Origin of the sequence: Glutamicibacter sp. TV12E (assembly GCF_052441935.1) — a bacterium.
Lineage (GTDB): Bacteria > Actinomycetota > Actinomycetes > Actinomycetales > Micrococcaceae > Glutamicibacter.
The window spans coordinates 1-115343 of sequence record NZ_JBQVVF010000001.1; the positions used below are offsets into that span (position 1 = coordinate 1).

The following is a 115343-nucleotide window of genomic DNA, read 5'->3' on the forward strand; positions in this document are numbered from 1 at the left end:
GGTTCCCGGTCAGCGCCCAAAGGCTCGTTAAACAGGAAAAAAAAGGGGGGCCAGGCACCCACCCGAACCCCCACCAACCAACAACACCAACCAGCCATCCCGCCAACCAACCTGCAATGCTGGTTAAACAAGTTTGGGCCCCGACACACGATCGTGTCAGGGCCCAAACCATATTCAAGTTAAGTCCGGCGGTGACCTACTCTCCCACACCCTCACGAGTGCAGTACCATCGGCGCAATGGGCCTTAGCTTCCGGGTTCGGTATGGGACCGGGCGTTTCCCCCACGCTATGACCGCCGTAACAATCACGAAGCACACAAACCAATCCCTGGTCGTGTTTCCAGTGCCAGGGCCAAAGCCCTGCACCTGCAAAAAGTTTCATGGTTTCAGAGGTTGTTGTCTCGTAACCGCATAGTGAACGCGAGCAGCATTGAAAACTTCATTAGTTCAATATTGCATTATTGTGTGTTGAAAGTCATCGGCCTATTAGTACAGGTCAGCTACACAAGTCTTCAGTCCTTGCTTCCACATCCTGCCTATCAACCCAGTGGTCTAGCTGGGGGCCTCACACACTCAAGGTGCATGGAAATCTCATCTCGAAGCAGGCTTCCCGCTTAGATGCTTTCAGCGGTTATCCCTTCCCAACGTAGCTAATCAGCGATGCACTTGGCAGTACAACTGACACACCAGAGGTTAGTCCGTCCCGGTCCTCTCGTACTAAGGACAGCCCTTCTCAAATTTCCAACGCGCGCAGCGGATAGGGACCGAACTGTCTCACGACGTTCTAAACCCAGCTCGCGTACCGCTTTAATGGGCGAACAGCCCAACCCTTGGGACCTACTCCAGCCCCAGGATGCGACGAGCCGACATCGAGGTGCCAAACCATGCCGTCGATATGGACTCTTGGGCAAGATCAGCCTGTTATCCCCGAGGTACCTTTTATCCGTTGAGCGACGGCCCTTCCACGAGGTGCCGCCGGATCACTAGTCCCGACTTTCGTCCCTGCTCGAGCTGTCACTCTCACAGTCAAGCTCCCTTGTGCACTTACACTCGACACCTGATTGCCAACCAGGCTGAGGGAACCTTTGGGCGCCTCCGTTACATTTTAGGAGGCAACCGCCCCAGTTAAACTACCCATCAGGCACTGTCCCTGAACCAGATCATGGTCCGAAGTTAGGTGACCGATACAGCCAGAGTGGTATTTCAACGATGACTCCACCTGAACTAGCGTCCAAGCTTCACAGTCTCCCACCTATCCTACACAAGCTGCACCGAACACCAATACCAAACTATAGTAAAGGTCTCGGGGTCTTTCCGTCCTGCTGCGCGTAACGAGCATCTTTACTCGTACTGCAATTTCGCCGAGTTCATGGTTGAGACAGCGGGGAAGTCGTTACTCCATTCGTGCAGGTCGGAACTTACCCGACAAGGAATTTCGCTACCTTAGGATGGTTATAGTTACCACCGCCGTTTACTGGGGCTTAAATTCTCAGCTTCGCCTCACGGCTAACCAGTCCTCTTAACCTTCCAGCACCGGGCAGGAGTCAGTCCGTATACATCGTCTTGCGACTTCGCACGGACCTGTGTTTTTAGTAAACAGTCGCTTCCCCCTGGTCTCTGCGGCCCACACCCGCATCAGAGGAGCAAGTCCTCATCACGGGGCAGGCCCCCCTTCTTCCGAAGTTACGGGGGCATTTTGCCGAGTTCCTTAACCATGATTCTCTCGATCGCCTTAGTATTCTCTACCTGATCACCTGTGTCGGTTTGGGGTACGGGCGGACTGGGACCTCGCGCCGATGCTTTTCTAGGCAGCATAGGATCACCGAATCACCCGCCAAAGCGGGCGCCTATCAGGTCTCAGAATCAATGAGCGGCGGATTTGCCAACCACTCTTCCTACACCCTTGGACCAGGTCAATTCCATTGCCTGGCTCGGCTACCTTCCTGCGTCACACCTGTTAATACGCTGACCTCACTGCATCGGTTCCCACCACATCACACAACCAGCAACCCGAAGGCCGCAACAGCCATGATCCATCATGGTTAGCATCCACAGCTCAGTATGGGCGGTCCTTCGCCGGTACGGGAATATCAACCCGTTATCCATCGACTACGCCTGTCGGCCTCGCCTTAGGCCCCGACTAACCCAGGGCAGATTAGCTTAACCCTGGAACCCTTGATCATTCGGCGGACGGGTTTCTCACCCGTCATTCGCTACTCATGCCTGCATTCTCACTCGTATAGCGTCCACCGCTGGTTTCCACCGCGACTTCACCCGCTATACGACGCTCCCCTACCCATCCAAACACCCAATCGAAACCAGGTTAATATTTGAATGACGCAACTTCGGCGGTGTGCTTGAGCCCCGCTACATTATCGGCGCGGAATCACTTGACCAGTGAGCTATTACGCACTCTTTCAAGGGTGGCTGCTTCTAAGCCAACCTCCTGGTTGTCACAGCAACTCCACATCCTTTCCCACTTAGCACACGCTTAGGGGCCTTAGTTGGCGTTCTGGGCTGTTTCCCTCTCGACTATGAAGCTTATCCCCCACAGTCTCACTGCTGCGCTCTCACTTACCGGCATTCGGAGTTTGGCTAAGGTCAGTAACCTTGTAGGGCCCATCGCCTATCCAGTAGCTCTACCTCCAGCAAGAAACACGCAACGCTGCACCTAAATGCATTTCGGGGAGAACCAGCTATCACGAAGTTTGATTGGCCTTTCACCCCTACCCACAGCTCATCCCCTCCATTTTCAACTGAAGTGGGTTCGGTCCTCCACACGCTCTTACACGCGCTTCAACCTGGCCATGGGTAGATCACTTCGCTTCGGGTCTAGACCGTGCCACTCAAACGCCCTATTCAGACTCGCTTTCGCTACGGCTACCCCACACGGGTTAACCTCGCGACACAGCACTAACTCGCAGGCTCATTCTTCAAAAGGCACGCCATCACCCAGGAACAAGTCCCAGGCTCTAACGGATTGTAAGCGCACGGTTTCAGGTACTATTTCACTCCCCTCCCGGGGTACTTTTCACCATTCCCTCACGGTACTGATTCACTATCGGTCATCAAGTAGTATTCAGGCTTACCAGGTGGTCCTGGCAGATTCACACAAGGTTTCACGGGCCCCGTGCTACTCGGGTATCAACACTAGAACGGCAGACACGCATTACACCTACGGGACTATCACCCTCTATGGTCCGGCATTCCAACCGATTCACCTATACGCCTGCACCTCATCCCACCAGCAAGATAGCACTGGTACATGTTGACCCCACAACCCCGACGATGCAACGCCTATCCGCTATCACACACCAACCGGTTTAGCCCCATCCGCGTTCGCTCGCCACTACTAACGGAATCACTATTGTTTTCTCTTCCTGCGGGTACTGAGATGTTTCACTTCCCCGCGTTCCCTCCACACAGCCTATACATTCAGCTGCAGGTCACACCACATAACATGGTGCGGGGTTCCCCCATTCGGAAATCCTGGTATCAACGTCCGGTTATCGACTCCACCAGGCTTATCGCAGATTCCCACGTCCTTCATCGGCTCTTGATGCCAAGGCATCCACCGTGCGCCCTTAAAAACTTCAACACAAAACAAAGTTCTCAGAATTGAGCAATAAAACAATCTAACAAAATCACGCAGACAAGACTCAAACACCCAAGAATCCAAGGAAAAGGACCCCAGAGCTCATCTCATCTGCAAGATGCTCGCGTTCACTATACAGTTCCCAAACAACAACCCCGCACCCCCGCAAACACACCCGCAGCAACAACCCGCAACCCCCACCCCAAAGGATGAAAACCACAAACCATCACCGCCCAGGCACGCCCACGGCAAACACAGGACAAACACCGAAACACCAAGAACCCCTCAAAACCCCAGCCAACAACCACCACCAACCCCCAACACGCACCAAAGCGCATCAAAAGCCAGCAGCCAATCATCAACCAGGCAAGGAGGCTTGTTGCCTCAAAACCCAACAGCATGCCAAACCATACAAGCCGCACAACACCACCACCATCTTTCCAGCACCCCAAAGGATGCGTACTCGACAACGGCAACGCCGCACAGCCACAGCCAGTACCCCGCCCGCACCACACAACCCCACAAAGGGCCGATCAGGCACACGCGCTTTCCAGTACTGAGTTCATTGATATTCCACCCATGAGCAACCCACCCGGACAACACTCGTGTCCAGCATGGGCAACCAAAAAATGGTTAGCTCCTTAGAAAGGAGGTGATCCAGCCGCACCTTCCGGTACGGCTACCTTGTTACGACTTAGTCCCAATCGCCAGTCCCACCTTCGACGACTCCCCCCACACAAGGTGGTTAGGCCATCGGCTTCGGGTGTTACCAACTTTCGTGACTTGACGGGCGGTGTGTACAAGGCCCGGGAACGTATTCACCGCAGCGTTGCTGATCTGCGATTACTAGCGACTCCGACTTCATGGGGTCGAGTTGCAGACCCCAATCCGAACTGAGACCGGCTTTTAGGGATTAGCTCCACCTCACAGTATCGCAACCCATTGTACCGGCCATTGTAGCATGCGTGAAGCCCAAGACATAAGGGGCATGATGATTTGACGTCATCCCCACCTTCCTCCGAGTTGACCCCGGCAGTCTCCCATGAGTCCCCACCACTACGTGCTGGCAACATGGAACGAGGGTTGCGCTCGTTGCGGGACTTAACCCAACATCTCACGACACGAGCTGACGACAACCATGCACCACCTGTGAACCAGCCCCGAAGGGAAACCCCATCTCTGGAGCGGTCTGGCACATGTCAAGCCTTGGTAAGGTTCTTCGCGTTGCATCGAATTAATCCGCATGCTCCGCCGCTTGTGCGGGCCCCCGTCAATTCCTTTGAGTTTTAGCCTTGCGGCCGTACTCCCCAGGCGGGGCACTTAATGCGTTAGCTACGGCGCGGAAAACGTGGAATGTCCCCCACACCTAGTGCCCAACGTTTACGGCATGGACTACCAGGGTATCTAATCCTGTTCGCTCCCCATGCTTTCGCTCCTCAGCGTCAGTAAATGCCCAGAGACCTGCCTTCGCCATCGGTGTTCCTCCTGATATCTGCGCATTTCACCGCTACACCAGGAATTCCAGTCTCCCCTACATCACTCTAGTCTGCCCGTACCCACCGCAGATCCGAGGTTGAGCCTCGGACTTTCACGGCAGACGCGACAAACCGCCTACGAGCTCTTTACGCCCAATAAATCCGGATAACGCTTGCGCCCTACGTATTACCGCGGCTGCTGGCACGTAGTTAGCCGGCGCTTCTTCTGCAGGTACCGTCACTTTCGCTTCTTCCCTACTGAAAGAGGTTTACAACCCGAAGGCCGTCATCCCTCACGCGGCGTCGCTGCATCAGGCTTCCGCCCATTGTGCAATATTCCCCACTGCTGCCTCCCGTAGGAGTCTGGGCCGTGTCTCAGTCCCAGTGTGGCCGGTCACCCTCTCAGGCCGGCTACCCGTCGTCGCCTTGGTGAGCCATTACCTCACCAACAAGCTGATAGGCCGCGAGTCCATCCCCCACCGATAAATCTTTCAACAAACCACCATGCGGTGAAAAGTCATATCCGGTATTAGACCCAGTTTCCCGGGCTTATCCCAAAGTCGGGGGCAGGTTACTCACGTGTTACTCACCCGTTCGCCACTAATCCACCCAGCAAGCTGGGCTTCATCGTTCGACTTGCATGTGTTAAGCACGCCGCCAGCGTTCATCCTGAGCCAGGATCAAACTCTCCATAAAAAACAAAAAGCCACCGAAACCCCTCGGAAAATAAGGGAGAATCAATGAAAAAATCCTGGCGAATAAAAAACACTCAAGAACACTGCACGGGGGTGCAATGCCTCAAGCAAATGTTATGTATTCACCAAATAAAAATATTCGGTATCAACAAACTTGGCACACTATTGAGTTCTCAAACAACAAACACTCTCGACACCACAACCACCACAAACTCGGCGGCTGCTTCGCTCCGGAGCAACTTTTCAAGCTTACCACCACGTTGACCAAAGTCAACTCGATGTTTCCAGCTCGTTCACCCCGCTGTTTCCTGCAGGCCTTTTCGGCCCGTCCGGATCAGCGGCGCGAGATAAGACTCTACACGGATTCCCAGCAGACGCAAAATCGGAAAGCGTGTCGGATTTTGGCCTCAAATCATGCACTGACTAGGGAATATCAGTTCCGGGTACAACAAAACCACCAAAAAAGTGTGCTGCTTCACAACATTTTTGGTGGTTTCGTGTAGTTCGCCGGTATTGCAGTCCTACTGCGCCAGCTCGATCACGGCCATGTTCTTCTTGCCGCGTCGAACGATGGCATAGCGTCCGTGCAGGAAGTCGGCCACGCTGAGCACGGTGTCGATGCCTTCAACCTTTTCGTTGTTCACATACGCTCCGCCCTCGCTCACTGTGCGTCGGGCCTCCGACTGCGACTTGCTCAAGCCCGATGCATGCAGCACATTCAGGATGCCCAGATCGCCGGCCTCAACCTTGGCGGTTGGAAGCTCGGCGATGACCGATTCCAAGGTAGGCAAGTCGATCGCGCCCAGATCGCCATTGCCGAATACTGCGGCCGAAGCAGCGATCACCTGCTCGGCGGCCTGCTCCCCATGGACCAGGGACGTCACTTCCCAGGCCAAGGTGCGCTGGGCAACGCGCTTGAATGGGCGCTCGGCAACTTCGGCCTCAAGCTCGGCGATCTGCTCGCGGGTCAAGAAGGTGAAGACCTTCAAGCGGTCGATCACATCGGCATCAGCCGTGTTCAACCAGAACTGGTAGAAGGTGTACGGGCTGCACATTTCTGCATCCAGCCAGATGGCATTGCCTTCGGACTTGCCGAATTTGGTGCCGTCCGAGTTGGTGATCAGCGGGGTGCCGTAGGCGTGCACCGAATTGCCCTGAACCTTGCGGATCAGATCGGTGCCGCTGGTCAGGTTGCCCCACTGGTCCGAGCCGCCGGTCTGCAGGGTGCAGCCGTACTGGCGGTTCAGCTCCAGGAAGTCGTAGCCCTGCAGCACCTGGTAGGAGAATTCGGTGTAGCTGATTCCCTCGTCGGAGTTCAGGCGCGCGGCAACGATCTCCTTCTTGACCATGGTGCCCACACGGAAGTACTTGCCCACGTCGCGCAGGAAGTCCAGCGCGGAAAGCTGCTGGGTCCAGTCCAGATTGTTCACCAGCTGTACCGCGTTCTCCCCCTCGGCAGAGAGGAAGCGCGAAACCTGGGCCTGGAGCTTGGCGACCCATTCGGTCACGGTCTCCTTGGTGTTCAAGGTGCGCTCCGCGGTTTGGCGCGGATCGCCGATCAAGCCGGTGGAACCGCCGACCAAGGCCAGCGGCTTGTGGCCGGCCAGCTGCAGGCGGCGCATGTTCAGCAGCTGCACCAGGTTGCCCAGGTGCAGGGAAGGCGCAGTGGGGTCGAACCCGCAATAGTAGGTCACAGTCTCTTCGGACAGGGCGCGTTCCAGCTCGGTCTCATCGGTGGATACGTGCACCAGGCCGCGCCACTTCAGTTCCTGCCAGACGTTCTGAAAAGATGCGTCGTTGTTCTGACCCGCAATCACGGGATTCTGCTTGGTATCAGACATGCTCACTGTGACCATTTTCTGTCTTCGTTCTGCCCCTGTTACGCGTGAAGATCTCACGCGGTTCTGCTTTTGCACCGCGAGTTGGGGTTGCCGTCTCGGCGCGCAGTTCCCAGATTATCGCTTGGCCATGGACAAGTGCCAGTTGCCGGTCCCCGCCCTTGGTCACATCTGCTCGCGCCTAGTCCAATCCCTCGGGAAGCGGCTGGCTATGCACCAGATGCAGGCGCTGGGTGGTGCGGGTCATCGCCACATACAAATCCCCCACGCCGCCGTCGACTTCCGCAACCAGCTGTGCGGGTTCCAGGATCAGCACACCGTCGAATTCCAGGCCCTTGGACTCGCGGGCGGTGATCACCACGATGTCCTGGCTCAATCCGCCCGATCCGGTGCCCACCCGATCGCCATGGACTTCCCTCACCGCAGAACGGATCCGGCCAAGGTCCTGCTGCGGAACGATAACCGCCTGCAGGCCGCCAGCGGAATAGGCCAATTCCTGGGCGAGCGCATCAAGAACCGCTGCGTCCAGATGCTCCTGCGTGGTTTTGGTGATCACCGGTGGCCAGTCGCCCTCGCGCACAGCCTGCGGTGTGGTGATGCGCAAGCCCGCGGCCTGGGCCACGCGCACAGCGGCATCGGCAATCTGTGCCGGGGTGCGGTAGTTGACCGTCAGCTCCTCAAGGTCGAACCGCTCCCCGAAGAATGGCTTGAGCGCCTGGGACCAGCTGTTGGCGCCCGAAGCCGCCGAGGTCTGCGCGATATCGCCCACGATGGTGAAGGACTTCATCGGGCAGCGGCGCACCAGCAGGCGCCACTGCATGGGCGAAAGCTCCTGTGCCTCGTCAACGACGATGTGCCCGTAGGCCCAGGTGCGATCGGCCACCGCGCGTTCGGCTGCGGAGAGCTTCGCTGCGGTTTCCTGGTTCACCCCGGCTACCTGTTCGGCGGTGATCACGCCATCGATGCCGGCGTTTTCCAGCATGGTGTGCATATTGGTCAACGCGGCCTTGGCGTTTTCGACATCCGCCTCATACTGCGCGGAGTGGGCGGCCGCATTGGGGTCCGCAAAGTCGCCGAGCAGCTGCGCGGCCTCATCCAGCAGCGGCACATCGGCCTCGGTGAACGGGGAGTTGGCGCGGCGGTACAGGGCGTCGCGCTCGGACTCCTTCAGGTGAGGCGCGGCGGCGGCGAGCAGGTGCGGGGTGGCAAAAAGCTCGGCCACCAGCTGCTGCGGGGTCATCGGCATCCAGCACAGGTTCAGCGCCACGCGCACATCGTGCGATTCGCGCACTTCCTGGGGAAGGTAGGAGCGGTCGGTGGTCGAGGACTGCCCGGCCGATTCCTCCAGCTTGCGGCGCAGCTGCTCGGCCAGGTCGCCCACCAGCACCTTTACGAATGTTTCGCGGGCCTCGTTATAGGGCTTGTGGGTGTGGCGGGCGCGTTCGCGCGCGTTGCGGACCATCTTCGGGGTCAGCGTCAGGCGGGTGCCCTCCACTACCACGGTGCGGTCAGCGGGAATCAGGCGCTGGCGGTTGCGCACGGCGTTGGCGACGACCTTGGCCATCGAAATATGGCCCTTGAGCCGGGCGACGGTGCGGTTGGTTTCGGGCACCGCATGCAGCCCGTGGTACAGATCGCCCACCGAGGACATCACCACGCCGGTCTCGCCCAGAGAGGGCAGCACGCGCTCGATGTAGCGCATGAAGGAATTCGACGGGCCGACGATCAGCACGCCGGCGTTCTTGAGCCGTTCGCGGTATTCGTAGAGCAGGAAGGCGGCACGGTGCAGAGCCACCGCGGTCTTGCCGGTGCCCGGACCGCCCTGGACCACCACCGCGCCGGGCAGCTGCGCGCGGATGATCGCGTCCTGCTCGGCCTGGATGGTGCCGACAATATCGCCCATGCGGCCGGTGCGCTTTTCGCGCAGGGCAGCCATCAGCGCGCCCTCGCCGTGATGGGTATGCCCCTCATCCAACCAGGTCTCGTCGAGCACGTCGTCTTCGATCCCGGCCACGCTCCGGCCCTTGAGCATCAGGTGGCGGCGGCGGCGCACCCCGCGCGGGTTCAGCGCGGTGGCCTGGTAGAAGGGGGCGGCCTCGGAAGCGCGCCAGTCGATCATCAGCCGGTTCAGCTCTTCATCGGACAGGCCGATGCGCCCGATGTAGCGCGGGCCCTGTTCCTGCTCCTGGTCTTTCATGTCCAGCCGCCCGAAAACCAGCCGGTCCTGGACCGCGTCCAGCTGGGCGATCCGGTCCTCGTACAAGGTAGCGAAGGAGTCGCGCTCGGACATGTTCTGGAAGGTTCCAACGGCTCCCTGGGCCCGGGTGCGCTCAAGCTGCTCGACCTTTTCGGCGCGCAGTTCGTCGAGCCGCTCATACAAGCGGCCCACATACTCGGATTCAGCCAACAAGTCGCGTTCGATCGTCTCGGTCAACCTGGTTCCCTTCGCGCTCACAATCTGCATCCTGCGCAAAATCACAGGACAGATAATAATACGCGCCTTTAATCGCTGGCCGGTAATCCTCCGGGCGGGCTGGTGCGGCCCCTGGGCCATGTGGCGCCAGCTGTCCGCCTGCTGCTCGCTGTCATGGTCCGCCGGCTGTTCGCCAGCGGCGTGAAACACTGCGCAGTATTACTGCGATCGGCCGTGAAATCAGGAGTGGACGACCTGCAGGGAATGCACTGTGTGCCCTTCCAGCTTTCCGCGTCCGTTCAAGCCATTCAGTTCCAGCACCACGCCGACTCCGGCGACCACGGCACCGGTTTTTTCAATCAAGCGCACCGAGGATCCGACCGTGCCGCCGGTGGCGAGCACATCGTCGAGGATCAGCACGCGGGTGCCCGGCGCGATCTCGTCCTTGTGCACTTCCAGGCAGCTGGTGCCGTATTCCAGGGTGTACTCGTCGCGGTAGACCTCGCGTGGCAGCTTGCCTGCCTTGCGGATCGTGAGCATGCCCTTGCCCGAGGCATAGGCGGCGGCCGCGGCCAGCACAAAACCGCGTGCCTCAAGGCCAGCGACAATGTCGAATTGCCCTTCAAAGGGGGCGATCAGCTCGTCAACCATGCGGCGCAAGCCCACCGGATCGGCGAAAACCGGAGTCAGGTCCTTGAAGGAGATCCCGGGCTGCGGATAGTCGGGGACGATCTTGCTCAGTCGGTCCAGCAGGTCGCTAATGCTCTCAGAAGTAGTCACGCCTAGCAATTTTAGTCCTTCTGCCCGCCCGATGATGCGTCAGGATGCATAATCATGAGCACATTTTGGGCGCTGCCCATGCAATGGCGTGCTTAACGTTCCATCAATCGGTCGCTGGGCCACGGCAGCAATTGCGGATCGGCAGCCCCGTCGGCGGCGGCCGTGACACGGATGGAACCAGGAATTTCGCGGCCGGCAAGCCACGCCGCCAGGTCGAAATCGGTGCCGGACAGCACCCAGGACTTCTCGCCTTGCCCCAAGACCATGCGGGCCTTGCCATGCGGCTGGAGGACCAGGCGCGTTCCTTGCGGCACGCGGGCCACCAGCGCCCTGAATAAATGGGCGCAGAATTCTGCCGGCCAGGTGGCCGGGGGCCGGATTGCCCGATCAAGGTCCGTAGCGTGGATCAGCATTTCCCGCCACGTTGCGTACATCATGTCCGCGACCTGCGCCCCGGGACGATATCCGACGCCCGCCTCCCACTTCTGCTCGGCCTGCGGCAAGGACGCACGCAGTTGGGCTAGCGCTTCAAGGGCCAAAGCCTGCAAGGATTCGGGGCGCATCAGCGCGGTCATGTTGATGGCCTCGATCCGCCCTTCGGCTCCCCCGTCGTACATTGGCGGCAAATCCTCGGTGCCGGCACGCTCAAACTGGCGCACCGCCGCTTTGGCCAGGGAAGCCAAATGGGCGATCAGCTGCGCGGTGCTCCAGCCCGGCAGCGAACTGGGTTTGGCGTAATCGGCGGCCGGGACCCCGCGCAATTGATCGGCCAGTTCGTCCAATGCGGAGGTGACTTGTGCGATAAGGTCGGCGGGAGCCAAAAGTTGTGCCATAGCACACACTTTAGCGCGGGTTGCGGGTTAACGCGCAAGCGGCCACCACGCGGAGCATTCCGCATGGTGGCCGCCGCAAGCGGGCAGGCCGCGTGGCTGGACGCTAGCTGGCCCACGCCTTGATTTCCGCCAGCTGGCGTTCGAATTCCACCAGCTGGGCCGCAACGGCGCTCGGCGCGGTGCCGCCCTGGCCGTTGCGCGCGTTCAGCGAGCCTTCGGTGGAGAGGACCTCGCGGACCTGCGGGGTCAGGTGCTCGGAAATGCCGGCGTACTCCGCGTCGGTCAGATCCCACAATTCCACGCCCCGAGATTCGGCCAGCTGCACCGCGGCGCCGGAGAGCTCGTGCGCATCGCGGAATGGCACGCCCTGGCGGACCAGCCATTCGGCAATATCGGTGGCCAGCGCGAAGCCCTGCGGCGCCAATTCGGCCATGCGCTCGGTGTTGAAGGTCAACGTGCCCATCATGCCGGCGACGGCCGGGAGCAGGATTTCCAAGGTGTCCGCGGCGTCGAAGACCGGTTCCTTGTCCTCCTGCAGGTCGCGGTTGTAGGCCAGCGGCAGCGCCTTGAGGGTGGCCAGCAGGCCGGTGAGATCGCCGATCAGGCGCCCGGCCTTGCCGCGGGCCAGCTCGGCGATATCCGGGTTCTTCTTCTGCGGCATGATCGAGGAGCCGGTGGAGAAGGAATCGTGCAGCTTCACGAAGCTGAATTCCTTGGTGGCCCAGAGGATCACTTCCTCCGAAACGCGGGAGAGATCGACTCCGATCATCGCGGCGATCCAAGAGAATTCGGCAAAAACGTCACGGGCGGCGGTGCCATCAATCGAGTTGTGCACCGCAGAGTCGAAGCCGAGCTCGGCCGCGACGAAGTTCGGATCCAGGCCGAGGGTCTGGCCGGCCAGCGCACCAGAGCCATAGGGGGAAACCGCAGCGCGCTTATCCCAATCGGCCAGGCGCTGCACGTCGCGCAGCAGCGGCCAGGAGTATGCCAGCAGCAGGTGCGAAAGCAGGATCGGCTGCGCGTGCTGCAGGTGGGTGCGCCCCGGCATCGGCGCATACGGGTGGGCCTTGGCCTGTTCGACCATGGCATCGAGGGTGTCGATCACGCCGCGGGCAATGATGCGTGCATGGTCCCGCAGGAACATCCGGCCCAGGGTCGCGATCTGGTCATTGCGCGAGCGTCCGGCGCGCAGCTTGCCGCCGAGCTGGGTGCCCGCGCGCTCGAGCAATCCGCGCTCGAGGGACCCGTGCACGTCTTCGTCGGATTCCGCGGCGACGTAGGCCTCGGATTTAACATCTGCTTCCAGCTGGTCCAGGGCGGCGATCATGTCGATCAGCTCGGCATCGGTGAGCAGGCCGGCGCGGTTGAGCACCTTGGCGTGGGCACGCGAACCGGCAATGTCATAGCTGGCCAAGCGCCAGTCGAAATGGGTTGACTTGCTCAGCGCGGCCATTGCGTCCGCAGGGCCGCCGGAGAAGCGGCCGCCCCAGAGCGATCCTTCATTTGTTGACGAGGCCATGGCCCGTTCCTTTCTGCCGGTGAAAATTGCACTGCACCCCACTCTAGCAAAGTTTTATGCAATGTTGCTCATAAATATTCATTACGTCTAGGATTCATGCATTTTCCGCCATCGCCCGACACGCAGAAAACTCGATGTTTAACCTCTTCCAGTCCACAGCGCCCGGGCGTAAGGTGTTGCCATAACCGAATCGGAACTATCTTCGGAGGTACGAAATGGAAATCCAGTTGTACCGTGGTGACATCACCACCCTGCACGTTGATGCCATTGTGAACGCAGCCAACCCTTCACTTCTAGGTGGTGGCGGAGTTGATGGAGCAATTCATGAAGCTGCCGGCCCCAGCCTGCTGGCTGCCTGCCGAGAAGTCCGCGCACAGCGCTACCCCGACGGAATCCCTTCAGGAATCGCCGTGGCCACGAAGGCCGGAGATCTTGATGCGAAGTGGGTCATCCACACGGCCGCGCCGAATTTGGCGCTGATCAAGCCCAACCCAAAAATTTTGAACGATTGCTTCGTGAACTCGCTCTATGTGGCAGCACGCCACGATGCCCACTCGATCGCCTTCCCAGCCATCGGCGCCGGGGCCTTCGGCTGGGAGCCACGGCAGGTGGCAGACATCGCCCATGAAGCTATCGATCGCTGGATCGATACCAACAAGCACATCTCGCCGATCCACAAGATTGTGCTGGTAGCGCATACCGATGAGGTCCAGGCCGCTTTCGAGCGGGCCTTCGACCTCGACGCCGTCCAGGAATTGGCAGCCTGATCCCCGCAACGATCCCGGCAGAGCACTGCCGCGTCCTTCCTTAGCGAAGGGCGCGGCAGTGCTCATGTCCGGGGTGGTGGAAGCGCGCCTGGTCAGGTGCGGGCAAAATAGCTATTGCGCCGCGGCTGCTGTTCGCGATCCAGATGCCTGGGCAGAATGACGTAGGGCAAGCCCTTGATCTTCACCAGCCGCAAATACCCGCCGTGGACCATGACGTGATGGGTTGAGCACAGTGGACAGCAATCTTGCAGCCGGGTATGCCCGCCTTTGGACCACGGCTTGAAATGGTGGAATTCCAGCAATGCCGGTTCTGCGGTGCAGCCAGGCACCAGGCATCCGCCGTCGCGGTCACGGGCGGCAAGCTTCATCCACCGCGGGAAGAGCCGGGCATCGCGGCCGATGTCCATGATCACCCCGTCGGCGTTGTAGATCGGGCTCAGCACCTTCGCTTCGCACAGCATGGTGCGCAATTCGGGCGCGGAAAGCTTCACGCCGTGGGCGGTGATTCCGTGCAGCGAGGCCAGATCGTTGAGGTCCTCATAGCTGGCGTGCACGACGATTTCCGGGGTGATGCGCTTGGTGCTGTTTTCCGGGTCGGTATTGCGAAGCACCGCGTTCAGGGCGTTGAGCCTTCGCTCCGGGATGGTGCAGGAGCCGGGCATTGTCGGCGCGGCGGCACCGGGTGCTGTGCGATCGGGCGGATCTGCGTCGCTGGGCGGGGAATCTTCGCCGCCGGCCCATTCAGGCAGCGGATCATCGCTGTGCCAGAGCTCATCGGGCGCTTCACTGGGCGGTTCGCCGGGTAGTTCGCCGGCGGTCTGTTCATCGACCGGGGTTCCTTGATCCGGGGAATCTTCGTGCGAGGTTGCTTCTTCCAACGGTCCAGGATTCCCGGAGGGCTCGGACTGCTCTGGCTGATCGGGCTGAGGATTTTCGGACGCCTGGCGGGCGGCGGCTCCAGCCTGGGTGCGTTTGTTGTCGGCCTGCGCGATCAGCGAGATCCATAGCTCGGCATCCAATGCGCACACGCGGACAATGAATTCATGCACGCCATTGACGACCCTGCCACGGAAAAGGCCCAGCGGCGGAGTGCGGGTCTGCGCATGGGCGTCCTTGTACTCCTTGATGAGCGTCGCCAGGTGCTTTTGACGGGTGCGCACCGGGATTTCGGCCAGCAGCGCGCTGGCATGCTCCTCTAAGAGCGCTCCGTCGGGCGCGGTGGCGGTGGCCGAGGTGAGGATGCCGTCGAAGGTGGTGTCCTCGGGTTCGAACTTATCCAGCGCCCGGGCGATTTTGAGTACTTCGCGCGGATCGCGCAAGTGATGCAGATCAGGCGGCGACCAGGGCGAAGACGCGTTGGAGGAAGCGGCAAGCGGATTCGAAGCGGTGGCGAAATGCTCGGCCAGCATGGTGAAGCGCGGTGCGCAGGCGGCTCCGCTCACCTCGCGCCGGGCATGCACCCGATGCGCGTCGTCCACCCGGCGGGAAGCCTCGAAGTAGTTCAGGTCGAGCAGGTTGGCCAGCAGGTTTGCGGCGTCCTGGTAGACGGTGCGACCTGCGGCAAAGCGCGGTTCGGCGCTGAAGTCGGTGCGGCCGGCGCACAGATCGTCGAATTCCTGAAGATGCAGGGCATGGGCGGCGGTGGTCTCCACGAGGCTGGCGGCGACGATATTCGAGCGGGTGGCCTGGCGGCTGAAGGATTCTGCGAACTGGGCATAGGCCACGGCCGCGCGCGGGTCCGCCAGATGCTCGGCTTGGCGGGAAAGGCGGGCCATCAGCTTCAGGCACAGGGATTGGGCCTGCAACAATTGCGGTGCGCTCAGCAGTTGCTCATCATCCCCCTGATCGGCCATCTGGTCGGCCAGCGCGGCGATGGTGCGCGAGAGTTGCAGCAATTCCATGCACCGATGCTCCGGCGGCGGGCACCGATTAAGCAGCACGCCGCCGCGCACTGTGGATAAGTGCGCGGCGGCGTGGCTTGCTCAAGGGGCGCGGCTAGCGCGGTTCGGCCAGCTGCAGGAAGCGGGCGGCCACCTCGGCTCCCCCGTCGATATCCCGGGTGGTGACCATGATGGTGTCATCCCCGGCGATGCAGCCCAGGATCGAGGGCATCTGCGAGTGGTCGATGGCCAGGGCCAGCAGGTTCGCAGCCCCCGGCGGGGTGCGCAGCACCACGATGTTCCCGGAGGCTTCGGCGGTGACCAGCTGCTCGGCGCAGATCTTGGCCAGGCGCGCGTCGAGCACTTCCTGGGTGATGACGGTCTGCGGGGAGCGGTCCCCGCCTTCCTGGCGCACCGCGTAGATCAGCTGTCCGGAGTGGTCGCGGATGCGCACCGCGCCGATCTCCACCAGGTCGCGCGAGAGCGTGGCCTGGGTGACCTCCAGCCCGTCGTCCTTGAGCAGACCGAGCAGCTCGGCCTGGGACTTGACCGAGTTGTTGCCCAGAAAGGCGCGGATGCGGGCCTGCCGGGCGGTTTTGGTGCTTGGCTGGGCGGACATCCTAGAGCTCCACTCGCGAATCTTCGGCCAGGCCCGAGGCAACCATCAGCCAGGCCATCACGGCCTTCTGGGCGTGCACGCGGTTTTCCGCCTCGTCGAAGACCACCGATTGCGGGCCGTCGATCACCTCGGCGTCGATTTCGTAGCCGCGGTAGGCCGGCAGGCAGTGCAGCACGATGGCGTCGTCCTTGGCCAGCTTCATCGCCGCGGTGCTCACCGAGTAGTCGGTGAACAGCTTCAGCCGGGCTTCCTTCTCATCCTCCTGGCCCATGGATACCCAGGTGTCGGTGACCACCACGTCGGCGTCCTCCAGCGCGGCGGCGGCATCGGTGGTGATCGTGACCGATCCCCCGGTCAGCGCGGCGCGCTCCTGTGCGGCGGCGACGATCGAGGCGGCCGGCAGGTAGCCCTCGGGGCCGGCGATGCGCACGTGCATGCCGGCGGTGACCCCGGCCAGAAGGTAGGAGTTGGCCATGTTGTTCGCCGCATCGCCCAGGTAGCTCATTATCAGGCCCGCGGTTTTGCCCTTGTGCTCGCGCACGGTGAGCAGGTCGGCGATCAGCTGGCAGGGGTGGTAGTCATCGGACAGCGCATTGATCACCGGCACCGAGGAATTCGCGGCCATTTCCTCCAGCCCTGACTGGGCATAGGTGCGCCAGACGATGGTGGAGACCATGCGCTCGAGCACCTTGGCGGAGTCGGCGATGGATTCCTTGTGGCCCAGCTGGGATTCGCCGGAGTTGATGATCAGCGGTGATCCGCCCAGCTCGGCGATGCCGGCGTGGAAGGAGACCCGGGTGCGCGTGGAGGTCTTGTCGAAGAACACCGCAACGGTCTGCGGGCCGGCGTAGGGCTGGTAGCCGTACTTGTCAGCCTTCATTGCCGCGGCCAGATCGAGCACCTTGGACTGCTCGTCGGGGGTGAAATCCAGGTCGGTCAGGAAGTGGCGGGTGGCGCTCATGGGTGGTGCTCCTTTAAAGCTGGGGGCCGCAATGGGCGGGGGCGAAGTTCTAGGCGGAGGCGATCAGCTTCGGCAGGGCGGCCAGGAAGCTGCCCAATTGCTCTTGGGTGATCACCAATGGCGGGGCCAGGCGGATGGTGGAATCATCGGTGGCATTGATGATGAATCCGGCATCCAGCGCCGCGGCAACCAGCTTCGGGGCCTTGGCCTGGGCCAGCTCGAAGGCGGTGAGCATGCCTGCCCCGCGCACCGCGCTGATCCCGGGCACCGCAGCGAGCTGTTCGCGCAGCCAGTGGCCGTTGGACCGGACCTGGTCCAGCAGGTTCTGGGATTCGATGGTGTGGATGACCGCCAGGCCGGCGGCGCAGGCCACCGGGTTCCCGCCGAAGGTGGTCCCGTGGTCCCCCGGGGTCAGCCAGGCGGTGTTCTCCTGGCCGAAGACGATCATCGCGCCGATCGGGAAGCCGCCGCCCAGCCCCTTGGCCAGGGTCATGACATCCGGGATCACCGGTGCCGAGGCGAAGAAGGATCCGGTGCGGCCCATGCCGGTCTGCACCTCGTCGAAGACCAGCAGGGCGCCGGCTTCGCGGGTGATGTCGCGAGCCGCCTGGAGGTACTGCGCGGAGAGCATCTTCACGCCGGCTTCGCCCTGGATCGGCTCGATGAACACCGCGGATACGGTCTCGTCCACCGCGGCGCGCAGCGCATCGATGTCCCCGGAGGGGATCCAGCTGACATTCTCGGGCAGCGGGGCGAAGGGTGCGCGGTACTTTTCCTTGTGGGTCAGCGACAGCGCGCCCAGGGTGCGGCCGTGGAAGGCCTGTTCCAGGGCGACCACGCGGGTGCGCGGGGCATCTTCGGTGCCGGCGTTGCGCCGGGTGAGCTTCAGCGCGGCCTCGTTGGCTTCGGTGCCGGAGTTGGCGAAGAAGACCTTGGAGCCGGCCGGGGCGGCAGAAATTTCCAGCAGCTTTTCGGCCAGGGCGATCTGGCTCGGGGAGGTGAAGAAGTTCGACACGTGCCCCAAGGTGGCCAGCTGGCTGGCGATCACGCTGGTCAGCAGCGGATTGGCGTGGCCCAGGGTGTTGACCGCGATGCCGCCGAGCAAATCCAGGTACTGGTTGCCGTCGGCGTCCCAGACATGGCAGCCGGCCCCGCGCACGAGCACGCGCTGTGGGGCGCCGAAGACGCCCAGCAGGGACTGCTGGTAGCGCTCGGCGAGCACCGAAGAGGAGAGCTGGGCCAGCTCCTGCACTTGGTCGGTGGCCAGTTCAATGGTCTTGGGAGTGTGCGCGGTCTGCTCGTTCACTTGCCCTCCTTCAAGTTGGTGTGGGAGGCCGGGAGCACCTGGGTGCCCACGCCGGCGGTGGTGAAGATTTCCAGCAGCATCGAGTGCGGGGCCCGGCCATCGACGATGTGGGCCTGGCCCACGCCTTCGTCGACGGCTTTGAGGCAGGCGCCCATCTTGGGGATCATGCCCGATTCGAGGCTGGGCAGCATGCCGCGCAGCTCGTCGTTGGTGATCGAGCTGATCAGCGAGGACTTGTCCGGCCACGCCGCGTACAGGCCCTCCACGTCGGTGAGGATCACCAGCTTGGTGGCGCCCAGCGCGCTGGCCAGGGCGGCCGCGGCGGTATCCGCGTTGACGTTGAGCACCGCACCGGTCGGATCGCCCTGCGCGTCGAATTCCGGGGCGACGGTGGAAATGACCGGGATCATCCCGGCATCCACCAGCGAGTCCACCTGGTCGGTGCGCACCCGGGTGACCTCGCCGACCAGTCCCAGGTCCACCGGCAGCCCGTCGACCACGGTGCCGGTGCGGATCGCCTGCAAGGTGGCGCCGTCCTCCCCGGACATGCCCACCGAGTAGGGGCCGTGCGAGTTGATCAGGCCGACCAGGTCGCGCTGCACCTGCCCGGTGAGCACCATTCGCACCACGTCCATGGCTTCGGGGGTGGTCACGCGCAGCCCGCCGCGGAACTCGGACTTGATGCCCAAGGTGTCGAGCATCTTGTTGATCTGCGGGCCGCCGCCGTGCACCACCACCGGGTTGATTCCGGCATGGCGCAGGAACACGATGTCCTCGGCGAAGGCGCGGCGCAGCTGATCGTTGACCATGGCATTGCCGCCGTATTTGATGACCATGGTGGTTCCGGCAAAGCGCTGGATCCAGGGCAGCGCCTCGATCAGTGCTTCGGCTTTGGACTGGGCGATATCCAGGTTGGTGCGGGCGGTGTGGGCCATGGGTGATTCCTCGGGTGCAGCCTAGCTGGAGTAGGCGGAATTTTCGTGGACGTAGTCGTGGGTCAGGTCGTTGGTCAGCACGGTGGCTTCCTCGGTGCCCGCGTTCAGGTCGATCTCGATCGAGACATTGCGCTCCTCGAGCGAGACCAGGTTGCGGTCTTCGCCGACCCCTCCGTTCTTGCAGACCATGACGCCGTTGATCGACACGTTGAGCTGGTCGGGCTCGAAGGCGGCCTTGGTGGTGCCGACCTCGGAGAGCACCCGGCCCCAGTTCGGGTCCTTGCCGAAGACCGCGGTCTTGACCAGGTTGGAGCGCGAGACGGCCTTGGACACTTCCAGGGCGTCGGCCTCGGTAGCGGCGTTGAAGGTGCGGATCGCGATGGTGTGGTCCGCTCCCTCGGCATCCTCGATCAGCTTCGCGGCCAGCTCGCAGCAGGCGTCGGTGAGCGCGTCGGTGAACTCGGCGATGTCCGGGGTGGTGCCCGAGGCACCAGAGGCCAGCAGGAGCACGGTGTCATTGGTGGACATGCAGCCATCGGAGTCCGCGCGGTCGAAGCTCATCGCGGTGGCGGCGCGCAGCGCGGTGTCGGCCTGGGCGCTGCTGAGCACCGCGTCGGTGGTGAGCACCACGAGCATCGTGGCCAGCGCCGGGGCGAGCATGCCCGCGCCCTTGGCCATGCCGCCGATGGTGATCTGGGCCGAACCGGCCGGGCCCACCACGCGGGAGACCAGCTTGGGCACGGTATCGGTGGTCATGATGCCGGCGGCGGCCTCATCGGCGGCGGCCTGGCCGCTGGCCAGCGCCGTCGCGGCGGCTTCGATGCCGGGCAGCAGCTTGTCCATGGGCAGCTGCACGCCGATCAGCCCGGTGGAGGCCACGGCCACGTCCCCGGCGGAGACATCCAGCAGCCCGGCCGCGTATTCGGCGCTCTGGTGGGTGTTGCCGAAGCCTTCGGCACCGGTGCAGGCGTTGGCTCCGCCGGAGTTCAGCAGGACCGCGTCGATGCGGCCATCGGCCAGCACCTGCTTGGACCAGTGCACCGGGGCGGCGGCCACGCGGTTGGAGGTGAAGACCCCGGCCGCGGTGAACTGAGGCCCGAGGTTCTTGACCAGAACCACATCGTTCATGCCGGTGGACTTCAGCCCGGCTGGCACGCCGGCGGCGGTAAAACCGGCCGGGGCGGTGACACCCGTGGTGGCTGCCGATGGGTGGGTGCTGGTATAGGCGAGACTCACGGTGCGACTCCTTGCATGAGCAATCCGGTATTTTCTTCCAGGCCGAGCGCGATGTTCATCGACTGGACCGCGGCACCTGCGGTGCCCTTGGTGAGGTTATCCAGGGCGGCGGTGACGATGACCCGGTTGGCGTGCTCGTCGAAGGCCAGCTGCAGCTGGACGTGGTTGGAGCCCTGGACCGCACCGGTGGTCGGCCACTGGCCCTCGGGCAGCAGGTGCACGAACTGCTCGTTCGCGTAGGCCTGCTCCCAGGCGGCGCGCAGCGCCCCGGCGCTCGCCCCGGGCTTAACCTTGGCGGTGGCGGTGGTCAGGATGCCGCGCGGCATCGGGGCCAGGGTGGGGGTGAAGGACACGGTGACCGGCTGGCCGGTGAGCTTGGAGAAGCCCTGCTCCATTTCCGGGATGTGCCGGTGGATGCCGCCCACGCCGTAGGTGCTCATCGAGCCCATGACTTCGCTGCCCAGCAGGTTCGGCTTCAGCGACTTGCCGGCCCCCGAAGTGCCCGAGGCGGAAACGATGACCACGTCGTCGGCTTCCAGCAGCCCTGCGGCAAAGCCCGGAGCCAGGGCCAGCTGCCCGCCAGTGGGATAGCAGCCGGGCACGGCTACGCGGCGGGTGCCCACGAGCTTTTCGCGCTGGCCCGGGAGCTCAGGCAGGCCGTAGGGCCAGAAGCCGGCATGTTGTGAACCGTAGAATTTTTCCCAGGCGGCTGCGGATTCAAGCCGGTGGTCCGCACCGGCGTCGATGACCAGGGTGTTTTCCGGCAAGGCCGCGGCGACGGCGGCCGAGGCACCGTGCGGCAGGGCCAGGAATACGACGTCGTGCCCGGCGAGATTCTCTACCGTGGTGTCCACCAGGACGCGGTCGGCGAGCGCATGCAGGTGCGGTGCGATGGAACCGAGTCGCTGCCCGGCTTGGGAGTGCGCGGTGATCGCGCCAATCTCTACTTCTGGATGGGCTGCAAGGATGCGAAGGACCTCACCGCCGGCGTATCCGCTGGCGCCGGAGACAGCTACTGAAATCGTCATGATCAGATTCTATCGCGAAATATTCATGTGCGCTAATAAATATTCATAAAATACTTCGTCACGTAACCCGACATCCACCAAGTCCTGCCCCCACCATGGCGGGCAAAGTCCTAAACTGGCCGTAGAGGCCCGCCGGAACACCCCGCAGACACCGCGTATTTCAGGAGCACCGCATAATGCAGCAACAAGCCATCGTGGTCAACGAACCCACCGACTCCACCGGATTGCAGCTAACCCGAATCCCCGTCCCCGCCCCAGGCCCCGGACAGCTGCTGATCAAGGTCGCAGCCACGGGCGTCAACTTCATCGAAACCTACCAGCGCAGCGGCGTCTACAGCGTCGACTACCCGTTTGTGCCGGGTTCCGAGTTCTCCGGCGTGGTGGAGCAGATCGGCCAGGGCGTCCAGAACTTCAAGCCGGGCGATCGCGTAGCCACCGCCTCAGGCGTGGCCGGATACTCGAACTATGCCGTAGTCGACGCCGTGCTGACCGCCAAGGTCCCGGACTCGGTGGACCTGCATATCGCTGCCGCCCTGCCCCTGCAGGGCATGACCGCCCACTACCTGGTCCACTCCAGCTACATGGTGCACAACGGCGATGTCATCCTCACCTATGCTGGCGCGGGTGGCGTGGGGCTGATCCTCACCCAGTTGCTCAAGCTCAAGGGCGCCACCGTGATCACCACCGCCTCCAGCCAGGAGAAGAAGGACCTGGCCAAGGCCGCCGGAGCCGACTACGTGGTCGACTACAACCAGGTCGCCGAAACGGTCGAGAAGGTCACCGGGGGCCAAGGCGTGAACGCGGTCTATGACGGCATCGGCAAGGACACCTTCGATACCTCCTTGGCAGCACTGCGCCGGCGCGGCACCTTGGTGCTCTTTGGCGGCGCCAGCGGGCAGGTCCCGGATTTCAACCTGCAGCGCCTGAACGCTGGAGGATCGCTGACCGTGACCCGCCCCAAGCTCGCCGATTTCCTTACCTCGGAGCAGGAAATGCACTGGCGCTTCGGCGATATGGTCGGCTGGGTGGCCACCGGCAAGATCGATGTGCGCATCGGAGCCCAGTACCCGCTGGCCGAGGCGGGCGCAGCACATGCGGCGCTGGAATCGCGGGCCACCACCGGCAAGGTCATCTTGCTGCCGTAGCTACCAGCTTTGGGTCCGGGGAACAACATTCTAGCCAGCACTCCGGGCCCACGGCGTAGCAGTTGCGAAATCAGTGAGACTTAGCCGACAGTTCAGCCGAACCAGCCGGACCCGTTCGTCCACTGCCCATTAAGATAGGCACTGGATCCTCCGATCCACCCCTCCAGCATCCATATCCTTTGTGGGACGCTCTCCCCCAGCGCCCCGATTCCATTTACGCAGTTAAATGAGAAGGGATGGATCCGTTCATCATGGACAACGATCAAGCTACGGCGCCGGATCAAGAAATCTATGCTCCGCAGTTTCCTTCCGGTGCCCTGGCCCCGGCTCCTCGAACCCTTTTGGACATCCTGCAAGCGACCGCCCGGGCATGCCCCGACGCCCCCGCCATTGATGACGGGGAGCGCACCGAGAGCTACGCCGAGCTCATCGAGGAGGTCAAGGCCAAGGCCCGCCGCTTGCATGAGCAGGGCCTGGGCGCCGGCGACCGCATTGGCGTGCGCGTCGAATCCGGCACCCGCCACCTCTACGAATGGATCCTGGCGATCCTCTGGGTGGGCGCCGCCTACGTTCCGGTGGATGCCGATGACCCCGATGAGAGGGCCAAAACCGTCTTCACCGAAGCCCAGGTGGCCGGAATCATCAAGGGCACCGGCACCATCGTGGCCGAATCCGGGCGGCCCAAGCCATTCGCCGCGCCACGGATGCCGGGACTGGAGGATGACGCCTGGATCATTTTCACCTCGGGTTCCACCGGAAAGCCCAAGGGTGTCGCGGTATCACACCGTTCGGCCGCGGCCTTTGCCGATGCCGAAGCGCAGATGTTCCTGCCTGCCGACCCGCTAAACACCACGGACCGCGTGCTCGCCGGGCTGTCGGTGGCCTTCGACGCCTCCTGCGAGGAAATGTGGATCGCCTGGCGCAACGGCGCCTGCCTAGTGCCCGCCCCGCGCGCCCTGGTGCGCAGCGGCATGGACCTGGGCCCCTGGCTGATTTCGCGATCCATCACCGCCGTCTCCACCGTCCCCACCTTGGCGGCGCTGTGGCCCGCCCAGGCCCTGGATTCGGTGCGGCTGCTGATTTTTGGCGGCGAAGCCTGCCCGCCCGAGCTCGCCGGCCGGCTGGCGACCGAGGGCCGCGAGGTCTGGAATACCTATGGCCCCACCGAAGCCACGGTGGTGGCCTGTGGTGCCACCATGGACGGCAGCCTGCCTGTGCGCATCGGCCTGCCTCTGGCCGGATGGGACCTGGCAGTGGTCGACCCCCAGGGCATTCCGGTGGCCGAGGGCGAATCGGGCGAGCTGATCATTGGCGGCGTGGGCCTGGCCCGCTACCTGGATCCCGAAAAGGACGCGGAAAAGTACGCCCCCATGCCCACCCTGGGCTGGGAGCGCGCCTACCGTTCCGGCGATATGGTCGTCAACGACCCGTTGGGGCTGATTTTCATCGGGCGCGTTGACGACCAGGTGAAAATCGGGGGCCGGCGCATCGAGCTGGGCGAAATCGATGCGGCACTGAACTCCTTGGCAGGAGTATCCTCGGCGGCGGTGGCGGTGCGCGAAACCGCCACCGGCAACAAGATCCTTGTCGGATACCTGCAAGCTCCCGAAGGCTATGACCTGCCGGCGGCCCGCAGCGCGCTCCTGGAAGACCTGCCCGCACCCATGGTGCCGATCCTGGCCGTCTTGGACAGCCTGCCGATGAAAACCAGCGGCAAGGTCGACCGCAACGCCCTGCCGTGGCCATTGCCCGGAGAGGAAAACACCGGGGCCGCCGGCGAAGCTCCTCAGCTGGATGAAGCCGGCAGCTTCATCGCCGAGGCCTGGCAGGGCGCCTTGGGCACCCCGGTTTCCGGCCTTGACTCTGACTTCTTTGCCGCCGGCGGCGGATCGCTTTCGGCGGCCCAATTGGTCTCCGCCCTGCGCGTGCGCTACCCCGATCTGACGGTCGCCGAGCTCTACGACTACCCGCGGTTCGGCGCCCTGGCGGAGTATCTCGGCGGGCAGCAGGCCGCCAGCGAGCCGGTGGAGCCTCGCACCGTGGCCCGCACCAGGCGCGGCACCCAGCTGGCGCAAACCCTCGTGGCCTTCCCGCTGTTCATCCTCTCCGGCCTGCGCTGGTTCACCTATGTGGCGATCGGGCACCTGGCGCTAGCGGCCCTGGGCGTATTCGACGCCCCGCTGCCCGTGCCCTGGTACGCGGTCGCTGCGCTCTGGCTGGTCTTCGCCACCCCGGCCGGGCGGATGTCGCTGTCCATCCTGGCCAATAAGCTGCTGCTGCGCGGGCTGGAACCCGGCATCTACCCGCGTTCGGGATCCGTGCACCTGCGGCTGTGGCTGGCCCAGCACGTGGCCGATGTGGTCGATCCGATCTCGCTGTCCAGCGCCCCGCTGCTGCCGTGGTACGCCCGGATGCTCGGAGCAAAAATCGACCGCACCGCAACCTTGCACACCCTGCCCCCGGTGACCGGAATGCTCGCCGTGGGCCCCGGTGCCACCATCGAACCCGAAGTGGATGTCAGCGGCTACTGGATCGATGGCGACAAGCTGCATGTCGGGGCCATCGACATCGGCGCCCATGCCTCCATCGGCGCGCGCAGCACCCTGATGCCCGGTGCCGTCATCGGCGATCATTGCATCGTCGACGCCGGTTCGGCCGTCTACGGGCATACCCGCGCGAACTCGCGCTACGCCGGATCCCCGGCCGCCCGCCAGTCCAAGGCCAAGCCCAAATGGCCCGAGGCCCAGCCGGTGTACCGCGCAGCGCCGCGCCTGCTCGCCGGCATCGCATCCCTGCTGCTCAACCTGTGGCAGTGGATCCCGGTGGCCATTGCCCTGCTGGCCATCACCCCGATCCTGCGGCCGGCCGATTCGCTGGCCGGAATCGGGTGGAGCTTCATCCCGGCCGTCCTTGTGGCGGCGCTGGCCTGGTTCCTGTCGAGCATGGCCTTGACCGTCGCCGTGGTTCGCTTGCTGTCCATCGGCCTGGTTGAAGGCTGGCATCCGGTCACCTCCCGCGTGGGCTGGCAGGCCTGGGCTACCGAACGCGTGCTTGATACCGCCCGCGACCAGCTCTTCCCGCTGTACGCTTCGCTGTTCACTCCGATCTGGCTGCGCCTGCTGGGTGCCAAGGTCGGACGGGATGTGGAAATTTCCACAGTGCTGCTGATCCCCAAGATGACCACAATCTCCTCCGGCGCCTTCCTGGCCGATGACACCATGGTGGCCTCCTACGAACTCGGTGGCGGATGGATGCATATCGCCCCGGTCCGCGTGGGCAAAAAGGCCTTCCTCGGCAACTCCGGCATCCTGCACGCCGGGCGCCGGGTGCCCAAGCGCTCGCTGATCGCGGTGCTCTCTGCCACCCCGAAGAAGATGAAACCCGGCACCTCGTGGATCGGTTCTCCGCCGAACAAGTTGCGCCGCACCACGGTGGAAGCCGAAACGGAGCGGACCTACCGTCCGGGCATGAAGCTGAAAATCATGCGCTCCTTCTGGGAGCTGGCCCGCAGCCTGGCAGTATTCACAACCGTTGGCATCGCCGGCGGGGTGCTGTGGGCGCTGGCGGCTTTGGCCACCCATGCCGGTGTCTGGGCGGGCATTTTGCTCTCCGGCGCGGTGCTGGTGATCGCCGGCGCAGTGGCCGCGGCGATCGCGGTGGCAGCCAAGTGGCTGGTGGTCGGCCCGATCCGTCCCGGCGAGCACACCCTGTGGAGCTCATTTATCTGGCGTACCGAAATGGTCGATTCCTTCACCGAGCTGGTGTGCGCCCAATGGTTCGCCCGCCTCGCTTCGGGAACCCCGGCCCTGGTGTGGTTCCTGCGTGCCCAGGGCGCGAAGATCGGCCACGGCGTGTGGTGCGAAAGCTACTGGCTGCCCGAAGCAGATCTGGTGACCCTTCAGGACCATTCCACGGTCAACCGCGGCTCGGTGCTGCAGACCCACCTCTTCCACGACCGCATCATGTCCATTGACGCGGTCACCCTGGGTGCCGGAGCAACCCTCGGCCCGCACAGCGTGATCCTGCCGGCCGCGCAGATCTCCGAGGGCACCACCACCGGTCCGGCCAGCCTGATCCTGCGCGGCGAGGTTCTGCCCGCCAATACCTACTGGCGGGGCAATCCGGCAGTACGCTGGAACATCAACCCGGATACGCACCTTCCACAGCCCGCCACACAGGAAGCCTGAGGCAACACACCGATGCACCATCGCATAATGGATGAGTACACCAAGCACTACGGCTCCCCGGACTACACCGTGGAGCACTACGACGTGAACCTCGTAGTGAAGCTGGCCAGCAACCACCTCGATGGCCGGGCGATGCTGCGCATCCGCGCCCTTGTGGACCTCAACGAGATCGCGCTGAACCTCACTGGGCTCAAGATCATCAAGGCCACCTGCCAGGGGCGCAAAGTCTCCGTGGCCAAGAAGCACCACCGCGTTGTGGTCTCGACCCCGAATCGGGTCAAGGCCGGCGAGCATATCGAGCTGAACCTGCGCTATGGCGGCAACCCCGCGGTGGATAACGGGCCTTGGGGCGAAGTCGGCTGGGAAGAGCTGACCGACGGCATTCTCGTTTCCGGCCAGCCGGTCGGGGCTTCCACCTGGTTCCCCTGCAATGACCACCCCAGCCACAAATCCTCGTACCGCTTCGAGGTGTCCACCGACGCCGGATACCGGGTCGTTGCCAATGGCGATTTGCTCTCCCAGCGCCGTTCGGCCAGCCGCTCCACCTGGATCTACGAACAGCGGGAACCGATGGCAACCTATCTGGCCACCTTGCAAATCGGGCGCTATGCCGAAATCGCTTTTGACCGCGGGCACCATCTGCTGGCCTACTCGGTACCGGGCAACGACTTGGCGGTGCGTGGCGCCTTTGCCAAGCAGGGGCAGATGGCCGAGATCTTTGAACGCAAATTCGGCCCGTACCCCTTTGAGAATTACAAGATCGTGGTGGTCGACGACGACCTGGAAATTCCGCTGGAAGCCCAGGGCATGAGCATCTTCGGGCGCAACCACCTGTCCCTGGACTGGGAGGCACAGCGGCTGATCGCCCACGAGTTCGCGCACCAATGGTTCGGCAACTCGCTGACACCTGCTGGGTGGAAGGACATCTGGCTGAATGAAGGGTTCGCGTGTTTCAGCGAGTGGGTCTACTCGGAACACTGTGGTGCCATGCCGATGGAACAGCGTGCTCGCACCGCCTGGGAGAAGCTCAATGCCCTCCCCCAGGATCTCATGATCGGGGATCCCGGCCCGGAGGACATGTTTGATGATCGCGTCTACAAGCGCGGTGCGCTGGCTCTCTACGCGCTGCTCAAAGAGCTGGGCGATGAAGCGTTCTACGAGATGCTTCGCGATTGGACGGGCACCTATCAGCATGGAAGTGTCGATGCGAAAAAGTTCGGCAAGCACCTGAAAAAGCATGCGCCCGGCTTTGAAACTGATCAAATTTTGCACAATTGGCTTTCGGACCTCCAGCTGCCGCCCTTCCCAGGCTGAGCGCTGGGCCAGCCGGCGGCCTCGTTCAATTCCGGTTCATTGGCTGTTCATCCACTGAATCTAGGCTTGCCACCATGAGCGTAGAAATCCCCCTGCTTGATGATGCTTTCCGCGGCTACTCGGTGCTCGACGATGATGATGACGATCCATTGTTGTTGCGCGCCGATGGCAGCGTGGTCGATACCTGGCGCGAGGACTACCCTTACGAAGAGAAACTCGACCGCGAAACCTACGAGCTCGAAAAGCGTGCCCTGCAGATTGAGCTGCTCAAACTTCAAAAGTGGGCCAAGGCCCATAGCCGCCGGATCATGATTGTTTTTGAAGGCCGCGATGCCGCCGGCAAGGGCGGAACGATCAAGAGATTCACCGAGCACCTGAATCCCCGTGGCGCCCGCGTCGTGGCCCTGGAAAAACCCAGCGATCGGGAATCCACCCAGTGGTACTACCAGCGTTATGTCCAGCATTTCCCGTCAGCCGGGGAAATCGTGCTGTTTGACCGTTCCTGGTACAACCGTGCCGGTGTGGAACGAGTCATGGGATTTTGCACGCCCGCACAAGTAGGCCATTTCCTCGATCAGACTCCCCTGTTTGAACAACTGGTGGTGGACGAAGGCATTGATCTGGTGAAGTTCTGGTTCTCCGTCTCCGCCAGCGAGCAGCTCACCCGCTTCACCATTCGCCGTCTTGATCCTGTGCGCCAGTGGAAGCTCTCCCCCATGGATCTTGAATCCTTGGACAAATGGGAGAAGTACACGGAAGCAAAAAAGGAAATGTTCCTCAAGACGGACACCGATCACGCGCCGTGGACGGTAGTGAAGTCCAATGACAAGAAGCGCGCACGGCTTGCGGCCATGCGCCATGTGCTGAACCTCTTTGATTACGCGGGCAAGGACCATGAGCTGGTCGGATCACCGGACCCTCAGATCGTGGGTCGTGCAGCAAACGTGATCACCCACGGCGAAGAGTTCTAAGTCCTTCCAGGCATCTGCCGAACGGCAATCGCGGTAGCCAGCAAGCCGTGCCCGATAGCACCGTCGGCCTTCCAGTTTCCGGAAATCGCTGACAGGTCTGCGCCGAAGTGCAAGGTCCCGTCCTGCAGGATTCGAGCGGTGAAGGCTCCGGGCCGCTGTCCCACAGTGATCTCGCATTCAAGGAAATCCAGCCATCTCCTTGCCATCGGAAACCAGGTTTTGAAGACGCTTTCCTTGGCGCTGAAAATCAGCCTGTCCCAGGCGATGCCCGGTTCCCGGGTGGAGAGCCGATCTACAGCCTCTTGTTCAGCTGGAAGCAGGAGAAGATCCACGGTGCCTGGCGGCAGGGCCGAATGAGGCTCGGCGTCAATGCCGATCCCGCTCCACTGATCCGAACATGCCACGGCAGCGGCCCGCAGCCCTTCGCAGTGCGTCATGCTTCCCACGACACCCCGGGGCCAGACCGGTGCCCGGTGCTCATCAGGCACCAGAACATGTCCGCCGTGGCCCAGTTCTGCGAGCGCTTGCCGGGCACAAATGCGTACCGTGCGAAATTCTTGCTGGCGGGATTCGACCGCGTTGGCCACGTAGAGGTCTTCGGGCCGGTATCGAGGCCCGTCGTCCAGCTCCGAACGCGTTTCTGCCACGTGTACTGACGCGGGCAGCAGCTCGTTGAAAATGCGCATCAATACTCGCTAGAAGCGTGAAGATCCGCCGGAGCCAGAGAAGCTGCCGCCTCCGGAATAGCCGGTAGATACCGACCCGGATGAGCTGGCGGATTCCCTCGACTGGTCTACCGAGTTCGCGCCAGAGGTGTAGCCGGCGTGGTAGCTGCTGACGCTCCAGTACATCGCGCCGGGGTTCAATACGTCCAGGATGGTCCCGCCACGCGGGCTATGGCTTCCGGTGGAGTTGCGCGAGCGTTCCATCGCCTCGCGCATCTGTTCCTTCTCCTCGTCATTTTCTGCATAGGCGTCGATTTGGGCCTTGGCAAACTCGTCCAGTCGCTCGGTCAGTCCTTGGCGAAGATCGGAGAGCTGGTCCAATGCCTGATCTACATCGATTTCCTCGGTCTTCAATTGGGTGCCCAGTGCTTCCAGTGATTCTGCGGCTGTCACCCGGTAGGAAGCCAGCGCCGCGGCACTGCCTGCCAATTCGGGTTCGGCATCATCAATGAGCGTGGAAATCTGCGATAGGTCATCGGCGAGCGGCTTGGTTTGCGCACGCCATGCGTCCTCCCATGAAGCCGAGCGAGTGTAGAGAGCCGCGGCGGCAATGATGGCGTCGTCGGTGCGGTCGAGGTTTTGCGCGTCGTCCTTGAACTTCTTGGCGGCTTCCACGCCATCGGTTGATGACCGGTACTTCTTCTCAGCTATGTCCAGCTTGGCTTGCGCATCGAAGGTTTCGCGATAGTTGGCCATGAAGTCAGCAAAGCGGCGTTCCAGCTCCGCGGCGTGCGCCGATCCTGTGGGCATCGTTTTTGCGGCGAGCTCGGTTTCTTCCAGGTCCATCGTGACATTGGTCAGATGCTCTCGTCCTGCGTGAAAATCCTGCGCAAAGTTCTTGCGTCGCGAAGAACGCACTGCGGCAGTGGCTGCCAGGACAATTCCGGTGCCGCCGCCTCCGGCCGCTACGGTCCACCAGAGCGCGGGGCTCTTGTACCAGGGCCGATTCATTATGCCCGAGGCCTTGGCGGCTACGGCTATCACGCCATCGGTCCACCGTGACAGGTTGAAATCGTCGTAGCCTTGTTCATGGATGCTTTCCATCTGGCCGGTGCTGACCTTGCGGTCTTCGCCGAAGTACGTGCCGATTTGCCCGTCTCCGGGTCCTTCGACGGACAAAGTGACGATCAGCAGCCCATCGGCCCAGTAGTCGCCGTAGTCCTCAGGCTTATCCGAAATCCATTCCGGATGGGATTCACGGGCGAATTCGAGGGTTTTTGCATTTATGTCATCCGAGTATGCGCCGTTGCGCGTATAGACCGCGACGTTGGTCGGTTCGTTGAAATCCAGATCATCGAGGGCATCTGAAAGCCGTTCACGATTGATCACGCCAGCGGTATCGTCGATGGTCACTGTCCCCAGGTTTTCACCGGCGTGGATTTGCACGGCGGTCACGGCATGCGCCGGTGCCGCCGCGGTGAAGAATCCGCATGCCAGGATTGCTATGGCACTGGCAGCGCGCCCCTTTCGAATGCTACGTGTCATGCTCGCTTCTCCTTAGACCGATGCCAGATGGTGAGTCGACGACTGCTTGCACCAGTTTATCGATCAAAAGGGATTTTTGCCGCGGGACCAGCCGAGGCATGGATCGGCTCGTCACGATCCGATGCTCCGCCGCTCCCTGGGGTACGCAGCGGCTTCTCCCCTGACGCCATTCGCCACGACGTGATGTATTGCTCAGCGATGGGACTCCCTTTCGGATTATTGCCTAATCAATAAGCAAAAAACGCTCCGGACTAGTGCTGAAAAGCGGATCGGGCCCGTGGTTCCAGCACCATGGCATGGAAAACGGCGGTAAAATTGCAGAATGACTAGCATTGACGATTCAGGGGCATCCGTCCTTTCAGAACCAGAGCGCGAAATCCTCACCTGGGACACCTTCGGTGAAGCATCCCGCGAACTGGCACAGACCATCGTAGATAGCGGCTTCGAGCCGGAAATCGTCCTGGCTGTGGCACGCGGCGGCCTGCTGCTGGCAGGCTCGATTTCCTACGCCCTGGGCGTCAAGGCCTGCGGAGCCCTGAACGTGGAGTTCTATACGGGCATCGGCACCGTGCTTCCTGAGCCAGTGGTGCTTCCGCCAATGCTGGATGATGGCCACCTGCGCGACAAGAAGATCCTGATAGTGGACGATGTCTCCGACTCCGGCCGCACCTTGGAGAAGGTCGTCGATCTGGTCTCCGCTTGGGGCGCAGATGTCAAGACCGTCTGTCTCTACACCAAGCCGCGCACCATCATGGTCCCGGACTACGAATGGCGCCGCACCGACAAGTGGATCACCTTCCCATGGTCGGACCTGCCACCGGTTACCGCTAGCGCAGCAAAGTAATTTTTTGATCTTCAGCAGGGAACGATGCCCATCGTTCCCTGCTTTTGCTTAAGCATGCAGCTCCGCGTTCGCCATCTCGCATACGAAACTAGAACGGCACAAAGCCTTGCAATAGGCTGAAGACATGACTTCCCCACTGCTGCTGACGGCAATCTCCGAAGCCGACACGGATTTCGTTGCGGACCTGGCCGCAGATGAGCGGGTCACCGCGTACATCGGTGATGGCCAGCCATGGAGCCGGGCATACTGCGAACAGCGTGTAGCCCACGTCCTGGAAAGCCCTGGAATTTCGTGGTTCATCGTCTGGCACGACAAGGTTCGCATCGGCCTATTCACCGCAACACAGCGCGCCGGGGCCATCGAGATCGGATATTGGCTGGCGCCAGAGTACTGGGGCCAGGGTCTGGCCAAGGATCTGGTCGCCCTGGGCATAAGGCAGCTTGAAAAAGCTGGAATCACCGAACTAATTGCCAGGGTGGCACCCGATAACGCGGCGTCGCTTAAAGTCCTTGAACGGCAAGGATTTCTCGTTCAAAGCCAGGACGCGTCGCTTCTCACCCTCACCAAAGCCGTGAGGCCGCTCTAACTAGGTGCTCGCCTGATGCGGCAGCCCGAAGCTGGTAGGGCGCAAGGGATCCGGGGCTTCCTCTTCTGGCTGGTAGGTCGGAGTCGGCTCATCTTGCAGGTGTGCTCCCGCACCGCGCTCGATGAACACCACGGCTGCCCAACCCGCTGCGATGAGCGCTGCGATTGCCAGCAGGCCGAGGAACAATACCAGCAGCACGGCGCCGCATGAACGCAGTCCCTTCACGAGCCGTCACTTCCTTAGCATCAACTAATTATCAGCGGTTTCCCAGAATCAAGTGTAGACGCCTTCGGTGCAAAACCCGGACACGGAAAATCACAAATGCCCCGACCATCGCCTTGGAATAAATCAAGGCAACCGGCGGGGCATCTGCAGTTTCAGCTAGCGCTGGGTGGCACCAAACTTCTCGGCAGCCACAGCCACAGCAGCTGCGCGCGCCTCGGATGCCTCATCGGCGGTCAGAGTGCGATCGGTAGCGCGGAAGCGCAGGCCGAAGGCCAGCGATTTCTTGCCATCCTCGATTCCCTTGCCCTGGTACACGTCGAACAAGGCGATATCTTCGAGCAGCTCGCCTGCGCCTTCGCGCAAAGCGGCCAGCACCTGGCCAGCGACAACGTCCTGGTCCACGACCAGTGCCACGTCCTGGGTAGCCAGTGGCTGGCTGGACAGGTGCTGGGCAACAACTACGGCAGGAGCCGCATCCATAAGTGCAGCAGCATTCAGTTCCATGGCCACGGTGCGCGCTGGCAGGTCCCAATCCTTGAGCAGCTGCGGGTGCAGTTCGCCGGCGTAGCCGACAACTTCACCTGCGACCTCCAGCTGCGCTGCACGGCCCGGGTGGAAGCCCTGGTGGCTGCCCTGGACAACCTCGAGCTGCACACCGAGGATCCCGGCAACACCTTGGGCCGTGTCCAAGGCGTCGGCCCAGTCCCAGGCGCGTGGCTCGAAGCCAGCAGCGGCCGAGGCTTCATGCCCGGTAAGGACAGCAGCCAGATGCCATGGCTGGCGGGGCACGCCGTTGAACAGCTCGGCCAGCACTTCATCACTCGGCTTGGCGCCCAGTGGCGGAAGCACGCTGGATCCCAGTTGCTCGCCTGGCAGGAACACCAAGCCGCCCTCGTAGAGGGCCAGATCGCGGAAGCCGCGGCCGATATTGCGGCGCGCGGTGTCCAGCAGCCCTGGCAGCAGGCTGGTGCGCAGGAAGCGGAATTCCTTGGAGATCGGGTTGGCCAGCGAAATGGCCTTCACCGCGGTGCCGGCCTGGGCCGCGCCGAAGGTGTTGTTCTGCAGCTCGGAGACGAACGGGTAGGACAGGATCTCGGTCAGTCCTGCATCCGCCAAGCCCTGGAGCAAGCGGCGACGCTGGGACTGCGCGCGGGTCAAGCCACGGCCCGGAGGGGCCACTGGCAAGGTTGCCGGGATCTTGTCGTAGCCCACAACGCGGGCCACTTCCTCGACCAGGTCTTCCTTGATGGCCAGGTCCGGACGCCAGCTCGGGGCGGTGACCAGGAAGCCGTCGGCGTTCTGCGCCACGGTGGCGCCGATGCCTTCGAGCGAGTCCACGGTCTGCTCGTCGGTGTAGTCCACGCCGATCAGTGCGCTGGCGAAACCTGCTGGCAGCTGGATCTGCGTGTCGGCTGGCTGCGCGCCGGCGTCGGTGATCCTGGTGGTTTCGGTGCCACCGGCCAGCTGCACGAGCAGATTCACGGCGCGCTGGGCCGCGATCTGCATGATGCTCGGGTCCACACCGCGTTCAAAGCGCTTGGACGCTTCGGAAGGCAGCTTGTGGCGGCGGCGCGATCGGCCGATGGACACGGCGTCGAAGTGCGCGGCTTCGATCAGCACCCGGGTGGTCGAATCCGAGACCTCGGTGGCAGCCCCGCCCATGACCCCGGCGATGCCCAGGGCACCGGACTCGTCGGTGATCAACAGGTCCTCGGCCGAGAGCTCGCGCTCCTTGTCGTCCAAGGTGGTCAGCTTCTCCCCGGCATTGGCGCGGCGCACGGTGATCGCACCGGTGAGCTTGTCGGCATCGTAGAAATGCAGCGGCGCGCCGAGCTCCAGCATCACGTAGTTCGAGATATCCACCGGCAGCGAGATCGAGCGCATGCCCGCCAGCTGCAGGCGCGAAGCCATCCAGCGCGGGGTGGGCAGGGCCGGGTTGATGCCGGTGACCTCGCGGGTCACGAAGCGGGTGCAACCAGGGACATCGTAAATTGGCGCCTGGTCGGCAAGCACGACCTCGTGGCCGGCCTCGGTGGCTTCAGCGACCGCAACGGTGATTGCCGGGTCGGTGAAGGAGGTGCCGGTAGCCAGCGCGTACTCGCGGGCCACGCCGCGGATCGAGAAGCAGTAGCCGCGGTCCGGGGTCACGTTGATCTCAGCGGCCTGGTCATCGAGCCCGAAGAGCTCGAAGACGTCGGTGCCCAGTTCCGGATCCAGCCCGTAGTTGGAGAGCACGATGATGCCATCATGGTCATCGCCGATGCCCAGCTCGCGGGAGGAGGCGATCATGCCGGCCGAGGTGTGGCCGTAAGTCTTGCGCGGGGAGATCTTGAAGTCTCCTGGCAGCACCGCTCCGGGCAGGGTGACAACTACCTTGTCGCCTTCCACGAAGTTGTGCGCGCCGCAGACAATCCCCTGCACGCCCGAGGGGTCGATGCCCTTGCCGGTCAGGGTCTGCTCGGTGCCTTCCGGGACCACGCGGACTTGGCACCAGTTGATGGTCTTGCCGTTGGACGCGACCTCCTTCTCCAAGGAGAGCACCTGGCCGACCACGATCGGGCCGGAGAGCTCGTCGGAGGGGCGGTGCACGTCTTCTTCTTCGAGGCCGACCTTGACCAGGTCCGCCATGACGTCTTCAGCCGAGGCGTCGGCCGGTACCTGCGCATACTCGCGCAGCCATGAAAGTGGAATACGCATTGCTTAGATCTCCATCCCGAAGTGCTGGCTGAAACGGATGTCGCCCTCGATCATGTCGTGCATGTCGGGGACATCGTTGCGGAACATGAGCGTGCGCTCAATGCCCATGCCGAAGGCAAAGCCGGAGTACTCTTCCGGGTCGATGCCGGCAGCGCGCAGCACGTTCGGGTTGATCATGCCGCAGCCGCCCCACTCGATCCAGCGCGGGCCGCCCTTGGCACCAGGGTGCCAGATGTCCAGCTCGGCCGATGGCTCGGTGAAGGGGAAGTAGGCTGGGCGCAGGCGGATCTGGGCTTCATCGCCGAACATCTGGCGCGCGAAGTGCTCCAGGGTGCCGCGCAGGTCGGCCATGGTCAGGCCCTTGTCCACGGCCAGGCCTTCGAACTGGTGGAAGACCGGGGTGTGGGTGGCATCGAGCTCATCGGTGCGGAAGGTGCGTCCTGGGCACAGCACATAGACCGGCAGATCGCGCTCGAGCATGGAGCGGACCTGCACCGGGGAGGTGTGGGTGCGCAATACCAGGTGCGCGTCGGCAGGCTCGATGAAGAAGGTATCCTGCATTTCGCGGGCCGGGTGGTCCGGCTTGAAGTTCAGCGCATCGAAGTTGAACCATTCGGATTCAACTTCTGGGCCCTCGGCGATTTCCCAGCCCATGCCGACGAAGATGTCGGACACCCGGTCCTGCAGGACCGAGAGCGGGTGGCGGGCGCCAATGGGTCGGCGGCGCGCGGCGGCGGTGACGTCAACGGTCTCTTCGATGAGGACGCGGGCGGCTTCTGCTTCTTCCAGCACCGTGGTGCGGGCAGCCAGCGCCTTGTTGACCCGTCCGCGGGCCGAGCCAACCAGCTTGCCAGCGACGGCCTTCTCGGACTTGTCGAGCTGGCCGATCTGTCGGTTGGCCAGGGACAGCGCCGACTTCTCACCGGTATGAGCCAGGCGGGCTTCCTTCAGCTCGTTCAGGTCACCGGCAGCCTCGATGGCGGCCAGGGCAGCTTCAACGGCTGCCTGGATTCCTGCTTCATCGGTCGGGTGCGGAACGTTGGGCTCCCCGTCGGGAGCTGGTCCAGTTGTCTGATCAGACATGGGATCGATCGATCCTTACTCTTATCTTGTACTTACGCGTAGAACACTTTGGTTCCATTCTATTGCCAAGGGCCCGTGATCGTTTCACCGATGACGGGCCCTTGACGTGAAGCTTCTTACCAAGAAGCAGCAATCCAGATGCTTAGTGCGCTTCCTTGGCGCCCTTTGGCGCGAAAGCCAATACGAAGACCAGAGTCAGGACGAGTATTGCTCCCCCGAAGATCGCCGAGTAGAACAGCGAGTGGTCGAATTTGCCGGTGGCCTGGTACACCGGAGCGCCCTCGATCATGTCAAAGGTCACAGTGTGGTGCTCGACTTCGCCCGGGGCGTGGGAGGTGACTTCACCGGGGAAGTTCACGTGCAGGTTGGCCTCGGTGAAGGAGGAGTCAACGGCAGCCTTGTCGCCTGGCATGGAGAAGGTCACTTCCTTGCCGTCGTCAGCCAGGTTGATCTCAAATCCGAAGACCTTGAACGCGTCCTTGAGCTGGGTATAGGTTTTCACGCCATCGGTTTCGAAGCGCAGGCCAACGTTCTCGCCCTCCTCGATTTTCGAGTAGGTCCACTTGCCGCCAATCTGCTTTTCCATGGCAGCAGTGTCAACCTGGGAAGCCAGAAGTTCATCGAGGCTCATGCCCTGAAGGTTTTCCTTGTTCATGGTGACTTCAACGGCACCGGTCGTCTTGTCTTGACCCTGAACGTTGACTTCTGCATTCATGTTGACGCAGCCGGACAAAGCTAGGACGGCGGTAAAGACCAGCGCGATCACGCTCAAAAGTCTCTTCACGGAAAAGGGCTCCTCAAAAATGTGGGGTTCAGAAAACGTGCATTGCCTCAACGGGCGCTAGTTCAAGCTTACGCGTCTTTATTTGGTCGCACTTGCACGTGCTTGCTCCAGGCACGCCGCGACAATCGGTGCATCCGCTGGGATCCATTCAACGGCCTTGGGCAATGAGCCATCGAGCGCGAGCCAGGCCAGCTGATCATGTCCATCCAAGGTGTCGGGCACCCCAGCGGTGATCTGTGCAAACCACATCCGCATGGCTGCCTTCTCGTTCAGCGGCCACCCTTGGCGGTGGGGACCTGGGATGGGCGCGCCTAGCTGGATGGTGACTCCGAGCTCTTCGCGCAGTTCCCGGTGCACCGCGTCGATTTCGCTCTCCCCCGGCTCAACTTTCCCTCCGGGGAACTCCCACAATCCGGCCAGGGATTCGGGCCGGTTGCGGCGGGCCGCTAGCAGTTTGCCCGGAGCTTCCAGATCATCAACGATGGCTACCGCGACAATTTGTTTCAGCATTCTTGTTTCCGGCATGGGTTAGCTCGACTTGGAGGCGTGCTGGGCCCGCGCTGATGCGTACAGGCATACGGTCGCTGCGGTGCCCACATTCAGCGATTCGGCCACGCCGTAGAGCGGAACGGCCACGGCATGGTCTGCGGCCTGCTTTTCATGCTCGTCAAGGCCCTGCCCCTCGTTGCCGAAAAGCCATAGCGTTGGCGCTTCCAGGACTGGCTGGCCCTCAAGCCCCTGATCTTCTTCCGCACCGCTGTGGTGCGCTCGGAGGACTGCGGCATCCTGGAGCGAATCAAGGTTGAGCGCACCATATCCATCGGCGGCCAGCACTTGGCTTCCGGTGGTTTTAGCGGCTTCGATGAGATGGTCGAATTCGATGTTGTTCAGCACCGGCAGGTGGAACAGCGAGCCGACGGTGGAACGCACGGCCTTCGGGTTGTAAATATCAACGCTGCCCTTGGTCAGGATTACTGCGTCGGCCCCGGCGGCGTCGGCAGCACGCAGCACGGTGCCTGCGTTGCCCGGATCCTGGACTCGGCAGAGGACCGCAATGAGCTGCGGCTTGGAGGAGAGCACTTCGCTCAATGGCGGCTGGGCGATCGCAGCGACGGCAAGAATTCCCTGCGGGGTCTGGGTATCGGCCATGGCATGCAGTACTTCGCCGGTGACGATGCGCGTTGGAACCTGCGTTTGCTCGAGCAGTTCTGCGAACTCGTCATGGCTTTCGCGGAAACCACCCACCACGTAGACGGCCTGGAGAAGGTTGTCATCCAGCAGGTGGGCTTTGAGTGCTTCCCGCACGGCCTGTGGTCCTTCGACCAGGAATTCCCCTGTGGCTTCACGCCCCTTGCGGTTGGCAAGCCGGGCAACGGCTTTGACTCGTTCGGCGCGTGGATTGGACATCACTTCAGGGGGAAAACTGCTCATACTTCGAGAATACCGGTAGAAACACTAATGGGCGGGTTCCGCGTCATGCGCGGAACCCACCCATCGGTGTGATCTGTCCTACCTGAGCACTAGCTCAAAGGGAGAAAAGATTTACTTCATCTGCTGGCGGGATTCTCCACCAGCTGGTTCGAAGCCTGCAGCCTTGGCAGCTTCAACCGAGTTGAACCAGAATTCAGCTTCGGTCTGCTCGTACCAGGTCGAGCCTGGAACGTGGTACTTGTTCGAGCCGGCGTTGCCCTTGATAACGAAGCCCTCAGGAGCGTCTTCGCCTTCAACAGCCTTGATTACGCCTTCGCCCTCGACGGACTTGGCAGCGGCAGCCTTTGGAGCCTTGGCAGCCTTTGGAGCAGCAACCTCTGCGGCAGCGCGTGGAGCGTTGACGTCAGCTGGAAGAGCTTCCTTTGCAACCTTAACCAGGGTTGCGAATGCGTTGGAGTCCGATACGGCCAGTTCGGCCAGCATGCGGCGGTCAACCTCGATCTCAGCAGCCTTCAGGCCCTGGATCAAGCGGTTGTAGGTCATGCCGTTGGCGCGGGATGCAGCGTTGATGCGCTGGATCCAAAGGCGGCGGAAGTCACCCTTGCGCTTACGGCGGTCGTTGAAGCTGTAAACGAACGAGTGGAGCAGCTGCTCCTTGGCCTTACGGTACAGGCGCGAACGCTGACCGCGGTAACCCTTTGCGCGTTCCAGAACGACGCGACGCTTCTTGTGGGCGTTTACAGCCCGCTTCACACGTGCCACGTGTGTACTCCTTCAAGTCAGTTCCCCAGTGCCCGCGATTTTGCGGGGTGGGAGAAATCTATGGGTGGTGGGGTATTGCTTCCCCGAATTGCGAAAGGGAGAGCTTAGAGGCCCAGCATCCGCTTGATGGTCTTTACATCGGCCTTAGCGACGATCTGGTCAGAAGCCAGGCGACGGGTAATGCGCGAGGACTTGTGCTCCAGGTAGTGGCGACGGTTGGCCTGCTGACGAACGAGCTTACCGCTACCGGTCAGCTTGAAGCGCTTCTTGGCGCCACTGTGAGTCTTGAACTTCGGCATAGCTGCCGTTCTCCTAACGTGCTCCACACGGCAAAATTACCGCATGGGGATCATCCGAAGCGGGCCCCGTATAAGGTGACCGCTGTTGTTCTCTTGTAGTTGGACCTTCCCGGGGGAAGATCCTTCACCGTAAACGGTGACGGGCTCGAAAGCCCAACAGGCTTGGCTAGGCGTCGCCTTCAGCTGCTTGGCGGGCCTGCTCCAACTTGGCGCGGGCTTCGTCATCCATAGCTGCTGCAACGTTCTGGCCCTCGGTTTCAGCTGGAGCGTCGGTGCGGATCTTGCGCTTGGCCGCATTACGGCCACCGGACTTCTGCTGTTGCTGTTCGCGGCGAGCCTCTGCCTTGTTCTTCAGCGGACCAACAACCATGACCATGTTTCGGCCATCGATGCGCGGGCTGGACTCAATGATTCCAACCTCGGCGACGTCTGCTGCAAACTTTTCCAGCAAGCGGATACCCATCTCTGGACGCTGCTGTTCACGACCGCGGAACTGGATCATGGCTTTCACCTTGTCGCCAGCGCCCAGGAAGCGCAACGCGTGCCCAACCTTGGTCTCGTAGTCGTGAGTGTCAATCTTCAGGCGGAAGCGAACTTCCTTCAAGACCGTGTTGGTCTGGTTCTTACGAGCTTCACGAGCCTTCACAGCGGCTTCGTACTTGTACTTGCCGAAGTCCATCAGTTTGCACACTGGAGGCTTGGCGTTGGGTGCCACCTCGACCAAGTCCAGATCGGACTCATGAGCCAAACGAAGCGCGTCCTCGATGCGGACGATGCCTACCTGCTCACCATTGGGGCCGACGAGACGTACCTCTGGCACGCGAATGCGCTCATTAATGCGTGGATCGCTGATGTGTCACTCCTGAAATTCGTAATCCATAACCGCAAACGAAGAAGGCCCCCGTCTGCGATTGCAGGCGAAGGCCAAAAGAGAACGACATGATGAATGGCGCACATCATTGCGCCTGCATCTGGGGATTGCACGAATGCGATCCTGCCGAAATACCCGGAAGCCTGGAAACGGCGACAGCGGGTGGGAGATGGCCTCCACTTGCATGGCTCAATACTAGTACGAATCGGGCATCCAGGGCTAACTGGAGAACATGAGAAGTACCGGCATCGAGTCGGTCTGTGACAAGCTTAGCAGTATGAGTACCGAAGACACCAACTCGCATCAGCACCTCGTCGATCAGCAGGTGCGCGATATCGCCGAAGTACCGGCTGTAGAAATCATCACCACCGCGGCGGTTCACCTCATGAGCGCGGCCGCCGTTAAATGCGGCCTGGCCGAGGGCGAAGACGCCGTTGAGCTGAAGGATCTGGATGAAGCTCGAAAGCTGATCACCGCTCTTGCAGGCCTAGTCACCGCGGGCGCACCTGAGATCGGTTCGCAGCACGCAGCTCCGTTGCGCGATGGCCTGCGCAGCTTGCAGCTGGCGTTCCGCGAGGCTTCGCTGATCCCGGATGCTCCAGGCAAGGGCCCCGGCGAAAAGTTCACCGGCGCTGTCAACTAAGCAATCATCCTAGTTTTTTAAGAGATTAACATCATGGGCTCGGCTTCTTCGGAAGCCGAGCCCATCGTTGTCTGCATCACAAGATCCCTTTTGCGCAGCGAACCGGCCGCTTCGAGCTAGTGTTGTTCCAATGGAACTGATCGAACAGCCCGTCTTGGACGCAACGCCCTATTATCTGCGCCCGTTTTCGCTTCAGGACATCCCGCTCATCAAGCAGGCTTCGACGGACCCCTACATCACAAAGATCACCACCGTGCCGCTACAGGGCGATCATCAACAATGCCTGGAATTCATCTATCGCCAATGGAGCAGAACCACGGATGGAACCGGATACTCATTCGCCATCGCGGATTCGACAACCCACCGGGCTGTCGGGCAGATTGGCCTGTGGTTCCGCGACGCCCGCCACGGACGGGCAAGCATCGGCTACTGGGTGGGCCCCGAACATCGCCGTCAAGGCATTGCCGCCTGCGCGTTGAACACCCTCGCTGATTGGGCCCTGGACTATCCGGGCATCCATCGTGTTCGAGCTCTACGTCGAGCCGTGGAACGAAGGCTCCTGGCGTGCGGCCAAGCGCAGCGGGTTCCAGCGCGAAGGGTTGTTGCGCGGCTGGGAGCTGATCGGCAATGAGCCCAAGGACCTGTATATGTACTCGCGCATCGCCGAGAGGGCGCAGGGCTAGGCCGTAGTTTCCCAGCGCTGCCGGCGAGCCCGGCGCACCCGACGGCGAATCTGCTGGGCAATCAGGGCGGCCAAGACCACGATGGTGGCCATGATGCCAATGCCGACAAAGGCGTAAGCCGGGCCAATGCTGTCCACGAAGAGCCCGGTGACCGGTGAACCCAATGCGGTGCCAGCGGTCATCGCGGAACCGTACCAGCCCATGGCTTCGCCACGGCGCTTTTCGGCCACCAAATCGGTGAGCCATTCCGAGGCGGCCGAGAGGGTCGGCGCACAGAGGAAACCGGGCAAGGCGGAGAAGAAGGCCAAGGACCAGGTGTCCCACGCGAAGTACATCGGGATCGTCAAAATCGCCATGAACAACAGCAGCAGCAGGGGCGAAACCACTCGCTTCATGGAGCCGTAGACCAGGCCGCCAATCAGCGAAGCACCGCACCAGAAGAAGAACACCAATCCGAGGCGGTGGCTTTGCATGGCGGCATCGAGCTCGGCCACGATGGCCACTTCGGTGCCGGTGAGCAGCATCCCCGCTCCGGCGGAGGCGATGAAAACCGCCAGCACCGAAGCACTGATCCAGCTGAAGCGGCTCTTGAAGGCCCGTCCGCGCTTCTTGATCCTCGCCCGCGCCGACTTCCAGCCAGCAACGATCAGTTCGCCTTCAACCTCCTGCACGCCCATTGGGGCTGCGGCAATGAAGCTGGCCTCGGCACCCAGCCGCTCTTCATGGGCATTGGGCTGCATGGCGATGGCCTTGGGGTCATCGCTGCGAGTTGGCGGGTTGAGGATCATCAGCGCCAGTCCGGCCAGGGAGGCGGTCAGTCCAATGACGCTTAGCCCGATCACGCTGCTGATCTGGGTGGCAACGATGCCGGCAGTTGCCGGCCCGACGATGAACACCAATTCGGTGGCTGTCGCGTCCAAGGCAAATGCGGTTCGCCGCTGCTCGCCGGTGGTCATGATGCCCAAGGCCGTACGCACCACGGAGAATACTGGCAGGGCGAATAAACCGCCGACGAAGGCCAAGGGGTAAACCCAGACCAGCGGCACGTGCGGGACGGTGCACCAAACCAGGGTTTCGACGATGATCGAGGGCAGCATGGCCCGGCGCAATCCCCACGAGTCGACGCGTGATCCGCGCCAGGGCGCGCCGATGGCGATACCCAGGGTCATCAAAGCAGTGACCAAGCCGGCCGAGACCCAGCTCTGTTCAAGGTTGTTGACCAGATGCAGGAGCAAGAGCATGCTCAGTGCAGAGTGAGGAAGTCGGGCAATCATGCCAATCAGCAGGAGCATCGAGATCTGCGGCTGGCGCAGAATCTGCCAATAGCTTTTCATGCCCGAGGTGTTCCTTACTTCTAGGAGCCCGCCGAGTCTAGCTTGGCGCGCTATGCAAACTGAGTTCTAGGGAATCCACCGCTTCAGTGAATTCAGTGTTCTGGGCCAAGCGCCCCTGGATGGCGCCGGTGATTTCCTGCGCCTTCTCCCGGCTTGTTCCCGGTGCGAAAACGAACTGCAAATTGAGTTCTGGTCCGGATCCGCCGCCAGGAACCATCTGGCCGTCCCTGGTTCTTGAGCCTACTCCCCTGCCTGGAGCCAGCTTCACGGCCTGCAATTGGCTGAAGCCTTCGGTGGCGTCCTGCACGAGGTTGGCGATCTGTTGATTCTGATAGCTCGGAGTCCAGTCGATCTGCTTGGCGAGGTTCCAGACCCCCGGTCGGCGCAGGACGAAAGTGAAGTCGCTGCCCGGATCAAGGACCAGCAGCTGGCATTCCTCGCTGACCGCCGAGAGTGCCGCGCGCGGGGCAAACACTGCCACCGGCCGGGCCTCCTTGTGCCAGGCTTGCAATCGTTCGACGGTGCTGAAGACAGGCAGGGCCATTCGACCGTCCGGAGCATTGATCTTCACCAGCGCCATGTCGGCTTCCTTGTCCGAAGCGAAACCGTGCTCGGTCATGGCTTCTTCGCCAAGCTGGGCGACGACCGCCACGAACACCCGTGCGGTGGCCAAGGCCTTGTGGACTTCGGCCTCGGAGCCTTTGCCGTTGCGCAGCTGCGCCAGCGCCTCCATGGTTTGGGAGTCGGCGCTGCCGTCGTCCTTGTCGAAATTATGCAGGGGGTTGCCCTCGCCGCTGAGGTCGCGCCCTTCCCAATCCTGCCCCGCAGAGTCGGCGGGTGAACCAGCCTGGGCCAAGGCCGCGACGATATGTCCAGGCAGGTGGCGTTGAGGCGCTGATTCAGAATGCTCCGTGCTCATAGCTCCATGCTATCGGTGGATTTGCTTCAGTTGAAAGGACGGACGGAATCTTCTCCCATGAGCTTGAACACCACGGATGGGTAATTCAAGATTTTTTGCGGAAATCAGCAGCCGGCGAATGCCCTCTGGTTTCATCGTGCGCTGTCCGCACCAGAAAACAAAAGACGGCTTGAATGCCCAGTGGCATTCAAACCGTCATTGTGGTGGAGCGAGCGGACTTAGCGGCGTCCTGCTACGTCCAGGGCCTCCTGCAAGGTGAACTGTCCTGAGTACAGGGCCTTGCCCATGATGGCGCCCTCGATGCCTTCTGGAACTAGCTCGCGAAGCACACGCAGGTCTTCGAGCGACGAGATGCCGCCCGACGCTACGACAGGCTTGTTGGTTTTTGCGGCAATTTCACGCAACAGCTCGACGTTCGGTCCGCGAAGGGTGCCGTCCTTGGTCACGTCGGTGACGACGTAACGGGCGCATCCGGCATCTTCCAGGCGCGCCAGGACCTCCCACAAGTCGCCTCCATCTTTGGTCCAGCCGTGGCCCGACAAGGTGGTGCCTCGAACGTCCATGCCCACTGCGATCTTGTCGCCATGACGGGCGATGGCCTGCTTGGTCCATTCAGGATTTTCTAGCGCAGCGGTTCCCAAGTTGACGCGGGTCGCGCCAAATTCCAAGGCGCGGTCCAGGGACGCATCGTCACGAATGCCTCCAGAGAGCTCAACTTTGATGTTCAGTTCCTTGGCGATGCGCTGGACGATCTCCACGTTGCTGCCGCGGTCAAAAGCAGCATCCAAATCAACCAGGTGCAGCCATTCAGCGCCTGCGTTCTGCCAGGAAAGGGCCGCTTCCAGTGGATCGCCGTAGCCGGTCTCGGAACCGGCTTCGCCCTGGACCAGACGCACAGCCTGGCCTCCGGCGATGTCTACGGCGGGCAAGAGTTCGAGAATTGGTTGCTCGCTCATAATGTCCTTTGTAAAGAAATGAATTTTTTAGAGGGCCAGTACCCACGCGGCAATGATGCTCATTGCTGCGAGAGCCCATAGCGCGATGACCCAAGAGATATGGGCCTTCTGGCTTTTGAGGGAGATAGCTCCGCCAGCCAGGAATGCGCCAACGAACCCAAGCACGATGGTCCACATGCCTACAGGGTGCCCAACCAGTTGCGCAACAGCTGTGCGCCGGCTTCGCCTGACTTTTCGGGGTGGAATTGCACTGCCGACAGTGGACCGTTCTCCACTGCGGCCACAAATGGGGTTCCGTGCGTGCTCCAGGTAACTTGAGGCGGAGTCATTGCAGGTTGCGTAACGTCGAATTCCCACTTCTGTACTGCGTATGAGTGCACGAAGTAAAAACGCTCGTTCTCGACGCCGGCAAAGAGCTTGGTGCTAGCTGGTGGCTGCACGGTATTCCAGCCCATGTGCGGAATGACATCGGATTTGAGCCGTTCGACGGTGCCGGGCCATTCCCCGATACCGGCAGTTTGGACTCCGTGCTCAACGCCTTCCTCGAAGAAGACCTGGTGGCCGACGCAAATCCCCAATACGGGTTGTCCTCCGGCGATGCGGCGGCCGATCCAGCGCAGGGCTCCAATATTCGTCAGCTGTTCCATCACGGACGCGTAGGCGCCAACGCCAGGAACAACCAGCCCGTCAGCGCTCATGACCTTTTCGGGATCTGCAGTCAGCTCCACGTGAGCACCCGCGGCTTCCAGCGCCCGGACAGCCGAACGGACGTTGCCCGAACCGTAGTCGAGAACAACTACATTCTTCTTTTCCACTTACAGTGCACCCTTCGTGGATGGAATCTTGTCACCCATGCGTTCGTCGAATTCAACGGCTTCGCGCAGGGCTCGTGCAAAGGACTTGAACTGGGCTTCAACAATATGGTGTGGATCGCGGCCCGAGAGCACCTCGATATGTGCACAAATCTGGGCATGGAAGGTGATGGCTTCAAAGACGTGGCGGGTCATGGAACCGGTGAAGTGCCCACCGATGAGGTGGTATTCCTGCCCCGCCGGCTCGCCGGAGTGGACGAGGTAGGGGCGTCCGGATACATCCACCACTGAACGCGAAAGTGCTTCATCCAATGGAGCATATGCGGTGCCGAAGCGCCGGATGCCGGCCTTGTTGCCCAGGGCAACGCGCAGCACTTCGCCGATGGTGATGGCGGTGTCCTCCACGGTATGGTGCACGTCGATGTGGGTATCGCCCGTTGCCCGAACGGTCAAGTCAATGAGCGAGTGCTTGGACAGCGCGGTGAGCATGTGGTCGTAGAACGGCACGGACGTGCTGATATCCGACACACCAGTTCCATCGAGATCTAGTTCTACGAATACGGACGATTCGCTGGTGACGCGTTCCATGCGGGCGCGACGTGCGCCAATCAATTCGGCAGCCATGTCTTCCTTCGCTTGTTCTTGATTACTTTTCCGCGCCGAGCAGCTCGGATAGACGGTCCAAGAACGCAGTAGTTTCTGATTCGGTTCCGGCGGTTACTCGCAGAGTGCCCGGGATCCCATTGTCGCGGACGATAATGCCTGCTTCCAACAATCCTTCCCACACCGCGTGGGGGTTCTCCAGCCCGCCGAAAAAGACGAAGTTGGAGTCGGAGACGGAAGGCTTAAGCCCAAGCTCTTTCAAGCGCGCAACAATTCGATCTCGTTGCGTTTTGATGTCTTCCACCTGGGCCAACAACAAATCGATATTCTTCAGCGCCGCTACGGCAGTTGCTTGCGTGACGGCCGAGAGGTGGTACGGCAGCCGCACCAAGCGAATGGCATCGGTGACTTCAGGCGCCGCTGCGAGGTACCCGACGCGGGCGCCGGCAAGGCCAAAGGCCTTTGACATGGTGCGCGTGACGATGAGCCGCTGGCGGCCTTCAAGCAAGGTGAGCGCCGATTTGGTGCTGGACAAGGAAAACTCGGCGTAGGCTTCGTCAACAATGACCATGCCATTGTGCTCGCTCATTGCGTCATATACGGCTGTGATCACGTCCAGGCCAAGCGCCGTGCCCGTGGGGTTGTTGGGAGAGCACAGGAAGACAATGTTCGGTTGGTGCCTGAGAACTTGTTCTGCCGCGGATTCTGCGGAGAGAGTGAAATCCTCGGCGCGCGTACCGGCGATATATGTTGTATCGGTCCCGCTAGCGAGGAGGGGGTACATCGAGTATGTTGGCCCGAAACTCATGACGCTTCGTCCTGGCCCGCCGAATGCTTGCAGGATTTGCTGGAGGATTTCGTTCGAGCCGTTTGCCGCCCAGATGTTCCCTGCGGTCAGGGAATGGCCGAGATAGTTAGCCAGCAGTTCACGGAGTTCGGTGAATTCACGATCCGGGTATCTGTTGAGGCTGGTTGCTGCTTTTGCGACCTCTTGCGCAATGGCATCCACGACGGTTGGCGGAAGCGGATGAGTGTTCTCGTTGACATTCAGCTGAATGGGCACGTCGATTTGTGGTGCGCCATATGGGGATAGCCCGCGGAGATTCTCACGCAAGGGCAGCTGACTCAAAAGTTCACTGCGGTCATTCACGCAATAAGTCTACGTGTGTACCGGCTTGGCGGGTGAATCCGCTACGAGCCAAGGTAACAATCCCCTGCCTCGATCGATGCTCTAACCAGCGAGCACCGGGATCGACAGCGAGTCGCCAACGTGGATCTCGCTTCCCTGGAGGGAGTTGAGTTCCGAAATGTGGCTGACAGCAGAAGTGACGTCGTAGCCCTGGGCGTATTCCTTGGCCAAGCTCCACACGGTATCGCCCGGGATAACGGTGACGTCCACAGTTTCGACGCCCATTGGGAGTTCAGATGATGCCTTTGCATCAGAAGCGAACATCGAGAAGAAGAACACTGCAGCTACGGTTAGCGCAAAAACTGGAATGCCCACCAAAACAGCCCAGCCGCGGCGGTTGATCCGGATCTTCAATGGACTCTGGGTTTGATTTGAGTCAAGTGCGAGGGTTGCCATGACCTTATCTCCTCAAGATTGTGTAGCGATGCGAAGTTATATTCGATACGTAGATTTCGAAGACTTGTTCGAAACTAGTACATCTGTTCTAACAGAGCTTCGTCCGACTTGTCCAGAAGTTTTCGAACAAATCTTTGAAAGAAGCTCGCTTATCCACTAAGATTTCGAAGTAGACGAGCAATGAAAACATCACACCATCTGGCTCCGACAGTTTGGACTGCTGAACTTTCGACAGATAGCTAGGGAAGGCAAAATCTCATGTCAGCTTCACAACGCACTCCCCGATCGAATGCACGCTCGTTGACGATTCGCCAAAAGAAGATCCTGGAAACGATCCAGCGTGCCATCGGCAAGAACGGCTATCCACCATCCATGCGTGAGATTGGCGACTCGGTAGGACTCAAGAGCCTTTCGAGCGTCACCCACCAATTGAGCCAGCTAGAAAAGCTCGGGTACATTCGTCGAGATCCACGCCGTCCACGCGCCATGGAGATTTTGTTGCCACTGCAGTTGGCGGACGATGCTGAGAACTCAACGGCGTCGGAGGCTGCAGAGAGCAAGGCTGCCGAAGACGCGATGGTCATCGAGCTCAGCACGTCAGCCGATACCACCATGGTTCCATTGGTCGGCCGGATCGCTGCTGGTGGGCCGATCCTTGCTGATCAGTCTGTCGAAGATGTTTTCTCGTTGCCTCGCCAGCTGGTCGGACACGGCGAATTGTTCATGCTCAAAGTCTCTGGCGATTCCATGGTTGATGCCGCTATCTGCGATGGTGACTGGGTAGTCGTCCGCCGTCAGCAGAATGCTGAAAACGGCGATATCGTCGCTGCATTGCTGGACGAAGAAGCCACTGTCAAAACCTTCCGGCAGCGCGATGGGCATACATGGCTGCTGCCCCAGAACTCACGCTACGAACCGATCTTGGGCGACGCGGCCAAGATCATGGGCCGTGTTGTTTCTGTGATGCGTTCGCTCTAATCGCATCAGGCATGAGGGGTGTTGGTGCGCAAGCATCAACACCCCTCAGTCCATTACTCCCTGCGATTTCGGTTTCGATTCGCAGCGTTGTGCTGCGCTGAAGATCATCCAACGCTGAACTGCCGCTGAGAGCCGTCGTGGTTCTTCGTTGACCAATCGGCTAGCTGTCGACGTCACCAAATCGCGTGCGATGCCCCGAACGTCCAGATCCATGCGATCATCGTTTGCGCAGAGGGCCAGGTATCGGCAGAGAATCCCGGCAAATAGGTTGCCATCGCCTCCTCCATCAAGCACCAGGGATCCAGCCTCATCGGCCAGATGCCGGCGTGTGGCATGAACAAGTGCAGCAGCATGCTCCAAATCAGCCGCGGTACCTAATTCCAGCAGCGCGCCGAGCACCGGACCCTGGTTATAGGTATAGAGATGATCTTCCAGTTTTTGGCCTGATGAAGTGAGTCTGAGCCCATCAAAATATAAACCGTGCTGGTCGCTGAAGATGTTGGAATGCATCCAGTTAAGCAGCTCCCTGGCTTGTTCGCGATCACCGATGCGTGCGAAAAAGAGTGCGGCAGGAGCGTTGGCAGGGGCATTCTTGAAATCGCGTTTCCTCGACCAGTACAAGCCGCCATCGAGGACTTCGTCGATGCCGCTTTCCAATTGCTTGCGCAAAGTCGTTATTGCTCGTTTTGCACCGCGGTGGCTGTGCCCTTCCAGCTTCCGGGAAAAGGCCAGCAACCTCTGGCTTGCCAGCGCCAGCCATGCCATATCGTCAAAGAAGTAGTTCGGGAAGACTCCGAAATTGCGTATGCGGATTCCTGCCAGCAGGTCTTTGGAACGGTGAAGTTCGCGCCGGGCTGCATCACGATCGCCAGCTTCCCAATAGCCCAGCCCGTCGTCAAGGATCGCATCCAGATAGTGGGCCTGCCACCAATAGTTCCACTCAGCAAACGGATGAGAAAATCCATTCATATTGCTGAGCATGCTTCCGTCATGCATCCGGTGCTGAAGGCTATAGGGCCGGCCAATCCACGTGCCTGGCAGGCGAAGGAGCCGATGGCCAAAACGCGCATGCGTATCTTCGGCTGCTTCACGCGCCAGTTCCCTCATGGATTTCATCTTGCCTTCCGGAATTTGCCTTCCCTGTGGCACAGACATTAGTGCATTCAACGAGCCCGAGTCACCGGGTCATTGATTTCAAGCACCGGAAGTTACTTTTCAGCAGGCTTGAGGCGTTCCAGAACTCCAGAAATAACCTTCTTGTCTACTGTGGGCCACATCGGTGGCAGGGTAGCCTTCAGGAAGCTTCCATAGCGCGCCGTGGCCATGCGCGAGTCCAATATGGCAACAACGCCCCGGTCGTTGACCGATCGGATCAGGCGTCCTGCGCCCTGCGCCAAGCGGATGGCGGCATGAGTAGCCGAAACCTGCATAAAGCCATTGCCACCGTGCTTGGCGACGTCTTCGGTCCGGGCCTTCGAAATCGGGTCGTCCGGGCGTGGGAATGGAATCTTGTCGATGATGACCAGACGGCAGGAATCCCCCGGGACGTCAACTCCCTGCCACAGCGTCATCGTGCCAAAGAGGCAAGTGTCGCGTTCCTCTGCGAACTGTTCAACCAGGGATTTCATGCTGGCCTCGCCCTGGCACAAGATGTCCACGTCCAGCCGCTCGCGCAAGATGCTGGCGGCTTCTTCCGCCGAACGCTTCGAAGTGAACAGCGCCAGTGCGCCACCGCCGGATGCCTTGATGAGATCTTCAATCTCGTCCAGGGTCTCAGCGGCAAGTTGACGGCCAGGTTTTGGCAAATGCCTGGCTACGTACAGGATGCCTTGTTTTGGATAATCAAAAGGGCTTCCCACATCGACGCCAGTCCATGTCGGGGCTCCGTTCCCCATCAAGCCCAGTGAACCGGCCACGGCATCAAATTGCGAACCGATAGCCAACGTTGCACTGGTGAGTACGACGGTGCGGCCATCAAATAGGCCTTCGCGCAGTTTTCCTGCCACCGACAGCGGTGCGACATTGAGCGTTGCCGGTTGGGATTCTTCGGCCTCGACGTAGCCTCGGCCTTCTACGAATTCCCGTGGGCGCGTTGTGTAGAGAACTTCGCGGCGCTCTTCAGATTCGAGCATCCGCAGAGAGTCATCCATAACAGCCTGCAGCTGGGATCGTGCAGTCTGTCGTCCGCCATCGGCGGGCGCGTTCGCCTCTGGCTTGGACAGCGCCAATGCGAGGCGAGCCTGCTCAACAATGTCATTGAGTGCAATGCCCATGTCTTCGCGCAAGCCTTGCTCCAGCAGACCGGTGGGGATCCCGGTCAGGGACTTCTCCAGTCGGTTGGCCGCTTTGACCATTTCATCGACGTTCACGCCGCAGTGGCGCTTGGCGCCACCAGCAGCAGTCATCACCGTTCGAGCCGACAGCGCGCCAGACACCGAGCTGGTCACGCGGTCCTGCAGTTCGTGGGCCTCATCGATGATGGCCACATCGAAATCCGGCAAGACCGACAGGCCTTCAAACGCAGACACCGCCAGCAAGGCATGATTGGTGATCACCACGTCAGATTCGGCTGCGCGGGCGCGCGCCATTTCCGAGAAGCATTCATCGGCCATCGGGCACTTTTGAGAACCCAGGCATTCCATCGCCGAAACCGAAACCTGCTTCCAGGCCTTGTCGCTGACGCCGGGCACCAATTCATCTCGGTCGCCGGTGTCGGTGCGCTCTGCCCAATCGCGAAGTTTCATCACTTCACTCGCAAGCGGTGAATAGGTAGTTCCGGCGGGTACTGCCGGTTCATCCATCGAGAACAGCGTGCCTTCGTCATCGGGGTATCCGCCACCGAGCTTGTATTGGCACAGGTAGTTGGAGCGGCCTTTGAGCAGAGCCACATCCATGGGACGGGAGAGCTTGCCCTTGAGTGACTCAAGTAATCTCGGCACGTCGCGACCGACAATTTGCGACTGCAACGCGAGTGTAGCGGTTGAAACAATCACTGGCTTGGCACTAGTTTGCGCATGGGCCAGCGCCGGAATGAGATAGCCCATGGACTTTCCCGTTCCGGTGCCAGCTTGAACCAGCAAATGTTCTTCGTCTTCCAAGGCAGCCACCACGTGCTTGACCATTTCCTGCTGGCCTGTACGCATGGCGCCACCCATGGAAGTTACCGCGGCCTCAAGAAGCTCAAGGGCCTGCTCTTGCTTATCCATGAATGTTGAAAGTCTCCAACTCTGCCGCCAGGGAATCGCGCACCTTGACGATCAATCGCGTGCCGTTGTCCAGGTGTTCGCTTTCCAGGATTTCAGATTCGCTCTGATGCAGCTTTGCAATCAAATCCCCGCGGTTGTACGGGATGAGAACTTCAAGCTGAATGCCTGGACGCGGAATCGACGAGCTGATCTTTTCCAGCAGCTCGTCGATGCCCTCACCGGTGTGAGCCGAAACCACGGAGGTATTGGATTCACGGTTGCGGATTCGTTCAATGACAAATGGATCCGCGACGTCAGCCTTATTCAGGACGATGATTTCCGGGATATTCAACGCGTCAACTTCGCCAAGCACGGTACGAACGGCCTGAATCTGCCCCTCCGGGTCAGGGTGCGAAGCATCCACGACGTGCAGGATTAGATCAGAATCGGCAATTTCTTCCAGAGTTGAGCGGAAGGCTTCCACCAACTGGGTTGGAAGGTTCGACACGAATCCAACTGTATCGGCCAACGTATAGGTCAGCCCGTCTTCAGTCGCCGACTGGCGCACGGTTGGATCCAAGGTGGCGAACAGCGCGTTCTCCACCAGGACACCGGCGTTGGTCAGACGGTTGAGCAATGATGATTTTCCGGCGTTGGTGTATCCGGCGATGGCCACCGCAGGCACTTCATTGCGCTTGCGGTTGGCGCGCTTGGCCTCACGAGCAGGCTTCATGGCCTTGATCTCGCGACGCAGCTTGGCCATGCGGTCGCGAATTCGGCGACGGTCCATTTCGATCTTGGTTTCACCCGGGCCGCGCGAGCCAATGCCGCCACCAGCGGCGCCTACACGGCCACCAGCCTGGCGGGACATCGATTCGCCCCAGCCGCGAAGACGTGGCAGCAGGTACTCGAGCTGAGCCAGTTCAACCTGTGCCTTGCCTTCCCGGGACTTCGCATGCTGGGCAAAGATATCAAGGATCAGGCTTGTGCGGTCAATAACCTTGACCTTCACAATGTCCTCGAGGGCGCGGCGCTGGGACGGAGCCAGCTCAGCATCAACCACCACGGTATCCGCGCCGGTGGAGGCAACGATGCCGCGCAGTTCCTCGGCCTTGCCCGACCCCAGGAATGTCGAAGGGTCCGGCTTGCTGCGGCGCTGCACCACGCCGTCGAGAACTTCGGAACCTGCGGTCTCAGCCAAGGCGGCCAGTTCGCGCAGGGAGTTTTCGGCGTCGGTGACGGTGCCCTCGCTCCAAATACCAGCCAGCACAACGCGCTCCAGGCGCAGCTGGCGGTACTCGACCTCGGTAACGTCTTCGAGTTCGGTGGACAGGCCCGCGACGCGACGCAGGGCGCGACGCTCCGCGAGATCGTCCTGGTCCCCGTCGTATTGGGTAAAGCCGGTCGAGAAGCGGTTGAGCGCAGTGGCCTGCCCGGAGAAGATTGAGGTATCTTCTTCTCCGAAATGCTGGACCTGTGGGCTTTGGGCTTCATCGGCTTCGAGGATCCGGTCGATAGCGGCCTGGATCTGGGCATCATCCATTGATGCCGAATCGTGCTCGTGTGACTCGGAGTTAGTCATGGTCTCCTTAGAAGTACTTCGCATTCCAGAATAGTGCGATTGACCCCCAGTTCGCGACGTGACGCGTTGGGGTTCTGTCGGTTCATCAAACATTCGTGGTCCTTTTGACAGCGCTCAAAAAATATAGGCAAGCAGGTGAATGCGGGGTTACCGAGGTGCGAAGGCGAATGGCAAGGTGTGTGATGCACAACTTGCGGAAAACAAAAAAGACTTCGCCGTCTGCCAATCCTTCAATGCCGGCACGCCAAATAGGCGCGTCGCCGGGGAGGATCGCGAGGTAACCGCTGCGGTTACGTATTAGACGAAAACGAAAGTCATAGGGAAAACTCTATCAGTCAATGTTCAAGCTGCCTATATCGCTTTGCTCACGTTGAATGCGCTGGTCTTTGGCCACGGGAAGCACAACGATAAACTTTGCCTATGACCTCGGATCACTACTTCACCGCCAGCCCAGCCTCGGCCGATGAACGACGCACCATTGAAGTCGAAATTAACGGCACGGTGCGCAAGGTTCAGACAGCCGCAGGAATCTTCTCGCCTTCAGGCTTGGATAAAGGCACCGCAGTGTTGTTGCAGCATGTCCCCACCCCACGCGGGCGTGTGCTTGACATCGGATGCGGCTGGGGACCCATTACCCTGACCGCTGCCGAGAGGTCCCCCGAATCCACGGTTCACGGCGTGGACGTCAATGAACGCTCGATCGAATTGACCCGGCTGAATGCCCAGCGCCTGGGGTTGGGCAACGTGGTTGTCGGAACCCCCGATTCCGTTGAACCCGGTCTACAGTTCCATACCATCTGGTCCAATCCGCCCATCCGCATCGGCAAGGAAGCGCTGCACGAACTTCTGATGCTGTGGCTGCCGCGCCTGGCAGCAGGCGGGGACGCCTGGCTGGTAGTGCAGAAGAATCTGGGGAGCGATTCCTTGCAGAAATGGCTGGCCGAACAGCTTCCCCAGGACTGGTCGATCACTCGCGAGGCCACGGCCAAGGCCTTCCGCGTCCTGAAGGTTTCGCGACCGGCCTAGAACCTCATTCCAGCAATTGCAGGCATCTGTCCATAGGACGAGATGCCTGCAATTTTTGCTTCACCGGCTACTTCGCGCCGATCACTCCGCGTGCAACTAGTTCTGCAGGGCCGGAAAGGATCGTGTCTTCGCCGCCGGCATCGTTGGCACGGAATTCAACGCCTACGAGGCCGCCTGGCACCGACACGGCCCACTGGTTGATCAGCGCCGTGCCTCGGGCCCAGTATCGAACCGCGGCGGCGGCAGCGCATGCGCCGGTGCCACAGGAAAGGGTCTCCCCTACTCCGCGTTCATGAACGCGCATCGTCACCTGGGCAACTCCGTCCTCTTCGATCAGCGGCTCGTTGGGAACCACGAATTCGACGTTGGTGCCGTTTTCAGGCTTTGGTGCGACTTCTGGTTCTACGAACAGCTCAAGGCTGTCGAGCATGTCGATATCGGGAAGGGCCACCACTGTGTGCGGGTTGCCCATGGTGATGCTCAAAGCTGGCAGCGCCTGTTCCCAACCGCGTGGCTTGACCATGGAATCTATGGAGTCGGCTTCCGCCTGGTCCTCGAAGATCAGTCCCCACGGACCCAAATTCACCGCGTAGCCTTCAACAAGCCGGGTGATCATCTTGATGCCGGCGCGGCTGCCGATGTGGATGCTCTGGCCTACGGGAAGATCCACCAGGCCTTCAGCGATCAGGAAGTGGGCGAAGGCGCGCACCCCGTTGCCGCACATTTCGGCGATGGAGCCATCGCCATTCCGGTAGTCCATGAACCAGTAGGCCCCTGGATTCTGGGCCACCTGCTGTTCGTACCCGGGCACCTTGGATGTGGGAACCGCGCGAATCAAGCCGTCGCCGCCGATGCCGAAGCGCCGATGGCACAGTGCTGCCACCTGTTCGGCGGTCAGATCCACCGCGGCTTCCGGATCCGCAATCAAGACGAAGTCGTTTCCTGTGGCATGGCCCTTGGCGAAAGGCTGCCCCGCCAGTTGGCCTAGTTCGGTGCTGTACATCGATACTCCTAGCGTGTTGGTTCCTTGGGTGGCCTGCCGATGAGGGCGAGTGCTTTGCCAATGAGGTCCGGTTCGGTGGGGTCCAGCCACTTGACCCGCGGGTCAGCGTTGAACCATGTGATTTGGCGTCGGGCAAATTTTCTGGTGGCAACCACCGTCTGGGTTATGGCCTCGGCCCGGGTGATTTTTCCGTCAAGATAATCCGTGTACTGCTGGTACCCGATCGCGCGAGAAGCTGTTTTGCCTTCGCGCAGTCCCAGTTCCAGCAAACCGGCAACTTCTTCAGCCAATCCCATCGCATCCATTGTGTGCACACGTGCTTCCAATGCTTCATGCAACGCTGAACGATCGTAATTTAGTCCGATCTGAAGAGCCGGAGCAATGTACTCGCGCTGCGGCATGTAGGAGCTGAACGGGCGCGCGGAAATTTCATGGACTTCCAAGGCCCGGATAGCCCGCCGCAGATCCAGGTTGCGCTCGGCGGACACGGGGTCCACTTCAGCTAGCCGGCGGCGAAGATCTCCGTCGCCCTTTTCCTGGACCTCTGCTTCCAGCTTCTTCCTGACGCCTGGATCGGTGGGCGGAAAATCGATGACATCCAGTGCCGCCCTGACATAAAGTCCAGATCCGCCTACCATGATCGGCACCTTGCCACGCGCTCGAATTTGCGCGAATTGCTCGCGTGCTTGTTCTTGAAACGTGGCAACCGAGGCTTCTTCGGCGATCGACAGAGTGTCCATCAGATGATGTTCGATGCCCCCGCGTTCAGACACCGGCAACTTTGCGGTCCCAATATCCATGCCCCTGTAGAACTGCAGGGCATCAGAATTAACGATTTCCCCGCCCAGCTGTTGGGCCAGTGCAATCGCCAAGTCCGATTTGCCGGTACCGGTAGGACCGACGATGGCGATGATCGGCAGATGAGTTTCCGTCATAGGGCTAGCTGCGAACTTTGAGAGTTGGCATGCCCAAATTTGTGCGGCCCGTGGCGGTAGTTTCACCCGGAGCAGGAACGCCACAGCTTTCTGCCTGCGCGCGGTCCCAGGCGTCTCCGGCGCGGGAACGGCGCAATGAGTACTGGCCGGAATCAGGGTCTGAAATGAGGTGGAATGCTGCCACTTCGGTAATGGGCAGGGTCACCAGATCGCCTGGGCGCGGCGTTTGCGCTCCCTCGGGCACGGAGAAGTGCACAAGCCGCTGGTCCTGCGCACGGCCAGCAAGCCGGTGCGTTTCCTCGGCCTTGCGCCCCGACTGCTCGGTCACCATGACTTCCACGGTTCGTCCCAGCTGCTTGGCGTTTTCTTCCTTGGCGATGCGGTCCTGCAGCGCGGTCAGGCGCTCGAAGCGTTCCTGGACCACTGCTTTGGGCAGCTGGCCTTCAAGGGTTGCCGCGGGCGTGCCAGGCCGCTTGGAGTACTGGAAGGTGAAGGCCGAGGAGAAACGCGAAGCCTCGACAACGTCCAAGGTTGCCTGGAAGTCCTCTTCGGATTCACCGGGGAAGCCGACAATGATGTCCGTTGTGATCGCGGCGTGCGGGATTCGCTCGCGCACCTTGTCCAAAATTCCGAGGAATTTCTTGGAACGGTAGGATCGGCGCATTTCCTTGAGCACCTTGTCGGATCCGGACTGCAATGGCATATGCAGCTGCGGCATGACATTAGGTGTTTCGGCCATTGCGTCGATGACATCGTCGGTGAAGGCTGCAGGGTGAGGGCTGGTGAATCGTACGCGTTCGAGCCCTTCGATTTCGCCGCAAGCGCGCAGGAGCTTGCCGAAGGCCAGGCGGTCCCCGAATTCAACGCCGTAGGAGTTGACGTTCTGGCCCAGCAGGGTCACTTCGATGGCGCCGTCGTCAACGAGCGCTTGGATCTCGGCCAGAATTTCGCCGGGACGACGGTCGCGTTCCTTGCCGCGCAGCGACGGAACGATGCAGAAGGTGCACGTATTGTTGCAGCCTACGGAGATCGATACCCAGCCGGCGTACACGGACTCGCGCCGCGTTGGCAAAGTTGAAGGGAAGACGTCAAGAGATTCGAGGATCTCAAGCTCTGCCTTCTTGTTGTGTTCTGAACGAGCCAGCAGTGCAGGCAAGGACCCGATGTTGTGGGTTCCGAAGACCACATCGACCCAGGGAGCCTTTTTCAGGATGGTGTCTCGATCCTTTTGCGCCAGGCAACCACCAACCGCAATTTGCATGCCTGGGCGCTCTGCCTTGATGCCCTTGAGGATGCCGAGGTTCCCGTAGAGCTTGTTGTCCGCGTTTTCTCGCACTGCGCACGTATTGAAGACGACGACATCAGCAACGCCGTCCTTGAGCTCCTCAGGCTTTCGGCTCAATCCTGCGTCTTCCAAAAGACCAGAAAGCCTCTCGGAATCGTGGACGTTCATTTGGCAACCAAAGGTGCGTACTTCATAGGTACGCGGCAGTTCTTCGGTTTCCGGGATGCTCACGGTTTGTTGCTCAGTCACCCTTCAAGATTACCGAAATTTCCATCTAGCTGAAATGTAGGCGACCCTAGGGCGAACGCCCACGAATTGGAGATGAGTACTCGTGAATCATCTGGAGCGCAGCGCAGCGGTTTCCGATACGATCGAGTTGTTCCATCTAATGACGATTTCAAGGCATGCGAGCAGAACCGCGGGTTGCAACGCTGGCGAACCACCAGTTAGGAGTCCAGTTGGGCGCGCTTTGCCACTGTCGCGCTCCATGAAGGTTTTCCATTGGTGGATGGCTTCCCCAGCGCGCTGTTCCTTTTTGCCGTTCCGATGGCGATCAGCGTAATCCCGCCAATGGATTACAGAACTGACGATCTGCTTTTTAATATTGGGACAGGTTCAATATTGGTTGCGATCGCTGTCATCATTTTGTGGGTTTACCAATGCTTGGATGACTGGCTATTTCGCTTGGGCAAGAGGCCATTCATGCGAAAGAAACATCGATAGCCTCAGGATCTGAACCGTTCTTCCCATTCTTCGCGAGCTACCTTGAATGCCATCGAACCGTTGTAGCCTTTGCGTCCGAGCATTCCAACTAAACGGCGCAAAGCCTTGTCGCGATCTGCTCCCATTGATTCTGGACGGAGTTTTGCGCGGACGAGTTCGCGGGCGCGCTGTTCTTCTGCTTCATCGTCAATCTGTTCCAACGCTTCGGCGGCGAGTTCATCATCGACGCCTTTTGAGCGAAGCTCATGCTTAATCGCGCCGCGGGCCAGCCCCCTGGAGCGGGCTCGCGTCACCACCCATGACTTCGCAAAACGCTGGTCATCGACAAGATTGATCTCCGCGTATCGCTCAATGAGTTCGTCAGCGATTTCTTCCGGGCATTCCTTGTCCAGCAGCTTGTCTTTGAGCTGCTTTGCGGTCTTGTCGCTGGCAGTTAGCTGGCGAAGCAGGATGTTTCGCGCTTTCTCACGCCACTGTTCGTCGGTGAGTTCTTCCGCTTCCCCCGCTTCGCGGGCCAGCTTCCGGGCTTCCCGCGCTTCGCGGCGTTCCTTCTTCGACAGCTTCGGGGGTGCTGGTGCGGCGACGATGCGTTCCATCGCTGCACGCAGTTCATCGACGCTTTCAGGCTTTTTGCTCTCCTGCGGAGCTGGCACAATGATGCGGCGATGACCATGTTCAGGAAGTTTCGACGTGGAGTCCTCTGCGCCCGCCGGTTCCGAGGCCGGCGCTTTCGCTGCCTGGGGGTCGGGCTTCGCCCAATCCGGCATGTCGTCGAGGCTTCCCTGAAACTCTTGCGAAACGGACGTAGCGTCCGCCCCGGATTTGTGTCCGGGGCGGACGCTACGTCGTTGGAAGTTTGAGGACACTACTTGTCGCCCTCGACGACTCGCAGTTCTGTCTCGTCTTCTTCAACCTCGTCCTTTGGCAGGACGCCGAGCTTCTGCAAGATCTGCCGCTCGAGTTCATCGGACAGGTCTGGATTATCGCGCAAGAATCGACGGGCGTTTTCCTTGCCCTGGCCCAGCTGGTCGCCATCATAGGTGAACCAGGCGCCGGATTTCTTGACCAGGTTGTGCTCGACACCCATGTCGATCAGCGAACCTTCGCGAGAGATTCCGTGACCGTAGAGGATATCGAATTCAGCCTGCTTGAAGGGAGGAGCCATCTTGTTCTTGACGACCTTGCAGCGGGTGCGGTTACCCACCGGGTTGGTGCCCTCTTTCAAGGTCTCAATGCGGCGGATATCGATACGGACCGAAGCGTAGAACTTCAGCGCCTTACCACCGGTGGTGGTTTCAGGGCTGCCGAAGAAGACACCGATCTTTTCACGCAGCTGGTTGATGAAGATGGCCGTGGTCTTGGATGCCGAGAGGCGACCGGTGATCTTACGCAGAGCCTGCGACATCAGTCGAGCCTGAAGGCCAACGTGGCTATCGCCCATTTCGCCCTCGATTTCGGCGCGTGGCACCAGTGCGGCCACGGAGTCGATAACGATGATATCCAATGCACCGGAACCCACGAGCATATCCATGATTTCCAGCGCCTGCTCGCCGGTATCCGGCTGCGAGACCAGAAGCGCATCGGTATCTACACCAAGCTTCTTGGCGTATTCAGGATCAAGGGCGTGCTCGGCGTCAATGAAGGCGGCGACGCCGCCAGCCTTCTGCGCGCTGGCAACAGCATGGAGCGCCACCGTCGTCTTACCGGAAGATTCCGGGCCGTAGATCTCCACGACGCGACCACGTGGCAGGCCGCCAATTCCCAGGGCGACGTCCAATGCGACCGAACCCGTTGGGATAATTTCAATAGGGGCACGGGTTTCATCGCCCAGGCGCATGACCGAGCCCTTGCCATAGGCCTTGTCAATTTGGCCGAGGACAGCCTCTAGTGCCTTTTCTCGATCATTATTTGCTGCCATGGTTCACCTTTGCTCATGCAAGCCGGAAGCGACCTGCTCATGATTTATGTCCTGCTGTAGACAGTATGCTCATCCACCGACACTTTGGACTCTGATAGCCCGCCAGTGTGGACAATCTCAGTGCTTAAGTTTTTGGTGCAGTTTCCTGCGCTGCTTCTAGGATAAGCATATCCGAACAGATGTTCGAAATCCAACACGGCGTTTTCGAAGTATCGAAAACACCATTCTCGAATTCGGCGGTCAGGAATCCTTGGGTTCGATATCCACGCCGAGCCAACGTTCAGCTGGAACGTCCTGGGCGCGGCACAGCGCCTCCCAGATTTGCTTGGGCTTGACGCCCTTGTTCAATGCTTCGGCAGGGGTGAGGCTGCCAAGTTCGGTCAAAGCCATGGAGTCGGCCAGGACGTGGGAGTACCGCGGCCCGAACTCGGCTTCCATATTGCGCCAGAAATCGCTGATTTTCACCTGATTATTCTCCCATGACATAGGCAAGGAGCCCACGCGATGAGCGTGGGCTCCTTGTTCGGCCCCGGCCAACTCGATTACTGAGCCGCGGAAACCATAAGATTTTTTGACTTAGACGGAAGCCAGCGGCTTTCCGGCGCTTTTCTCAGCGAACTCGTTGGCCATATCCGTTGGCACGGTATCAGGGATGGCGATACCTTCAGCCAGCGCTACTCGTTCGGAGACTTCACGCAACATGAGGGACAGTGGAATTTCCAGCGCCACGCAGATCGAGGAAAGCAGCTCCGAGGAGGCTTCCTTCTGACCGCGTTCAACTTCGGAAAGGTAACCGAGGGAAACTCGGGCGCTATGTGAAACCTCGCGAAGGGTGCGTCCCTGGCGCTGACGGACGTCACGCAGAACATCGCCGATTTCATGACGGAGTACTACCATTTTGTGCTCCTCCTTCTCGGGCTGGACCGTATGGGCTTCTCCCGTATCGCGCCAACGGACAACACCATTGACAGTAACGGGTTGCTTGACCATAAATTTAGCCTTTGCTCCTAGGTCCATCTCGAAGATCTGTTTAATACGGGGGCCAACCTTGCGGCCCTGTAATTCGTACAACGGCGGGTCATACGATTTTGTTCCCCGATCCTCAGCCTAATCTGAAAAATGCGACGCTCGCCACATGAAGCATGATTTTTGCGTAATATCTCGGGAGAACTAGTCTTGCGCGTCTTACTGTGAAGAAGCTTTATCCAGGATGGCAGCCAACTGTTGAAGTGCCGCATGGGTGCTTTGTTCACGGATCTGGGCGCGATCGCCCACAAAGTGGTGCACCGTGGACCCCGACTCGGCACCGCGGGCCCAGCCAATGTACACCGTGCCGACCGGCTTGCCATCGTGGGCCTCCGGTCCCGCCACTCCCGTTGCCGACACGGCCAGGTCCGCACCGCAGGCTTGCAGCGCGCCCACCGCCATCTGCCGAGCCACCTCGGGGTCAACCGAGCCCCGGGCATCGAGCAATTGCGCATCCACCTTGAGCAGCCCTCGTTTCACGTCAGAGGAATAGCTCACGACTCCCCCGCGCAATACGGCCGAGGCCCCGGGCACTTCAGCCAAGCGCGCGGCGATCATGCCGGCGGTGAGGGATTCTGCCGTGGCCAGCTGGACGCCTTGTCCAATGGCCGCGGCGATGACGGCGGGAGCCTGGGATTTCATCATGCGCCGCGCCCTACTTCTGCTTCTTGGCGCTTGCGACCAGCTGGCCGGCCTTGATGAGGTATTCAACGCCCGTCACCACGGTCACGGCCACGGTCAGCAGCATCAGGTACCAGGCAACAGCGTGCAGCCATTCGATGGTGTGGGTGTATGGAAGCAGGTACAGGCCAATGACCACCGACTGCAGGACGGTCTTGATTTTGCCGCCCATGTTCGCGGCGATCACGCCATAGCGGATCACCACCACGCGCAGCAGCGTAATGCCCCATTCGCGAACCAGGATCACGATGGTCACCCACCACGGAAGCTCCGCCAAGATGGAGAAGCATACAAGGGCCGAGCCGGTGAGCAGCTTGTCCGCAATCGGGTCGGCGATCTTGCCGAAGTTGGTGATCAGCCCGCGGCTGCGGGCCAGGTCCCCGTCGAGCTTGTCGGTGTACATGGCCAGGACAAACAGCACCAGGGCAACCCAGCGCCACAGCCCCTGCTGCGAGCCATCGGCCAGCAGCGCCCAGACGAAGAAGGGCACCATGATGATGCGAATGCACGTGAGCACATTGGCGATGTTCAGTGTCGGAACCGGTGGCTGGGCGCCGTGGCCAGCTTGCTCGCTCATGGGTTCTAGTTTCTTCCTGTCAGGTCCCAGGCGTCTTCGCCCGGTTCGTCGGAGCCGTCAAAGTAGTCAACGGCTTGCGGGCGATCATCCAGGTCCCTGGCCACCAGGTCTTCGGCGTATTCCGCCACTGGATCAGCGTGGTTCACGTTGGCTTCGGCCACCAGGGCCGCTTCGGTGGCCGATGGCGCGGTGGTCGCCGGGTCATCGCCGCGCATCGCGGCCAGAACCATTGGCAGGTCATCGGGCTGGATGAGCACGTCGCGGGCCTTGGATCCCTCGGAAGGGCCCACCACTCCGCGCGATTCCATCAAGTCCATCAGGCGTCCGGCCTTGGCGAAGCCAACACGCAGCTTGCGCTGCAGCATCGAGGTGGAACCGAACTGGCTGGTGACCACCAATTCGGTGGCCTGCAACAGCAGGTCCAGATCGTCTCCGATATCCTCGTCGATCTGCTTCTTCTTTTCGGCGGCCGGAATCACGTCTTCGCGGTACTCCGGTGCCAGCTGCGTCTTGACGTGCTCGACCACGCGCTGGATCTCGGATTCGGTGACCCAAGCGCCCTGCACGCGCATCGGCTTGGAGGTGCCCATGGGCAGGAACAGCGCGTCACCCTGGCCCAGCAGCTTCTCGGCGCCGGGCTGGTCCAGCACCACGCGGGAGTCGGTGACCGAGGAGGTGGCGAAGGCCATGCGCGAAGGCACGTTGGCCTTGATCAGGCCGGTGACCACGTCCACGGATGGACGCTGGGTGGCCAGCACCAGGTGGATGCCGGCGGCACGGGCCAGCTGGGTGATGCGAACGATCGACTCTTCCACATCGCGCGGCGCGACCATCATCAAATCGGCGAGCTCGTCCACGATCACCAGCAGGTACGGGTAGGGCTTGAGCACCCTCTGGGAGCCCTCCGGCGGGTGGACCTTGCCGGCCTTCACAGCCTTGTTGAAGTCGTCGATGTGCTTGTAGCCGAAGTTGGCCAGATCGTCGTAGCGGGTGTCCATTTCCCGGACCACCCAGCCCAGTGCCTCGGCGGCCTTCTTCGGGTTGGTGATGATCGGGGTGATCAGGTGCGGCACGCCCTCGTAGGCGGTCAGCTCCACGCGCTTGGGGTCAACCATGACCATGCGTACTTCATCGGGGGTGGCGCGCATCAGGATCGAGGTGATCATCGAGTTCACGAACGAGGACTTGCCGGCGCCGGTGGCGCCTGCCACCAGCAGGTGCGGCATCTTGGCGAGGTTGGCAACCACAAAGCCGCCTTCGACGTCCTTGCCGACGCCCATCACCATGGGGTGCTCGGTCTTGCGGGCGTTGTTGCTGCGCAGCACGTCGCCCAGGGCAACAACTTCCTTGTCGGTATTCGGAATTTCGATGCCGATGGCGGATTTGCCGGGGATCGGCGAAAGGATGCGCACGTCGGAGGAAGCCACCGCGTAGGAGATGTTCTTGGCCAGCGCGGTGACCTTCTCCACCTTGGTGCCTGGCGACAGCTCGATTTCGTAGCGGGTCACCGTCGGCCCGCGGGAGAAGCCGGTCACCTGGGCGTCGACCTTGAACTGCTGCAGGGTGTTGGTCAGCGCGTCGACCACTACCTGGTTGGCCTCGGAAGCTTCCTTGGCCGGCGGGCCGGCAGGAAGGTAGCCGTCTTCTGGCAGGGTGTAGGTGACATCGCCGGAAAGCTGCAGCTGCTCGCTGCGCGCCGGGATCGGCGCCTGCGGGCTGGCCGAAAGGCCTGCGGCGCGTGAGGAAACCTGGTCCATGGCGGACGTGGTTGCCTCCGGCTCGGCCTTCAAACCGATATTGGCCATGATCTCGGCCATTTCGCTTTCGGCCTTGGTGGGGCGCTTCACCCCGGGAGGCGGGCCGGCGGGCGCGGGCCTCGACGCGGCAGGCATTGCCTGGGTGGCGGCTTCGACTGCATCGTGGTCCTCGAAGTTCGGACGCGCGATGGCCTGGGTGGCGGCTTCATCGGCATCAAAGATCTTGCCGGAGTTGCGATTGCTCACCGGCAGCGACGTGGTCGAGGCCTCGGAGAATTCTTCGGGCTCGATGACGGCCTTGTCGTAGGCGACGTCCCCCGGGCGCTCGGCGCTTTCGCTTCCGTCCACGTCGTAGACTTCGGTCACCTGGCGGGCCGCGGCAGCGCGGCGTTCGAAGAATCCCGGCTTCTTCTTTTTTGGTGCAGGGGCAACCGGCTCGTCCTCCGGGTAGAGGTAGGACTGGTCGTGTTCTTCACGGCTTGGATCCAGTTCGGCCTGGGCCGTGTGGCGTGCCGGCTTGGCCGCATCGGGATCCTGGCCCAGCAGGCGGTTGTAGCCCGCGCGGATCCGCTGCGGAATCTGGGTAAATGGCGTTGCGGTGACAATCAAGAGGGACATGAATGCCAGGAAGATGAACACGGCCATGGCGCCGGGGACCGTGATCAGCAAGCCCAGTGGCGTTCCGAGGATGGAGCCGGCCATTCCGCCGGCGGTCCACAACAGCTCGAAGTCATCGGTGACCGCTGGCGAGCCTTGTGCCAGCGAGGCAATGGATGAGCCGGAGAGCGTCATGATCAGCAGGCCAATGCCGATGCGGTTATTGGCGGTGACTTCTTCCGGGTAGCGGAAGAGCCGGAAGGCCCCGATGAACAAGATGACCGGCAGGAGCACGGCCATGAAGCCCAAGGTGCCGCCAGCTACGGCGTGCACGCCCTGTCCAAACCAGCCCGATTCGCGCAACCCCCACCATTCGATGATGGCCACGGTAATCGAGATCAGGGCAAGGAAAAGTCCTGTGCCGTCGCGGCGCAGTTCGTAGTCAGGGCTCACCGTTCCGCCGATTCGGCGGAAGGCGCCACCAAAAATCCGGGCAATGCCCATCCATACGCTGCGCAGGGCACGTAAGGGCAGGGCGAGTTCCTGTTCCGGATTCTCGGGCGTTTTCTTGGACGACGAAGAGCTGGACGCCTTGGGTTTACGCGTCGCCGGCTTCTTCGTCCCCTGAGACTGAGTACGTGGGGCCATAGTTCTAGGGTATCGCCAACAGCTGTATGCGCCCCGAATTTACACGTCTGCACGGGGTTTGGCAGGAGCTAGAGATGGATCACGTGAAAGGCAGGCAAGCTATTTCGAGTAGTCGATCATCAGGGTGTAGCCTCCCGCGCTTTTCAGGCAGGCATGGCCGCTGACTTCATAGCCGGAAGCCCTGAAGGCGTGGATCGTGGCGGTTTCCATTTTTGTGCAGGTACCGGCACTGGCCACTTCCTGGGTGTAGGTCTTGCCGCTGGCCTGGGCTGCCGGCATGGCGCCCGCCCCCAGCGCCATGGCCAGGATGCCGGCCGCGGCAGATGCGGCAAGATGGCTCTTCAACTTCATTTTTCCTCCTTGCTCTGCTTTAGATTCGGCGTTGCAGCCCCGGCCCCTGCTGCCGCAATGGCCACCGGCGCAACCTGCCTCCAGCCACCGATCCGGGAGCGCCGTGGCCGCACGCATCCCACCGATTGCGCCAGGTGGCCAGGGCCGATCTGCACGTGCACGCAATGAATTGCGCTTAGGAGAAGTCCAGTCCGAGCAATGCGTTTTCGGTGACCTCCGGCAGCGCCGGGTGGATCCAGTACTGGTTGCTGGCCACCTCCCTCACATCCAGATCGAAGGCCATGACGGTAATCATCTGCTGGATCAGCGTGGAAGCCTGCGGCCCCATGTAGTGGGCGCCGAGCAGCTTGCCGGTCTTCTTGTCGGCGATGAGCTTGGCGATGCCGCTGCGATCTTCCATGGCCCAGCCATAGGCCACATCGGCATACTTCTGCACCTTGACGGTGATCTCGTGCCCTGCCTCGCGGGCCTCTTCCTCGGTCATCCCGACATAGGCGATTTGCGGATGGGTGAAGACCGCGGCGGGAACATGCTCATGGGGCATCTTCTTCATGTTCTGCGGGTTCAGCAGGTTGTGACGCACCGCGCGCATTTCCGCGTTGGCAACGTGCTTGAGCAGGTATGGGGAGGAAATGTCGCCCAGCGCCCACACGCCCGTCGCCGAGGTGGACCGCCCGAATTCGTCAACGCTGATGCGCCCGTCCGTGGACTCGATGCCGGCAAGATCCAAGTCCAGTTCATCGCCGTTGGGAATGCGCCCGGTGGCCACCAGCAGGACTTCTGCGCTGATCTCGGACCCGTCATCGAGCGTCACGGTGACTTCTTTGCCCTGCTGGCTGGCTCCGGCAATGTTCCGTCCCTGATGCACGTCGTAGCGCTGGGCGGCAAGCTCATTGAAGGGTTCGCGCAGGTCGGCATCCAGGTGCCGAAGCAGTTCCGAGCGGGCGATGATGCTCACCTTGGTGCCCAGGGCCTCGAAGACATGGGCAAATTCCATGGCGATATAGCCGCCGCCAACGATCACCATGGATTTTGGCTGCCGGGCCAAGCGCATGATGTCTTCATTGGTGTGGAAGTGAACCCCGGACTGGGCGATCACCTCGGGGATGAAGGGACGCGAGCCTGCCGCCAGAACGATCTGGTCGGCGCTGATGGTCTTGGCCGCCGTGCCCTGGCCGGTGCGCAGCGTGCGTTCGGCAACGAACCGGGCATGCTGGTCATACACGTCGATATTCGGAGTCCTTTCACCCCTGCGGTACTCTTCCCCGCCTTGGGCGATCAAATCGATCCGCTGGTCGAATACGCGATTGACGAGGCCCGGCCAATCCACGGAATTCACCTGGGCGTCGATGCCCAAGCGTGAAGACTCCCGTGCTTCCAAGGCCGTGTCGGCCGCGTAGACATACATCTTGGTCGGGATGCAGCCCACGTTCAGGCAGGTGCCGCCAAAGGCCCCCTTTTCGATAATGGCAATGGACTTGTCATCGAACTCAGGTCCCGGAATCGAATTGCCCGAGCCGGTGCCGAGGATGATCAGGTCGTAGTGCTTGTCTACCGCATCCACATTGGAAGCCATGTTGTCAGGTCCCTTTCACGGTCTTGGCTTGGGACGGCAGGTCCTGGCCCTGCACGCTCCACCTACCGGGAGGCTATCATCTGGCGGCCCGCGCACCCGCATCGTGCAGCTGCGGCTCGTCGGCGATGCTGAAGACCAATTGCAGGCAGCCATGCACGTCCATCGGCTCGGCGCGAATGCCGTAGACATCCAGCAGCCGCTGCGCGGTGAGCACCTCTCGCGGGGTTCCGGCGGCGAGCGCTTGGCCGTCCTTGAGGATCACCAGCTTGTCGCAATACCGGGCGGCGAGGTTCAGGTCGTGGAGCACCACCACGGTGGTGACCCCCAATTGCCCGACCAGGCGCAGCAGTTCGTGCTGATAGCGGATGTCCAGGTGATTGGTTGGCTCATCGAGCAGCAAGTGATCGGCCTGCTGGGCCAGGGTCCGGGCCACCAGCACCCGCTGCTTCTCGCCGCCCGAGAGGGTGGCGTAGCGGCGGTTGGCCAGGTCCCGGGCGCCGACCCGGGACAAGGCGGCCGCCACCGCTTGGTGGTCTTCGCGGGTGAAGGCGGCCAACGCCCTGCGCTGCGGGGCCCGGCCGAGCAGCACCATGTCAGCGACGCTGACCGGCAGATCCGAGGGCGATTCCTGGGCGACCACGGCCACCCGGCGGGCCAGCCGGTTTCCGCGCAGCTCGCTGATCGGTTCATGGTCCAAGCTGACCAGCCCGGTTCGCGGGGGCAGAGCCCCGTACAGCGTGCGCAGGAACGTGGACTTGCCGCTGCCGTTGGGGCCGATCAGGCCGACCACTTCGCCGTGGTCCGCCTGCAGGTCGACCCCGCGAACCACCAGCTGGCCCCCGTAGCCGGCGGAAACGTCAGTAGCTGTAATCATGATCTTGCCTTTCGAAGATGGCGGTGTCTCATTGGGCGGGGTTCAGCTTGCGCACCAGCATGAAGAGCAATGGCGCGCCGAGCAGCGCGGTGACAATTCCCAGGGGCAGCTCCTGCGGCGCCAAAGCGGTCCTGGCCAGGACGTCGGCCCAGAGCAGGAACAGCGCGCCCAGCAGAGCTGCCGCCGGAAGCAACTGGCGGTGGGTCGAGCCGACGCACAGCCGGGCGACGTGCGGGATGATCAGCCCCACGAAGCCGATGCCCCCGGAGGCCGCCACCAGCGCACCGACGCACAGCGCGGTCACGATCATCACCGCCGCCCGCAGTTTCGCCGGCTTGATCCCCAGTGTCTGGGCGGTGGCATCGCCGATGGCCAGGGCGTCCATCGGCCGGGACCAGTACATGAGGCATCCCAGCGTGCCCAGCACCACCAGCCACGTGACCAGGGCCGATTGGCCGGTGGCCTGGGCCAGCGACCCCAAGGTCCAGAACAGCACCGATCGGCCCGCATTGGGATCATCGGAAGCAAAAATCAGCAGCGAGGTCAGCGCATGCAGGACATATCCGACCGAGACACCTGCCAGAACCAGCCGCGTGGAGGTCATCTGCGAGCCGACCCGCGCCAGCAGGAACACCGCGATGCCGGCGGCCAGGGCGCCGGCAAAGGCGCTGGTGGCCAGCGAAGCCGTGCCGATCCCCGCGGTGGCGCCGAAGAGGATCGAGGCCGCAGACAGGGTGGAGGCGCCCGAGGTCACCCCGAGCAGATAGGGCTCGGCCAGGATATTGCGGGTCAGGGCCTGCAGCGCCACCCCGGCGAGCGCCAGGCCGGCGCCCACGGCCGCTCCCAGCAGCACCCGGGGCACGCGCAAGAGCAGCACAATGGATTGCTCCGAGGAGCTCCAGTCCCCTGCCTCCGGGCCGGCCCCGACGTGCTGCCCGAGGATCTGCAGCACCGTTCCAGGCTCGATGGAGACCGGCCCGAGCCCCACCGCAATGGGCATGGTCAGCAGCAGGGCCGCCAGCAGGCCGGCACTCCAGATCCAGGCGTGCCGGGTGCGTTGATCATGTTCCAGGTCGTCGCCGGAGAAAACCAGGGGCTCGAAGCCGGGGCGCTCGCGAGTTGGAATGTGCGTCATGGCTGTTGCTCCTGGATCTGGCCGGTGGTTCTGGCAGGAACGGCCAGTGCGGCGCCAAGGGCCAACAGGGTCAAGGCGCCGAGCACGGCGGCTGCGCCCAGGTACCCGGCGGCGGCCAGCGCGGCCCCGGAGGCGGCCGTGCCCAGGAACAGCCCCAGGCTCATGCCCGCGGCGTTCATGCCCAGCGCGGTGCCGCGCACCTGGGTGCACCGGGCCACAAGCAAGGTTGTCACCGCGGCCGAGACCACGGCATGGCTGGCCGATAGCAGCGCGGTGCACAACAGGGCCAGCGGCAGCGCCGGTGCCAGGTAGACCCCGAGCAGGGCAGCCAAGGCGGTGCCGAGGCAGATGGCCATCACCGAGCGGGTGCGCTGTTCGGACTCTTCGGCGTTGAGCATCCTTCCGGCCAGCAAGTGGCCCAGGAAAAACGCCCCACCGCTTACCGACCAGGCAAAGGCGAACTCGCTGGCGGTCAGCTGGAACTTGTCGGCGTACAGCGGCGCGAGGAATGCCAAGTGCCCCATCAACGCTCCGGCCCGGCCGAAGGAAACCAGCAGCAGGGCCCGCGCCCCGGGCACCGCGCCCAAGGCCCGGAAGGCCGCGATATAGCCCATTCGCCCCGCCTGCCCGGATCCGCTGCCTGCGGCGTCTTCGGTGCCGGCGGCATGGGCGCGGCCGTAGCGCACCACCGCGGGGATGAGCACGAGGCTCAACACCGCGATCGCGATCAGGTTCCCCTGCCACCCCCACCACAGGGCCGGGAGCACCAGCAGCGGCGCTCCGAGCGTGGAGGCCAAGGTCTGCGCTGTCATCACCAAAGTGGCCGCGCGCCCCGCGGCAGGGGTCGTGCCGAACCGGTCAGCTGCGGCGGTGGACAGCGCCGGGTAGAGCAGGGCATTGGATATGCCGGTGGCCAGGCAGAAGGCCGCCAATGCTGCCAGCCCGGAGAAAGTGCCCAGCACCGCGGCGACCCCCATGAGCCCCAGTGCGGCGGCGGCCACGGTGCCCGGGGCGATGCGGCCGATCAACGGGGCGGCAGCCACGCCCGCCAGCACCGCGCCCACCCCGGCCAGGCCGCGCAGGGTGCCGGTTTCGGCCACTCCTGCTCCGGCCCAATCCGCGATCGGCACCAGGAAGGTGCTGAGCACGGTGAAGGGCAGCAGCCCCAGCGCCGAGGCCAGCAGCGCCGGCCAGATTTCGGCGATGATCCGGCGCTCGCTGGGCAGCGGCTGCGTGGAATTCATTTCTGCTTGCTTCATGCCGCGCTCCTTGACGGGGAGCCGATCATGTCCACATGCTCGGAGAAATCCTCGACGCTGAACTGTGGCGAACACGGCTGTGGCTCCAGCTGCCGCGCCGCGTGTTCCAGTGCCCGCTCGTAGGATCCGAGCAACTGGTCGATCATCGGGCAGGGCACCGCGTATTTTCGCGCCAGGCCCTGGATGATCTTGGTCCGGTAGTAATCCTCCTTGGGCATCCGCGGGATGTCCCACTGGCCGTGGTCGTTGACGAAGATCGGACGGAAGGCGATGGCGGAGAAGTCGAAGTAGCTCCCGTGCTCGTCGGGCTGCGAGTAGGGGTCGATCAGCAACGACGCGTAGCGGACGTAGAGCAGGTATTCCTGTTCTGCTGCCGGGAGCTTGTCAAAATTGGCTGCCGCCTGCGGGGTGATGCTCTCGGGACGCACCGGGTATCCGTCCTCCAGCATGAACTGCAGCAAATTGACGCCTTGGCCGCCCAGTGCCCCGATGATGGCGTTCAGCTCCCGCCAGGCCTCGGCCATGGCGTGGATCAGGGCGGGGGTAACCGGGCCTTCGGGAAAGAGCTTGTAGACGTATTTGGGGACCGGTCCCGGGGAGAATACCGCTTGCAGCGCCACCTCGTTCATGAACAGTGCCGGGTGCACATACAGGGACATATTGCGGGCTTCAGCTTCCACCGGCGTGCTGGCAGCTTGCACAGCAGTACCTGCGGCTTCCAGTACTGCGGCCAGCCGGTCCGCCGCGGGGCTCTGGATCCTTGTGGTCCCAAGATGGATCCGCTTTTTCACTCCCGCGGTGAGCACCTCGATTCCGCTGGTCCCGGCAATCTGGCGGCTATCGCCCAAATAGCTTGAGCAGCTGATGACTTCCGGATGCGCTCCCCTGCGCCGGGCATATTCGCCCACGAGCTTGGCCGAGCCAAGGGTGGGCGAGAGCAGCACAATCCTTTTCATGGCGGACAAGGTTTCCTCGGGCAGCGCGCGAAGCACCGGCAGGTAGGCATCGGCGGACACGGCCATCACCAAGGTGTCCCAGCACGGGCGCACCCGGTGGTATCCGAGGTAGCGATGCGCCAGGCTCGCTTGGCCCGCCAGCGCACGATGGGCCGGGTTCTGCACCTGGGCCTGCACTTGCTTGCCGTTGTGCTCCACGCTGGTGAAGAATTCGGCGGCCCGTGTCGAATCGCGGCCGGCGATTCCCAGTTCACCGGGCAATTGCGCGAGCAGCACCGCGCTCTGCACCGCAACTGGCCCGGTGCCGGCAATGAGGATATTTCCCAGTTCATCCATGGGCTAGTTGCCTTTCCTGTGGGGGCGCTGCTTGGAGTACAGCGCGATATCGAATATCTGTAGCGGCTGCTCAATGGTTTCGGCCAATTTCCAGCGCTGCGCATCCACCGGTTCCTTGGGATAGTTGAACAGCGATTTCAGGCCGTCTCCGTAGCGCATGGCCACCACCACGTCGTCGCGGGTCAATGGGTGCATCCGGTGCAGCATCTGGTACTTTGCCTGCACCGTGGAGCTGATGACCACATGAGTTGCCTCGCGCAAGAATTCCAGGTCTTCAATCGGCTCGCAGCTCAGCGTGATCTTCAGGTCGCCGCCCAGCAGCTGAACTACTTGGCGGCCAAGGTCAAGTGCTTCCGGATCTATATCGATGCCTGCTGTCCTGGCCCCGGTGCGCGAGGCAAGATTCAGCAGGGTCATGGGGAAGGATCCTGAGCCGATCAGCAGGACCTTTGACTGGGCCTTCGGAGCGACCGCCCCGAACTCTTCATCGATGCATGATTCGATGTTGGCGAAATAGCCGTCGGCCCCGGTCTTCCCGTTGAGCAGATGCAGTGCCCGGTACTTCTCGAGGATCGCAACGCACCGGGCGGATTGGGCGCGCAATTGCTCTACCAGCATGCTCCCGGACTCGGTGGCTGCCAGCTGGGCATATCCCGGTTCATTGCCCGGATCGGTGATCAAGGCCGAGTATGCGCCCAGCAGTGCTTCCAGGCCTTCTGCCTGGTGCGTGGAGCCGTCGTAGTGGTGGGCGGCTTCGGTGAATTTGCCGAGATAGCCATGCAGCGTTGCGGACAGCGGTTGCCGCACGGCGTCGGTGGTGGCAAGCGGGAAATCAGTCATGGATATATGCCGTTCCTTGGGCGACGATTTGGATGTCGGTGCTGATCCACAGATCAGTGATGGCGGCCTTGCTGCAACGCGCCTTGACGTGCATGGTGCCACCGGGTTGCTTGATCTCAGCTGCAATATCGCTTCCGGCTTTTGCCGCCAGGTAGGCGCCGAGCGCAGCCGTTCCCGATCCGCAGCTGCTTTCCCAGACCAGGCTGCCCAGCGCCGGGACATTCACCAACGGGGCCAGCTCGCCCCGGCTGGGGTCGTAGAGCATGATTCCGATGACTGATGCGCCCTGGGTGCTTTCCAGGTCCAGCGCCAATCTTCGCGCCCGGAGGCGTTCAGCAGGATCCGATGCTTGGCATTCGATGATCAGGTGCACGGCGTCGGGATACCGGACTAATGCGCAGCCGGCAGCTCCGGAGAGCGGGTACGGTTCAATCTGCTGCGGCAGGGGCAATTGCAGTTGGCATCGGTACCCCGCTTCCAGCCGTTCGGCTGTGGAATGGAGCGGTTGTTCTGCACCGGAAGTTTCAATGCGCAGGCTCAGCTCGCCGCTCTCGGTGCTGGTCGCCGCATGCAATGCCGCTAGCGACATGCAGGCGTTGGCGCAAAGTTCGCCCCCGGCCATGTGCAGCCGGGTTTGGGCGGAGGGGGCACGAGGCGGAAGAACAAACCCGACTTGCTCAGCATGGACATGCTCGGTGCGCATCAGCTGGCGAGCTATCGATGGGTAATGGCTTTTCGCATGGCGGCTGGTCACCAGGACGGTGGTATTCGATGCCGGGCTCAACTTCACGAATTCAATTGGCCGTGCCCCGTGGACCAGTTCCTGGCTTGGACGGCGAGGCCGGGCATACGCGGATCGATGCCGCGCAATCCCGGCTGATCGAGGGCGCAAATCAGCGCGGGTCATCGCTGGGCCAGCTGCTTTGCCATGATTTCAACGCCATCCACGGCCAGCGGCCCCGGCGAGGAATAGTAGTAGTTCAACGGCACGATAGCGTCTTTGTCCTGGACCGCAGGCAGTCCTTTCAGCTCAGCGCGATGGCCGACTTCGTCAAGCACTTGCTGATCTGTTTCCAGGCCGGAGGACCCTGTTGGCAGGTACATGGCGAAGAGCTTGTCGGCGTCGCTGTCCACGAGTTCTTCGTTGGAGGGTTCGAAGTAGCGTTTCGGCACGTCGCTGAAGACGTTTTGCATGCCCAGCAGATCCAGCTGCTCATCGATCAACGACTCATGTCCGTAGGATCCCAGTGCCCCCGAGGTCGGGACGTACAGCGGAAGCCCGCGTTGCCCGTCTTGCCCTTTGACGCCGCGTGCTGCCGCAGCTACGCGATCGCGCATCTGGTCGACTGATTCCTTGGCCATCTCTTCGGTGCCGAAAAGCTGGCCGTAGGATTCCACATCCTTGTAGATCTGCTCGAAGCCGCTGAGGCCTCCGGTCGAACGGTCCTCGAATCCGGCGCAATAGCCGCTGACGGTGAGCATCTTGACGCCGGCGCTTTCCAGGCGCTCGGCCAGCGAATTCAGATCGACTCCGGCAGCAATATCCGTCCCAATCACTACATCGGCTCCGGAATTCAGGATCATTTCATAGGAGACATCATGGGAATCCTCGGTGATCCGCTCGGCATTCTCGACGATTGCCCTGGTCTGCTCGTCGAACGGGACGTTCAGGCTTCCCGCGTAATGCGTGAGCTTGTCGCCAGCCCCGGCGGCCATGAGCAAGGAAGGCGCTTCTGAGCCGACGGCCAAGACGTGGGAGGGCGCCTTGTCGAATTCGACAGTCCTGCCGCAGCTATCCAGCGTGATGTTCTCCGTGCCGGTGCTGGTGCCAGTGCTTGCGGGCATGGTGCCCGATCCTCCGGCCGGACTGCTGCAGCCAGTGGCAAAGGCCAAGACCACAGCGGGCATCGCCAGCATCCATGGACTCATTCTCTTCATTGATCAGTGCTCCGTTCATTGCAGGCCATCTATCAGCACCGGATTTCGGCACCAATCCGACCAACAAACCTAAACACTAATGCGAATCATTATCATTAGTCAAAACAAGCAGGCCTTGGTCCAGGTAGCAATGAAAGAATTCCGCAGCCGGATACGGGAAACGGCCGCCATGCCAAGATTTCTCTTGTCATGGCGGCCGTTCGCGCAGTAAGCCGCTAGTTGGACGGGCTACGAGTCAGAGCCCTTCAGAAGCCAACCACGCCTTGGCAATGTCGGCCGCTGATTTCTTCTCAACAGTGCTTTGCACGTTCAAGTCGATCAGGTCCTGGGCCGAAAGCTTCTCGCTGACCGGGTTCAAGACCTCCCCCAGCGTCGAGGACTGATCCGCTGTCACCACCGGCACCACGTTGGACGCGAGGAAGAGCGACTTGGGATCCTCGAGAACTACGAGATCTTCGGTCTTGATGCGCGGATCCGCGGTGAACACGTTGGCCACGTTGACCGTTCCTGCAACAAGATCTTCCACCGTGGTGTCTCCTGTTGCCGAGAAATCGGCCTTCACCCCGTAGGTGCTCTCCAGGCCCTTGGGCCCGTATGGGCGCTCGGCCAGTTCAGGTGGTCCGCCAAGGGTCAGCTGGTCCTCGACACGTGCGAGATCTTCGATGCTCTTGAGATCATTGTCCTGGGCAAATTTGCGGGTGACCGTGTAGGAGTCCTGGTCCGAAGCTTCAGCCTCGTCCAAGACAGCCAGTGATCCTGGAAGCTGTTTCTCGAGCTCATTGTAGACATCGGCAGATGAGCGGGCCTCGGTGTCTTCCATGAAGAACTGCAGCAGATTGCCCGTGTACTCAGGGAAGACGTTGATGCTTCCATTCTCCAACTGGGGCATGTACGCGTCACGCTGTCCGATGTTGAACTGCCGTTCAACGTCCAGGCCGGAATTCTCCAGGGCCTGCGCGTAAATTTCAGCGACGATCTCGTTCGAATAGTAGGCCTGCGATCCTACAACGACTTTCCCCGATCCCGACTGCTCGGAACTGCTCTGCGCAGCTAGTGGGTCCGAGCTGGAGCAACCGGCCAAGGCCAGAGTCCCTGCTGCAGCCACCGCTGCCACCCGTGTTGCCTGTTTTAATCTCATGTCAGTTCCTTATCTTGTACTTGCAAGCGACCAGCATCTTGATTTTTTGGTGTTGTTCTTTGGGAGCCCAATCCACGGGGAACCGCAGCTTTCTGCGCGAGAGCCAGCAGCAAATCGAGTAATAGCGCCAGGACCGCAACCATCACGGCGCCGCCGAGCACCATGTCGAAGCGCCGCAGATTCAATCCCGTGATAATCGGAAGTCCAAGTCCACCAAGATTTACATATGCGGCGATGGTCACCGTAGCAACGACTTGCAAGGCAGCTGCCCGGATCCCTCCGACCAGCAATGAAAGCCCCAAAGGGATCTCAACCTTCAACAAGATTTGCCATTCAGTCATTCCCATGGACCGGGCCGCATCAACGGTTTTGCGATCAATGGCTTCAAAACCGGTGTAGGCGCCGGCAAGAAGCGAAGGAATTGCGAGCACCACGAAGGCCACGAGCGCGGCTTCCGGCTTATGCGTGACTCCGAAAAGCAGCACCAGCAAAATCAGCAAGCCGAAAGAAGGCACTGCACGGGCGATGCCAGCAGCGGCCACCGCAATTTCGCGCCCCTTGCCGGTGTGGCCAATGGCCCAACCGGCGGGGATGGCGATGATTCCGGCAATGGCCACGGACAGCAAGGTGAAGAGCAAATGCTGTCCCAGCAGTACCTGAAGCCCTGCTTTGCCTTCCCATTGCCCTGGAGCAACAAGCCATCTGAACGCTTCAACAAGCAAGTTCACGAGGACACCGCCTCACTGCTGCCCGCAGCGCCGCGGGCCTTTTGCTTTCGGTCTTTCTGGCTCCACGGCATGAGCCAGCGGCCCAGCAGAACAAGCAATATGTCGACGGCTAACGCAATGAGCGCCACGGCCAACAGCCCTGAAAACACCTCAGCGATGATGCGTCGCTGCAGGCCATTGGTGAACAAGTAACCCAGGTTGGTGACACCAACCAGAATCCCGACCGTGGCCAGCGAGATCGTGCTGACCGCTGTCACCCTCAAGCCCGCCAGGATTACCGGCCCAGCCAATGGCAGGTCAACGGCAAAAAACCGGCGGGCGCTGCCGTACCCCATGGCTGTGGCAGCAGAACGCGCTGCAGAATCAACTGAATCCAGGCCGTCAACGACTGTGCGCACCATAATCGCTACCGCATAGATGCTCAAGGCGACAATCAAGTTGGCTTCACTAATGGCGCTCATGCCGGAGATCACCGGAAGAATCATCAGCAATGCCAGCGAGGGAATGGTGTAGAGCAAACCGGTCAGCGTGACCAATGGACCGCCCACGAGCTTATAGCGCCAGGCGATCCAGCCCAAGGGAATGGACAGCGCAAACCCGATCATGATCGCGATCAGCGATTGGCGCAGATGCTCAAGGGACAACGAGGCAATCAGTGCCAGGTTTTCTGAAATCCAGGTCATGGATGGGCCCTGTCTTCGACGAGTCGGCCTTGGGTCTTGCCCTGGGCATCGACCAGCACCGGCCCTTGGGCTGTCTGCTTGACGCTCAGCGCCCTGGACCCGCGCTCGGCGCCGATGAAGGATGCGACAAAGTCATTGGCGGGATTTTCGATGATTTCGCTCGGGCTTCCCACCTGGAGCTTCTGGGCACCGGCAGCCAGGATGACAACTTGGTCCCCCAGCAAGAATGCTTCGTCGATATCGTGGGTGACAAATACGATCGTCTTGTCCAGTTCTTTCTGCAATCTCAGCAGCTCAGTTTGCAGTTCTGCGCGGACGATCGGATCCACCGCTCCAAAGGGCTCATCCATGAGCAAGATATTGGGGTCCGAAGCCAAGCCCCGGGCGACTCCAACGCGTTGCTGCTGGCCACCAGATAGCTGGTGCGGGTATCTGTCGGCCATGGTATCGGAGAGTCCAACGGTATCCATCAATTCCAGCGCCCTGCGGCGAGAGGACTTCCTTGGCTCCCCCATCAGCCGGGGAACGGTTGCGATATTCTCTGCCACGGTGAAGTGCGGAAGCAGTCCCGAATTCTGCATGACGTATCCGATGCTGCGTCGCAGCTCCACAGCGTTCTTCTCCGAAATGTCCTCGCCGTCGATGCGCACCGAACCCGAGCTGGGGTCCACCATCCGGTTGATCATCCGCAGCAAGGTCGTCTTGCCGCAGCCGGAGGACCCGACAAAAACGGTTGAAGTATGGGCCGGGATCTTCAGGCTGAAGTCGCTGACCGCAACGGTGCCATCAGGGTAGTGCTTGGAAATATTTTCGAATTCGATCACTTCTCGACTCCTCAAGACGTCTCTGAAGTCATTCTGCCCCATCGAAGTACTTCCCGGTACACGGCACAGGCTCAACACTGCACCCAAGTGGCTGGGAATTAAAAGGGTAATTAATAGATCAACAGTAGGATTGGTTACAATGCCCGACTCTCCCGGAGGAATATCGTGAAGCTTCGTACTCTGCTGATTCTTTGCCCGTCACTACTTGCCGCAACTCTGGCATTTGCCGCCACCGCGTCGGCGAGTGAAGTTTTCCCTGCCCCATCGGGTGATTGGGAATCCGTGAAACTGCTAGATGTCGGCACGGGCAAGGAACTGGGCCGGCTTGTCCCTTCCCAGTGGGATTCAGTGGTTGAAATGGAAGTGAAAACAGGACGCGTCCTGCAAAGAACCGAATGCAACGATTGGCAAGACGCTAGAACCCCGGATGCCTGCGAAGGCGAAGCCGCAGGTCCCGTACCCCTTCTTCCTGCAAATTTGGCTGGGCTGTTGGGCTTGATCTAAGACGCCGAGAAGCATGGGCTGACATTGTCCAGAAGCGGCTAAAGCCCCAAACCAAGTTCTTGGTTTGGGGCTTTAGTTGCGGAAGCCTAGGCTTCGAGAACGACCGGAACGATCATTGGGCGACGGCGCAGCTTGCGCGAAACCCACGAGCCGATCACGCGGCGGGTGATCTGCTGCAGCTGGTGCGTGGAGTGGTTCGGGTTATTCGATACCGCTTCCACAATCGCGGCCGCGATCTTCGGCTTGATCTCGTTGAAGACCGAGTCTTCCTCGGCCACACCGCGGGCGTGGATGTCCGGGCCGGAAATGATGGTGCCATTCTGGCGGTTGATCACAGTGATCACCGAAATGAAACCTTCTTCGCCCAGGGTGACGCGGTCCTTGAGGTCATCATCGGTGATGGTGCCTACCTTGGAACCGTCAACGTAGACGTAGCCGCATTCAACCTGGCCAACCAGCTGGGCGACGCCATCCTTCATGTCGATGACGGAGCCGTCCTCTGCCAGCAGCACGTTTTCCTCCGGAACGCCGGACTGCGCGGCCAGGCGGCCGTTGGCAATCAGGTGGCGGGTTTCGCCGTGGACCGGAAGCACGTTCTTCGGGCGCAGGATGTTGTAGCAGTACAGCAGCTCGCCGGCCGAGGCGTGGCCGGAGACGTGGACCTTGGCCATGCCCTTGTGGATGACCTCGGCGCCCAGGCGCATCAGGCCATTGATCACGCGGAAGACGGAGTTCTCGTTGCCCGGGATCAGGCTTGAGGCCAGGATGACTGTGTCGCCCGGGTTGATCTGCACCTTGTGCTCGCCGTTGGCCATGCGCGAGAGCGCAGCCATTGGCTCGCCCTGCGAACCGGTGGACATCAGCACGACCTTGTGGTCAGGCAGCGAGTCGATCTGCTTGAGGTCAACCAGCACGCCCTGCGGGATGTCCAGGTAGCCCAAGCGTTCGGCGATGCCCATATTGCGCACCATCGAGCGGCCGATGAAGGCCACCTTGCGGCCGTGCATCGCGGCGGCATCCAGGACCTGCTGCACGCGGTGAACGTGCGAGGAGAAGGAAGCGACGATGATGCGGCGGCGGGCACGGGCGAACTTGGCTTCAAGCACTGGGCCGATTTCGCGTTCTGCCACAGTGAAGCCGGGCACTTCGGCGTTCGTGGAGTCAGGCAGGAACAGGTCCACGCCTTCCTCGCCCAAGCGCGCAAAGTGGCGCAGGTCGGTGATGCGGCCATCAAGCGGCAGCTGGTCCATCTTGAAGTCGCCGGTGTGCAGCACGGTACCGGCCTCGGTCCGCAAGAACACGGCCAGGGCATCTGGGATCGAGTGGTTCACGGCCACGAATTCGCATTCGAAGTTGCCGATCTGCGCGATCTCGCCTTCCACCACAATGTTGGTGTTGGCCTTGATCCGGTGTTCTGCCAGCTTTGCTTCCACGAAGGCCAAGGTCAGCTTCGACCCGTACAGTGGGATGTCTTCGCGCAGGCGCAACAGGTAAGGGACTGCACCGATGTGGTCCTCATGGCCATGGGTGAGCACTACGCCCACCACATCTGCCAAGCGGTTCTTGATGTAGGAGAAGTCCGGCAGGATCAGATCCACGCCAGGCTGGTGCTCTTCGGGGAACAGCACACCGCAGTCAACGATCAACAGTTTCCCGTTGAGCTCGAAAACGGTCATGTTTCGGCCAACCTCGCCCAAGCCTCCGAGGGGAACAATGCGCATTGTCCCCTTCTTCAGCCGGGCCGGAGTCTGCAAGCGTGCAGAGTCGGCCTTGCCTACTGAACTCTCAGTCATATGTAGTTAGTCCCTTTCGTTACAGATCCCATCCGCCTTCACGTAGGTCCGCGCGGATGGCATCGAGCTCTGCGTCCGACGGTGCCACAAGCGGCAGCCGGACGACGGTGTTCGGCAGGACACCCTGCCAGTGAAGTCCATATTTTGCGGCCACGGCGCCCTGAATGTGGCCCATGATGCCGCGCTGGATCGCGTCCAGCTCAAAGTGTGTGGTGCGTGCAGTCGCCAAATCACCTGCATGCATTGCATTAACAAGCGTACGGTACTTCGCGGCTGCAACGTGAGCCGTGACGGAAACCACGCCGGCCGCACCGGCTGCCATCAATGGCAGGGTCAATCCATCGTCGCCCGAGTAGACGTGCAGATCGGTCTTGGCCAGCACCGTGGTGGTGGACTGGTAATCTGCCTTGGCATCCTTCAGCGCGATGACCTGTGGAATCTTGGCGAGTTCGATAATGGTTTCCGGTGCCAGTGCGATCCCGGTGCGCCCTGGGATGTCGTAGAGCATGATTGGCAGCTCGACGGCTTCGGCAATGGCCTTGACGTGCGCGATGACGCCGGCCTGGCTTGGCTTGTTGTAATACGGGGTGGTCAACAGCACACCGTCAACACCAGCTTCCTTCGCGGCAAGCGAGAGCTTGATCGAGTGGCGGGTGTCGTTGGTCGTCGAACCGGCCAGCACCGCGGCGCGGTCGCCGACTGCCGCGACGACGGTGCGGAACATCTGGATGTTCTCTTCGTCGCTCAGCGTCGAGGTCTCGCCGGTGGTGCCGGTGACGACTAGTCCGTCGCATCCATCATCGACGAGCTTCTGGGCCAATTTGGCTGCGAGCGCGTAGTCAACTTCCCCCGCTTCGGTGAAGGGGGTGACCATTGCAGTGAGCACGGTGCCAAATGGGTATGCCTGATTATCAATTGCACTTGTAGCCATGGCTTTAAATCTACACTTGCGCATGTTGCAATGGCATCCATCCCCACTTCCGTGGTGCGATGTTTCCATGGAGATTTCGGGGAAGCCACGACGCATTTTGGCGGTTGATGCAGCACGCCTTGTGGCCATCTTGGGGATGTTCGCGGCGCACATTTTCCCGCTCTATGAATACCGCGGCCCAGGTGCCTACTCCCCTACATTTACCGGGGCTGCAGCCTCTGGGCGGGCCTCTGTTCTATTCATGGTTTTGGCCGGATTATCGCTGACGCTCATGACTGGTTCCCTGGCTCGCAGGGGCTTTTCCCACCCTAAGATTTACTCAGTCCTTGCCTTGAGAGCATTAATTATTGCCGTGCTCGGAATGGTAATTGGGACGATAAATGAAGGCATCGCAGTCATTCTTGTCCACTATGGGCTACTATTTCTGTTGCTTCCGCTGGTCCTCAAGCTTCCGAGAACAACCATTTGGGTAGTCTCAGTGCTCTGGCTGGTCTTCGCGCCACTGTTCTGGCGCCCCTTGGCTGCAGGCTCATTGGGGCAATCCCTCGGCCACAATCCGAGCTTTGGCGACCTGCTGTCCCCGGGGCCGTTGTTCCAGGATCTCACCGTTACCGGCTATTACCCGCTTCTGGTTTGGTTTGGATACGGGCTCCTGGGTGTCGCACTGGGACATTGCGATTTGGGGAGCCAAAAGACAGCCGCAGTGCTCACCGTGTCCGGCGGTGCCATCGCAGCGATCAGCTACATCGTCGGCCGCGTTATGAGCCTGGGTTTCACCGGCCAAATTTCGGCGGCTTCCGGAGCGCTTCCGTCTCTTGTCCCAACGCTCATTACTACCGGTCGGTTGCCGGGGACAGCACTGGACCCATATTTGGCCAGTGTCGAATACCTGTGGCTTCCAACTGGGCACAGCAACGCCTTGCTTGCCACCGTGCATTCGGCGAGCTGCGCTGTTGCAGTGCTTGGAGTCCTACTGCTTCTCGTGCCCCGCCTTGGCGTGCTCGGCCGGGTACTTGCTGGCGCTGGGCGCGCTCCGCTCACCTTGTATGCCGGACATCTGGTTCTGCTCCCGCTGCTCGATGACATCCTGGAGCCTTCAGCCATCTGGTGGATCTTGTGCGCGGCTACTGCCTGCTGCGGTATCTGGCTGGGATTCACCAGGGCTTCTGGGCCCTTGGAATTATGCGTGCGGGTTCTCAGCGGAGCCGATGGCCAGCCAACGCCAAAAGCAGGGCCCGGTCCGAGGTTCTGATCTGCCTTGGTTCCAGCTTGACCTTGCTGGCAGCGCACAGAGAAGATCCGCTGCCGGTCCCTGCCGGGAGCCAGTCCCGGCCGAAACCTGCAGCGGATCAGATCATCCTTGTTTTCATGCGTCCTGTTTGAAAGCCGCATCGAAGGAAGTCGACGAAGCGGGGAAATCCAGCCTCTTCAACGCCGCCAGCGCCTCGGGCGCGCCGTAGAGCCGATCCATGCCAGCGTCTTCCCATTCGATGGAAATCGGGCCTTCATAACCGATCGCGGCCAGGGCCCTGAATGCATCTTCCCAAGGCACGTCCCCACGGCCGGCCGAGACAAAATCCCATCCCCTGCGTGGGTCGCCCCATGGCAGGTGCGAGCCCAGGCCGCCATTGCGGCCGTTGCCCATCCGCATGCGGGTGTCCTTGCAATCAACGTGGTAGATCTTCTCGGCGAAGTCCGAAATGAAACCCACCGTGTCGATGCCCTGCCACACCATGTGGCTCGGGTCCCAGTTCAGCCCAAAAGCCTCGCGGTGCCCGATGGCCTCAAGGGTCTTGACCGTCGACCAGTAATCATAGGCAATCTCCGATGGATGGACTTCATGTGCAAAGCGCACACCGCATTCGTCAAAAACATCCAGGATCGGGTTCCAGCGGTCAGCAAAGTCCTGGTAGCCAGCGTCGATGACCTCTGCCGGCACTGGCGGGAACATGGCGACATACTGCCAAATCGAGGACCCGGTAAAACCGACGACGGTTTCAACGCCTAGGCGCTTGGCCAGCCGTGCGGTGTTCTTCATTTCCTCGGCAGCCCGCTGGCGCACGCCCTCGGGGTCTCCATCTCCCCAGACCCTGTCTCCTACAATGGCCTGATGGCGGAAGTCGATCGGGTTGTCGCACACTGCCTGTCCCTTGAGGTGGTTGGAGATGGCCCAGACCTTCAAACCAAATTTTTCCAGGATCCCCAGGCGCTCGGCGATGTAGTCGTCATCATCCCACCGCCACGCGTCAAGATGCTCACCGGAGACCGCGATCTCCAGGCCGTCATATCCCCAACCTGCTGCCAGACGTGCCACCTCCTCTAGGGGCAAGTCGGCCCATTGGCCGGTAAATAGGGTGAAATCGCGTGCCATCCGTTGGCTCCTTTTCGTTTGGTTCCCTCGTGCTGCCTTGGGTGTTCCTTATGCTGTGGTGGTCCACGTGCTGTTGCTGGCTGCGCTGCGCTGGACCGCGTCCAGGACGCACTGCACTTGATGCCCGTCGTCGAATGACGGCTCTGGCTGCTGGCCAGCCCCGATGGCATCAATGAAATCCTTGGCCTGGTGCACAAATCCATGCTCATACCCCAGCGTATGTCCGGTGGGCCACCAGGCAGAGATGTAGGGGTGCTCCGGCTCCGTCACCATAATTTGCGTAAATCCTTGGCGGGTGGGCGCAGCCGTTGCATCGTAGTAGCCCAGCGAATTGTAGTTCTCCAGATCAAAGGAAATTGCCCCCTTGGAGCCCGAGACCTCAATGCGCAATGAATTCTTGCGCCCGGTGGCCATGCGGGTCGCCTCGAATGTGCCGACAATTCCCCCATCAAATCGAGCCGTGAACGCTGCAGCGTCATCCACACTCACCGGACCCAGCTGCGTGGGTGCATCGAGCAACGGGCGCTCGTTGACAAACGTCTGAAGCAGGCCGCTCACTCCAACAATCTTCTGGCCGGTGATGAACTGGGAGAGATCCACGGCATGGGCTCCGATGTCCCCCAGGGCGCCGGTGCCGGCGTGCTCCTTTTGCAGCCGCCAAGTCAACGGCGAACGCTCATCGTGCAGCCAATCCTGCAGATAGGCGGCGCGCACCTGGCGCACCTGCCCGATCGCTCCGCTGGCCACCAGGTCACGGGCAAAGGTTGCAGCGGGCACCCTGCGGTAGGTAAATCCGACCATCGCCTGAACACCCTTGTCCGCGTTGCGGGCTGCGGCAGCCATGGCTTCGGCTTCTTCAAGGGTGTTGGCCAAAGGCTTTTCGCACAGCACGTGCTTGCCGGCAGCCAGGGCGGCAATGGCTATTTCTGCATGTGAATTCCCCGGCGTGACGATGTCGACTACGTCAATGTCTTCGCGTTCTATGGCGGTGCGCCAGTCGGTTGACGTTTCAGACCAGCCCCATTTTTCCGCAGCAGCGTCGACTCCGGCGGCATTGCGGCCAACCAGCAGCGTCATTTCTGGTTGAAACGGAAGATCAAAAAACCTTGGCGCGACTCGCCATCCTTGTGAATGCGCAGCACCCATGAATCCATGCCCGATGAGGGCAATTTTCAAGGCTGGTTTTTGGTTGGGCATGTGTTTCCTCCTGCTGTGGATCTTCATGGGATCGCGTTCGGGGCGGCTGAACCGTGCAAGGCAAGCCACCCCGAAACGCCTTGTGCTCGGTTTAGGAGCTGAACGCCGTCGGCAGGTACTGGTCGACGTTGTCCGAGGTGACAACCGGTGCATTCAAAACGATGCGCTTGGGCACCTCAACTTCGACCAGGTCGCTCATGGCCTTGTCCTGCGCGATCAGTCGTGCCAGGCGAACACCGTCTGCCGCCTGGGTGGATGGGTAGAGAACCGTGGCTTCCAGCACCGATTCACCGCCCTTGATCAGATCCATGGCGTTTTTGGAACCAGCGCCACCGACCATGAAGAATTCATCGCGGCCAGCGCTGTCGATGGCCGCGAGCACGCCATGGCCCTGGTCATCGTCGTGGTTCCAGATGGCATCAATCTTTGGCGCGGCCGCGAGCAGCTGCGAAGCGGCCGCTTCGCCGCCGGCGACGGTAAAGTCAGCTGGCACGCGGTTGTCGACATCCAGGCCACAGGTCTTCAGCGCGTCGGCGAAGCCCTCGCTGCGGTCTTGAGTCAGCGGCAGGGAGTCGACGCCCGGGATTTCCGCAACAACTGCATCGGGCTTGTCGCCAAGACGCTCGCAGATGTATTCGCCGGCGCTACGGCCCATGCCGTAGTTATCGCCCAGAATGGTGGTTCGGGCGGCGGCAGGACTGGAGAACTCGCGGTCCACATTGATGACTGGAATTCCCGCGTCCATGGCCTTGGTTGCCACTGCGGTCAGCGCAGCGCCGTCGGTCGGCAGCAGGACGATCGCGTCTACCTTGTCATTGATGAACTGCTCAACTTGGCTGATCTGCAAGTTGGCATCGTTGGTGCCTTCGGCAACTCGCAAGTCGACATCTTCCAGCGAATCGCCTTGGGCGATGGCGGCCGAGTTGATTGCGCCGAGCCAGCCGTGGTCGGCAGCCGGGCCCGAGAAGCCGATGACCACTTCGTCGCCCGCCGCGGCGTTGCCTTCGCTTGAGGCATTCGAGGGCTGGGCGCTACCGCCACTGGAATCCGACGAGCAGCCGGTGATCAGTGCGCCGACCGCTAAGAGGGCACCGGTAGTGATGAGCATTTTCCGTCCGGAAGGAACTGCAAGCATGTCTATCTCCTCAGTGAGTAAGGTGCAGCGCCGCCGCGTGCAAACCGAACTGTTCGGGCACCAGCGTGCGTGACTATTGTCACAATAACAGAAGTTCGAGGAAAATCGACGAACTTCTACCGATTGCCGACATAATGTGTTAGCTTCATCACATGATGCAAGATGAAAATCCACGTCCGCTCCTCGAAGTGCGCGGACTCACGAAGCAATTCGGAGCCGTTCAAGCGCTCAAGGGCGTTGACTTGTCCGTGCTCCCCGGTGAGGTCCATTGCGTCATGGGACAAAATGGCGCCGGCAAATCCACCTTGATCAAAACCCTCTCCGGCGTACACCAGCCAGACGAAGGCGAAATCTTCTGGGAAGGAGAACAGGTCGGCATCCCCTCTCCCACGGCTGCGCTGGGGCTCGGCATCGCCACCATGTACCAGGAACTCGATGTGGTCGACGGCCTGAGCATTGCCGAAAACATCTTCCTCGGCCACGAGCAGGCCACCGGAGGGGTTCTGCACGTGAAAAAGGCCAATGCCGTCACGCGAACCCTTCTGCGGCGGCTGGGCCACGGCAGCCTCTCACCATCACGCGAGGTCGGAACGCTCTCGGCCGCCAACAAGCAAATTGTCAGCATGGCCCGGGCGCTCTCCCGCGACACCAAGCTGATCATCATGGATGAGCCAAGCGCGATCCTCGACGCAGGAGAGGTGCAGAACCTGTTCCGCGTGGTCCGGGAATTGACGTCCCAAGGCATCGCCGTCGTCTACATTTCGCATCGCCTTGAAGAGATCCGGGAAATCGGCGACCGGATTTCGGTGATCAAGGATGGGCAAAGCACCGCCAATAACCTGGACGTGGCAGACACCCCCAAGGCCGAGCTCATCCGGAGGATGACCGGACGCGATGTCGCCAACGTCTTTCCTGAACGGACAGCCATCCCAGCCGATGCCCCAGTGGTTCTCGATGTCGCCGAACTGGAGCTGGCAGGCCACTTCGAAAAGCTCAGCTTCAGCGTGCGCGCCGGAGAAATCCTCGGCTTTGCAGGACTCGTCGGCTCCCAGCGCTCAGAAATTGTAGAAACCATCTACGGTGCCCGGAAGGCCACCGGCGGGCAGGTCAGCGTGAAGGGAAAGAAGCTGACCGCCGGTTCGGTGACCTCCGCGGTGGACGCAGGAATCGGCCTGTCCCCCGAGGAGCGAAAGAGCCAGGGCCTGATCCTGGACGAGCCGATCTACAAGAACGTCACGCTCTCCACCTTCGAGCGCTTCGCGCGCACCGGATTGCTGGACGAATCGGCAGAGCGGCGCGCAGCCCGGGAGCAAATTGATGCCCTGGAACTCCGTCCCGCCGATCCGCAGCGACCCGCGAGAACCCTTTCCGGCGGAAATCAACAAAAGATCCTGCTGGCCCGCTGGCTGGTACACGGTACGACGGTGCTGCTGCTCGATGAGCCTACTCGTGGCGTCGACGTGGGAGCTCGTGCAGAAATTTATACGCTGATCCGCCGCTTGGCAGATGCCGGGACCGCCATCATCATCATTTCCAGCGAGATCGAAGAAGTCCTCGGCCTCTCCGACAATGTCCTGGTCATTGACGATGGACAGGTCCTGGCCCAGAAAACAGCAACTGAAATTGACGAGCACGGTGTGCTCGACCTAGTCATGAAGGGAAGTGCCGCGTGAGCAAGCAGAAGACCCAAGCTGCCGAGCAACTTGAACAGACCTCGGCCCAGAAGCCAATCGACCACCTCTCCACAACCGGCCGCTCCGGTGGCGTGCTGCAGAACCTGATGCACGGGCCAGCAGGGCGGAGCCTCGGCTTGGTTGTCGCCTTGGTCGTGCTGGTCCTGATCGGCCTGGTCACCAGCGGTGATCGTTTCACGTCTTCGGAGAACATGCTTGTCATCCTGCGGCATGCCTCGATCATCGGCGTGTTGAGCATCGGCGTCACCTTTGTCATCACCGCTGGCGGCATCGATTTGTCGGTCGGATCCGTCTTGGGGCTGACCTCTGTGGTCGGCAGCTTGACGGCAGTCCAGGCTGCCGCGTCCGAGTCCACCTGGCTGCTGATGGTTGTCGTTTCCCTGCTCGTGGGCGCCGTGGCCGGCCTGATCAACGGCGTCATCATCGCCTACGGCAACGTGGTGGCGTTCATTGCCACCCTGGCCACGCTGGTGGCAGCCCGCGGGCTGGCCGAAATCATCTCAGAACGCCGGACCCTGCTGGTAACCAATACCGGCTTCACCAAGTTCATGCGCGCCGACTTCCTGGGAGTGCCGGTACTCGTGTGGATCTTCGCCTTGGCCGCGGCCACCGGATGGTTCTTGCTGAACCGGACCACCTTCGGACGCCGCACGGTAGCCATCGGCGGAAACCTTGAAGCATCGCGCCTGGCCGGTATCAAGGTCAAGCGGCACGTCGTCTCGCTTTACGTACTGGTCGGCATCGCCGCAGGCATTGCCGGGCTGATGATGATGGGACGCACGACCTCCGGGACCTCGACCCACGGCTACCTCTACGAGCTGGACGCAATTGCCGCGGTCGTTGTCGGCGGAACGCTGCTGGTCGGCGGCCGAGGCACCATCATGGGCACCGTTCTCGGCGTCTTGATCTTCAGCACCCTGACCAACGTGTTCACCCAGAACAACATGGACACCTCTGTCCAGGCACTGGCCAAGGGCGCGATCATCGTACTGGCCGTCCTGCTGCAGCAGCGCTTCGCCTCCGGCAAAATGCGCAAGGCCAAAAAGCAACCCCTCAAGGCCTAGGAGCCACGCGTGGATCTCGATGTTGGTCTAGCGCTGGTTGAGCAGCGGCTGCACCGATTTTTCATGGAATCGAAACTTCGTGCAGCCGCTCAGGGGCCAAGCTACCTGCAACTGTGGGAAGCGCTCGAACGCACCTCGCGTGGAGGCTCCCGCTCCCGTCCACGCCTAGTGCTCCTTGCCTATTCCGGCCTCGGTGGCACATCTGCCACCGAGGCGACCGGGGTGGCAGCCGCCTTCGAGCTGCTGCATAACGCCCTGCTGGTCCACGATGACGTCATCGACCGGGACCTGCTGCGCCGTGGCTCGCCCAATGTCGCGGCCACCTACAGGAACGCAGCCCTGCAACGAGGTGCCAGCCCCGCCACGGCCGATCATGCCGGGGCCTGCGCTGCAATCCTCGCCGGCGATCTGGCGCTGACCGGCGTCTACCAGGTGATCCGGTCCTTGCCGGTCTCCGAGGCCCTCCACCGCGAGCTGCACTGCGTTGTGGGCCAGGCGATTTTCGCTTCGGTGGGAGGCGAGTTATTCGATATTGAATCCAGCCTCGGACAGGACATGCCGCCGCCGGAAGAAATCCTGAACACTGCGCGCCACAAGACTTCCGCCTATTCTTTCGAAGCCCCGCTGCACGCCGGAGCGATACTGGCTGGCGCCCCCGAACAGGCGAGATCCGCGTTGGCATCTTTTGGCCGTTTTGCCGGCATCGCCTATCAGATTGTCGACGATGTCCTGGGCGTATTCGGCGAGCAAAGCCAAACCGGCAAATCCCGCTGGGGTGATCTGCGCGAAGGCAAGCGGACCATCCTGCTCTCCTACGCTGCGACCCAGCCACAGTGGGACAGCGTCGCCGGGCTCATTGGCACACCGCAAATGACTGCATCTGAAGCAGAAAAAATCCGCGCCATGCTTATTGCCTGCGGCGCCAAGGACTACGCCATCGCCTCAGCGGTTCAGCATGCCGAAAAAGCGCTGGGCTGCTTGGCCATTGACGAAATTCCCGATCGCCTGCGAGAGCGCCTGGGCAGCCTGCTCATGGCATCAGTCAATCGCGTCCACCTGTCCGCAACTGCAGTCTGAACCGCCGAGAGCACGAGCGTATTTATCGCTTTGGTGCAGATACGATGGTTGTGGGAGCAGGCGCAAAGGTCCTGCCAAGAAGGGACCATCCGGACGTGGAAAGCAATTCGAGGAAACCTGCCAGTGCCCGTGCAAGCGGTGCTGGGCTCGGCAGCAATCGCGACACTACCCGGCAGCATAATCTCTCCACTGTCTTGACACTGGTGCACTGCTCCGCGGGAATCTCCCGTGCTGAACTGACTCGGGTCACCGGCCTGAACCGCTCGACCATCGCCGCGCTCGTTGGCGAATTGGCGCAGCTGGGATTGGTTCTTGAAAACGAACCGGATCAACGCCAGCAGCACGGCCGCCCTTCCATCATGATCAGCCCCGGCCCCGGTGTGCTCGCCTTGGCCGTGAATCCGGATCTGGACGCCGTGAATGTCGCCTTGGTGGCCCTGGGCGGACGCATCGTGAACCCGGTGCGCTTCCACACTGTTGCGCCCCCATCCACCGCCGAAGTAGTAAATATCGTTTCGGCAATCTACACCGGCATGGCCACGTCCTTGCCCGAGAATCGTCGAGTAGTCGGCGTCGGTGTTGCCGTGCCCGGTCTGGTGGATCCGGCCGACGGAACCGTTATCGAAGCCCCGCAGCTGGGGTGGCAAGAAGAGCCCTTGGCCGCGCAGCTGTCTGCTGCGCTCAACTTGCCCGTCTCATGCGCCAATGACGCGATTGTCGGGGCACGCGCGCAAGCAGCCTTTGGCGCCGGCCGCGACGTCTCGGATTTTGTATACCTCTATGGCGGCGCCAGCGGCATCGCGGGCGGCATCCTCAGCGGCGGCCAGTTGCTGCAGGGGGCTACTGGTTTTGCCGGCCAGATCGGCCACCTGCTTGTACGCACCGATGGCGCCAATTGTTCGTGCGGTTCTGCAGGCTGCCTGGAAGCAGAAGTGACCCGCGAGGAACTTCTGCGCGCGACCGGGGTTCCATCCGGACAAGCCGAAGATCTCGAATCCACGGTTCTTGGGCTCTTTGAATCGGGCAACGCCCCGGAAGCGCTGCTTGAAATTCTCCAGAGGCAATCCCGCCTCCTGGCCGTAGCGCTGCGGGCCCTGGTGCATCAGCTGAATCCATCGGTGTTTGTGCTCGGTGGTTTCCTGCGCATCTTGGCCAGGACGATGCCCGCGCTGCTCGAAGACGCCGTCCGTGTCGGCGGGGCACGTTCAGCGCGGGAACAAGTTGCCATCGAGCTGGCTCCATTGGGTGAAGATCCGGTTTTGGTCGGAGCGGCCGAGCTGGCGTTCACCGAGCTGCTGGCTGATCCAGCCCGCGTGCTTGGCACGGCATCACCGGCGCCCATCGATTCCTGAACTGCCGGCGCAGGACTAAAAACTCGCAGGCTGTATTGCACAGGCCAAAAGGCGGTTGGCCCATTCCCCTCAGGGAACGGTCCAACCGCCTTTTTGCCTGGATCAGCCAATTTGCTTCTAGTTGCTGGCCGCTTCCAGAACCACTTCGGCGGTACCGGTGAGCGGCTTCGAGCCGCCGTCGCCCTGGTCCGTGTACGTGGCATTGAATACTGCAGAAAGATCATCTACTGCAGGGTCGTGGCCCTCTGGCACCGTGGTGACGAAGGAGCCAGTGCAGCCCTTGGTGGTAGTCTGCGGATGTCCGTGGGTATGGTGGCCCAGGATGTAGCTCACTTCCACCAGCGAGCAATCAACTGGCTGGTCATCGGTAACCTTGACTTCATAGCTGACGGTATCGCCAAATTGGAAGGCCTGGCCCGAAACCGGGGTTATGAACTCGATGACCGGCTGCTGGTTGCCCACTTCAATTTCTACTTCAGCTGAAGAATGGCGCCCGCGATGCTTGCCACCGAAGTCGGTTACGGTCAGCGTGGCGGTGTACTTGCCATCTTCCTGGTAGGTGTAGGTCGGGGAGGCCTCGGTGGAATCCACAACGCCATCGGAATCGAAGTCCCAGGCGTACCGCAGCTTGTCATTGTCAGCGTCGGCGGTGCCTTCGCTGGAGAATTCAACAGTCAGCGGCGAAGTGCCAACAGTAGGCGTTCCCGAGGCAACTGCGACGGGACTGTGGTTGCCGCCCTCACCGATATAGTCGATGCGCGCGACCTGGGCATCTTCGTTTTCGCCGAAGTAGCCGTCGCCGTATTCGAGGATATACAGTGCACCGTTCGGACCGAATTCCATATCGATCGGATTGTCGGTCACAATCGAGGAAATCACGTTCTCGATGGAAACTAGTGAACCATCTTCAATCGTCATGCCCTTGATGTAGTCGCGGGTCCATTCGTAGAAGAGCGCTTTGCCATCGAAGTAGGATGGCCAGGCCACCGGGCGTGCTCCACGGGTTGCTTCTGCGTTGAATTCATAAGCTGGCCCTGCCATGGGGCCGATGCCTCCGGTGCCAAGTTCTGGGAACTGCTCCGACTGGCCGTAGGTGTACCAGACATCTGCAGTGGCCACGGGTGGCAGCTGAGTCAGGCCGGTATTGTTCGGTGACTCATTCACCGGTGCAGCGCAGTTGAACTTCTCGCCGGAAACACCGGTGACAAAGTCATAGTCGTTGTACGGGAGGCTTTCGGTGGCGCAGTATGGCCATCCATAGTTCGCTGGTTCCGTGGCGATGAGCCACTTGCCGGTTCCGGCAGGTCCCCGGTCAGGGTTTGCGCTTCTGGCATCGGGCGAATAGTCGCCAACGTAAAGCTCTCCGGTGCTCTGATTGACATCGATGCGGAATGGGTTGCGCAGACCCATCAGGTAAATCTCTGGGCGCGTTCCGTCGGTGCCTTCTTCGAACAGGTTGCCGTCCGGGATGGTGTAGCCGCCGCCATCCTTCGGGGTGATCCGCAAGACCTTGCCGCGCAAGTCGTTGGTGTTTGCCGCAGTGCGCTGGGCGTCGTATCCCGGATTGGACTCGGGGTTCTCGTCGATCGGCGAGTACCCGCCGGACACGAATGGGTTGGTGTCGTCTCCGGTTGAGAGATACAAGTCTCCCTTCGCGTCGAAGACGATATCGCCGCCGACGTGGCAGCACAGGCCGCGGGTTGCCGAAACATCGATGATCTGCTGCTCGGTGTCCAGATCGATTGACTTTCCATCAAATTGGAATCGTGACAACCGGTTGACGCCGTTGAAGGGTTCAAAGTCGGCTGCGGTGCCGCTGACCGGGGCATCGCCCTCGTTGATATCGGCGGTTTCAGGATCGTCGACTGGGGTGTTCATCGGCGGCGCGTAGTACAGATAAACCCAGTTGTTGCCATCGGTGCCGAACTGGGGGTCCAAGGCGATGCTCTGCAATCCCTCTTCGTCGTGGCGGTATACGTCCACTTCGGCTGCCAAGGAGTTGACGCCGCTGGTGGCATCATTGAGCCACACTTCGCCACTGCGGGTGGTGTGCAGAACACTCCCATCGGGCAGGACTGCGAGATCCATCGGCTCGCCGGGAGTGTCATTGAGCGTTACCTTCTGGAAGGCCGAGTCCGCTGGCACAACCGGCACCGGGGCCTTGGGCTGGGCAGAAGCCGGCACGCCGGCTAGGGCCGAGGCAAGCACAGCTGCTGTAGCAAGCCCGGCGCTCGCGCGCAGCATATGTCGTTTGGAAAAGTGCGCGGAAACCACGCCGTGCGGAGCTCTGTCCGCGTTCCCTGTTCGGTTGACTTTCATGGTTCACTTCCTTGTCGCCATTGATTCGGAGCTGGTCGAATCGGGTCAATTGGAACGTTAGTGGCTTGTCTCACAATTTGCTAGTGGTTTCACAAAACAAACTCAGAAAATTCTAATATTTCCATTCACCCGCACCCGCTAGATTGCGCACGAAATCCAGGCCAAGAGGCAATCTTGACCTTGATTTCATTTTGTTGCATCAAACGCCAAAATGCGTGTTGTTGGATATCAAACCGACGAAGCCACCGACGATTCGAGGCCCTGCGCGTGCAGGACCAGCGACTTCACCGACTTTGCCGGCACAGCTCGGCCCGACTCCAAAAGGGCCGAGATCTCGGTTGACACCGAGACATCCGAGCAGAGGATCAATGGCATGTCCTGGGCAGATTCCGCCAGGCGCCCGTGTGTGCCCTTCACGCAGGAAGGATCCAGCGGAACAGTGCTCATGGCATACCGCAAGCCCGCTTTCTTCTTGAGCAGGTTTACTCCTGCCTTGGCCTTCGCCCAACGGTCAGCAGGGTCAAAGAACAGCTCAGCCGGGTCGTAGCCTGGCTTGCGATGGATATCCACCCCGCGGGCATATTCTGGCGCGCGCGAATCGTCCAGCCAGAAGTAGTAGGTGAACCACGCACCGGGTTCAGCCACGACAACCAGTTCCCCGGAGCGCTGGTGATCCAGCCCATACCGGGCCTGTGCCTCCCGATCAAGCACTTCGTCAACACCGTCCAAGGCACGCAATATAGCCGCCACTCGTCCGATGTCGGCCTCGTTCTTCACGTAAACATGGGCGACTTGATGATCCGCGACGGCGAATGCCCTTGAGGTCCAGGGGTCCAGCTGCTCGCGTCCGTCTTGAACGTAAACTTCGAGCAGGCCTTCGCGCCGAAGCTCTCGATTGATGTCCACCGGCGTATGCGCATCTTCGATGCCGTATTCAGCGACAACCATCACGGTGTAGCCATCTGCTTCGGCCTCATCAATCAATGGGGCCAATTCGGCATCCAGTTCGGCCGCCGCAGCGTCCGCTTTTGCCGAGCGAGGGCCGAAACGCTGCAGGTCATAATCCAGGTGCGGAAGGTAGGCAGTCACCAGGTGCGGTGCACGGGTACGAATAACATGCCTGGTTGAGTTGATGATCCATCGGCTGGAGGCTATGGACGCGGTCGGACCCCAATACTGGAACAGCGGGAATTCACCATGGGCACCGACCAATTCATCATGCAGCTCGGGTGGCCGCATGTATGCGTCAGGGGATTTGCGCCCGTCAGCATGATAGATAGGTCGCGGAGTCACCGTCAGGTCGGTGCTCATTCCCATCGCGTACCACCAGCAAATATTCGCCGAGGTGTACTCGGGTTTCTGCAGCCGGGCGGTCTCCCAAATGCTTTCTCCAGCCACCAGGCGATTGTGCTGGCGCCACAGGTGCACCTCCCCCAGTTCCCGGAAATACCAGCCGTTGCCAACAATTCCATGCTCGGCCGGAGACAGGCCGGTCAGCATGGTCGCCTGGGCCGAGCAGGTGACGGCAGGCAAAACGGTGCCCAGCTTTGCCGACCAGCCTTGGTTGGCCAATTTCGCAAGCCGCGGCATGCGCGCCAGCGCCCGGGAGGTCAATCCGACGACGTTAAGTAGCAGTACGGGTTTCACATTGCTCCTGTACAAAATTGGTAGGACGTACTTGATGCCATCAGGGGCACTCTTCAGCTCGCGTGCACCGGAGCCATCAGGTTCTCTCCAGCCCATACCAGTTCGGCGGCGATTCCGTCGACGATGCCGACTTCTTCGGCATTGCCGTGCTGCGGAAGCACGCTCCAGGTATAGGTTTCGACATCCAAATGAATCTCGTCCGCATAGGGAAGCTTGCCCGCCTCGCTCACCGTCGCTTGCAATACATCGGTGGTCGTTTGCAAGGGAGCGGCCGGAACATGGTGCAAAGGAATATGGAAGTGCACCCGCCAAGGACCTGAACCAGGCAGTTCGGCGAGCGCGGTGTCCAGGTCATCGGCCGGAATTACTCCTGCAGCCGAGGATTCGCGCACCTGGTGCAGGTATTTCGGTTCAACAAAACTTTCCAGCGCGGCACGTGCGGCGCGGTCTTTCGGGTCGAGCACGTGCAGGGCTGCCGAGGCCTGGACCTTGACGACTCGCAAGCCCGCATTCTGGATCTGCGCGATGGCTCCGGCAGGATCAGCGAACGAGACAGCCAGGTGGCAGGTGTCAACGCAAACCCCGACAAACTCCGGATCGATGCCCCTTTCCAGCCGGGCACCGAGCCATTGGACAATGTCGCTGATGGTGTCGAGCACGCATCCCGGCTCTGGCTCGATGGCCACCCGCACAGTGCGGCCGGTACGTTCCTTGAGCTCGCGAAGCCCCTGGCTCAATTGCGCAAAAGCGTTGGTCGATGCCTGGTCCTGGACTTCATCCCATGGGTCGCGCCAAGCCAGCGGAAGCGTGGAGATCGATCCGACTTCCCCTTCCGGCAGCAGATCCGCGAGGATCTGCGCGCAGCGCAGCGTATATTCCAAGCGCGCTGGCTCGGCCCACGTAGGCAGATACACTGCATGCTTGACAACTTCATCGTGGAATCCGCAATAGGGAAAAGCATTGATGGTGTGCAGCTGCAGGCCCTCAGCCTCTAGCACTTCGCGCAGGACCTGGCGGTCCTGCTCGCTAGCTGCCAATCTCGTGGCCAGCACGGAGGGGATCCACAGCCCAACGCCGAGGACCTGCAGGCCGGCTCGGCGCCGGATATTGCCGGCGTAGTGGCGCAACTGGGTGATGACGCCTTCCAAATCCTCTGCGGGATGGACGTTGGTGCAGTAGGACAGTCTCATGAGACTCTCTCCCCTCGTAGTACGGAATTCCCCTCAAAGCCAGCAGCAGGGTCAGGGAAAGCACTGCTTTCGAATCCGGGAATAGGATCAAGAATCAATTGGCCGCTTTGACCGTAGAACTCCACCGGATTGCGCCATAGAACCTGGTCCACATCGTCTTCGCTGAATCCAGCGGCCAGCATCGCTTCTGCTGTGCGCCTGGTTTTTAATGGATCAGACCGTCCCCAGTCGGCAGCCGAGTTCACCAGGATGCGCTCGGTTCCATAGCGCTGCAGCAAGTCGACCATGCGCCGTTCATCCATCTTTGTGTCCGGGTATATGGAGAAGCCCATCCAGGAACCAGCCTCCTTGACCATTTCGATATTGGTTTCGTTGAGGTGATCCACCAGCACGGTGCCGGCTGCGATCCCGGATTCGCGCACCACGTCCAGGGTGCGCCGGGTTCCGGCCAGCTTCTCGCGGTGCGGCGTGTGCACCAGGACCGGCAAGTCGTACTCGCGGGCCAATTGCAGCTGGGTCGCAAAGGCATGGTCCTCGGCTGGTGTCATGGAGTCGTAGCCGATTTCTCCGACCGCGACCACACCCTCCTTCACCAGGTAGCGAGGCAGCTCCTCAAGCACGGGTACGCAACGAGGGTCGTTGGCCTCCTTGGGATTCAAGGCAATCGTGGCATGATGCCGAATTCCGAATTGGGCGGCCCTGAACCGTTCCCACCCGAGCAATGAGTCAAAATAATCCAAGAACGACTCAACGCTGGTTCGCGGCTGCCCCAGCCAGAACGCCGGTTCAACCAGAGCACGCACCCCCGAAGCAAACATTGCTTCATAGTCATTGGTGGTGCGGCTGCTCATGTGGATATGAGGGTCAAAGATGCGCATGCTTATCCTTCTTAGGGTCGTGAGGTGTGGCTGGCCAGGTCCTGAAGCAAGCCAACGTCTTTGGGAACAGGTCGGTGGGCGGCGCGGCGCTCTGCTGCGAAGTCCTCGGCCATTCGGGCTAGTTCAGCATCAGCACGGATTGACAGGTCGCTGACCGCGCTCAGGCTCACGCCCATGAAGATGAGCTTGAGCACCGCATGGCGCCAGGCGTGCTGGTCAAGGTGCGATGCGGCAAACGGTCCAACAGCCGCGGCAACCAGCGAGGTCTCGTTGGTGCGCAACGCATCAGAGGTGAGTTCCAGCCCTGTGGCAATGATTCGGCCGTCCAGCTCGGGCATCGATTGCGCAAGCAAATTGATGCCACGCAATACGCCCCTTCGTTCAGCCGAATCTCCGCGGTAGTACAAATCCCTAATTTCCTGGGCGAATGGCCCGGGCTCTTGAATTCGGGACAGTTCACGGATCAGCCGGGCACGGGCCGTGTCATCCGCAGTCCCGTATAGGACCCCAGCGGGGTCGGCCTGCGGGGAATTTGGCGCCCTGCCCACACGGCGTCCGGCACTGGCGAAAATCCGAGGCAATGCGCTGGCATTTTCGGCCACAGCCGATAGGCATTCGCGCAGCCAAGCTTCGATTGTCCTTTGCGCTTCCGAAGCAGTCCATGCCTCGCGCAGGGCGGCCATGCTGTCCAGGGCCAAAGCCGGCGCATCCCATGAATGGCGTGGCAATTCCACGGCAGCTACGCCCCGGTAATCCATATCGGCCAGGGTGTTCAGTGCCGCGGACAGGTCGACGATGCCCTGCCCAAAGGGAAGGTGCTCGTGGGCGTGCGCCATCATGTCATCTAGCTGTACATTGGCCAGCAATTCCCCTGCTTGGCGCAATGCTACTTCCACCCCATGCGGCTCGACCACGACGCAGTGCCCAATATCCACGGTGACGCGCAATCCCTGCGGGTTCCCCAACTCCGTGCGCAGTCGCAACGCGTCGGCCACGGTTTCCACGAGCATCCCCGGCTCAGGTTCGATGCTGAGCAGCACGCCGTTCGAAGCGGCATAGTCGACCAGCTGGCCAACGCGCGCAATCAAGCGCTGCCAGCCAAGTTGCGCCGATGTCCCCTCCGGCAGGATCCCCGAGAAAAAAGATACGCAGTCGGCGTCCAAAGCGGCCGCGATGCCAATGGCGCGGCGCAGGAATTCAAGCCGGACTTCGGCATGTTCTTCAACAAGCGCCGGGCGATGCTTGTGCCGGGCATCAAGCAGGAACCGGGTTCCTGTTTCGATGACGACTCGCATTTGGTGTTTCTCGAGCAGGCTGCGGATTTCTGCGACCTGATTTTGCACGTCCGGGGCAAACGGATCCAGATGCGGGTGCCCCAAAGTCAAGGCCACCGCGGTGTAGCCCTGCTCAGCCAGCAGCCGCACCGCCACTGGCAACGGATGATCCGCCCAGCCGTTGGTTCCGTAGCCGATTGCGAAAGGAAAGTCCTGGGCTGGTTGTTGTTCAGCTGCGCTCATGATTCGCTGATCCTCTTCACTCTGCTGCCCGAACGCAGCACCTTGCCGACTACGTCCAGGGAACCGATAATCGCTCCGGCGACTGGACTGCCATGGCTGAGCGCCAGCGCTGCCTGCAGCGGGATCATCGACCGGATGCCCGCTTTGGTGGCGTCCAAGGCGTTGCCCGCGCTCGGCTCGTGGATGGCACGCCATTGAGCTGAGCCGCAGCGGCTGGCATAGACCGCAATGGCTGCCGTGGTCGTGGCCAGGTGCCGAATCAGGATGCTGGCTTCGGAAGACGTTCTCCCCGGTTTCTGGGCCCCGGCGAGCGCTGCTCCAACTAGCACACCGGCTGACACTGCGACCGTGGTTGCTGTGGCGCCGGAGGCCACCGCGACGCTGGTGCCGCTGACTTCGCCGCGTGATAGAGCCGTGACGGCCACGGTATGTCCGCCCATGATCGCGGCCGCTGGCAATGCGGTGCGAACCCGATCCGATCCTGCCCCCATTAAGACGTCCAGTGCCCGGCACAGCCCCATGGACAAGGCTCCGGTCACCGGGTTCCGTTTAGCTACAAGGTCATAGGCCCAGATCGAGGCAGCCAAGGGCAGGCCGAACGCTACCGCGCTTCGCCCGCCGCCGAAAGCGCTCAGGCCCAGGCCGGCCGCGGTAAGTCCCGCAGCAGTGGCCAAGGCTGCGCCGGGTGCTACCCGCCCTGAGGGAATGGGCCGCTCTGGTCGTTCAACGGCATCAATGTCACGGTCGGCGTAGTCGTTGAGAGCCATCCCCGCTGCGTACAGGCAGGCACTGGCCAGGGGCAGTGCAATCCTTCGCCCAAATGGGGAGCGATTTGCCGCGGCACCGCCGGCGAGGGTATCCCCGATTACTGTCAATACGGCTGGGGCACGCAGCAATTCCAGGTAGTCATTTGTACGGCTCATCGGGCTGCGGCACCCTGCGAAACGCGGCTTTCTGGCATGTCCGCCATGGCGGAAATCCGTGCACCTGCCTGCTGTGCCCAGTCCAAGAGAAGCCGGCTTTGCTCGGCAAAGGCATGTTCATCGCTGCCCCATGGATCCTTGAAGAAGAATCCGAGCTGGCCTACCTGCCCCTGTTCCCCAGCGGCATCGGCCAGGCCCATGAGCCTGGCGAGATCGAGGATCATCGGGGCTGCCAGCATTGAATCGTAAGCGCTCCACGTGGTCTGCAAGGTCAGACGGGATCCGAGGAATCCTTCCACATTAATGTAGTCCCAAGCGACTTTGGTTTCCCCGAGGTCCGGGACGTTGTCAATATGCAAAGGCGTAGTTGCGGCATTGGTTAGGGACTGGAGGCCACGGTTCTTGGATTGGAGCTTACCCGCCACAGCCTGCGGGTCAGCCAAAGTGGCGCCGTCTCCTCCTCCGAGCAAATTGGCACCAGCCCATGACAAGACCCGCAATCCGCGCGCGGCCAAGCCTGGCGCCAGTACCGAGCGCAGCCAGGTCTGCCCTGTTTTGCCATCCTGGCCCGCAGTTGGAATACCGCGCTCGGCGGCGAGCTGCGCCAGTGCCGGGATGTTCAGGGCAGGTGAGGGCGTGAAGCAGATATATGGCGCTTCGGCGAGAATCGCTGCATAGGCGCTGAGCGAGCTAGGGGGAAGGATCTCTTGTGCAGGGTCCTCAAGAGCCGCCATGAGCAGGTCCAGATCATCAAATTCGGGCAGGTGATCAATCGGTGCTTCCGTGGAGGACACATCGATCACAACTACCCGATCCAAGCCATGGCCATTCCGGAATTGGCGGATGTCTTCGGCAAGGCGGCGTGCTATCTCGGCCTGCGGTACACCCTCAGCGCCCGGAAAGTATCCGGGCCGGACCCGGGAATCGGCGTCTTCCAATTCGGCCTGAATGGCCTGAACCAAATGTTGCGGCAACATCCCGGTGCTGACCAAGTGCTCTGCTCGCTTGGCTATCGAAACGTCGCTAATATCATGACCGCCAATGACCAGGTCAGAGAATCTAGGTAGTGGAATAGTTGAAAATTCCTCCTGGCTGGTCACGCAGCCGACGGCCGGTGCCAGCCCAGCGCAGATCGCAGCGAGTCCGGTCGTGGCAGTGGTCGCCACGGATCCGCGGGCGCCGATGAGCCACAAGCCCACTCGGCCTACTTTGGATTCCCCTCGATCATGCTCTGGTGCGGCCACGGTTTCATCGAAAGTGCTGCCAGCTGGCATATCCACGTCATTGTCCTTTCAGCTGTGGTGTATCAAGCACACTTGCTCTGTAATGGTGCTCAAGCGCTATGTTGTTGGAATTCTGAATTCAGCAGGTGTAGCAACTGAGGAATTCGAAGCTGTCACGCGCGAATTCCGCAGTGGATGGCGCAAGATCGCGTTCCACAATGAAGTACTTGACCTGTTTTTGGGCGGCGTCGAGAATCGGTGTCCACTCAAGTTCCCCTTCGCCCAAGTCAGTTGGAATCGCTCGCTCGTCGCCATTGAGGAAACCGTCTTTGACGTGCAATAGTTCAACCCTTTCGCCGTAGTCGCTCAAAAGCTGAACAACGTCGACTCCCGCATCCGCGGCCCAGAGGACATCAAGTTCAAACGTCACGTATCCGGGGTCGGTGAACTCGGCTAGCAATGCCCACGCACTGGTGAGCTCCCCTGTCCGAGGATGCGGAAACTGGCGAGTGAATTCCCCTTGATGGTTATGGACAAAGATTTTTCCCGTACCGGAATTTTTGGACCTTTCGCCCAAACGATTGAGGGTTCTCGCAGTTTCGAGGGTGTCCCGGAGCGAAGCTGTTCCAGGTGAGGCTGAGCCCCCTGACCCCGTGTACCGCTGCCCCACGGTTTTGGCGAAATCTATAGTCTCTGCGAAAGTTTTCTCGTCCGTGCTTCCATGAGCTGTTGGCGCATTTAGTCCGTGCCGTTCAAGAAGTTCGGAGAATTCCTTGGCTGTGCGACCTTCGTAGGTTTCATCAAAGGGCTCGACGTTTTCATATCCAATGGCGGCCAGCTCGGCAAAGATCTTCTCAGTGCCGATGGCGTTCCCCCAGTTCGAATAGCTGAACATTTGGATCGAAATCTTATTTGCAGGTATGCCGCGCCCTTGGCAGTGATCGCTCCCTGCATTATCTGCAGCTCGATGGCGGCTCTCCGATTGGGTCGCACCATTTAGCGTGCCAGTCGCCAGCGTCAGCACAGCCACCGCACCCAGTGCGCGCAATGGCAACTGTTTCTTAGGTGTTGCCCGCGGGCGAGTAGCCATGAGCTCCTCCTCGAGTGGTGGCGTGAAACGGCACTGGTCAGACGCGGGGTGCAATCGCCAACAAGATGAATGAGATGCCGGTCACATGAACCTAGCACGGCTAATGACGATATTCAACGGATCTATGAAATTCACCGATATATGTCAGTGGGAATGTGGCTCTCTTTTGTTGCCAGACGCGGTAGTTGAGTTAACTCTCAACATATTGATGAAATCAAAACCATTGCAGCAATGCACTCATCGTTGTTGATTCATCCAACAAAACGCTCGATGCGACACCCTTTCTCGGTGGTAACGCGTTCTGTCGATTTGTATGTTGTAATTAGTCGATGAATGACATAAGTAATTTCAGTGGCCTTAGCGGCTCCGGCGCCAGCGAACTTTTCCAAATCCTTCGAGACGGACGACCGCGAACCCGCACCGAATTAGCCGACCTCATGGGCCTGGCTCGCTCAACCGTCACGTTGCGCATCGAAGCGCTAATGGACCTGGGGCTCGTTGGGTACGTCGATGACGCCATTTCCACCGGCGGTCGGCCTTCAACCCGCATTGCCCTCAAGGCCGGGAGCAAGGTCGTCCTTGGAATCGATATCGGAGCTTCTCACGTTCGAGTTGCCCTGACCGATCTGCTGGGGCACCGCCTGAAAGAGAACAGTCAGAGTATCGAAGTTTCCAAAGGGCCAGATGTCGTCTTGGAGTGTGCGGTCAACCTGGGCAAGGAGCTCCTCGAGTCAACCAATCACTCCCTGACCGATTTGCTATCAGTGGGAGTTGGCGTGCCCGGACCCGTCGAGCATCGCACCGGTCGCCCATTCAACCCACCCATCATGCCTGGCTGGAACGGGTTTGACGTCCCCGGGCTTCTAAAAGATCACTTCAACGTTCCCGTTCTCGTGGATAACGATGTAAATATCATGGCCCTCGGTGAACGCAACGCCGCTTGGCCAGATGTGGACAACATGTTGTTCGTAAAAATCGCCACAGGCATTGGCTCAGGGATCATTTCAAACGGAAGACTGCAGCGCGGCGCAGACGGCGTCGCCGGGGATATCGGGCACATAAGAGTTCACAATGGCACCGGCACCCCTTGCCATTGCGGGAATCTGGACTGCCTGGAGGCAGTTGCCTCCGGTCCTGCAGTCGCCAAAAAGTTGCGCGCCCTTGGACACGAAGCCAACAGCAGCGAGGACGTTATTGCCTTGGTCAGTTCCGGCAATGCGGAAGCCGTACACGCTGTCCGACAAGCAGGTCGAGACGTTGGCGAAGTCCTCTCTGCCTGCGTGAGCCTCATAAACCCCTCAGTCATCGTGATCGGAGGCTCTATGACCCTGACCGGTGAGCACTTCATTGCAGGCATCCGCGAAGTCGTGTACTCCCGCGCCATACCCGTCGCAACCCAGCACCTGCGAATCGTCCAGTCCGGATCAGGACTGGATGCCGGAGTGCTTGGCGCAAGCATGCTCGCCATCCACCACGCCATGTCGCCAAAGCATATTGATGCGTTGGTCAATGGTCTTAAGAGCGACTAAAGATGTCGCTTCGTCGACCTTTTGTCGATTTCCGACAACTTTTGCTTGACAGACAACAAAGTCCGAAAATAGTGTTGTGTGCGTCACATAACCAAAGCGCTGATGCTTCATGCATCTAGCGTTTGTCGCACGCTAGAAAGGCATCACTATGTGCTTCGGATTCAATGCTCCAGCCGCCCTTAAACGCTCGCTGGAGCAAAAAGAAGTCGGCCGACGAGGCTTCCTCAGTGGTGCTGCCGCTCTGGGCGCCACCATCGGACTGGCCGGAATGGGCGTTGCCCCAGCCATGGCGGCTCCAGCCGGCGTCCGCCCGGTGCCCCCGGGACTGATCAGCATCCAGCTATACACCCTTCGCTCGATCATGAACGGTGACGGAGTGGACCAAACTCTGGCCGCGCTGGCCAACTACGGTTACAGCAAAGTGGAACTGGCCGGCTTCTACGGACGCACCGCCGAGCAGCTGCGTGCAACCCTCGATTCATTCGGCATCACCCCTTCCTCCAGCCACTCCGGACTCAGCGATTCACCTGAGGGCTTGGAAACCAAGCTGGCCGACGCAGTCACGCTGGGCCAGACCCACATCAACGTGCCTTACCTCGTCTCCAGCAACGGTGACGACTGGCGCCGCTGGGCTGACCAGATGAACGAAGAAGCAGTAGCAGCCAACGCTGCGGGTCTGAAGTACGGCTACCACAATCACGCCCACGAGTTCACTACTGATCTGGGCAACGGCGAAACCCCGTGGGACATTTTCACCAGCCGTTTAGATCCAAGTCTCGTCCATCTCGAAGTTGACCTGTACTGGGCCGTCACCGGCGGTGTGGGTATTGGCGCCGCGGATCCAATCCAGTTCGCCATCGACACCATCAAGCAGGCACCGCAGAAGACCCTGCAGTACCATGTCAAGGACCGCGACGCAGCCGGCGACTTCGCCGATCTCGGTACCGGAGCCATCGATTTCTCGCGCATCTTCGCGGCCCACCGCCCGAAGGAATTCATCGTCGAGAATGACCGTCCGGACGTCACACCGCTGCAGACTGCAGAGGTAGGCTTCAACTACCTGCGCAAGCTGCGTTTCTAGCCCGAGCTGAGCGGGCGGTACAACGCAGCAAAGCTTCAAGAGAGAGAAGTGCCGTGGCCAGGCACCAAATGGTGTCTGGCCACGGCACTTCTATTTCAAATCTCGCCCTGATCCACTTTCAAGGCGCGAATCAACGCGTTCTACTTGCTGACTTTTTCGTCCTGAAGCCAGTAGCCGATTGCGGTGCGCATGGATTTGCGAGCGCGAGCCTTATCGCCACAGGCCTCATAGGCCAAGGCCAGTCGGTACCAGGACTTCCAAGATTCTGGATTCTCTTCCACGTCGCGCTGGTGATGAGGAAAATCCTCATCAGCGGCTGCACGAACGAATCGACCCGAAGGCGTGCGAGGCAGATCCAGCGGGAGCTCGCCCGATGCAGCCAAGGACTTGCCCATCTTCTCCGTGCGAAGCCCGAAGAGCACTTCTCGAATCAAGATCCACGTGCAGAATGCTGGAATCACCAGGATGGCCACGCCCATGATCTGGGCGATCAGCGTGCCGGTGCTCATGAAGCGCACTGCCTGGGTGAATGTCATCCCAATGTACAGGGCAAAGAGCAGAAGGATTCCGGCAACCCAAAGTTTGGTCTTCACTGGCCAAGCTCCAGGTAGCCATCCAGGCCATAGGTCAGGCCCGGACGTGATGCCACGGTGCGCAAGCCCAGCAAAACGCCTGGCATGAACGAAGCACGGTCAAATGAATCATGGCGCAAGGTGAACTGCTCGCCGGGGCCGCCCAAGAGAACTTCTTGATGAGCCACGAGCCCGCGAAGACGCACCGAGTGAACGTGGATTCCGTCAACCACGGAACCCCGTGCCCCTTCCAGCTGGGTTTCCGTCGCGTCGGGGCTGGCTGGCACGCCAGCAGCCTCGCGGGACTTGGCAACCAGTTCTGCGGTGCGCACGGCAGTGCCGCTCGGAGCATCGACCTTGTTAGGGTGGTGCAATTCGATAATTTCCACTGATTCAAAGTACTTTGCAGCAGTTGCCGCGAACGCGCTGGCCAAGACCGATCCCAAGGCGAAGTTGGGAGCAATCAAGACGCCAGCTTCCTGGTGACTGTCCAGAAGCGAGACAAGTTCGGCACGGCGATCATCGTCCCAGCCCGTCGTTCCCACCACTGCGTGAAGACCGTTTTCCACTGCAAACCGGACGTTGGCTTCCGTGGCTGCCGGAACCGAAAGGTCAACCACGTGGGTTGCTCCTGCTTCGAGAATCTGGGCAAGGTCGTCGCCTCGACCCAAGCTGGCCACCAATTCCATATCGGAAGCTTCGGAAACAGCTTTAACCGCTTCGGCTCCCATCCGTCCGGCCGCGCCGAGCACGGCTACCTTGATCTGTGCACTCATGGAGTTAAGCCTATCGTTCCGACAGGCCCCGGCTTGCCAACGATGACGTGAAATCCGACCTGTTTGACCAGGGCGCCCGGACGGTGATGAATGAATTATTTTGAATAGGTCATCGCGCTACGGCCAGTCCAGCTTGTATTGCCTTGCGACACGGGGAAAAATAAGTCCTAGGAGTCTCCAAATAGATAGCAGGGCCATGGGTCAGAAAATTGGGCGTTCTAGTCTGGGCATCAGTGTCATGCTGGCCGTCACTTTTGCAGTCACGTCGTGTGGTTCGCAGACCGAACCCATTTCCTTATCAGACCAGGAATTAGCAGACGTTGTTAATGCCGTTCAGGATGACGGCACCGTAATTGACTCTGCTTCTTGCCAGGTAGAGGTATTCCGAATCGATGGCTCAACTACATATGGCTGGGCAACCTGCGCTCCCTCAAGTGAAACCGCTTCGAATGCTGGCGCCCAGGTAGATGCCTTCCCATTCCGCCTTGACGGCCAAGACCTGCGCCGTCCGGATGAAGGCAATAACTACCAGAAGGATATGGACGAACTCTTCCCCGAAGATTTGCGCTCAGCTATCAGCCAGCACACCACGGGGATGGCCAAGTAACATCCGTTATCTGCCAGCCCTGCCATTTCGCAAGCTGGACGCCACAATAACTATCGTTTTTAAGCGCACGTTTGGCGCAAGGAAAGGCCACCGTGCGCCACGAATATTTCGGGCAGTTACCTGAAACTCTTAAAACCCGCTTGTCTGTCCGCGTGGCTGGGCAGGGACCAGATGTCGTTCTCATTCACGGGTTGGGCGCTTCCAGCCGTTACTTCACTCCACTGGCCAACATCCTGGCCAAAAAGTATCGCGTCATCGTTCCTGAGCTCCCCGGACACGGCAAGAACCTGGATGATGGCCGGCCGGTAACAGTGCCGCGCTTTGCCCACGAGATTGCGCTGGCCTTGCGCGAGTTAAAGGTGGAGAACGCCATCGTGCTGGGTCACTCCATGGGTGCCCAGGTATCCATCGAGCTCGCACGCACGTGGACTTCTCTGGTCAAACACCTAGTCATTGCCGCGCCGGCTGTTAATGACCGCGAGGCGACGCTGTTTCGCCAGGCGCGTCGGCTGATTCAGGACTTTCCCCATGAACTGAATTCTGTCAAAGCCATCCTGATAGTCGATTACCTCCGCTGTGGAATCCCGTGGTGGGCCAAAAGCTGCGAGCAAATGCTGGATTACTCCACCGTCGATTTGCTCAAAACCGTCCGTTGCCCCGTTGATGTTGTCTGCGGAACGCGTGACCCGCTCTCCCCTCCTGAATTCGGCCTTCGCCTGATCGCAGGCATTGATCACGCGAAGCTCACGATCATGCAGCAAGGAGCCCACGGCTTCAATTTCTCCCATGCTCCGGAACTGGCCGCATTGATTGATGCCGCCAGCTAAACGGCGAGGATCCTTAAACTGAAAACCGTGGCATCCCTTCATGGAATGCCACGGTTTTCCGATGCTCGCTTAAAGTCCCAGCGCTGCTTCGTTTTCGAACGGCCCGACCACGGTAATGACCCGATCTTGGGCCACCAACTCCTGGGCAAGTTCTTGAACCTGCTTGACGGTCACAGCGTTGACACGGTCAAGGGCTTCATCGATGTCCTGGAACTCCCCAGTCACCATTTCTGCCCGTCCAAGCCGCGACATGCGGCTTCCTGGATCTTCGAGGGCTAGCACGGTGCCGCCGGCCAGCTGCCCCTTGGCCTGGGCGAGTTCCTGCTCTGTAATGCCGTGGCTTGCAAGCCGTTCAAGTTCGGCACCGAGCAAGGCAATGACCTCGGCGGCCTTGGAAGGCGCGCAGCCTGCATACATGCCGAAGTAGCCAGCATCGGTATAGGCTGCGGAGAATGAATATGTGGAGTAAACCAATCCGCGCTTCTCCCGGATTTCCTGGAATAGGCGTGAGCTCATCCCGCCACCGAGTACGGCGTTGAGCACGGCCAGCACCTGGCGACGGTCATCGTGTCCGGTGATGCCAACGCAGCCCATGATAATATTTGCCTGCTCAACTGGTCGATTGATAACTTCGATGCCAGCCTTGGACGATATCTGGGCCGGTTGTCCTCCACGACGCGGCTGTGGCACTGCTAGCGGATCAAGATCCCACCCTGCCTCGGTTAAGGCATTAAGAACCATCGAGCACAGCTGGTCATGTTCCAGTGAACCTGCAGCGGTAATGATCAGTTCGCTGGGGCGATAGTGGGCACGATAGTGTTCCATCACCGCTTCGCGGCTGATCTTGTTAATCTCCTCCGGGGTGCCGCCGATTGGGCGTCCTAGCGGGTGGTCTCCCAGTACCCGGGCGACAAAACGCTCATGGGCCACGTCCGTGGCATCGTCAGCATCCATCGCGAGTTCTTCAATGATCACACCGCGTTCCTGCTCCAGCTCCTGCGGGTCTATGACCGCAGATGTCACCATATCGGCAATGACGTCCAACGCCATTGGCAAGTCGGTATCAAGCACACGGGCGTAATAGCAGGTCGATTCCTTGGCGGTAGCCGCATTCGACTCGCCACCGACCGCATCAAAAGACTGCGCAATTTCCAAGGCCGAACGCTTCTTGGTGCCCTTGAACAACAAGTGCTCGAGGAAGTGGGTTGAGCCATAGTGACCGGCTTCTTCATCGCGGGAACCTACTGGCACCCAAAAACCGACCGTCGTGGAGCGCTGTCCTGGCATTGCCTCGGTCAGGACGCGGACGCCCCCAGGCAAAATGCTGCGCCGGACTTCAGAGCCGCCTTCGCCGCGGTGGACCAGAGTGGGGTCCGCCGGATCGATCGGAGAGAACTGTGTCGTCTCCACCGAATGTAACGGCAATGGAATCATGGCCACGAAATACGTCCTTAGTTCTTCGGGGTTGAGCCGCTGTCGGGCTCGGAACATTGTCCTCATTCTCCCACAGAACCATTGCCGCAAGGCAACAGTCCAGTTTGTCGAAGAGGTTGAAATCTCGGGTCAATATGCGCCTGGCGAACTGCGGTTCAAGGCTTTTCGTGCCACCCAGAATTCAGCCAAATCCTTGCTCGATTTGAAGTTTCTGCCCGACAGCTGTTCGATCCGGCCGATTCGATAGCCAAGACTTTGCCGTTGGATGCCTAGCCGGGCCGACGCGGCGTTCCAGTTGCGGTTCTCGTCCAGATAAGCGCAGAGCGTATCGATGAGCGCCTGCTTGGAGGCACCCGCCTGTTGAAGGGGGCCGAGTACGCGTTAGACAATCTCCTTGGCTTGGCTCTCCGAGCGCGGGACGATGGCGTCATAGCCGACAACGCCATTATTAGTTCCGCCCCGCTTCAAGGGCCAATTGTGCCCGTCGGACCGCACCGAGCACCTTTAAGGCGGGCAATGGTTTGAAGCTTGAGGGACCGTTGTGGCCACAGTCAGCCAACGGTGATCAAAGTTCTAGGATTCATCGAGGTATCCGCGTTTTGCGGCATCAGCGCACACCGGGGTTGCGCGTTCGGAATCTACCGATGAACATGCCAAGTAGACGGAATTTGCTGCTTCTTCGAGGCTCAGTTCCTCGTATCCCACCGAACCCGGGTTGTACGAAACCGCTGTGCTCCATTCGTCCAGATCCTTGCAATCTTTCAGGCCCTTGGTTTCGGCCTCCTGGATTTTGGATTCCGAAGCATCAGGGTCCGCCCAAGCTTCGTTTTGCTGTTGGATGGCCTTTTGGCAAGCGTCGCCAATCGTGGTTGTCCGCGCTGAGTCCAGATCAGCACATCCGCTGGTTGAACAAACAATGAAAGCTAGAACGGCGGCGGTGGAAATGGCTTTGCGCATATCAACCATGCTACCTAGGCCAGATATGGTTTTGCTGAGACCACCATTATTGCTTCGGCAGCTTGTGCTTAATACGCAAAAACCTCGCGCTTCGGTGTTGAAGCGCGAGGTCTCTTGTACCCGTTGGTTATTTAGGCGAGCTTGGAACGCTTAAAAGCGTCAAGGCTAATTCCCTGTTCCAAGATCACCTTGGCCCACTCGCGGGCCGAGTGCAGCGAGTGGTCACGGTAGTTGCCACAGCTCTTTGCCTCGGTGCCTGGGACGTCCTCCCAGGTAATGCGCTCGGCAATGTCCTCCAGGGAGCTTTTCACTGCAGCGGCAACCTCCGCAGGCTCTGGCTCGCCCCACAAAATCATGTGGAAGCCGGTGCGGCAGCCAAATGGCGAGAAATCAATCAGGCCGTCAATACGGGTGCGCAACAGGCCAGCCATCGTGTGCTCGATGGTGTGCAAACCAGCGGTTGGGATTTCGCCATGGTTAGGCTGCACAAAACGAATGTCGTAGTTGGTGATGGCATCGCCCTTCGGACCACGCTCCACGCCAATCTTGCGTACATAAGGTGCCTTGACCTTGGTGTGGTCTAAGGCAAAGCTTTCAACTTCTGCAAGTTCGATATCACTCATGAATTAAGTGTATCGGTTGGGTCAACGGCGACTCGACGACTGTTAATGAGCCGTAACCGGTAGACTTCTTAGGACGTTCGGGCTCAGTAGACTTCCCGAACTGACTTCTTTAGAGGGGAAATTCATGTCGGAACAGAAGTCTTTGCTCGTCTTTGCGCACGCAGACGAAGCGGTTGCCTTCGCAGATGTCGAGCACCTGGTTTCAGGGGTCGGCAAGATCAATGCATCGGTGGCTTTGGCAGGCGCGATTGCCGACGGAAATATCAAGAATGTAATCGTGCTCGGCACTGCTGGCGTGGTCGGCCACGCAGGTGAAGACCGCCCCAGCTTGGATACCATTTACCAGGTCACCAAGTTGATCCAGCACGATTTCCCGTTGCCATCTGCCGACGTGGATCCGACTGGCGAGGTCCTGCTTGATGATTACCAGGTCACCATGGCCACTGGCGATGTCTTCGTTTCGGATGACCAGCAGCGCGCCCACGTGCTGGGCCTCGGAGCATCATTGGTGGATATGGAAGGCTACGCCTACGCCAGCGTTTGCCAGCGCTTTAATGTGCCATTGCAGATCTTCAAGATCCCTTCTGACTATGCCGATGATTCGGCTTCCATCGATGAGTGGGACGAAATTGCCAAGCAGAAGAGCGTTCAGTTGCGCGAGTTCTACGACAAGCACCTGGTCTGAGAAAACCAACAGCTGACCCGCTGCTGAAGCAGCCTGCCAACGCCTGACCGTTAACCGGTCGGGCGTTTGGTTTTTCTCCAGCAGTTCTGCCCTCCGCGACCCGCGAGCGGAGCACTGCACCCTGATTACCTGAACATCTGGCTACTATGGGGCACGTCACCATACGACACTCGCAACCGTTGTATATCCCTAGTCAATGATGATGTGAGGTAGCAGAAAACATGAGTGTGCCTACAACCAAACGTGGCGGTACCGTCGCTTCCCGGGCAATGCGCCCGGTCAATAATCTCGTCGAAAAATTCATTCCGTCGGCATTGGTCTTCGCCATCGTGCTGACCTTCATCGTGGCGATTCTCGCGCTGCTGGCCACGGACTCCAATCCGGTGCTCATCGTGCAAAGCTGGGGTGATGGGCTGGCCGGGCTGCTGGGCTTCATCACCCAGATGGCCTTGGTTTTGATGCTTGGATTCATCCTGGCTAATACTCGCCCGGTGCGCAAAATGCTCCGTGCCCTGAGCAGGGTTCCCAGGAGCGCCCTATCCAGTTACGTCTTCGTTTTCCTGGTAGCGGCCATTGCCTCGTTGATCACGTGGGGACTTGGTCTCGTGGTGGGAGGACTGCTGGCCCGCGAAGTCGCGGCCCAGGCTCGTGAACGCAATGTGCGAGTCCACTTCCCGCTGCTCGTCGCCTCCGGATTCGCCGGGTTTGTCATTTGGCACATGGGCTATTCCGGCTCTGGGCCGCTCACTGCTGCAACGCCGGACTCGTTTATCGCCAAGCAGCTCGGTGCACCGCTGCCAATCTCCGAAACGCTCTTCGCCCCGTGGAACCTCATCGCGATCGTGGCAACCATCGTGTTGGTGGGTTTGGCCTTGTACCTCGCTGCGCCACGAGGCGAAGACAAGATCTACGAGCTGCGCACCGATGCGCGAGAAAAACTGGTAGACATCGATGATGAAGTAAGCACCCCAGCCGATCGTGTCGATGCCAGCCGCCTGCCAACGCTACTGCTGGGACTGATGCTGCTGGCATATCTGGTCATCCATTTTGCCAAGGGCGGCACGCTCACCTTGGATATCGTGAATTGGTCTTTCCTCTGCCTGATCCTGCTCTTGGTGCGCAATCCCTTCGAATTGATGGCCCTGACAAGGCATTCAGCATCCAATGTTGGGGAGATTCTCCTGCAGTTCCCGCTCTACGCGGGAATCCTCGGCATCATGACAGGAACCGGCCTCATTGAGGTGATCTCGGAAGCCATGATCGCAGTGTCGACCCCGCAAACATTTGGCCTTCTGGCCTTCTTGTCGGCCGGAGTGGTCAACTTCTTCGTTCCTTCCGGGGGCGGTCAGTTCGCGGTGCAGGCGCCGATCATGCTTACCGCCGCCGCGCAGTTGGATGTTGATCCATCAATTCCCATCATGGCAGTCGCCTACGGGGATCAGTGGACGAACATGATCCAGCCGTTTTGGGCTTTGCCATTGCTGGCCATTGCGGGGTTGAAGATGCGCGACATCCTTGGCTACACCACCATGGTGCTGATCGCTTCAGGCATTGTTTTTGCCGCCACCATGGTTTTTGCATCCCTGTAAGTTTGCACCGCCGAGTTTCTGGTTAGAAAAAACCCCGGTTCATCAATCGATGAACCGGGGTTTTCCTCAGGAATCTAAAGACTACTCAGCAGCAACTGCTTCTTCGGCTTCTTCTTCCACGACTGGTGCCAGCGACAGCTTGCCGCGGTCATCAATCTTGGTGATCTCCACCTGCAGCTTCTGGCCAACGCCGACGACGTCTTCAACGTCTTCAACGCGCTTGCCATCGTTGATCTTGCGCAGCTCGGAGATGTGCAGCAGACCGTCCTTGCCAGGGGTCAGTGAAACGAACGCACCGAAGGTGGTCAGCTTCACGACGGTACCCAGGTAACGCTCGCCGACCTCAGGAACCTGAGGGTTGGCGATGGCGTTGATGGCCGAACGGGCAGCTTCAGCGGACTCGCCGTTGGTTGCGCCGATCAGCACGGTGCCGTCATCCTCGATCGAGATGTCAGCGCCGGTGTCTTCCTGGATCTGGTTGATCATCTTGCCCTTAGGGCCGATGACCTCGCCGATCTTATCCACTGGAATCTTCACGGAGATGATGCGCGGAGCGTTGACGTTCAGCTCATCCGGGGTGTCGATGGCCTGGTTCAGCACGTTCAGGATGTGCAGACGGGCTTCGCGAGCCTGGGTCAGCGCAGCGGCCAGAACCGAAGCTGGAATGCCATCCAGCTTGGTGTCCAGCTGGATCGCGGTGACGAACTCGGAGGTACCTGCAACCTTGAAGTCCATGTCGCCCATGGCATCTTCGGCGCCGAGGATATCGGTCAGGGCAGCGTAACGGGTTTCGCCGTCAACGGTGTCCGAAACCAGGCCCATGGCGATACCTGCAACGGCAGCCTTCAGCGGCACGCCGGCGTTCAGCAGCGACAGGGTCGAAGCGCAAACCGAGCCCATGGAGGTCGAGCCGTTGGAGCCCAAGGCCTCGGAGACCTGGCGGATTGCGTAGGGGAATTCCTCGCGGCTTGGCAGCACTGGGACCAGTGCGCGCTCGGCCAGCGCGCCGTGGCCGATTTCGCGGCGCTTAGGCGAACCAACACGGCCGGTTTCACCGGTCGAGTATGGAGGGAAGTTGTAGTTGTGCATGTAGCGCTTGGACTTCACTGGGGACAGCGAGTCGATCTGCTGCTCCATCTTCAGCATGTTCAAGGTGGTGACGCCCATGATCTGGGTTTCGCCACGCTCGAAGATGGCCGAACCGTGAACGCGAGGTAGAACCTCGACCTCGGCGGAGAGCTGGCGGATGTCAGCCAGTCCACGTCCGTCGATGCGGACCTGGTCGGTCAGGATGCGCTGGCGCACGATGTGCTTGGTAACAGCGCCGAAAGCCTTGGAGATTTCACCCTCGCGGCCTTCGAAGGCGTTGCCTTCGC

The 115343-nt window shown here is 60.9% G+C and carries 100 protein-coding genes and 3 rRNA genes (1 of these 103 running past the window's edge); 23 read left to right on the forward strand and 80 right to left on the reverse strand.

Annotated features, from left to right (window positions below; genetic code table 11):
• Positions 1 to 183: 183 nt before the first annotated feature.
• The 8 genes from rrf to argH all read right to left on the reverse strand — a co-directional run bounded on the left by rrf (position 184) and on the right by argH (position 13147).
• A 5S ribosomal RNA gene (gene rrf, locus ACT7DV_RS00005) occupies positions 184 to 300 on the reverse strand.
• A 164-nt stretch (positions 301 to 464) separates the two neighbouring features.
• Positions 465 to 3597, reverse strand: a 23S ribosomal RNA gene (locus ACT7DV_RS00010).
• Positions 3598 to 4239: 642 nt separating this feature from the next.
• A 16S ribosomal RNA gene (locus tag ACT7DV_RS00015) occupies positions 4240 to 5765 on the reverse strand.
• The 16S, 23S and 5S rRNA genes sit together here, the layout of an rRNA operon.
• A 520-nt stretch (positions 5766 to 6285) precedes the next feature.
• Positions 6286 to 7605, reverse strand: a complete 1320-nt coding sequence (gene tyrS, locus ACT7DV_RS00020) for a tyrosine--tRNA ligase (RefSeq protein WP_444660338.1) — start codon at positions 7603 to 7605, stop codon at positions 6286 to 6288.
• A 178-nt stretch (positions 7606 to 7783) separates the two neighbouring features.
• Positions 7784 to 10057: a HelD family protein gene (locus ACT7DV_RS00025; protein WP_444660339.1), complete on the reverse strand. Its 2274-nt coding sequence runs from the start codon at positions 10055 to 10057 to the stop codon at positions 7784 to 7786.
• Positions 10058 to 10255: 198 nt separating this feature from the next.
• Complete coding sequence (locus tag ACT7DV_RS00030; RefSeq protein WP_444660340.1) at positions 10256 to 10804, reverse strand: adenine phosphoribosyltransferase; 549 nt, start codon at positions 10802 to 10804, stop codon at positions 10256 to 10258.
• 83 nt (positions 10805 to 10887) lie between these two features.
• A complete protein-coding gene (locus tag ACT7DV_RS00035) occupies positions 10888 to 11628 on the reverse strand; it encodes a maleylpyruvate isomerase family mycothiol-dependent enzyme (protein WP_146278095.1) in 741 nt (246 codons plus the stop codon).
• Between the two features lie 103 nt (positions 11629 to 11731).
• Positions 11732 to 13147, reverse strand: a complete 1416-nt coding sequence (argH, locus tag ACT7DV_RS00040; protein WP_444660341.1) for an argininosuccinate lyase — start codon at positions 13145 to 13147, stop codon at positions 11732 to 11734.
• Between the two features lie 215 nt (positions 13148 to 13362).
• On the opposite strand from argH, the gene ACT7DV_RS00045 reads away from it, so the two are divergent.
• Positions 13363 to 13914, forward strand: coding sequence for a macro domain-containing protein (locus ACT7DV_RS00045; protein WP_444660342.1), 552 nt, complete (start codon positions 13363 to 13365; stop codon positions 13912 to 13914).
• Positions 13915 to 14006: 92 nt separating this feature from the next.
• Here the strand turns inward: ACT7DV_RS00045 and ACT7DV_RS00050 are convergent, their stop codons facing one another.
• The 7 genes from ACT7DV_RS00050 to argC form a co-directional block, all read right to left on the reverse strand.
• On the reverse strand, positions 14007 to 15815 hold the full coding sequence (locus tag ACT7DV_RS00050; protein WP_444660343.1) for a hypothetical protein: 1809 nt from the start codon (positions 15813 to 15815) through the stop codon (positions 14007 to 14009).
• A 94-nt stretch (positions 15816 to 15909) separates the two neighbouring features.
• Entirely contained in the window at positions 15910 to 16413 is a 504-nt protein-coding gene (locus ACT7DV_RS00055; RefSeq protein WP_444660344.1) for an arginine repressor, read from the reverse strand.
• A 1-nt stretch (position 16414) separates the two neighbouring features.
• Positions 16415 to 17374: an ornithine carbamoyltransferase gene (gene argF / locus ACT7DV_RS00060; protein WP_444660345.1), complete on the reverse strand. Its 960-nt coding sequence runs from the start codon at positions 17372 to 17374 to the stop codon at positions 16415 to 16417.
• 49 nt (positions 17375 to 17423) lie between these two features.
• Complete coding sequence (locus ACT7DV_RS00065) at positions 17424 to 18680, reverse strand: acetylornithine transaminase (protein ID WP_444660346.1); 1257 nt, start codon at positions 18678 to 18680, stop codon at positions 17424 to 17426.
• On the reverse strand, positions 18677 to 19615 hold the full coding sequence (gene argB, locus ACT7DV_RS00070) for an acetylglutamate kinase (RefSeq protein WP_444660347.1): 939 nt from the start codon (positions 19613 to 19615) through the stop codon (positions 18677 to 18679). The genes ACT7DV_RS00065 and argB overlap by 4 nt, the downstream gene beginning before the upstream one ends.
• A gap of 21 nt (positions 19616 to 19636) precedes the next feature.
• Positions 19637 to 20851 (reverse strand): bifunctional glutamate N-acetyltransferase/amino-acid acetyltransferase ArgJ, encoded by a 1215-nt coding sequence (argJ, locus tag ACT7DV_RS00075; protein WP_444660348.1) that lies wholly within the window; start codon positions 20849 to 20851, stop codon positions 19637 to 19639.
• Positions 20848 to 21879 (reverse strand): N-acetyl-gamma-glutamyl-phosphate reductase, encoded by a 1032-nt coding sequence (argC, locus tag ACT7DV_RS00080; RefSeq protein WP_444660349.1) that lies wholly within the window; start codon positions 21877 to 21879, stop codon positions 20848 to 20850. Before argC ends, argJ begins: the two co-directional genes overlap by 4 nt.
• Positions 21880 to 22055: 176 nt before the next feature.
• Here argC and ACT7DV_RS00085 point away from each other — a divergent pair, with 176 nt between their 5' ends.
• The 4 genes from ACT7DV_RS00085 (at position 22056) to ppk2 (ending at position 29496) form a co-directional block, all read left to right on the forward strand.
• Entirely contained in the window at positions 22056 to 23024 is a 969-nt protein-coding gene (locus ACT7DV_RS00085) for a quinone oxidoreductase family protein (RefSeq protein WP_444660350.1), read from the forward strand.
• Between the two features lie 251 nt (positions 23025 to 23275).
• Complete coding sequence (locus ACT7DV_RS00090; protein WP_444660351.1) at positions 23276 to 27211, forward strand: Pls/PosA family non-ribosomal peptide synthetase; 3936 nt, start codon at positions 23276 to 23278, stop codon at positions 27209 to 27211.
• A 27-nt stretch (positions 27212 to 27238) separates the two neighbouring features.
• Entirely contained in the window at positions 27239 to 28525 is a 1287-nt protein-coding gene (locus ACT7DV_RS00095) for a M1 family metallopeptidase (protein WP_444660352.1), read from the forward strand.
• Positions 28526 to 28599: 74 nt separating this feature from the next.
• Positions 28600 to 29496: a polyphosphate kinase 2 gene (ppk2, locus tag ACT7DV_RS00100; protein WP_444660353.1), complete on the forward strand. Its 897-nt coding sequence runs from the start codon at positions 28600 to 28602 to the stop codon at positions 29494 to 29496.
• On the opposite strand, the gene ACT7DV_RS00105 is transcribed toward ppk2, so the two are convergent.
• Positions 29493 to 30182 carry a 4'-phosphopantetheinyl transferase family protein gene (locus ACT7DV_RS00105; protein ID WP_444660354.1) on the reverse strand — a complete coding sequence of 230 codons (690 nt, stop codon included), beginning with the start codon at positions 30180 to 30182 and terminating at the stop codon, positions 29493 to 29495. The genes ppk2 and ACT7DV_RS00105 overlap by 4 nt on opposite strands.
• 9 nt (positions 30183 to 30191) lie before the next feature.
• The gene (locus ACT7DV_RS00110; RefSeq protein ID WP_444660355.1) at positions 30192 to 31706 is read right to left on the reverse strand and encodes a DUF5129 domain-containing protein; all 1515 of its coding nucleotides are present in this window, start codon (positions 31704 to 31706) and stop codon (positions 30192 to 30194) included.
• Between the two features lie 322 nt (positions 31707 to 32028).
• On the opposite strand from ACT7DV_RS00110, the gene ACT7DV_RS00115 reads away from it, so the two are divergent.
• Positions 32029 to 32550: a phosphoribosyltransferase gene (locus tag ACT7DV_RS00115; protein ID WP_444660356.1), complete on the forward strand. Its 522-nt coding sequence runs from the start codon at positions 32029 to 32031 to the stop codon at positions 32548 to 32550.
• Between the two features lie 124 nt (positions 32551 to 32674).
• On the forward strand, positions 32675 to 33136 hold the full coding sequence (locus tag ACT7DV_RS00120; protein ID WP_444660357.1) for a GNAT family N-acetyltransferase: 462 nt from the start codon (positions 32675 to 32677) through the stop codon (positions 33134 to 33136).
• Here ACT7DV_RS00120 and ACT7DV_RS00125 read toward each other — a convergent pair whose 3' ends face one another.
• The 9 genes from ACT7DV_RS00125 to infC form a co-directional block, all read right to left on the reverse strand.
• Entirely contained in the window at positions 33137 to 33361 is a 225-nt protein-coding gene (locus tag ACT7DV_RS00125) for a hypothetical protein (protein ID WP_444660358.1), read from the reverse strand.
• 156 nt (positions 33362 to 33517) lie between these two features.
• Complete coding sequence (gene pheT, locus ACT7DV_RS00130; RefSeq protein WP_444660359.1) at positions 33518 to 36058, reverse strand: phenylalanine--tRNA ligase subunit beta; 2541 nt, start codon at positions 36056 to 36058, stop codon at positions 33518 to 33520.
• A 3-nt stretch (positions 36059 to 36061) separates the two neighbouring features.
• A complete protein-coding gene (pheS, locus tag ACT7DV_RS00135; protein WP_444660360.1) occupies positions 36062 to 37141 on the reverse strand; it encodes a phenylalanine--tRNA ligase subunit alpha in 1080 nt (359 codons plus the stop codon).
• Between the two features lie 142 nt (positions 37142 to 37283).
• A complete protein-coding gene (locus tag ACT7DV_RS00140) occupies positions 37284 to 37925 on the reverse strand; it encodes an LppM family (lipo)protein (RefSeq protein WP_444660361.1) in 642 nt (213 codons plus the stop codon).
• A 78-nt stretch (positions 37926 to 38003) separates the two neighbouring features.
• Complete coding sequence (locus ACT7DV_RS00145; protein WP_444660362.1) at positions 38004 to 38435, reverse strand: (deoxy)nucleoside triphosphate pyrophosphohydrolase; 432 nt, start codon at positions 38433 to 38435, stop codon at positions 38004 to 38006.
• An 18-nt stretch (positions 38436 to 38453) separates the two neighbouring features.
• Positions 38454 to 39356, reverse strand: a complete 903-nt coding sequence (locus tag ACT7DV_RS00150; protein WP_444660363.1) for a TrmH family RNA methyltransferase — start codon at positions 39354 to 39356, stop codon at positions 38454 to 38456.
• Positions 39357 to 39467: 111 nt separating this feature from the next.
• Positions 39468 to 40118, reverse strand: coding sequence for a 50S ribosomal protein L20, sunset domain variant (rplT, locus tag ACT7DV_RS00155; RefSeq protein ID WP_060701153.1), 651 nt, complete (start codon positions 40116 to 40118; stop codon positions 39468 to 39470).
• A gap of 104 nt (positions 40119 to 40222) precedes the next feature.
• Positions 40223 to 40417, reverse strand: a complete 195-nt coding sequence (gene rpmI, locus ACT7DV_RS00160; RefSeq protein ID WP_060701152.1) for a 50S ribosomal protein L35 — start codon at positions 40415 to 40417, stop codon at positions 40223 to 40225.
• 166 nt (positions 40418 to 40583) lie between these two features.
• Positions 40584 to 41237 (reverse strand): translation initiation factor IF-3, encoded by a 654-nt coding sequence (gene infC / locus ACT7DV_RS00165; RefSeq protein ID WP_444660364.1) that lies wholly within the window; start codon positions 41235 to 41237, stop codon positions 40584 to 40586.
• A gap of 328 nt (positions 41238 to 41565) precedes the next feature.
• On the opposite strand from infC, the gene ACT7DV_RS00170 reads away from it, so the two are divergent.
• Positions 41566 to 41931 carry a DUF1844 domain-containing protein gene (locus tag ACT7DV_RS00170; RefSeq protein WP_060701150.1) on the forward strand — a complete coding sequence of 122 codons (366 nt, stop codon included), beginning with the start codon at positions 41566 to 41568 and terminating at the stop codon, positions 41929 to 41931.
• 130 nt (positions 41932 to 42061) lie between these two features.
• Positions 42062 to 42562, forward strand: a complete 501-nt coding sequence (locus tag ACT7DV_RS00175) for a GNAT family N-acetyltransferase (RefSeq protein WP_444660365.1) — start codon at positions 42062 to 42064, stop codon at positions 42560 to 42562.
• A 48-nt stretch (positions 42563 to 42610) separates the two neighbouring features.
• Here the strand turns inward: ACT7DV_RS00175 and ACT7DV_RS00180 are convergent, their stop codons facing one another.
• The 8 genes from ACT7DV_RS00180 to ACT7DV_RS00215 form a co-directional block, all read right to left on the reverse strand.
• Entirely contained in the window at positions 42611 to 43948 is a 1338-nt protein-coding gene (locus ACT7DV_RS00180) for an MFS transporter (RefSeq protein WP_444660366.1), read from the reverse strand.
• A 37-nt stretch (positions 43949 to 43985) separates the two neighbouring features.
• Positions 43986 to 44867, reverse strand: a complete 882-nt coding sequence (locus ACT7DV_RS00185; protein WP_444660367.1) for an SseB family protein — start codon at positions 44865 to 44867, stop codon at positions 43986 to 43988.
• 218 nt (positions 44868 to 45085) lie between these two features.
• Positions 45086 to 45823: a bifunctional 1-(5-phosphoribosyl)-5-((5-phosphoribosylamino)methylideneamino)imidazole-4-carboxamide isomerase/phosphoribosylanthranilate isomerase PriA gene (gene priA, locus ACT7DV_RS00190; RefSeq protein WP_060701146.1), complete on the reverse strand. Its 738-nt coding sequence runs from the start codon at positions 45821 to 45823 to the stop codon at positions 45086 to 45088.
• Positions 45824 to 45850: 27 nt separating this feature from the next.
• A complete protein-coding gene (locus ACT7DV_RS00195) occupies positions 45851 to 46000 on the reverse strand; it encodes a hypothetical protein (RefSeq protein WP_171918751.1) in 150 nt (49 codons plus the stop codon).
• A 2-nt stretch (positions 46001 to 46002) separates the two neighbouring features.
• A complete protein-coding gene (hisH, locus tag ACT7DV_RS00200; RefSeq protein ID WP_060701145.1) occupies positions 46003 to 46638 on the reverse strand; it encodes an imidazole glycerol phosphate synthase subunit HisH in 636 nt (211 codons plus the stop codon).
• A complete protein-coding gene (hisB, locus tag ACT7DV_RS00205; protein ID WP_444660368.1) occupies positions 46639 to 47259 on the reverse strand; it encodes an imidazoleglycerol-phosphate dehydratase HisB in 621 nt (206 codons plus the stop codon). It abuts the gene before it with no gap.
• Positions 47260 to 47281: 22 nt separating this feature from the next.
• The gene (locus tag ACT7DV_RS00210) at positions 47282 to 48388 is read right to left on the reverse strand and encodes a histidinol-phosphate transaminase (protein WP_444660369.1); all 1107 of its coding nucleotides are present in this window, start codon (positions 48386 to 48388) and stop codon (positions 47282 to 47284) included.
• A gap of 81 nt (positions 48389 to 48469) precedes the next feature.
• Positions 48470 to 48823, reverse strand: coding sequence for a LysM peptidoglycan-binding domain-containing protein (locus ACT7DV_RS00215; RefSeq protein WP_444660370.1), 354 nt, complete (start codon positions 48821 to 48823; stop codon positions 48470 to 48472).
• 258 nt (positions 48824 to 49081) lie between these two features.
• Here ACT7DV_RS00215 and lexA point away from each other — a divergent pair, with 258 nt between their 5' ends.
• Positions 49082 to 49801 carry a transcriptional repressor LexA gene (gene lexA / locus ACT7DV_RS00220; RefSeq protein ID WP_060701141.1) on the forward strand — a complete coding sequence of 240 codons (720 nt, stop codon included), beginning with the start codon at positions 49082 to 49084 and terminating at the stop codon, positions 49799 to 49801.
• A gap of 45 nt (positions 49802 to 49846) precedes the next feature.
• On the opposite strand, the gene ACT7DV_RS00225 is transcribed toward lexA, so the two are convergent.
• From ACT7DV_RS00225 to hflX, 3 genes are read right to left on the reverse strand one after another with little or no spacing between them, the layout of a single operon-like run.
• On the reverse strand, positions 49847 to 50956 hold the full coding sequence (locus ACT7DV_RS00225; protein ID WP_444660371.1) for a glycoside hydrolase family 76 protein: 1110 nt from the start codon (positions 50954 to 50956) through the stop codon (positions 49847 to 49849).
• 53 nt (positions 50957 to 51009) lie between these two features.
• The gene (locus tag ACT7DV_RS00230; RefSeq protein ID WP_444660372.1) at positions 51010 to 53007 is read right to left on the reverse strand and encodes an ATP-dependent DNA helicase; all 1998 of its coding nucleotides are present in this window, start codon (positions 53005 to 53007) and stop codon (positions 51010 to 51012) included.
• The gene (gene hflX / locus ACT7DV_RS00235) at positions 53000 to 54661 is read right to left on the reverse strand and encodes a GTPase HflX (protein WP_444660373.1); all 1662 of its coding nucleotides are present in this window, start codon (positions 54659 to 54661) and stop codon (positions 53000 to 53002) included. The genes ACT7DV_RS00230 and hflX overlap by 8 nt, the downstream gene beginning before the upstream one ends.
• A 327-nt stretch (positions 54662 to 54988) precedes the next feature.
• Between hflX and ACT7DV_RS00240 the strand changes: the two genes are divergently transcribed.
• The gene (locus tag ACT7DV_RS00240; protein ID WP_444660374.1) at positions 54989 to 55594 is read left to right on the forward strand and encodes a class I SAM-dependent methyltransferase; all 606 of its coding nucleotides are present in this window, start codon (positions 54989 to 54991) and stop codon (positions 55592 to 55594) included.
• A gap of 67 nt (positions 55595 to 55661) precedes the next feature.
• On the opposite strand, the gene dapF is transcribed toward ACT7DV_RS00240, so the two are convergent.
• From dapF to ACT7DV_RS00355, 23 genes are all read right to left on the reverse strand, one after another.
• Entirely contained in the window at positions 55662 to 56597 is a 936-nt protein-coding gene (gene dapF / locus ACT7DV_RS00245) for a diaminopimelate epimerase (protein ID WP_444660375.1), read from the reverse strand.
• 8 nt (positions 56598 to 56605) lie between these two features.
• The gene (miaA, locus tag ACT7DV_RS00250) at positions 56606 to 57532 is read right to left on the reverse strand and encodes a tRNA (adenosine(37)-N6)-dimethylallyltransferase MiaA (protein WP_444660376.1); all 927 of its coding nucleotides are present in this window, start codon (positions 57530 to 57532) and stop codon (positions 56606 to 56608) included.
• Between the two features lie 4 nt (positions 57533 to 57536).
• Positions 57537 to 59066: a tRNA (N6-isopentenyl adenosine(37)-C2)-methylthiotransferase MiaB gene (gene miaB / locus ACT7DV_RS00255; RefSeq protein WP_444660377.1), complete on the reverse strand. Its 1530-nt coding sequence runs from the start codon at positions 59064 to 59066 to the stop codon at positions 57537 to 57539.
• A gap of 476 nt (positions 59067 to 59542) precedes the next feature.
• Positions 59543 to 60307, reverse strand: coding sequence for a regulatory protein RecX (locus ACT7DV_RS00260; protein ID WP_444660378.1), 765 nt, complete (start codon positions 60305 to 60307; stop codon positions 59543 to 59545).
• A 98-nt stretch (positions 60308 to 60405) separates the two neighbouring features.
• Positions 60406 to 61458 (reverse strand): recombinase RecA, encoded by a 1053-nt coding sequence (recA, locus tag ACT7DV_RS00265; RefSeq protein ID WP_444660379.1) that lies wholly within the window; start codon positions 61456 to 61458, stop codon positions 60406 to 60408.
• Positions 61459 to 61698: 240 nt separating this feature from the next.
• Positions 61699 to 61923 (reverse strand): DUF3046 domain-containing protein, encoded by a 225-nt coding sequence (locus tag ACT7DV_RS00270; protein ID WP_444660380.1) that lies wholly within the window; start codon positions 61921 to 61923, stop codon positions 61699 to 61701.
• Between the two features lie 111 nt (positions 61924 to 62034).
• On the reverse strand, positions 62035 to 62448 hold the full coding sequence (locus ACT7DV_RS00275; protein WP_444660381.1) for a helix-turn-helix domain-containing protein: 414 nt from the start codon (positions 62446 to 62448) through the stop codon (positions 62035 to 62037).
• A gap of 195 nt (positions 62449 to 62643) precedes the next feature.
• Positions 62644 to 63129 (reverse strand): CinA family protein, encoded by a 486-nt coding sequence (locus ACT7DV_RS00280; protein ID WP_444660382.1) that lies wholly within the window; start codon positions 63127 to 63129, stop codon positions 62644 to 62646.
• Between the two features lie 10 nt (positions 63130 to 63139).
• Entirely contained in the window at positions 63140 to 63742 is a 603-nt protein-coding gene (pgsA, locus tag ACT7DV_RS00285) for a CDP-diacylglycerol--glycerol-3-phosphate 3-phosphatidyltransferase (RefSeq protein ID WP_060701131.1), read from the reverse strand.
• Between the two features lie 5 nt (positions 63743 to 63747).
• Entirely contained in the window at positions 63748 to 66744 is a 2997-nt protein-coding gene (locus tag ACT7DV_RS00290; RefSeq protein WP_444660383.1) for a DNA translocase FtsK 4TM domain-containing protein, read from the reverse strand.
• Between the two features lie 99 nt (positions 66745 to 66843).
• Positions 66844 to 67095 (reverse strand): hypothetical protein, encoded by a 252-nt coding sequence (locus ACT7DV_RS00295; protein ID WP_444660384.1) that lies wholly within the window; start codon positions 67093 to 67095, stop codon positions 66844 to 66846.
• 175 nt (positions 67096 to 67270) lie between these two features.
• The gene (mtr, locus tag ACT7DV_RS00300) at positions 67271 to 68671 is read right to left on the reverse strand and encodes a mycothione reductase (protein ID WP_444660385.1); all 1401 of its coding nucleotides are present in this window, start codon (positions 68669 to 68671) and stop codon (positions 67271 to 67273) included.
• Between the two features lie 76 nt (positions 68672 to 68747).
• Positions 68748 to 69545 (reverse strand): ABC transporter ATP-binding protein, encoded by a 798-nt coding sequence (locus ACT7DV_RS00305; protein WP_444660386.1) that lies wholly within the window; start codon positions 69543 to 69545, stop codon positions 68748 to 68750.
• A gap of 28 nt (positions 69546 to 69573) precedes the next feature.
• Positions 69574 to 70680: a FecCD family ABC transporter permease gene (locus ACT7DV_RS00310; RefSeq protein WP_444660387.1), complete on the reverse strand. Its 1107-nt coding sequence runs from the start codon at positions 70678 to 70680 to the stop codon at positions 69574 to 69576.
• On the reverse strand, positions 70677 to 71939 hold the full coding sequence (locus ACT7DV_RS00315) for an MFS transporter (RefSeq protein ID WP_444660388.1): 1263 nt from the start codon (positions 71937 to 71939) through the stop codon (positions 70677 to 70679). Before ACT7DV_RS00315 ends, ACT7DV_RS00310 begins: the two co-directional genes overlap by 4 nt.
• Positions 71936 to 73231, reverse strand: coding sequence for an opine metallophore biosynthesis dehydrogenase (locus ACT7DV_RS00320; RefSeq protein WP_444660389.1), 1296 nt, complete (start codon positions 73229 to 73231; stop codon positions 71936 to 71938). The genes ACT7DV_RS00315 and ACT7DV_RS00320 overlap by 4 nt, the downstream gene beginning before the upstream one ends.
• A 3-nt stretch (positions 73232 to 73234) precedes the next feature.
• Positions 73235 to 74071, reverse strand: coding sequence for an SAM-dependent methyltransferase (locus ACT7DV_RS00325; RefSeq protein ID WP_444660390.1), 837 nt, complete (start codon positions 74069 to 74071; stop codon positions 73235 to 73237).
• On the reverse strand, positions 74064 to 74978 hold the full coding sequence (locus ACT7DV_RS00330) for a hypothetical protein (RefSeq protein ID WP_444660391.1): 915 nt from the start codon (positions 74976 to 74978) through the stop codon (positions 74064 to 74066). The genes ACT7DV_RS00325 and ACT7DV_RS00330 overlap by 8 nt, the downstream gene beginning before the upstream one ends.
• On the reverse strand, positions 74975 to 75916 hold the full coding sequence (locus tag ACT7DV_RS00335) for an ABC transporter substrate-binding protein (protein WP_444660392.1): 942 nt from the start codon (positions 75914 to 75916) through the stop codon (positions 74975 to 74977). Before ACT7DV_RS00335 ends, ACT7DV_RS00330 begins: the two co-directional genes overlap by 4 nt.
• Before the next feature lie 328 nt (positions 75917 to 76244).
• Positions 76245 to 77147: an ABC transporter substrate-binding protein gene (locus ACT7DV_RS00340; protein ID WP_444660393.1), complete on the reverse strand. Its 903-nt coding sequence runs from the start codon at positions 77145 to 77147 to the stop codon at positions 76245 to 76247.
• Complete coding sequence (locus ACT7DV_RS00345; RefSeq protein WP_444660394.1) at positions 77144 to 77875, reverse strand: ABC transporter permease; 732 nt, start codon at positions 77873 to 77875, stop codon at positions 77144 to 77146. The genes ACT7DV_RS00340 and ACT7DV_RS00345 overlap by 4 nt, the downstream gene beginning before the upstream one ends.
• Positions 77872 to 78558, reverse strand: a complete 687-nt coding sequence (locus ACT7DV_RS00350; protein WP_444660395.1) for an ABC transporter permease — start codon at positions 78556 to 78558, stop codon at positions 77872 to 77874. The genes ACT7DV_RS00345 and ACT7DV_RS00350 overlap by 4 nt, the downstream gene beginning before the upstream one ends.
• Positions 78555 to 79382, reverse strand: coding sequence for an ABC transporter ATP-binding protein (locus ACT7DV_RS00355; protein ID WP_444660396.1), 828 nt, complete (start codon positions 79380 to 79382; stop codon positions 78555 to 78557). The genes ACT7DV_RS00350 and ACT7DV_RS00355 overlap by 4 nt, the downstream gene beginning before the upstream one ends.
• 165 nt (positions 79383 to 79547) lie before the next feature.
• Here ACT7DV_RS00355 and ACT7DV_RS00360 point away from each other — a divergent pair, with 165 nt between their 5' ends.
• Positions 79548 to 79886 carry a hypothetical protein gene (locus ACT7DV_RS00360; RefSeq protein WP_444660397.1) on the forward strand — a complete coding sequence of 113 codons (339 nt, stop codon included), beginning with the start codon at positions 79548 to 79550 and terminating at the stop codon, positions 79884 to 79886.
• A gap of 86 nt (positions 79887 to 79972) precedes the next feature.
• Here ACT7DV_RS00360 and ACT7DV_RS00365 read toward each other — a convergent pair whose 3' ends face one another.
• Both ACT7DV_RS00365 and dapA read right to left on the reverse strand, forming a co-directional pair.
• On the reverse strand, positions 79973 to 81679 hold the full coding sequence (locus tag ACT7DV_RS00365) for a ribonuclease J (RefSeq protein WP_146278050.1): 1707 nt from the start codon (positions 81677 to 81679) through the stop codon (positions 79973 to 79975).
• A gap of 19 nt (positions 81680 to 81698) precedes the next feature.
• Complete coding sequence (dapA, locus tag ACT7DV_RS00370) at positions 81699 to 82610, reverse strand: 4-hydroxy-tetrahydrodipicolinate synthase (RefSeq protein ID WP_444660398.1); 912 nt, start codon at positions 82608 to 82610, stop codon at positions 81699 to 81701.
• Positions 82611 to 82677: 67 nt separating this feature from the next.
• Here dapA and ACT7DV_RS00375 point away from each other — a divergent pair, with 67 nt between their 5' ends.
• On the forward strand, positions 82678 to 83862 hold the full coding sequence (locus ACT7DV_RS00375; RefSeq protein ID WP_444660399.1) for a heparan-alpha-glucosaminide N-acetyltransferase domain-containing protein: 1185 nt from the start codon (positions 82678 to 82680) through the stop codon (positions 83860 to 83862).
• Between the two features lie 114 nt (positions 83863 to 83976).
• On the opposite strand, the gene ACT7DV_RS00380 is transcribed toward ACT7DV_RS00375, so the two are convergent.
• The 3 genes from ACT7DV_RS00380 to ACT7DV_RS00390 form a co-directional block, all read right to left on the reverse strand.
• Entirely contained in the window at positions 83977 to 84981 is a 1005-nt protein-coding gene (locus ACT7DV_RS00380) for a sugar phosphate isomerase/epimerase family protein (RefSeq protein ID WP_444660400.1), read from the reverse strand.
• Between the two features lie 48 nt (positions 84982 to 85029).
• Complete coding sequence (locus ACT7DV_RS00385) at positions 85030 to 86178, reverse strand: Gfo/Idh/MocA family protein (protein WP_444660401.1); 1149 nt, start codon at positions 86176 to 86178, stop codon at positions 85030 to 85032.
• Between the two features lie 91 nt (positions 86179 to 86269).
• Positions 86270 to 87313, reverse strand: coding sequence for a substrate-binding domain-containing protein (locus tag ACT7DV_RS00390; RefSeq protein ID WP_444660402.1), 1044 nt, complete (start codon positions 87311 to 87313; stop codon positions 86270 to 86272).
• 152 nt (positions 87314 to 87465) lie between these two features.
• Here ACT7DV_RS00390 and ACT7DV_RS00395 point away from each other — a divergent pair, with 152 nt between their 5' ends.
• From ACT7DV_RS00395 to ACT7DV_RS00410, 4 genes are all read left to right on the forward strand, one after another.
• Positions 87466 to 88986, forward strand: coding sequence for a sugar ABC transporter ATP-binding protein (locus tag ACT7DV_RS00395; protein ID WP_444660403.1), 1521 nt, complete (start codon positions 87466 to 87468; stop codon positions 88984 to 88986).
• On the forward strand, positions 88983 to 90071 hold the full coding sequence (locus tag ACT7DV_RS00400; protein ID WP_444660404.1) for an ABC transporter permease: 1089 nt from the start codon (positions 88983 to 88985) through the stop codon (positions 90069 to 90071). The genes ACT7DV_RS00395 and ACT7DV_RS00400 overlap by 4 nt, the downstream gene beginning before the upstream one ends.
• 9 nt (positions 90072 to 90080) lie before the next feature.
• On the forward strand, positions 90081 to 91148 hold the full coding sequence (locus ACT7DV_RS00405) for a polyprenyl synthetase family protein (RefSeq protein ID WP_444660405.1): 1068 nt from the start codon (positions 90081 to 90083) through the stop codon (positions 91146 to 91148).
• Positions 91149 to 91243: 95 nt separating this feature from the next.
• A complete protein-coding gene (locus ACT7DV_RS00410; RefSeq protein ID WP_444660406.1) occupies positions 91244 to 92500 on the forward strand; it encodes an ROK family protein in 1257 nt (418 codons plus the stop codon).
• 117 nt (positions 92501 to 92617) lie between these two features.
• Here ACT7DV_RS00410 and ACT7DV_RS00415 read toward each other — a convergent pair whose 3' ends face one another.
• From ACT7DV_RS00415 to ACT7DV_RS00450, 8 genes are all read right to left on the reverse strand, one after another.
• The gene (locus ACT7DV_RS00415; RefSeq protein ID WP_444660407.1) at positions 92618 to 94819 is read right to left on the reverse strand and encodes a PQQ-dependent sugar dehydrogenase; all 2202 of its coding nucleotides are present in this window, start codon (positions 94817 to 94819) and stop codon (positions 92618 to 92620) included.
• Positions 94820 to 95047: 228 nt separating this feature from the next.
• Entirely contained in the window at positions 95048 to 96466 is a 1419-nt protein-coding gene (locus tag ACT7DV_RS00420; protein ID WP_444660408.1) for an alkaline phosphatase family protein, read from the reverse strand.
• A gap of 53 nt (positions 96467 to 96519) precedes the next feature.
• The gene (eboE, locus tag ACT7DV_RS00425) at positions 96520 to 97656 is read right to left on the reverse strand and encodes a metabolite traffic protein EboE (protein ID WP_444660409.1); all 1137 of its coding nucleotides are present in this window, start codon (positions 97654 to 97656) and stop codon (positions 96520 to 96522) included.
• Positions 97653 to 98534: a TatD family hydrolase gene (locus ACT7DV_RS00430; protein ID WP_146278040.1), complete on the reverse strand. Its 882-nt coding sequence runs from the start codon at positions 98532 to 98534 to the stop codon at positions 97653 to 97655. The genes eboE and ACT7DV_RS00430 overlap by 4 nt, the downstream gene beginning before the upstream one ends.
• An 11-nt stretch (positions 98535 to 98545) precedes the next feature.
• Positions 98546 to 100051 carry an EboA domain-containing protein gene (locus ACT7DV_RS00435; protein ID WP_444660410.1) on the reverse strand — a complete coding sequence of 502 codons (1506 nt, stop codon included), beginning with the start codon at positions 100049 to 100051 and terminating at the stop codon, positions 98546 to 98548.
• Positions 100048 to 100974 (reverse strand): SCO3242 family prenyltransferase, encoded by a 927-nt coding sequence (locus ACT7DV_RS00440; RefSeq protein WP_444660411.1) that lies wholly within the window; start codon positions 100972 to 100974, stop codon positions 100048 to 100050. Before ACT7DV_RS00440 ends, ACT7DV_RS00435 begins: the two co-directional genes overlap by 4 nt.
• Positions 100971 to 102248, reverse strand: coding sequence for an inositol-3-phosphate synthase (locus tag ACT7DV_RS00445; protein WP_444664726.1), 1278 nt, complete (start codon positions 102246 to 102248; stop codon positions 100971 to 100973). Before ACT7DV_RS00445 ends, ACT7DV_RS00440 begins: the two co-directional genes overlap by 4 nt.
• 88 nt (positions 102249 to 102336) lie before the next feature.
• Positions 102337 to 103287: a sugar phosphate isomerase/epimerase family protein gene (locus ACT7DV_RS00450; protein WP_444660412.1), complete on the reverse strand. Its 951-nt coding sequence runs from the start codon at positions 103285 to 103287 to the stop codon at positions 102337 to 102339.
• 329 nt (positions 103288 to 103616) lie between these two features.
• On the opposite strand from ACT7DV_RS00450, the gene ACT7DV_RS00455 reads away from it, so the two are divergent.
• Positions 103617 to 104816 carry an ROK family protein gene (locus ACT7DV_RS00455; RefSeq protein ID WP_444660413.1) on the forward strand — a complete coding sequence of 400 codons (1200 nt, stop codon included), beginning with the start codon at positions 103617 to 103619 and terminating at the stop codon, positions 104814 to 104816.
• Positions 104817 to 104964: 148 nt separating this feature from the next.
• A complete protein-coding gene (locus ACT7DV_RS00460; protein ID WP_444660414.1) occupies positions 104965 to 105897 on the forward strand; it encodes a sugar phosphate isomerase/epimerase family protein in 933 nt (310 codons plus the stop codon).
• A 140-nt stretch (positions 105898 to 106037) separates the two neighbouring features.
• Here the strand turns inward: ACT7DV_RS00460 and ACT7DV_RS00465 are convergent, their stop codons facing one another.
• On the reverse strand, positions 106038 to 106490 hold the full coding sequence (locus ACT7DV_RS00465; protein ID WP_060701099.1) for a tetratricopeptide repeat protein: 453 nt from the start codon (positions 106488 to 106490) through the stop codon (positions 106038 to 106040).
• Positions 106487 to 107245: a 4-hydroxy-tetrahydrodipicolinate reductase gene (gene dapB, locus ACT7DV_RS00470; protein ID WP_444660415.1), complete on the reverse strand. Its 759-nt coding sequence runs from the start codon at positions 107243 to 107245 to the stop codon at positions 106487 to 106489. Before dapB ends, ACT7DV_RS00465 begins: the two co-directional genes overlap by 4 nt.
• A 196-nt stretch (positions 107246 to 107441) precedes the next feature.
• Between dapB and ACT7DV_RS00475 the strand changes: the two genes are divergently transcribed.
• The gene (locus tag ACT7DV_RS00475) at positions 107442 to 107852 is read left to right on the forward strand and encodes a hypothetical protein (protein WP_444660416.1); all 411 of its coding nucleotides are present in this window, start codon (positions 107442 to 107444) and stop codon (positions 107850 to 107852) included.
• 92 nt (positions 107853 to 107944) lie between these two features.
• A complete protein-coding gene (locus tag ACT7DV_RS00480; protein WP_444660417.1) occupies positions 107945 to 108679 on the forward strand; it encodes an alpha/beta fold hydrolase in 735 nt (244 codons plus the stop codon).
• Positions 108680 to 108748: 69 nt separating this feature from the next.
• On the opposite strand, the gene ACT7DV_RS00485 is transcribed toward ACT7DV_RS00480, so the two are convergent.
• The 4 genes from ACT7DV_RS00485 to ACT7DV_RS00500 form a co-directional block, all read right to left on the reverse strand.
• Positions 108749 to 110119 carry a M16 family metallopeptidase gene (locus tag ACT7DV_RS00485; protein WP_444664728.1) on the reverse strand — a complete coding sequence of 457 codons (1371 nt, stop codon included), beginning with the start codon at positions 110117 to 110119 and terminating at the stop codon, positions 108749 to 108751.
• A gap of 123 nt (positions 110120 to 110242) precedes the next feature.
• Positions 110243 to 110446, reverse strand: coding sequence for a helix-turn-helix domain-containing protein (locus ACT7DV_RS00490; RefSeq protein WP_444664730.1), 204 nt, complete (start codon positions 110444 to 110446; stop codon positions 110243 to 110245).
• Between the two features lie 240 nt (positions 110447 to 110686).
• Positions 110687 to 111070 carry a hypothetical protein gene (locus ACT7DV_RS00495; protein ID WP_206693457.1) on the reverse strand — a complete coding sequence of 128 codons (384 nt, stop codon included), beginning with the start codon at positions 111068 to 111070 and terminating at the stop codon, positions 110687 to 110689.
• A gap of 131 nt (positions 111071 to 111201) precedes the next feature.
• Positions 111202 to 111693, reverse strand: a complete 492-nt coding sequence (locus tag ACT7DV_RS00500) for an S-ribosylhomocysteine lyase (RefSeq protein ID WP_022875897.1) — start codon at positions 111691 to 111693, stop codon at positions 111202 to 111204.
• Positions 111694 to 111817: 124 nt separating this feature from the next.
• On the opposite strand from ACT7DV_RS00500, the gene ACT7DV_RS00505 reads away from it, so the two are divergent.
• Together ACT7DV_RS00505 and ACT7DV_RS00510 are read left to right on the forward strand one after the other, a co-directional pair.
• Positions 111818 to 112378, forward strand: coding sequence for a phosphorylase family protein (locus ACT7DV_RS00505; RefSeq protein ID WP_444660418.1), 561 nt, complete (start codon positions 111818 to 111820; stop codon positions 112376 to 112378).
• 221 nt (positions 112379 to 112599) lie between these two features.
• On the forward strand, positions 112600 to 113967 hold the full coding sequence (locus ACT7DV_RS00510) for a short-chain fatty acid transporter (protein ID WP_444660419.1): 1368 nt from the start codon (positions 112600 to 112602) through the stop codon (positions 113965 to 113967).
• Positions 113968 to 114048: 81 nt separating this feature from the next.
• Here the strand turns inward: ACT7DV_RS00510 and ACT7DV_RS00515 are convergent, their stop codons facing one another.
• On the reverse strand, positions 114049 to 115343 hold the 3' portion of the coding sequence (locus ACT7DV_RS00515) for a polyribonucleotide nucleotidyltransferase (RefSeq protein WP_146278028.1). 937 nt of this gene lie beyond the right edge of the window; only the last 1295 of its 2232 coding nucleotides appear in the window; the start codon falls outside the window, past its right edge; its stop codon occupies positions 114049 to 114051.

Excerpts from the sequence above, each read along its gene's own strand:
- tyrS (WP_444660338.1), bottom strand. The coding sequence starts at position 7,605 with ATGTCTGATACCAAGCAGAATCCCGTGATTGCGGGTCAGAACAACGAC.
- ACT7DV_RS00035 (WP_146278095.1), bottom strand. The coding sequence starts at position 11,628 with ATGGCACAACTTTTGGCTCCCGCCGACCTTATCGCACAAGTCACCTCC.
- argH (WP_444660341.1), bottom strand. The coding sequence starts at position 13,147 with ATGGCCTCGTCAACAAATGAAGGATCGCTCTGGGGCGGCCGCTTCTCC.
- ACT7DV_RS00045 (WP_444660342.1), top strand. The coding sequence starts at position 13,363 with ATGGAAATCCAGTTGTACCGTGGTGACATCACCACCCTGCACGTTGAT.
- ACT7DV_RS00050 (WP_444660343.1), bottom strand. The coding sequence starts at position 15,815 with ATGGAATTGCTGCAACTCTCGCGCACCATCGCCGCGCTGGCCGACCAG.
- ACT7DV_RS00055 (WP_444660344.1), bottom strand. The coding sequence starts at position 16,413 with ATGTCCGCCCAGCCAAGCACCAAAACCGCCCGGCAGGCCCGCATCCGC.
- argF (WP_444660345.1), bottom strand. The coding sequence starts at position 17,374 with ATGAGCGCCACCCGCCACTTCCTGACCGACCTGGATTTCACCCCCGAC.
- argB (WP_444660347.1), bottom strand. The coding sequence starts at position 19,615 with ATGGCCCACACCGCCCGCACCAACCTGGATATCGCCCAGTCCAAAGCC.
- argC (WP_444660349.1), bottom strand. The coding sequence starts at position 21,879 with ATGACGATTTCAGTAGCTGTCTCCGGCGCCAGCGGATACGCCGGCGGT.
- ACT7DV_RS00085 (WP_444660350.1), top strand. The coding sequence starts at position 22,056 with ATGCAGCAACAAGCCATCGTGGTCAACGAACCCACCGACTCCACCGGA.
- ACT7DV_RS00090 (WP_444660351.1), top strand. The coding sequence starts at position 23,276 with ATGGACAACGATCAAGCTACGGCGCCGGATCAAGAAATCTATGCTCCG.
- ACT7DV_RS00095 (WP_444660352.1), top strand. The coding sequence starts at position 27,239 with ATGGATGAGTACACCAAGCACTACGGCTCCCCGGACTACACCGTGGAG.
- ppk2 (WP_444660353.1), top strand. The coding sequence starts at position 28,600 with ATGAGCGTAGAAATCCCCCTGCTTGATGATGCTTTCCGCGGCTACTCG.
- ACT7DV_RS00105 (WP_444660354.1), bottom strand. The coding sequence starts at position 30,182 with ATGCGCATTTTCAACGAGCTGCTGCCCGCGTCAGTACACGTGGCAGAA.
- ACT7DV_RS00110 (WP_444660355.1), bottom strand. The coding sequence starts at position 31,706 with ATGACACGTAGCATTCGAAAGGGGCGCGCTGCCAGTGCCATAGCAATC.
- ACT7DV_RS00115 (WP_444660356.1), top strand. The coding sequence starts at position 32,029 with ATGACTAGCATTGACGATTCAGGGGCATCCGTCCTTTCAGAACCAGAG.
- ACT7DV_RS00120 (WP_444660357.1), top strand. The coding sequence starts at position 32,675 with ATGACTTCCCCACTGCTGCTGACGGCAATCTCCGAAGCCGACACGGAT.
- pheT (WP_444660359.1), bottom strand. The coding sequence starts at position 36,058 with ATGCGTATTCCACTTTCATGGCTGCGCGAGTATGCGCAGGTACCGGCC.
- pheS (WP_444660360.1), bottom strand. The coding sequence starts at position 37,141 with ATGTCTGATCAGACAACTGGACCAGCTCCCGACGGGGAGCCCAACGTT.
- ACT7DV_RS00145 (WP_444660362.1), bottom strand. The coding sequence starts at position 38,435 with ATGCTGAAACAAATTGTCGCGGTAGCCATCGTTGATGATCTGGAAGCT.
- ACT7DV_RS00150 (WP_444660363.1), bottom strand. The coding sequence starts at position 39,356 with ATGAGCAGTTTTCCCCCTGAAGTGATGTCCAATCCACGCGCCGAACGA.
- rpmI (WP_060701152.1), bottom strand. The coding sequence starts at position 40,417 with ATGCCGAAGTTCAAGACTCACAGTGGCGCCAAGAAGCGCTTCAAGCTG.
- ACT7DV_RS00170 (WP_060701150.1), top strand. The coding sequence starts at position 41,566 with ATGAGTACCGAAGACACCAACTCGCATCAGCACCTCGTCGATCAGCAG.
- ACT7DV_RS00175 (WP_444660365.1), top strand. The coding sequence starts at position 42,062 with ATGGAACTGATCGAACAGCCCGTCTTGGACGCAACGCCCTATTATCTG.
- ACT7DV_RS00180 (WP_444660366.1), bottom strand. The coding sequence starts at position 43,948 with ATGAAAAGCTATTGGCAGATTCTGCGCCAGCCGCAGATCTCGATGCTC.
- ACT7DV_RS00185 (WP_444660367.1), bottom strand. The coding sequence starts at position 44,867 with ATGAGCACGGAGCATTCTGAATCAGCGCCTCAACGCCACCTGCCTGGA.
- priA (WP_060701146.1), bottom strand. The coding sequence starts at position 45,823 with ATGAGCGAGCAACCAATTCTCGAACTCTTGCCCGCCGTAGACATCGCC.
- ACT7DV_RS00195 (WP_171918751.1), bottom strand. The coding sequence starts at position 46,000 with ATGTGGACCATCGTGCTTGGGTTCGTTGGCGCATTCCTGGCTGGCGGA.
- hisB (WP_444660368.1), bottom strand. The coding sequence starts at position 47,259 with ATGGCTGCCGAATTGATTGGCGCACGTCGCGCCCGCATGGAACGCGTC.
- ACT7DV_RS00215 (WP_444660370.1), bottom strand. The coding sequence starts at position 48,823 with ATGGCAACCCTCGCACTTGACTCAAATCAAACCCAGAGTCCATTGAAG.
- lexA (WP_060701141.1), top strand. The coding sequence starts at position 49,082 with ATGTCAGCTTCACAACGCACTCCCCGATCGAATGCACGCTCGTTGACG.
- ACT7DV_RS00225 (WP_444660371.1), bottom strand. The coding sequence starts at position 50,956 with ATGTCTGTGCCACAGGGAAGGCAAATTCCGGAAGGCAAGATGAAATCC.
- ACT7DV_RS00230 (WP_444660372.1), bottom strand. The coding sequence starts at position 53,007 with ATGGATAAGCAAGAGCAGGCCCTTGAGCTTCTTGAGGCCGCGGTAACT.
- hflX (WP_444660373.1), bottom strand. The coding sequence starts at position 54,661 with ATGTTTGATGAACCGACAGAACCCCAACGCGTCACGTCGCGAACTGGG.
- ACT7DV_RS00240 (WP_444660374.1), top strand. The coding sequence starts at position 54,989 with ATGACCTCGGATCACTACTTCACCGCCAGCCCAGCCTCGGCCGATGAA.
- dapF (WP_444660375.1), bottom strand. The coding sequence starts at position 56,597 with ATGTACAGCACCGAACTAGGCCAACTGGCGGGGCAGCCTTTCGCCAAG.
- miaA (WP_444660376.1), bottom strand. The coding sequence starts at position 57,532 with ATGACGGAAACTCATCTGCCGATCATCGCCATCGTCGGTCCTACCGGT.
- ACT7DV_RS00260 (WP_444660378.1), bottom strand. The coding sequence starts at position 60,307 with ATGCCGGATTGGGCGAAGCCCGACCCCCAGGCAGCGAAAGCGCCGGCC.
- recA (WP_444660379.1), bottom strand. The coding sequence starts at position 61,458 with ATGGCAGCAAATAATGATCGAGAAAAGGCACTAGAGGCTGTCCTCGGC.
- ACT7DV_RS00275 (WP_444660381.1), bottom strand. The coding sequence starts at position 62,448 with ATGGTCAAGCAACCCGTTACTGTCAATGGTGTTGTCCGTTGGCGCGAT.
- ACT7DV_RS00280 (WP_444660382.1), bottom strand. The coding sequence starts at position 63,129 with ATGATGAAATCCCAGGCTCCCGCCGTCATCGCCGCGGCCATTGGACAA.
- pgsA (WP_060701131.1), bottom strand. The coding sequence starts at position 63,742 with ATGAGCGAGCAAGCTGGCCACGGCGCCCAGCCACCGGTTCCGACACTG.
- ACT7DV_RS00290 (WP_444660383.1), bottom strand. The coding sequence starts at position 66,744 with ATGGCCCCACGTACTCAGTCTCAGGGGACGAAGAAGCCGGCGACGCGT.
- ACT7DV_RS00295 (WP_444660384.1), bottom strand. The coding sequence starts at position 67,095 with ATGAAGTTGAAGAGCCATCTTGCCGCATCTGCCGCGGCCGGCATCCTG.
- mtr (WP_444660385.1), bottom strand. The coding sequence starts at position 68,671 with ATGGCTTCCAATGTGGATGCGGTAGACAAGCACTACGACCTGATCATC.
- ACT7DV_RS00305 (WP_444660386.1), bottom strand. The coding sequence starts at position 69,545 with ATGATTACAGCTACTGACGTTTCCGCCGGCTACGGGGGCCAGCTGGTG.
- ACT7DV_RS00310 (WP_444660387.1), bottom strand. The coding sequence starts at position 70,680 with ATGACGCACATTCCAACTCGCGAGCGCCCCGGCTTCGAGCCCCTGGTT.
- ACT7DV_RS00315 (WP_444660388.1), bottom strand. The coding sequence starts at position 71,939 with ATGAAGCAAGCAGAAATGAATTCCACGCAGCCGCTGCCCAGCGAGCGC.
- ACT7DV_RS00320 (WP_444660389.1), bottom strand. The coding sequence starts at position 73,231 with ATGGATGAACTGGGAAATATCCTCATTGCCGGCACCGGGCCAGTTGCG.
- ACT7DV_RS00325 (WP_444660390.1), bottom strand. The coding sequence starts at position 74,071 with ATGACTGATTTCCCGCTTGCCACCACCGACGCCGTGCGGCAACCGCTG.
- ACT7DV_RS00330 (WP_444660391.1), bottom strand. The coding sequence starts at position 74,978 with ATGACCCGCGCTGATTTGCGCCCTCGATCAGCCGGGATTGCGCGGCAT.
- ACT7DV_RS00335 (WP_444660392.1), bottom strand. The coding sequence starts at position 75,916 with ATGCCCGCAAGCACTGGCACCAGCACCGGCACGGAGAACATCACGCTG.
- ACT7DV_RS00340 (WP_444660393.1), bottom strand. The coding sequence starts at position 77,147 with ATGAGATTAAAACAGGCAACACGGGTGGCAGCGGTGGCTGCAGCAGGG.
- ACT7DV_RS00350 (WP_444660395.1), bottom strand. The coding sequence starts at position 78,558 with ATGACCTGGATTTCAGAAAACCTGGCACTGATTGCCTCGTTGTCCCTT.
- ACT7DV_RS00365 (WP_146278050.1), bottom strand. The coding sequence starts at position 81,679 with ATGACTGAGAGTTCAGTAGGCAAGGCCGACTCTGCACGCTTGCAGACT.
- dapA (WP_444660398.1), bottom strand. The coding sequence starts at position 82,610 with ATGGCTACAAGTGCAATTGATAATCAGGCATACCCATTTGGCACCGTG.
- ACT7DV_RS00375 (WP_444660399.1), top strand. The coding sequence starts at position 82,678 with ATGGAGATTTCGGGGAAGCCACGACGCATTTTGGCGGTTGATGCAGCA.
- ACT7DV_RS00380 (WP_444660400.1), bottom strand. The coding sequence starts at position 84,981 with ATGGCACGCGATTTCACCCTATTTACCGGCCAATGGGCCGACTTGCCC.
- ACT7DV_RS00385 (WP_444660401.1), bottom strand. The coding sequence starts at position 86,178 with ATGCCCAACCAAAAACCAGCCTTGAAAATTGCCCTCATCGGGCATGGA.
- ACT7DV_RS00390 (WP_444660402.1), bottom strand. The coding sequence starts at position 87,313 with ATGCTTGCAGTTCCTTCCGGACGGAAAATGCTCATCACTACCGGTGCC.
- ACT7DV_RS00395 (WP_444660403.1), top strand. The coding sequence starts at position 87,466 with ATGATGCAAGATGAAAATCCACGTCCGCTCCTCGAAGTGCGCGGACTC.
- ACT7DV_RS00415 (WP_444660407.1), bottom strand. The coding sequence starts at position 94,819 with ATGAAAGTCAACCGAACAGGGAACGCGGACAGAGCTCCGCACGGCGTG.
- eboE (WP_444660409.1), bottom strand. The coding sequence starts at position 97,656 with ATGAGACTGTCCTACTGCACCAACGTCCATCCCGCAGAGGATTTGGAA.
- ACT7DV_RS00430 (WP_146278040.1), bottom strand. The coding sequence starts at position 98,534 with ATGCGCATCTTTGACCCTCATATCCACATGAGCAGCCGCACCACCAAT.
- ACT7DV_RS00435 (WP_444660410.1), bottom strand. The coding sequence starts at position 100,051 with ATGAGCGCAGCTGAACAACAACCAGCCCAGGACTTTCCTTTCGCAATC.
- ACT7DV_RS00440 (WP_444660411.1), bottom strand. The coding sequence starts at position 100,974 with ATGAGCCGTACAAATGACTACCTGGAATTGCTGCGTGCCCCAGCCGTA.
- ACT7DV_RS00445 (WP_444664726.1), bottom strand. The coding sequence starts at position 102,248 with ATGCCAGCTGGCAGCACTTTCGATGAAACCGTGGCCGCACCAGAGCAT.
- ACT7DV_RS00450 (WP_444660412.1), bottom strand. The coding sequence starts at position 103,287 with ATGGCTACTCGCCCGCGGGCAACACCTAAGAAACAGTTGCCATTGCGC.
- ACT7DV_RS00455 (WP_444660413.1), top strand. The coding sequence starts at position 103,617 with ATGAATGACATAAGTAATTTCAGTGGCCTTAGCGGCTCCGGCGCCAGC.
- ACT7DV_RS00460 (WP_444660414.1), top strand. The coding sequence starts at position 104,965 with ATGTGCTTCGGATTCAATGCTCCAGCCGCCCTTAAACGCTCGCTGGAG.
- dapB (WP_444660415.1), bottom strand. The coding sequence starts at position 107,245 with ATGAGTGCACAGATCAAGGTAGCCGTGCTCGGCGCGGCCGGACGGATG.
- ACT7DV_RS00475 (WP_444660416.1), top strand. The coding sequence starts at position 107,442 with ATGGGTCAGAAAATTGGGCGTTCTAGTCTGGGCATCAGTGTCATGCTG.
- ACT7DV_RS00495 (WP_206693457.1), bottom strand. The coding sequence starts at position 111,070 with ATGCGCAAAGCCATTTCCACCGCCGCCGTTCTAGCTTTCATTGTTTGT.
- ACT7DV_RS00500 (WP_022875897.1), bottom strand. The coding sequence starts at position 111,693 with ATGAGTGATATCGAACTTGCAGAAGTTGAAAGCTTTGCCTTAGACCAC.
- ACT7DV_RS00505 (WP_444660418.1), top strand. The coding sequence starts at position 111,818 with ATGTCGGAACAGAAGTCTTTGCTCGTCTTTGCGCACGCAGACGAAGCG.
- ACT7DV_RS00510 (WP_444660419.1), top strand. The coding sequence starts at position 112,600 with ATGAGTGTGCCTACAACCAAACGTGGCGGTACCGTCGCTTCCCGGGCA.